Origin of the sequence: Psychrobacter sp. ASPA161_6 (assembly GCF_051970285.1) — a bacterium.
GTDB lineage: Bacteria > Pseudomonadota > Gammaproteobacteria > Pseudomonadales > Moraxellaceae > Psychrobacter > Psychrobacter glaciei.
Map to the genome: position 1 here is coordinate 57,672 of NZ_JBEFNJ010000004.1, position 115,343 is coordinate 173,014.

At 44.0% G+C, this 115,343-nt stretch carries 96 protein-coding genes (2 of these 96 cut by a window edge); 50 read left to right on the forward strand and 46 right to left on the reverse strand.

The genetic code is table 11. The features are described from left to right. From ACTQ9T_RS11265 to ACTQ9T_RS11285, 5 genes are all read right to left on the reverse strand, one after another. Nucleotides 1-100 carry the start of a phosphonatase-like hydrolase gene (locus tag ACTQ9T_RS11265; protein ID WP_440465111.1) on the reverse strand. 674 nt of this gene lie to the left of the window's left edge, so only the first 100 of its 774 coding nucleotides appear in the window; its start codon is at nucleotides 98-100; its stop codon lies off the left edge, out of view. Further along, nucleotides 100-1,242, reverse strand: coding sequence for a TIGR03364 family FAD-dependent oxidoreductase (locus ACTQ9T_RS11270; protein ID WP_440465112.1), 1,143 nt, complete (start codon nucleotides 1,240-1,242; stop codon nucleotides 100-102). Before ACTQ9T_RS11270 ends, ACTQ9T_RS11265 begins: the two co-directional genes overlap by 1 nt. Before the next feature lie 102 nt (nucleotides 1,243-1,344). Further along, nucleotides 1,345-2,331 carry an ABC transporter substrate-binding protein gene (locus ACTQ9T_RS11275; protein WP_415228328.1) on the reverse strand — a complete coding sequence of 329 codons (987 nt, stop codon included), beginning with the start codon at nucleotides 2,329-2,331 and terminating at the stop codon, nucleotides 1,345-1,347. Nucleotides 2,332-2,408: 77 nt separating this feature from the next. Further along, nucleotides 2,409-4,091 (reverse strand): ABC transporter permease subunit, encoded by a 1,683-nt coding sequence (locus ACTQ9T_RS11280; protein WP_440465113.1) that lies wholly within the window; start codon nucleotides 4,089-4,091, stop codon nucleotides 2,409-2,411. Between the two features lie 66 nt (nucleotides 4,092-4,157). Continuing rightward, nucleotides 4,158-5,036: an ABC transporter ATP-binding protein gene (locus ACTQ9T_RS11285; RefSeq protein ID WP_440465114.1), complete on the reverse strand. Its 879-nt coding sequence runs from the start codon at nucleotides 5,034-5,036 to the stop codon at nucleotides 4,158-4,160. Between the two features lie 251 nt (nucleotides 5,037-5,287). Here ACTQ9T_RS11285 and ACTQ9T_RS11290 point away from each other — a divergent pair, with 251 nt between their 5' ends. Continuing rightward, a complete protein-coding gene (locus ACTQ9T_RS11290; protein WP_440465115.1) occupies nucleotides 5,288-6,163 on the forward strand; it encodes a LysR family transcriptional regulator in 876 nt (291 codons plus the stop codon). A gap of 126 nt (nucleotides 6,164-6,289) precedes the next feature. Here ACTQ9T_RS11290 and ACTQ9T_RS11295 read toward each other — a convergent pair whose 3' ends face one another. Together ACTQ9T_RS11295 and ACTQ9T_RS11300 are read right to left on the reverse strand one after the other, a co-directional pair. After that, nucleotides 6,290-6,514 carry a hypothetical protein gene (locus ACTQ9T_RS11295; protein ID WP_440465116.1) on the reverse strand — a complete coding sequence of 75 codons (225 nt, stop codon included), beginning with the start codon at nucleotides 6,512-6,514 and terminating at the stop codon, nucleotides 6,290-6,292. A gap of 233 nt (nucleotides 6,515-6,747) precedes the next feature. Next, on the reverse strand, nucleotides 6,748-7,641 hold the full coding sequence (locus ACTQ9T_RS11300; protein ID WP_440465117.1) for a LysR substrate-binding domain-containing protein: 894 nt from the start codon (nucleotides 7,639-7,641) through the stop codon (nucleotides 6,748-6,750). A gap of 168 nt (nucleotides 7,642-7,809) precedes the next feature. Here ACTQ9T_RS11300 and ACTQ9T_RS11305 point away from each other — a divergent pair, with 168 nt between their 5' ends. Then, on the forward strand, nucleotides 7,810-8,787 hold the full coding sequence (locus tag ACTQ9T_RS11305; RefSeq protein WP_440465118.1) for a zinc-dependent alcohol dehydrogenase family protein: 978 nt from the start codon (nucleotides 7,810-7,812) through the stop codon (nucleotides 8,785-8,787). Between the two features lie 340 nt (nucleotides 8,788-9,127). Next, the gene (locus ACTQ9T_RS11310) at nucleotides 9,128-9,250 is read left to right on the forward strand and encodes a hypothetical protein (RefSeq protein WP_275691790.1); all 123 of its coding nucleotides are present in this window, start codon (nucleotides 9,128-9,130) and stop codon (nucleotides 9,248-9,250) included. A gap of 188 nt (nucleotides 9,251-9,438) precedes the next feature. Here the strand turns inward: ACTQ9T_RS11310 and ACTQ9T_RS11315 are convergent, their stop codons facing one another. From ACTQ9T_RS11315 to ACTQ9T_RS11330, 4 genes are all read right to left on the reverse strand, one after another. Beyond that, nucleotides 9,439-10,908 (reverse strand): efflux transporter outer membrane subunit, encoded by a 1,470-nt coding sequence (locus tag ACTQ9T_RS11315; protein ID WP_440465119.1) that lies wholly within the window; start codon nucleotides 10,906-10,908, stop codon nucleotides 9,439-9,441. Between the two features lie 146 nt (nucleotides 10,909-11,054). After that, complete coding sequence (locus tag ACTQ9T_RS11320; RefSeq protein WP_440465120.1) at nucleotides 11,055-12,173, reverse strand: ABC transporter permease; 1,119 nt, start codon at nucleotides 12,171-12,173, stop codon at nucleotides 11,055-11,057. Then, nucleotides 12,174-14,945 (reverse strand): ribosome-associated ATPase/putative transporter RbbA, encoded by a 2,772-nt coding sequence (gene rbbA / locus ACTQ9T_RS11325; protein ID WP_440465121.1) that lies wholly within the window; start codon nucleotides 14,943-14,945, stop codon nucleotides 12,174-12,176. Nucleotides 14,946-15,059: 114 nt separating this feature from the next. Beyond that, nucleotides 15,060-16,133: an HlyD family secretion protein gene (locus ACTQ9T_RS11330; protein ID WP_440465122.1), complete on the reverse strand. Its 1,074-nt coding sequence runs from the start codon at nucleotides 16,131-16,133 to the stop codon at nucleotides 15,060-15,062. Between the two features lie 684 nt (nucleotides 16,134-16,817). Between ACTQ9T_RS11330 and arcD the strand changes: the two genes are divergently transcribed. The 16 genes from arcD (at nucleotide 16,818) to ACTQ9T_RS11410 (ending at nucleotide 35,578) form a co-directional block, all read left to right on the forward strand. Then, nucleotides 16,818-18,254: an arginine-ornithine antiporter gene (gene arcD, locus ACTQ9T_RS11335; protein WP_440465123.1), complete on the forward strand. Its 1,437-nt coding sequence runs from the start codon at nucleotides 16,818-16,820 to the stop codon at nucleotides 18,252-18,254. Nucleotides 18,255-18,397: 143 nt separating this feature from the next. Continuing rightward, nucleotides 18,398-19,642, forward strand: a complete 1,245-nt coding sequence (gene arcA, locus ACTQ9T_RS11340; RefSeq protein ID WP_440465124.1) for an arginine deiminase — start codon at nucleotides 18,398-18,400, stop codon at nucleotides 19,640-19,642. A 91-nt stretch (nucleotides 19,643-19,733) separates the two neighbouring features. Next, on the forward strand, nucleotides 19,734-20,744 hold the full coding sequence (locus ACTQ9T_RS11345) for an ornithine carbamoyltransferase (RefSeq protein WP_440465125.1): 1,011 nt from the start codon (nucleotides 19,734-19,736) through the stop codon (nucleotides 20,742-20,744). A gap of 238 nt (nucleotides 20,745-20,982) precedes the next feature. After that, on the forward strand, nucleotides 20,983-21,933 hold the full coding sequence (gene arcC, locus ACTQ9T_RS11350; RefSeq protein ID WP_440465126.1) for a carbamate kinase: 951 nt from the start codon (nucleotides 20,983-20,985) through the stop codon (nucleotides 21,931-21,933). A gap of 945 nt (nucleotides 21,934-22,878) precedes the next feature. Next, a complete protein-coding gene (gene urtA / locus ACTQ9T_RS11355) occupies nucleotides 22,879-24,189 on the forward strand; it encodes an urea ABC transporter substrate-binding protein (RefSeq protein WP_440465306.1) in 1,311 nt (436 codons plus the stop codon). Between the two features lie 138 nt (nucleotides 24,190-24,327). Then, complete coding sequence (gene urtB / locus ACTQ9T_RS11360) at nucleotides 24,328-26,127, forward strand: urea ABC transporter permease subunit UrtB (protein ID WP_440465127.1); 1,800 nt, start codon at nucleotides 24,328-24,330, stop codon at nucleotides 26,125-26,127. Nucleotides 26,128-26,137: 10 nt separating this feature from the next. Then, a complete protein-coding gene (gene urtC, locus ACTQ9T_RS11365; protein WP_010200558.1) occupies nucleotides 26,138-27,208 on the forward strand; it encodes an urea ABC transporter permease subunit UrtC in 1,071 nt (356 codons plus the stop codon). Beyond that, complete coding sequence (gene urtD / locus ACTQ9T_RS11370) at nucleotides 27,208-28,179, forward strand: urea ABC transporter ATP-binding protein UrtD (RefSeq protein ID WP_440465128.1); 972 nt, start codon at nucleotides 27,208-27,210, stop codon at nucleotides 28,177-28,179. The genes urtC and urtD overlap by 1 nt, the downstream gene beginning before the upstream one ends. A gap of 46 nt (nucleotides 28,180-28,225) precedes the next feature. Further along, complete coding sequence (urtE, locus tag ACTQ9T_RS11375; protein WP_440465129.1) at nucleotides 28,226-28,924, forward strand: urea ABC transporter ATP-binding subunit UrtE; 699 nt, start codon at nucleotides 28,226-28,228, stop codon at nucleotides 28,922-28,924. Between the two features lie 59 nt (nucleotides 28,925-28,983). Next, complete coding sequence (locus tag ACTQ9T_RS11380) at nucleotides 28,984-29,973, forward strand: urease accessory protein UreD (protein WP_440465130.1); 990 nt, start codon at nucleotides 28,984-28,986, stop codon at nucleotides 29,971-29,973. Nucleotides 29,974-30,123: 150 nt separating this feature from the next. After that, complete coding sequence (gene ureA / locus ACTQ9T_RS11385) at nucleotides 30,124-30,426, forward strand: urease subunit gamma (RefSeq protein ID WP_010200554.1); 303 nt, start codon at nucleotides 30,124-30,126, stop codon at nucleotides 30,424-30,426. Nucleotides 30,427-30,500: 74 nt separating this feature from the next. Next, complete coding sequence (gene ureC, locus ACTQ9T_RS11390; RefSeq protein WP_440465131.1) at nucleotides 30,501-32,633, forward strand: urease subunit alpha; 2,133 nt, start codon at nucleotides 30,501-30,503, stop codon at nucleotides 32,631-32,633. A gap of 74 nt (nucleotides 32,634-32,707) precedes the next feature. Continuing rightward, entirely contained in the window at nucleotides 32,708-33,274 is a 567-nt protein-coding gene (gene ureE / locus ACTQ9T_RS11395) for an urease accessory protein UreE (RefSeq protein WP_201588641.1), read from the forward strand. Next, complete coding sequence (locus tag ACTQ9T_RS11400) at nucleotides 33,267-34,082, forward strand: urease accessory protein UreF (RefSeq protein ID WP_440465132.1); 816 nt, start codon at nucleotides 33,267-33,269, stop codon at nucleotides 34,080-34,082. Before ureE ends, ACTQ9T_RS11400 begins: the two co-directional genes overlap by 8 nt. A gap of 38 nt (nucleotides 34,083-34,120) precedes the next feature. Beyond that, on the forward strand, nucleotides 34,121-34,774 hold the full coding sequence (gene ureG, locus ACTQ9T_RS11405; RefSeq protein ID WP_440465133.1) for an urease accessory protein UreG: 654 nt from the start codon (nucleotides 34,121-34,123) through the stop codon (nucleotides 34,772-34,774). 117 nt (nucleotides 34,775-34,891) lie between these two features. Continuing rightward, the gene (locus tag ACTQ9T_RS11410) at nucleotides 34,892-35,578 is read left to right on the forward strand and encodes a HupE/UreJ family protein (protein ID WP_440465134.1); all 687 of its coding nucleotides are present in this window, start codon (nucleotides 34,892-34,894) and stop codon (nucleotides 35,576-35,578) included. Nucleotides 35,579-35,860: 282 nt separating this feature from the next. On the opposite strand, the gene ACTQ9T_RS11415 is transcribed toward ACTQ9T_RS11410, so the two are convergent. The 3 genes from ACTQ9T_RS11415 to ACTQ9T_RS11425 form a co-directional block, all read right to left on the reverse strand. Next, nucleotides 35,861-36,568, reverse strand: a complete 708-nt coding sequence (locus ACTQ9T_RS11415) for an ABC transporter ATP-binding protein (RefSeq protein WP_189582290.1) — start codon at nucleotides 36,566-36,568, stop codon at nucleotides 35,861-35,863. Between the two features lie 64 nt (nucleotides 36,569-36,632). Next, nucleotides 36,633-37,904, reverse strand: coding sequence for an ABC transporter permease (locus ACTQ9T_RS11420; RefSeq protein WP_440465135.1), 1,272 nt, complete (start codon nucleotides 37,902-37,904; stop codon nucleotides 36,633-36,635). Then, complete coding sequence (locus tag ACTQ9T_RS11425; protein WP_440465307.1) at nucleotides 37,901-39,142, reverse strand: efflux RND transporter periplasmic adaptor subunit; 1,242 nt, start codon at nucleotides 39,140-39,142, stop codon at nucleotides 37,901-37,903. Before ACTQ9T_RS11425 ends, ACTQ9T_RS11420 begins: the two co-directional genes overlap by 4 nt. A 532-nt stretch (nucleotides 39,143-39,674) precedes the next feature. On the opposite strand from ACTQ9T_RS11425, the gene ACTQ9T_RS11430 reads away from it, so the two are divergent. Beyond that, nucleotides 39,675-40,571 (forward strand): 3-hydroxyacyl-CoA dehydrogenase, encoded by an 897-nt coding sequence (locus tag ACTQ9T_RS11430; RefSeq protein ID WP_440465136.1) that lies wholly within the window; start codon nucleotides 39,675-39,677, stop codon nucleotides 40,569-40,571. A 317-nt stretch (nucleotides 40,572-40,888) separates the two neighbouring features. Here ACTQ9T_RS11430 and ACTQ9T_RS11435 read toward each other — a convergent pair whose 3' ends face one another. Together ACTQ9T_RS11435 and ACTQ9T_RS11440 are read right to left on the reverse strand one after the other, a co-directional pair. Continuing rightward, nucleotides 40,889-41,989: an L-dopachrome tautomerase-related protein gene (locus ACTQ9T_RS11435; RefSeq protein WP_440465137.1), complete on the reverse strand. Its 1,101-nt coding sequence runs from the start codon at nucleotides 41,987-41,989 to the stop codon at nucleotides 40,889-40,891. A gap of 194 nt (nucleotides 41,990-42,183) precedes the next feature. Continuing rightward, the gene (locus ACTQ9T_RS11440) at nucleotides 42,184-42,639 is read right to left on the reverse strand and encodes a DoxX family protein (protein ID WP_440465138.1); all 456 of its coding nucleotides are present in this window, start codon (nucleotides 42,637-42,639) and stop codon (nucleotides 42,184-42,186) included. A 161-nt stretch (nucleotides 42,640-42,800) separates the two neighbouring features. On the opposite strand from ACTQ9T_RS11440, the gene ACTQ9T_RS11445 reads away from it, so the two are divergent. The 6 genes from ACTQ9T_RS11445 (at nucleotide 42,801) to ACTQ9T_RS11470 (ending at nucleotide 50,690) form a co-directional block, all read left to right on the forward strand. Beyond that, nucleotides 42,801-43,718 carry a LysR family transcriptional regulator gene (locus tag ACTQ9T_RS11445; RefSeq protein WP_440465139.1) on the forward strand — a complete coding sequence of 306 codons (918 nt, stop codon included), beginning with the start codon at nucleotides 42,801-42,803 and terminating at the stop codon, nucleotides 43,716-43,718. 508 nt (nucleotides 43,719-44,226) lie between these two features. Continuing rightward, the gene (locus ACTQ9T_RS11450) at nucleotides 44,227-45,489 is read left to right on the forward strand and encodes an MFS transporter (RefSeq protein WP_440465140.1); all 1,263 of its coding nucleotides are present in this window, start codon (nucleotides 44,227-44,229) and stop codon (nucleotides 45,487-45,489) included. Nucleotides 45,490-45,622: 133 nt separating this feature from the next. Further along, on the forward strand, nucleotides 45,623-46,306 hold the full coding sequence (locus tag ACTQ9T_RS11455) for a glutathione S-transferase family protein (protein ID WP_440465141.1): 684 nt from the start codon (nucleotides 45,623-45,625) through the stop codon (nucleotides 46,304-46,306). A gap of 29 nt (nucleotides 46,307-46,335) precedes the next feature. After that, nucleotides 46,336-47,193 (forward strand): glutathione-dependent disulfide-bond oxidoreductase, encoded by an 858-nt coding sequence (gene yghU, locus ACTQ9T_RS11460; RefSeq protein ID WP_010200983.1) that lies wholly within the window; start codon nucleotides 46,336-46,338, stop codon nucleotides 47,191-47,193. A gap of 220 nt (nucleotides 47,194-47,413) precedes the next feature. Next, nucleotides 47,414-47,998, forward strand: a complete 585-nt coding sequence (locus tag ACTQ9T_RS11465) for a TetR/AcrR family transcriptional regulator (protein WP_439293596.1) — start codon at nucleotides 47,414-47,416, stop codon at nucleotides 47,996-47,998. Nucleotides 47,999-48,818: 820 nt separating this feature from the next. Continuing rightward, entirely contained in the window at nucleotides 48,819-50,690 is a 1,872-nt protein-coding gene (locus ACTQ9T_RS11470) for a hypothetical protein (RefSeq protein ID WP_440465142.1), read from the forward strand. A gap of 288 nt (nucleotides 50,691-50,978) precedes the next feature. On the opposite strand, the gene ACTQ9T_RS11475 is transcribed toward ACTQ9T_RS11470, so the two are convergent. The 14 genes from ACTQ9T_RS11475 to ACTQ9T_RS11540 form a co-directional block, all read right to left on the reverse strand. Further along, entirely contained in the window at nucleotides 50,979-51,407 is a 429-nt protein-coding gene (locus ACTQ9T_RS11475; protein ID WP_440465143.1) for an acetyl-CoA carboxylase biotin carboxyl carrier protein, read from the reverse strand. Between the two features lie 23 nt (nucleotides 51,408-51,430). Continuing rightward, the gene (locus tag ACTQ9T_RS11480) at nucleotides 51,431-52,618 is read right to left on the reverse strand and encodes an NRAMP family divalent metal transporter (RefSeq protein WP_110923445.1); all 1,188 of its coding nucleotides are present in this window, start codon (nucleotides 52,616-52,618) and stop codon (nucleotides 51,431-51,433) included. A 226-nt stretch (nucleotides 52,619-52,844) separates the two neighbouring features. After that, the gene (gene pxpA, locus ACTQ9T_RS11485; RefSeq protein WP_440465144.1) at nucleotides 52,845-53,582 is read right to left on the reverse strand and encodes a 5-oxoprolinase subunit PxpA; all 738 of its coding nucleotides are present in this window, start codon (nucleotides 53,580-53,582) and stop codon (nucleotides 52,845-52,847) included. Continuing rightward, complete coding sequence (locus tag ACTQ9T_RS11490; RefSeq protein WP_440465145.1) at nucleotides 53,572-54,495, reverse strand: biotin-dependent carboxyltransferase family protein; 924 nt, start codon at nucleotides 54,493-54,495, stop codon at nucleotides 53,572-53,574. The genes pxpA and ACTQ9T_RS11490 overlap by 11 nt, the downstream gene beginning before the upstream one ends. Before the next feature lie 52 nt (nucleotides 54,496-54,547). After that, nucleotides 54,548-55,201: a 5-oxoprolinase subunit PxpB gene (pxpB, locus tag ACTQ9T_RS11495; RefSeq protein WP_440465146.1), complete on the reverse strand. Its 654-nt coding sequence runs from the start codon at nucleotides 55,199-55,201 to the stop codon at nucleotides 54,548-54,550. Between the two features lie 204 nt (nucleotides 55,202-55,405). Further along, nucleotides 55,406-56,752: an acetyl-CoA carboxylase biotin carboxylase subunit gene (accC, locus tag ACTQ9T_RS11500; protein ID WP_440465147.1), complete on the reverse strand. Its 1,347-nt coding sequence runs from the start codon at nucleotides 56,750-56,752 to the stop codon at nucleotides 55,406-55,408. 79 nt (nucleotides 56,753-56,831) lie between these two features. Continuing rightward, complete coding sequence (gene accB, locus ACTQ9T_RS11505; protein ID WP_440465148.1) at nucleotides 56,832-57,362, reverse strand: acetyl-CoA carboxylase biotin carboxyl carrier protein; 531 nt, start codon at nucleotides 57,360-57,362, stop codon at nucleotides 56,832-56,834. 199 nt (nucleotides 57,363-57,561) lie between these two features. Beyond that, nucleotides 57,562-58,353 carry a putative hydro-lyase gene (locus ACTQ9T_RS11510; protein WP_194365333.1) on the reverse strand — a complete coding sequence of 264 codons (792 nt, stop codon included), beginning with the start codon at nucleotides 58,351-58,353 and terminating at the stop codon, nucleotides 57,562-57,564. A gap of 386 nt (nucleotides 58,354-58,739) precedes the next feature. Then, the gene (locus ACTQ9T_RS11515) at nucleotides 58,740-59,465 is read right to left on the reverse strand and encodes a DUF3726 domain-containing protein (RefSeq protein ID WP_440465149.1); all 726 of its coding nucleotides are present in this window, start codon (nucleotides 59,463-59,465) and stop codon (nucleotides 58,740-58,742) included. Further along, complete coding sequence (locus ACTQ9T_RS11520) at nucleotides 59,462-61,189, reverse strand: hypothetical protein (protein WP_440465150.1); 1,728 nt, start codon at nucleotides 61,187-61,189, stop codon at nucleotides 59,462-59,464. Before ACTQ9T_RS11520 ends, ACTQ9T_RS11515 begins: the two co-directional genes overlap by 4 nt. A gap of 134 nt (nucleotides 61,190-61,323) precedes the next feature. Beyond that, nucleotides 61,324-63,012 carry a BCCT family transporter gene (locus ACTQ9T_RS11525; protein ID WP_440465151.1) on the reverse strand — a complete coding sequence of 563 codons (1,689 nt, stop codon included), beginning with the start codon at nucleotides 63,010-63,012 and terminating at the stop codon, nucleotides 61,324-61,326. 202 nt (nucleotides 63,013-63,214) lie between these two features. Next, nucleotides 63,215-64,204 carry a membrane dipeptidase gene (locus ACTQ9T_RS11530; RefSeq protein WP_440465152.1) on the reverse strand — a complete coding sequence of 330 codons (990 nt, stop codon included), beginning with the start codon at nucleotides 64,202-64,204 and terminating at the stop codon, nucleotides 63,215-63,217. A 107-nt stretch (nucleotides 64,205-64,311) separates the two neighbouring features. Next, nucleotides 64,312-65,787 (reverse strand): aldehyde dehydrogenase family protein, encoded by a 1,476-nt coding sequence (locus ACTQ9T_RS11535; protein WP_440465153.1) that lies wholly within the window; start codon nucleotides 65,785-65,787, stop codon nucleotides 64,312-64,314. Between the two features lie 59 nt (nucleotides 65,788-65,846). Next, nucleotides 65,847-66,236 carry a RidA family protein gene (locus ACTQ9T_RS11540; RefSeq protein WP_440465154.1) on the reverse strand — a complete coding sequence of 130 codons (390 nt, stop codon included), beginning with the start codon at nucleotides 66,234-66,236 and terminating at the stop codon, nucleotides 65,847-65,849. Nucleotides 66,237-66,425: 189 nt separating this feature from the next. On the opposite strand from ACTQ9T_RS11540, the gene ACTQ9T_RS11545 reads away from it, so the two are divergent. Further along, nucleotides 66,426-67,316 carry a LysR family transcriptional regulator gene (locus ACTQ9T_RS11545; protein WP_440465155.1) on the forward strand — a complete coding sequence of 297 codons (891 nt, stop codon included), beginning with the start codon at nucleotides 66,426-66,428 and terminating at the stop codon, nucleotides 67,314-67,316. A gap of 41 nt (nucleotides 67,317-67,357) precedes the next feature. On the opposite strand, the gene ACTQ9T_RS11550 is transcribed toward ACTQ9T_RS11545, so the two are convergent. The 3 genes from ACTQ9T_RS11550 to ACTQ9T_RS11560 all read right to left on the reverse strand — a co-directional run bounded on the left by ACTQ9T_RS11550 (nucleotide 67,358) and on the right by ACTQ9T_RS11560 (nucleotide 71,097). Continuing rightward, on the reverse strand, nucleotides 67,358-68,485 hold the full coding sequence (locus tag ACTQ9T_RS11550; RefSeq protein WP_440465156.1) for a M14 family metallopeptidase: 1,128 nt from the start codon (nucleotides 68,483-68,485) through the stop codon (nucleotides 67,358-67,360). A gap of 355 nt (nucleotides 68,486-68,840) precedes the next feature. Continuing rightward, entirely contained in the window at nucleotides 68,841-70,373 is a 1,533-nt protein-coding gene (locus ACTQ9T_RS11555; protein WP_440465157.1) for an ATP-binding protein, read from the reverse strand. 1 nt (nucleotide 70,374) lies between these two features. Next, nucleotides 70,375-71,097, reverse strand: a complete 723-nt coding sequence (locus tag ACTQ9T_RS11560; RefSeq protein WP_439293624.1) for a heavy metal response regulator transcription factor — start codon at nucleotides 71,095-71,097, stop codon at nucleotides 70,375-70,377. A 236-nt stretch (nucleotides 71,098-71,333) separates the two neighbouring features. Between ACTQ9T_RS11560 and ACTQ9T_RS11565 the strand changes: the two genes are divergently transcribed. The 7 genes from ACTQ9T_RS11565 to ACTQ9T_RS11595 all read left to right on the forward strand — a co-directional run bounded on the left by ACTQ9T_RS11565 (nucleotide 71,334) and on the right by ACTQ9T_RS11595 (nucleotide 77,185). Beyond that, a complete protein-coding gene (locus ACTQ9T_RS11565; RefSeq protein WP_189585232.1) occupies nucleotides 71,334-71,660 on the forward strand; it encodes a hypothetical protein in 327 nt (108 codons plus the stop codon). 134 nt (nucleotides 71,661-71,794) lie between these two features. After that, nucleotides 71,795-72,076, forward strand: a complete 282-nt coding sequence (locus ACTQ9T_RS11570; RefSeq protein WP_440465158.1) for a hypothetical protein — start codon at nucleotides 71,795-71,797, stop codon at nucleotides 72,074-72,076. Between the two features lie 108 nt (nucleotides 72,077-72,184). Further along, nucleotides 72,185-72,802 carry a c-type cytochrome gene (locus tag ACTQ9T_RS11575; protein WP_440465159.1) on the forward strand — a complete coding sequence of 206 codons (618 nt, stop codon included), beginning with the start codon at nucleotides 72,185-72,187 and terminating at the stop codon, nucleotides 72,800-72,802. Between the two features lie 139 nt (nucleotides 72,803-72,941). Beyond that, nucleotides 72,942-73,577, forward strand: coding sequence for a DUF411 domain-containing protein (locus ACTQ9T_RS11580; protein WP_440465160.1), 636 nt, complete (start codon nucleotides 72,942-72,944; stop codon nucleotides 73,575-73,577). 118 nt (nucleotides 73,578-73,695) lie between these two features. Continuing rightward, the gene (locus ACTQ9T_RS11585) at nucleotides 73,696-75,396 is read left to right on the forward strand and encodes a copper resistance system multicopper oxidase (RefSeq protein ID WP_440465161.1); all 1,701 of its coding nucleotides are present in this window, start codon (nucleotides 73,696-73,698) and stop codon (nucleotides 75,394-75,396) included. A 25-nt stretch (nucleotides 75,397-75,421) separates the two neighbouring features. Continuing rightward, nucleotides 75,422-76,672, forward strand: a complete 1,251-nt coding sequence (locus ACTQ9T_RS11590; RefSeq protein WP_440465162.1) for a copper resistance protein B — start codon at nucleotides 75,422-75,424, stop codon at nucleotides 76,670-76,672. Between the two features lie 27 nt (nucleotides 76,673-76,699). Beyond that, complete coding sequence (locus ACTQ9T_RS11595) at nucleotides 76,700-77,185, forward strand: DUF305 domain-containing protein (protein ID WP_439293788.1); 486 nt, start codon at nucleotides 76,700-76,702, stop codon at nucleotides 77,183-77,185. 35 nt (nucleotides 77,186-77,220) lie between these two features. Here ACTQ9T_RS11595 and ACTQ9T_RS11600 read toward each other — a convergent pair whose 3' ends face one another. Together ACTQ9T_RS11600 and ACTQ9T_RS11605 are read right to left on the reverse strand one after the other, a co-directional pair. Then, on the reverse strand, nucleotides 77,221-77,442 hold the full coding sequence (locus ACTQ9T_RS11600) for a hypothetical protein (RefSeq protein ID WP_440465163.1): 222 nt from the start codon (nucleotides 77,440-77,442) through the stop codon (nucleotides 77,221-77,223). A gap of 87 nt (nucleotides 77,443-77,529) precedes the next feature. After that, a complete protein-coding gene (locus tag ACTQ9T_RS11605) occupies nucleotides 77,530-78,669 on the reverse strand; it encodes an alkene reductase (RefSeq protein WP_352309989.1) in 1,140 nt (379 codons plus the stop codon). 173 nt (nucleotides 78,670-78,842) lie between these two features. On the opposite strand from ACTQ9T_RS11605, the gene ACTQ9T_RS11610 reads away from it, so the two are divergent. After that, nucleotides 78,843-79,727: a LysR family transcriptional regulator gene (locus tag ACTQ9T_RS11610; protein WP_440465164.1), complete on the forward strand. Its 885-nt coding sequence runs from the start codon at nucleotides 78,843-78,845 to the stop codon at nucleotides 79,725-79,727. A gap of 12 nt (nucleotides 79,728-79,739) precedes the next feature. On the opposite strand, the gene cobA is transcribed toward ACTQ9T_RS11610, so the two are convergent. From cobA to ACTQ9T_RS11635, 5 genes are all read right to left on the reverse strand, one after another. Further along, nucleotides 79,740-80,672, reverse strand: a complete 933-nt coding sequence (gene cobA, locus ACTQ9T_RS11615) for a uroporphyrinogen-III C-methyltransferase (RefSeq protein WP_440465165.1) — start codon at nucleotides 80,670-80,672, stop codon at nucleotides 79,740-79,742. A 159-nt stretch (nucleotides 80,673-80,831) separates the two neighbouring features. Then, nucleotides 80,832-84,206, reverse strand: a complete 3,375-nt coding sequence (locus ACTQ9T_RS11620; protein WP_440465166.1) for a molybdopterin-dependent oxidoreductase — start codon at nucleotides 84,204-84,206, stop codon at nucleotides 80,832-80,834. Beyond that, nucleotides 84,203-85,663: an NAD(P)/FAD-dependent oxidoreductase gene (locus ACTQ9T_RS11625; RefSeq protein ID WP_440465167.1), complete on the reverse strand. Its 1,461-nt coding sequence runs from the start codon at nucleotides 85,661-85,663 to the stop codon at nucleotides 84,203-84,205. Before ACTQ9T_RS11625 ends, ACTQ9T_RS11620 begins: the two co-directional genes overlap by 4 nt. A 76-nt stretch (nucleotides 85,664-85,739) precedes the next feature. Next, nucleotides 85,740-87,833 carry a protein kinase domain-containing protein gene (locus ACTQ9T_RS11630; protein ID WP_440465168.1) on the reverse strand — a complete coding sequence of 698 codons (2,094 nt, stop codon included), beginning with the start codon at nucleotides 87,831-87,833 and terminating at the stop codon, nucleotides 85,740-85,742. 2 nt (nucleotides 87,834-87,835) lie between these two features. After that, on the reverse strand, nucleotides 87,836-89,347 hold the full coding sequence (locus tag ACTQ9T_RS11635) for a NarK family nitrate/nitrite MFS transporter (protein ID WP_149408266.1): 1,512 nt from the start codon (nucleotides 89,345-89,347) through the stop codon (nucleotides 87,836-87,838). Between the two features lie 593 nt (nucleotides 89,348-89,940). Here ACTQ9T_RS11635 and nirB point away from each other — a divergent pair. The 14 genes from nirB to ACTQ9T_RS11705 all read left to right on the forward strand — a co-directional run bounded on the left by nirB (nucleotide 89,941) and on the right by ACTQ9T_RS11705 (nucleotide 107,025). Beyond that, the gene (gene nirB / locus ACTQ9T_RS11640) at nucleotides 89,941-92,550 is read left to right on the forward strand and encodes a nitrite reductase large subunit NirB (RefSeq protein WP_440465169.1); all 2,610 of its coding nucleotides are present in this window, start codon (nucleotides 89,941-89,943) and stop codon (nucleotides 92,548-92,550) included. A gap of 162 nt (nucleotides 92,551-92,712) precedes the next feature. Then, nucleotides 92,713-93,072: a nitrite reductase small subunit NirD gene (gene nirD / locus ACTQ9T_RS11645; RefSeq protein WP_201588515.1), complete on the forward strand. Its 360-nt coding sequence runs from the start codon at nucleotides 92,713-92,715 to the stop codon at nucleotides 93,070-93,072. A gap of 320 nt (nucleotides 93,073-93,392) precedes the next feature. After that, the gene (locus ACTQ9T_RS11650; RefSeq protein WP_440465170.1) at nucleotides 93,393-94,796 is read left to right on the forward strand and encodes a flavin-containing monooxygenase; all 1,404 of its coding nucleotides are present in this window, start codon (nucleotides 93,393-93,395) and stop codon (nucleotides 94,794-94,796) included. Next, nucleotides 94,793-95,686 carry a bile acid:sodium symporter family protein gene (locus ACTQ9T_RS11655; protein WP_440465171.1) on the forward strand — a complete coding sequence of 298 codons (894 nt, stop codon included), beginning with the start codon at nucleotides 94,793-94,795 and terminating at the stop codon, nucleotides 95,684-95,686. Before ACTQ9T_RS11650 ends, ACTQ9T_RS11655 begins: the two co-directional genes overlap by 4 nt. Continuing rightward, entirely contained in the window at nucleotides 95,679-96,611 is a 933-nt protein-coding gene (locus tag ACTQ9T_RS11660) for an SDR family oxidoreductase (protein WP_440465172.1), read from the forward strand. The genes ACTQ9T_RS11655 and ACTQ9T_RS11660 overlap by 8 nt, the downstream gene beginning before the upstream one ends. Before the next feature lie 34 nt (nucleotides 96,612-96,645). Continuing rightward, nucleotides 96,646-97,428 carry an SDR family oxidoreductase gene (locus ACTQ9T_RS11665; protein ID WP_440465173.1) on the forward strand — a complete coding sequence of 261 codons (783 nt, stop codon included), beginning with the start codon at nucleotides 96,646-96,648 and terminating at the stop codon, nucleotides 97,426-97,428. 238 nt (nucleotides 97,429-97,666) lie between these two features. Then, nucleotides 97,667-98,077, forward strand: a complete 411-nt coding sequence (locus tag ACTQ9T_RS11670; protein ID WP_194619700.1) for a hypothetical protein — start codon at nucleotides 97,667-97,669, stop codon at nucleotides 98,075-98,077. A gap of 178 nt (nucleotides 98,078-98,255) precedes the next feature. Continuing rightward, nucleotides 98,256-100,442, forward strand: a complete 2,187-nt coding sequence (locus ACTQ9T_RS11675) for an FAD-dependent oxidoreductase (RefSeq protein ID WP_440465174.1) — start codon at nucleotides 98,256-98,258, stop codon at nucleotides 100,440-100,442. Nucleotides 100,443-100,493: 51 nt separating this feature from the next. Next, the gene (locus tag ACTQ9T_RS11680) at nucleotides 100,494-101,801 is read left to right on the forward strand and encodes an ABC transporter substrate-binding protein (protein ID WP_440465175.1); all 1,308 of its coding nucleotides are present in this window, start codon (nucleotides 100,494-100,496) and stop codon (nucleotides 101,799-101,801) included. Beyond that, nucleotides 101,798-103,567 carry an ABC transporter permease gene (locus tag ACTQ9T_RS11685; protein WP_440465176.1) on the forward strand — a complete coding sequence of 590 codons (1,770 nt, stop codon included), beginning with the start codon at nucleotides 101,798-101,800 and terminating at the stop codon, nucleotides 103,565-103,567. The genes ACTQ9T_RS11680 and ACTQ9T_RS11685 overlap by 4 nt, the downstream gene beginning before the upstream one ends. Nucleotides 103,568-103,653: 86 nt before the next feature. Continuing rightward, nucleotides 103,654-104,298 (forward strand): ATP-binding cassette domain-containing protein, encoded by a 645-nt coding sequence (locus ACTQ9T_RS11690; RefSeq protein WP_440465177.1) that lies wholly within the window; start codon nucleotides 103,654-103,656, stop codon nucleotides 104,296-104,298. A gap of 49 nt (nucleotides 104,299-104,347) precedes the next feature. Next, entirely contained in the window at nucleotides 104,348-104,989 is a 642-nt protein-coding gene (locus ACTQ9T_RS11695) for a CDP-alcohol phosphatidyltransferase family protein (RefSeq protein WP_010200921.1), read from the forward strand. A gap of 24 nt (nucleotides 104,990-105,013) precedes the next feature. Then, the gene (locus ACTQ9T_RS11700) at nucleotides 105,014-105,850 is read left to right on the forward strand and encodes a sterol desaturase family protein (RefSeq protein WP_440465178.1); all 837 of its coding nucleotides are present in this window, start codon (nucleotides 105,014-105,016) and stop codon (nucleotides 105,848-105,850) included. Between the two features lie 521 nt (nucleotides 105,851-106,371). Beyond that, entirely contained in the window at nucleotides 106,372-107,025 is a 654-nt protein-coding gene (locus ACTQ9T_RS11705) for a DsbA family oxidoreductase (protein WP_210540565.1), read from the forward strand. Nucleotides 107,026-107,199: 174 nt separating this feature from the next. Here ACTQ9T_RS11705 and ACTQ9T_RS11710 read toward each other — a convergent pair whose 3' ends face one another. Further along, a complete protein-coding gene (locus ACTQ9T_RS11710) occupies nucleotides 107,200-107,808 on the reverse strand; it encodes a TetR/AcrR family transcriptional regulator (RefSeq protein WP_440465179.1) in 609 nt (202 codons plus the stop codon). Between the two features lie 296 nt (nucleotides 107,809-108,104). On the opposite strand from ACTQ9T_RS11710, the gene ACTQ9T_RS11715 reads away from it, so the two are divergent. Next, nucleotides 108,105-108,638, forward strand: coding sequence for a peroxiredoxin-like family protein (locus tag ACTQ9T_RS11715; protein WP_010197534.1), 534 nt, complete (start codon nucleotides 108,105-108,107; stop codon nucleotides 108,636-108,638). Nucleotides 108,639-108,825: 187 nt separating this feature from the next. On the opposite strand, the gene ppc is transcribed toward ACTQ9T_RS11715, so the two are convergent. The 5 genes from ppc to hppD form a co-directional block, all read right to left on the reverse strand. After that, complete coding sequence (gene ppc / locus ACTQ9T_RS11720) at nucleotides 108,826-111,606, reverse strand: phosphoenolpyruvate carboxylase (RefSeq protein WP_440465180.1); 2,781 nt, start codon at nucleotides 111,604-111,606, stop codon at nucleotides 108,826-108,828. 471 nt (nucleotides 111,607-112,077) lie between these two features. Continuing rightward, a complete protein-coding gene (locus ACTQ9T_RS11725) occupies nucleotides 112,078-113,466 on the reverse strand; it encodes a Na+/H+ antiporter NhaC family protein (RefSeq protein WP_440465181.1) in 1,389 nt (462 codons plus the stop codon). Between the two features lie 92 nt (nucleotides 113,467-113,558). Next, entirely contained in the window at nucleotides 113,559-113,900 is a 342-nt protein-coding gene (locus ACTQ9T_RS11730) for a 4a-hydroxytetrahydrobiopterin dehydratase (RefSeq protein WP_440465182.1), read from the reverse strand. Nucleotides 113,901-114,007: 107 nt separating this feature from the next. Then, on the reverse strand, nucleotides 114,008-114,970 hold the full coding sequence (phhA, locus tag ACTQ9T_RS11735) for a phenylalanine 4-monooxygenase (protein ID WP_440465183.1): 963 nt from the start codon (nucleotides 114,968-114,970) through the stop codon (nucleotides 114,008-114,010). A gap of 173 nt (nucleotides 114,971-115,143) precedes the next feature. After that, nucleotides 115,144-115,343, reverse strand: partial view of a 4-hydroxyphenylpyruvate dioxygenase gene (gene hppD, locus ACTQ9T_RS11740; RefSeq protein ID WP_440465184.1) — the 3' end only. The gene runs 901 nt beyond the window's last position; 200 of the gene's 1,101 nt are visible here — the last part of the coding sequence; its start codon lies beyond the right edge, outside the window — the gene reads right to left on this strand; it ends in the stop codon at nucleotides 115,144-115,146.

Genomic DNA, 115,343 nt, shown 5'->3' on the forward strand with positions numbered 1-115,343 from the left:
CAAACACACAGAGCCTAATATCAAAAAATTTGTTTTTAATACTGTTTAAACTATCACTATGTGAGCTGCTGCTTGTTATATTATTATTTGCTGTATTCATTACTTTGATTCCAATACCAATTCAATTAATTCTTCGCCAAATGCGAAACCTGTTGATGCCCCTGTACCACTGGTGACTGCACCGACCACCACACCTTTTTCAGGTGATGTCTTAAATACCACGTCATCTGCACTTGGATATACACCCAACCAGTGCTGAGTAATATCTATCTCACCAATATCCATCACCTGCTTAAATTCATTAATGATTAGATCATCAATTCGAGTGTCTCTAAACGGTAGTTCTCTATCACTATAGTCATGACTATCGCCAATGATTAGTGAGCCATCTTCAGACTGAACCACAATTAGGTGGACACCTGCTTGACGCTCTACACTTTGAATATCGTCAAGTAAGGTTTTTAGTACCGTAGCTTCAGGTAACTGAGCAAATCCATCATAACGGGCAAAGCTTAAATCTGACATGACAGCGGCATTTAATCTAAATGCTTGTTTGGGCATGACTCGCATCATATTTAGCGTGCACATTTTAGCTTTGGTCTTAGCGAACACGTCTGGATATAAGCCAGTAAAGTCAGATCCTGGGCAGACCACACAATGCTCAGCGTTAAGGAAACCGCGGCTGGTATGCACTTTTGGTAATTCCACCGAAGTCACGGTGGTATGATTATAAAAGTCCACATTCTGCGTCTCTTGTAACCAATGAGCCAGCTTAGCGACTGCAGTATTAGACTCCACTCTAAGCTCATGCCGACTATATAACACCCCTTCTCCCTTGTTCAGATAAGGCGCGGCTTCATTAATTTCAGACTGTGTCAGTAGTCGGCACCCCTCACCCATTTCCGTCTTTAAAAAAGCTTGTGCAACATCTACCGTTTCAGGTCTCTGCATTAACATATGCAAACCGATATGCTCTATCTGAATACCTGCTTTTGGCGCAACCTCGGCCCAAACATTACGCGAGTGCATGGCGCGTTGCCAATGCTCACCTCGACGCTGACCACTAACGGTCACAAATCCAAAATTACGAACAGAAGCATCTTTGTTCTGAGATTGGCGTTCTACAACTGCAACACTCAACCCCTTTTTAACGGCGGCGTAGGCGCTTGCCAGCCCAACGATGCCCCCACCTACGACGACGACATCGTATGTTTTATCAGAAAGTATTTTGCTCATTGTCATATCTGCTCTTCCCATACATCTTTATTAATTAGCCCTCTACTTGCTTAACCTATGAACTAATATAGCTAAGCATGAATGAGCATTATTTTGATTGAACTAAAATTACTCACCATGGAAAAAAGCACGGTGCTTATCTAACAGTTCGGCAGTTAATAGCTCTGGATAGGTCTTAGAATTATCAATCTGATTCTCAGCAGCTACTGTCTCGCCGTCATACACAATATTTGGATAAATCTCTAATAAACCTGGGCGAGCTTTAGTGACAATTAATTCAGCCATTTTCATTGCTTTAGGATTTGTTTTCTCTCCTTTATCAATAACAGCAACCGATTCAGTCAATGTGTAATTACCTTCACTGGGATCCACAAAATCAATTGGTAAACCTTTTGCTTTATTAGCGACTGCCTGATGACGTAGTCCGAAACCGATAGGCACCTCACCTGCCATTACCTTTTTAAGAGGACCAGAGCCAGATAGCTCTAAATTAGGTCCTGCATTTTCACGAATAGCATTCATGATTTGTTGACCTTCAGCATCGGTGCCATATTCAGCAGCAATATCCTGTACAAACAACCAACCAGTTGATGAGCCATTTGGATCAACCATAGAAATTTGATTTTTATAAATAGGATTCGCTAAGTCTTTGGCACTGGTAGGTATGGGGAGATTATTGGCTTCCATCTCTTTGGTATTGAGTAAGATGGCACCCGTAAAGCTGAGGATCGGTGCATAGTAATTAGGCGTCGCAATCTGTGGATTTGCCGTAAATGCTAACGCTTTAAACATTGGGTTCTTTGCTTGAGCACTTTCGATATAAAACGAGCTCATTGTCACCATATCAGCTTCAATATTTTTTCCTTCTGCTAATAGTCGTCCACCAAGCTCACCTGTTCCGAATGATTGAAATATGTATTGACCTTCAAAGCCTGCCTCATCAAGCACCTCTTGAATAACCTCGACTGCCTCTTCATCAGCATTACTATAAATAATCACCTCCTCGCCAGCCGTATCTCCCGAGCTTTGCGACCCACAACCTGCTACTAAAACGCCACAAGTCAATCCCATTACTATCGTTTTGAATAAGTTCATTGTTATTCCTAATTATTTGAATGGTTAACGGTTCAATTGGTTTTCGTCACATCAATACCTAAACTGTGTTGAAATATCTAAGCGACCGTCGTCACTGTGGTCTTTTTCACTTTTATTTTTGTTGTGCCATTGATGCTTCTGGTATAAAGGTATCGAACTACTGCGAAGAATATTAATGCCGTGATATTTGTGAGTAGCACCATCAGCGACAAGATAAAAATCTCATCAAAGCGAGCGAAGTGCTGTAATTCAACAATTTTTGTAGTCAGCACCATCGTCTTCGCACCTGAAATGAATATCACTGCACTGATGCTGACCATCGCACTGATAAAGAAGTACGAGGCCACTTCGATAAGTGTAAATATTGAGTTGGGTACAACAATTCGGCGTAAAGACTGTAGCCATGAGTCTCCAAGTAAAGAGGCTGTAGTCTCCCAACCTAGATTCATTTTTGATAGTGCATTTTTGCTCATGAGATAAGGTGTTGAGAAGTAATGAATGATATTACTAATCACAATAATAAAGATGGTGTTAGATATAGATGAGCCTGAGAAAACCATCAGATAAGCAATACCAATAACCATACCTGGCACTGTATTGGTCACTAAAGCTGAGCTTTCGATCGTCAGCTTTCCTATCTTGAATAACCCTGAGCGCTCGTATACTAATGCGGCAACATAGGTAATAATGGTGCCAAAAACAGCCGTTAAGGTCGCAACAATAAGTGAGTTCTTATACACTCGCATTAGGTTCGAGGACTCAATCACCTTAGTAAATGTGTCTGTACTAAACGCCATCTCGTAAGGCCATGTCTTAATCCATGGAATGATGAAGATCACAGCAAATACGAATAACAGTGAAATCAAAATGCCACTGGACAACACACCCAGAATCCTGTCTTTGACTTTAGAGGTGGGCAAGTCAAAATGCTCTACTGAGTCATATCTGACATTAAATCGAGCCACATACCAAAGCAGTAGAATGCTCAAGACAGAGGGGATTAGCATAAACAGGGCAACCACAGAGCCCTTTTCAAACGAGGGAGATGCACCCAGTATTTGGGTATAAAGCTCAGTGGCGATAACCTTGTACTGACCACCAATAGAGGCTGGAATACCAAAGTCAGTAAAGGCTAAAAAGAAGCATTGAATGATAGCGGCTGCAAAAGTACCAATTAAAGGACGAATGACCGTCATATCTATCTGGCGTAAGCGTGAATCGCCCATTAGTTCTGATACAATTACGAACTTCTTATCCAAATATTGAAAAGTATTGTTAAGCAGTAAAAAGGCTATTGGCAAGGTATAGATGGTGTAGCCAAGCCACATACCATAGAAACCATATATGTCTTCAAACAACTGAAAGCCAATCATCTTAGTGAGTAGACCTTGCTTACCAAAGGTATAAATAATGGCAAACCCATAAGTCACTGTTGGCAATAGCATAGGGAACAGTGACGCAAGCTTAATGGTTTGTTTAAAGCCCTTTGGCAAGTTAGTCCAGTGCACCGTATAGGCAAGGATAAATGCCAAAAAGGTGGCACTCATCGCACTAACAATGGCGACAAAAAAACTATTTAACATCACTTGTCTGAAGTCATTACTGCTGATGATATCGACATAGTGGCTTAGACCTAATCCATCAGCCACATTAAATGATAGCATCAACATTTTACCCAAAGGCACAAACATAAAGACGAGAAATAGCGCACCAATGAAAAGCCACGAAGCTTTCATTAGCGGTGAGTTATTAAGTTTCATAATGACCTACGCGCGAAATAAGTAAGTTTTGAGAGACCAGCGTTGGCCTAATGCGATTAACCTTTGTTAACCTTTGGAAGTATCTTTAATGGATTTAGCAGCTGTGCGCTGGATTATGGAATTGATATCTTCAGTGACTGAACTGCCATCTAGCATAGGTCTCATTTGAGTGTATTTTTCTAAGGGGTCAGCTGGCGCACTGTCCGCTTCAAATAGGCTCAAGATATTACGGCGTTTGATATTGAGCTGATTTAAGATAAAGCTCTTAACAAAGTCATTGGCCGGGTTTTGGATGATTTCTGATGGCTTAGCATATTGAGCTACCTTGCCGTCTGATAACAACAAAATACGATCAGAGAGTGTCATCGCTTCTTCAGGATCATGTGTGACAATCAAAGTAGTTAACTCATAACGCGCTGCAATCTCACGAATACGTGCCTTAATAGTCTCTTTAATAACCCCGTCTAAGGCAGATAAAGGCTCATCTAATAATAAAATTTTAGGCTTCATCACTAAAGTACGTGCTAATGCAACACGCTGCTTTTGTCCCCCAGAGAGCTGGCTGATTCGCTTGTTCAAATGCAGCTTAATCTCCAAAAGATCAACTAGCTCATCAACCTCCGCTTGCGTACTTACGTTAGGTCTATTACGTAGCCCATATTCAATATTCTGCTTTACGTTCAAGTTAGGAAACAACGCATAGTCTTGGAATACAATATTGAAACCTCTGTGCTTCATAGGCACACGTGTGATGTCTTCCTTATCATAGGCAAGTCGACCAGAACTAATATCGGTTAGACCTAAAATAATATGCAGCAACGTGGTTTTCCCGCAGCCAGATGGGCCCAATATTGAAACAATCTCACCCTTATTCACTTTTAGGGAGATATCTTCAAAAATAACTTTGCCATCATACTTCTTAGTCACATTTCTTAGTTCTAACATAATTCAAGCCCAAACTTATATTTTGGTATTGGCAGTGAGTGATAGCTCAAGCAAATACATTTAGGTAAATTGTTCAATGCTTTAATCATTTACATGTAACTAATATAGAAGATGAATATGACAGTTTGGCGTCAGATATAAGGTTAACTTATACATTTAATCATTCAGTCTTATTTATCGTGTATAACTTCTCGTACTTCCCAGAGATAAGCCTGACAATCTCTGAAACCGATACGAGAAACGGCGGTCATATGACGAAAAAACCTTACACTTATAATCAGCTAAACATATTAAATTCGGTGCTTGAGGAAGGTAATTACACGCAGGCAGCTAAACGTTTAGGCGTGTCTCAATCTGCCATTAGCCAAGCACTATCTACGCTTGAAAACAATCTTGGGTTTAAGCTATTTATGCAGCGTGGCAGGCACCTTGTGCCAACAGATTACTGCTTAGAGCTTGGGTCATTGACGAGTAAAATACGAGCAGTTGAAGATGATCTAGAGCAGCTGATTCAAAGAAGTAAAATCTTTGAAGCGGCTATATTAAAGGTAGCTCTATGCAGCCCGCTGCCGGGCACTGAAATTATCAGGCAGTTTAGTAAGCGCTATCCCAAGCTACAGACTGAGATCTATTTTGGTAATTTCTATGAAACGTTCAGTAGAGTCGTTAACGGTCAAGTAGATGTTGGCATTCTTGCAAATGTGCCAAAGGATGACAGGTTACAGTTTAAGAAATGTGCTACCCAAAGGCTTGTTGCCTTATGCTCACCGAACCACCCTTTTGCATCAAGAGAGTCTATAAGCTTGACTGAGTTGGCGTCGGAAACCGTTATATTCCGCACGCACGGCTCTACCACTCAAAAACTTATAAATGAGGCACTAGCAAAAATTGATTTAGAGATAACCCCTACGTATATCGTAAACACCCAAGAAAGTGTTTACGATGCGGTTTACCAAAACTTAGGTGTCGGATTTGCATGGAGCGAAAGCGCAATAAGAAAGGATGGTTTTGTGAAGGTACCCATTGCGGAGCTACCTTCAGACTATGATGAGGTGGTCTTTTCACTCAAAAATGTAAACAACTTAGTGGTGACTGCTTTGATGAACTCTTTAGATACCTCTGGTTAGACTATTTGAAAAAAGCATCCTAATGTTTTCAATATATACGTATCTTGCGAAGTAAGTTTTTTGCATCAAATCCATTTATCATAATTGATCTCTTGGGAACAATTAATGTGGTTGTGGAGTAAGTGTTTAGTTCATTTGAGTACCTGTCACGCTTGTTTTCGCCTGCATGATTAGTGATAAGCAATAAAGGATTAGTGCTAAGGCTAAAAAAATAAAAGTCAGAGGTAAAAACAAGCTTTCTTGAAGCACGCCATTAGAAGCAATGCCACCGTAAAATAAGCTTTCCATCAGTCCAGACAGTGCAGCAAGGGCCAGCATAATTGAGCCACTAACAAATAATTTAGATTTCATAAAAGCTCCATAGGCTCATATTTAAGCATGATAAGTCATTTTAAATTTAGAAACATTCATCAGGTCATGAGTGCCTAGGCCTATATCCTATATGAAATAATCTGCAGATTGGGCGTGCTCCTATTTTTTCATAAACTATTCATACTCGGTCTTTAAAAATATTAATATTCATGAAAGTAAATTCATCGGTCGTTGACTATAAAAACTTGTGAGATCAAGCTGTAGACCCAAACTCAAATCGCTATCATGTGCTCTATCAGAAAATCTAAAAAAACGCGCGTTTTTGGTGAGATCATATCTCGCTTTAAATAAATAGCGTAAGTAGCACTCAGTTCTTCATAGGGACTAAAAATATGATCTGGCATGACTTGAACCAATGACCCGTTCGCCAATTCACTTTTAACAGCCCACAATGGGATTAGCGTCAGACCTGTATGATTCAATACCAGCTGCTTTTGACCATTCACCGAGTTCACTGAAACCTGACTATTAATCATCAACTTTTTACGATCTTCTGCTATCAAAAACCACTCTTTCCAACCGTTATAACCATATCGGATACATTGGTGATCAGCTAGATCGTCAACCCCACAAGGCGTGCCATTATTTTTTAAATATTGGGGGCTTGCACACAGTAGAAAATCATTAAATACCAAACGTCTGGCAATCATGGTCGAATCAGATAGGCGTCCACTTCGAATAGCCACATCAATATTTTCTTCTATAAGATCTACAACCCGCTCTGTTAACTCAATTTTTATATCAATATCTGGATATAACGACATAAATTTCGGTATTAACGGTAATACCATGCTTTCACCAAAACCGACTGTCATGCTGATTTTCAGCTTACCCTGTGGCGTTATTTGTAAATCATTAACGGCTCTTTTGGCATTATCAAACTCTGACACAATTCGCTGAGAGTATTCGTAATATTTGTGCCCCGCTTCAGTCAAACTGGTGTTTCTGGTCGTTTTATTGAGCAGACGTACGCCCAACTCCTTTTCAAGCACTGCTAACTGCCGTGAAATGGAAGACGGCTGTACATCAAAGATGCGGCTGGCTTCTGAAATACTACCGGTTTCGACAACACTATTGAAATATGCCAATCGATTTATTGAGCTCATTGCCACTCCTTTATTAAGTTGATAGGTATTCCATTTAACTGTAACCATGGCTTGCTCAAAAAGCAAAAGTAATTTGTTTACTGGGTAATGGTTTGCTGGATTAGCAACGTCTAAACTTATTGTCCTGAAACAAACCATAAGACATTCACACCAGTAAAGGGTAATAACATGAAAGCGATGATCATTAAAGAAATCGGTACAACTGCAGTTTTTCAATTGGCAGAAAAACCAAAACCAACGGCAACACTAGGTCACATGGTTGTGGAAGTGAAAGCCACTAGTGTGAACCCTATTGATACCATGCTGCGCTCAGTCGAGCTGCCTTGGTCGGAGAATTTGCCAGAGATACTACACGGTGATGTAGCTGGTATTGTGAGCGAGATAGGTACTGACGTCACTGAATTTAGTGTTGGTGACGAAGTTTATGGTATGGCTGGTGGCCTCAACGGTATTGATGGTGCACTTGCTGAATTCATGTTAGTTGATGTGCGTTTAATGGCTAAAAAGCCTAAAACACTCAGCATGAAGCAAGCCGCAGCCTTGCCGTTGGTCGCACTCACTTCTTATGAAGCACTCGTACAAAAAATGAATGTCAAAGAAGGCGATAATGTCCTGATTCATGGTGCAACAGGGGGCGTTGGTCATATTGCCGTTCAGCTAGCAAAAGTACTTGGCGCGACAGTCACTGCTACCTACTCTCCTGCTAATCGTGCACTAGCACAAACACTAGGCGCGGATCATCTAGTGGATTATACAACAGCGGAGGTTGATGACTATGTGGCGACGTATACTGACAGCGTGGGTTTTGACAAAGTTTTTGATACAGTAGCTGGTGATAATATACAAAAATCTTTTCAAGCCGTTAGATTCAATGGCCATGTCGCCACTATTTTACCGATTGCAGATCCATTGCAAATTGCTCTCAAAGCCTTATCTTTCCATGGTGTTTTGGTGCTCATTCCATTATTTCATGGCATCAACCATGAATCGCACGGTCGTATCCTGACAATGATTGCGGAGCTGGTTGATACTGGTAAAATCACGCCTATCATAGATGATAGTAACTACTCTATTTGGGAGGTAGCGTGCGCGCATGACCACCTTGAATCAGGTAAAGCAGTGGGTAAAATTACGCTTACTGTATAGTAGTATTAGGGCGTATCCTCATTTTGAACATGACGATAAAAATGAGATAAATTGCAGCCAGACTGTATTAAATAGCTGTGTTAAAAACGAGGTGTTCACAGGTAGTAACGACTCTCTAAAATAACACAGCTCGCTCGTAAAAACTCTTATAACGGTAGGGTCATTACTTTATTTAGAAGTTTCTAACACATGGAATACGGGTAATCGCCACTTTGCTCTAACCGCTGCCATACGGATTAAGTAACCAGCAACCAAACTAACAATGACACTGACACTGATATTACTACTAACAGTAAAATACTGGAGTGTTAAATATAAACACGCAACGATCAAGGATAAAATGACTGACTCTAGCATTATTGCTTCTGTTGGCACGACTGGTGGTTCATACGACAATGCATTGGCTGAAACGGTCAATGGAGCATATAGGTCTGATTTGAAAGACGGTATTATGATAATTTAATCCTGTCAGGCATCACTGCCTGACTCAAGTAAATCAGCCTCCGGTATACTCGGGGCGGTTCAGCCTCTCTAAAACTGCTTCCCCATAAAGTCAGATATTTTAACAATTTTATGATGGACTACTATGGCACGCCGCCGTACTGGGATGAGCAGATAGTGAGCAAATCAGTAGCAAATAGTTAGCGAAATTTACGATGCCTCCGCAGTGACATTCTCTCCCCATCCTCCTCCTAGTGATTTATAAAGGTTCAGTAGCATTTGTGCTCGAGCAAGCTGCGAGTAGATCAAGTTTTCTTGTATTTGTTCTGAGTCCAGCTGCGCTGTCAGAGCTTCATCTAACGTTTGATAGCCATAACGAAACAGTTTTTCGGCATCGCTGGCACGCTTGGCAGACTGCTGATAGGCCGTATTCAGCAATTTTTGTTGCTGCTGTAGAGCCTGATGCGCCTGATAGGTATTATCCACCTCACCAAGCGCACGCAGTAGCCGTCGATCATATTGCAGTAGCGCCGTTTGCAATCGAGCGTCTGCACTTTCGATATTGGCTTCAATCCGACCATTTGTAAAAATGGGAACCTGTATACCCACACTCAATATACTGCCCCAACCTTTCAAATCTGGCACATCACTGTCAACGTCAATGCGTCCGCCTTGACCTAAAAAACGAATGGAGAAACGTGGCAGCAGATCGGCTTTGGCACTTGCCAGTTTGGCAGAATAGGCATTGACTTGTGCGCCATAGGCACGCAGATCAGGACGACGTTCTAGCAACCCTTGTGGCGTTTGGCCACTGGGCGCACTCGGTTGATGATTGAGGATGTCTACAGTCGTAGAAGGTAGCTCAAAACCTTGCGGTACTTGCCCGATAAGTACGGCTATGCTACGTACGTGCATTGCATACTCTGCATTGATTGTGCTTTTCTTCGCACGCATAGCATTGAGTTTACTTTGGACATTATTAACTTCATACATGGTGACTTGACCCGCTTGAAAACGCCCTTTTATATATCGCTCAAAGCGCGTCAATATCTCTACATTGCGGGCAGTAATGACTTCACGCTGCTGGGCGGCACGGGCTTGAAAATAATGATCAGCAATCTGATCCGCCAGTAGCATTTGCGCGCCATATACTTTTTCTTGTACACCCAACGCCGCATAACGGGCGGCATCAGCATCACTTTGTTTTCTGCCAAATATATCTGGCTCCCACGCAGCAGAGAATCCCGCATTAGCATGACTGCTATCTATATCTTGGTGCGTCTCCAGCAGCGCTGTACTAGCACCCAATAGACGACTGAGGTTGTCATTTGCAGACAGATGAGCCGAACCATTTATAATGCCCGCTGAAGCATTGACGCCAGCTTGTGGCCCAAGATCAGCAGTGGCAAGACGACTGATTGCCACTGCTTCTGCAAAACGACTTTCAGCGATACGGATATCGGGGCTGTCTTGTAAACCTTGCTCTATTAGGCGACTTAATAGCGGGTCTTGCCATTGTCGCCACCAGTGGCTAATTTCTGGACTGCCCTTCGCTGCTTTGTTTTCGTTAAATGTTGTCGGAATAGAAATATCACTTTGGCGAACAACCTGTGTGCTTTGGCAGGCGCTTAAGATCAAGACCAATGCTCCCAAACTCACAATTTTGGATAATGGAAACATGCGCTTCTTCTCCTTATATTCTCTATCATTATTTTTAATTCAGTGCCATGGTCGAATATGAAACACGCCCTATAACGTCTTTTAGGATATCGTTATACATATGACTGGCTTTTATTGAGCCAAATTGGGCCAGCCTGTTTTGCACATTACCCTAGCTTTTCAAGCATTGCTTTAAATCGTACTAAAGCAAAAATAAGAAACACGACGCCGATACCTGTCATGATTAATAGCTCAGGCCAAACAATATCCAAGCCAGCATTACGGAATAAAACATTTTGAGTAAAACTGACAAACTGAGTCGTGGGCCAATACTCGCTTATCATTTGTGCCGCTTCGGGCATATTGCTGCGCGGCGCTATAGAGCCAGATAAAAGTAACGATACGACTAAGACGGGCAACATCAATAAGGCAAACTGCGGCATACTCGGTGCCATGGTTGATAGCATAATGCCGAGAGAAGATATGGAGAACAGATACACGACCACACCACTACCGAATAAAAGCAGCGACCCGTTAATAGGAATGCCAAGCAAATATTGGACCACAAAAATCATCGATAACATGGAGGCACATAAAATCACCAAGCTATTGGCAAGTATTTTTGAAATCACGATTTCTGTTGTATTGACTGGCATCACCAAGAGATGCTCGATGGTGCCACGTTCGCGTTCACGGATAACGGCAGCACCAGACAACCCTATTGCCAAGAGCGCAATCATATTGCAGACTTCCATAACTGGTGTGTACCAGTAGCTGTCTCCGTTTGGGTTAAATATCATGTTCAGTACTGGCTTGACCAATAACGGTGGATCGGCTTGTTTTAAAAAATTACTCACTTCCTGATTAAATATTTGGAGAATATAGGCTTGCCCAATACCTGCTTGAGTCATGGTGGTGGCATCAATTAACAGCTGAACTTGCGGTTTTCGTCCAGCCAACACATCCCGTTCAAACCCAGGGGGAAATTCCAGCACAAAAATAATCTTGCTTTTGTCCATTAACTCATCGACATCTTCGCGTTTCACATCGACAGGAGGCAGAAAGTAAGGTTGTTGTAGGGCATCTCGAATTTGTCTGGTCAGGGCTGTACGGTCTAAATCTATAATACCTACAGGCGCATTACGTACATCCGTATTAATGCCTTCTGCCACAGTATAGATAGTGACAGAGAACACGAAGCCAATCATGAGAAACAGTATCTTGTCTCCAAACAGACTGCGCAATTCTTTGATGGTCAACGTCCAGATATTTTTAAAAGTCTGCACTTATACCTCCTGCTTTTTCAGGAAAATAGAGGCAAATGTGATAAATGCCAAGGCAAAGGCGGTCAAAACCATGTACTCCGTCAAAAAACTGGACCAACTCAGTCCTTTAGTAAACCCGCCAATACTGATACGCTGATACCAAGATGCGGGGAACCCGACCCCAATGGCATAAGCGATGCCGTCCATACTAGAGAGCGGATACAACAACCCAGAGTAGTTAATCGTGGGTATCAGAGTGACGATGGCGGTGACAAACAAGGCGGCAACCTGTGTGCGAACCAAACTAGACACAAGCAGCCCCAGTCCTGTAGACACATAGACCAACAGCAATGCGCCAAAAGACATCGCCAAAAAAGAGCCTTTTATGGGCACTTTGAACCAAAATATGGCCATGAGCACAAGTATGAGATAATTGATCAGTCCCAGAACGACATAAGGTAGCTGTTTTCCAAGTAGGTATTGAGGCACACTGGCTGGTGATGTGTAGAGGTTTGATATCGAGCCAACTTCGCGCTCACGCACCACACCCAACGTGGTCATCATTGCTGGAATCAACATGAGTATCATCATTAGCACACTGGGAATGACCGCGTTCACACTTTTGAAATCTTGGTTATACATAAAGCGTGGAACCACTTCAGCGGCAGGGTCTAAATCGATAGGCAAGCCAGTATCTTGAAGAAGGTCTTTAATATATATCCTCATAATCCCTCCTACATAGCCCTCAATATTGGCCGCATTGAATGGCACTGTCCCATCAATATAAAAGCTCGCTTCTGGTTGTCTATTGGCCAATAAATCACGTCCATAATCCACTGGAATATCAATAACCAATTTCGTCTCAGAGCTTCTAAGCGCGTATTCAGCGGCCTTTATAGAGTCTACGGGTGACGTAGATGTAAAATATTCTGAGCCCGAAAAGTACTCCGTCAACTGTCGACTTTGTGCAGAGTGATCTTGATCCAGTATCGTATAAGGTAAATCGTGCACATCAAAAGAGATACTCCAACCAGTCATGACCATCAAAATAATGGGCCCAACGATAGCAAAAAACAGCCTGATTTTATCGCGTAATAGCTCTTTAAATTCGCGCGTGGCAAATGTCCAAACAGTGGTAAACCAATACTTAAGCGTGTCGGTTTTGTTGGTTTGATTATCAGGTTCAGACGCTATGATCGCTGATTCTGCTGGTGTATTTTCAGTCGTGTCGTTTTGGCTGGTGGGTTCAGTGTCATTTTTTTCATCTTCGAGCAGATACTCTACAAAGGCTTCTTCGAGGTCCTCCGCTTGTTTATTATGTGTCAGCTCTGTCGGTGTACCAACGACCAGCACGCGACCACGGTGCATAAAAGAGATGCGATCGCATCGACTGGCCTCATTCATAAAATGAGTAGAGATAAATATCGTGATTTTATCTTCTCGTGAAAGCGTCAATAGCTGTCGCCAAAACATATCACGAGCACCAGGATCGACACCTGAGGTTGGCTCATCCAGAATCAATACTTCCGGATGATGCAAACAAGCCGCTGCCAGCTGTAATCGTTGGCGGATACCTAGTGACAATGAGGCTGGCGCTGTATCCGCCACAGCACTGAGGTCAAATTTATCTAATGCATCCTTTACAGCTTGCTGTCCACGCTCTCCTTCTATTTGATAAAGGGTTGCATGCAGCTCTAAGTTTTGACGTACGCTCAATTCTTCATAAAGCGAAAAAGACTGCGACATATAACCGACACGCATTTTTGTCGCTATATCATTTGCATCGATAGATTGACCCAACAGTTTGGCTGAACCCTCTGTTTTATCAATCAATCCAGTCAGCATCTTCATCGTGGTCGATTTACCACAACCATTAGAGCCTAAAAAACCAAAAATCTCACCTTTCTCAATACAAAAGCTGACATTATCAACCGCCGTAAAATCTCCAAAACGTTTGGTTAGGTTTTTTGCCTCAATAGCGGGCGGTGCATCAGGATCAGGGGAAAATGGCGTGATAACCAACGCGCCTGCATTCGTTTGTTTCTCTGGTGGCAATAGCTTGATGTAGGCTTCTTCAAGTGATGTGACATTCAGCTCTGTCATGACGGTTTGCGTCCGCTGGTTGGCTAAGAGCTTGCCATCATCCATCGCTAGCAGGTATTCAAAATTTTTGGCTTCATCAATATAGGCTGTCGACACGATGACCGTCATCTCTTGACGTTCAGCTTGTAACGAGGCCACTAATGACCAGAATTGACGGCGTGATAAGGGGTCTACCCCTGTGGTTGGCTCATCAAGAATCAGTAAGTCAGGATTGTGCACCAATGCACAGCATAAGCTTAATTTTTGCTTCATTCCGCCCGAAAGCTTGCCAGCCGCACGATCAGGAAATGGTGCTAGCCCAGTTGCCTCAAGTAAACGGGCTATTCGTACATGGCGCTCATGCGCATTCAATCCAAACAGTCGCGCATGAAACTCCACGTTTTCATATACCGACAGGGTTGGATAAAGATTATGACCTAAGCCTTGTGGCATAAAGGCGATATGTTTTGACAGCGCCTCACGTGCAGATTTTTCTGCCATATCCTTACCGAATACTTGCACGGAGCCATTTTGAATGACCTTGACCCCTGCAATAAGAGACAACAACGTTGATTTCCCAACACCATCAGGACCAATTAGCCCAACGGTGGTCCCTTGTAAAATATTTAGGGAAATATTATCAAGAGCAATCGTCCTGCCATATGTATGCGAAACAGTGTTAATTTCAACGGCGGTATGTTGGCTATCCATACGTTATCTCACAGTTTGTATCGTTAATTTATTCATAAAGATAACTCTTCGGTTGTAAAACCATCTGAATAATTTATGACCTCATTTTCCGCTGTCATACTCGAACGTGAGAAATTAGGATTGGCCTTTTCTGGGAAGGTTTATAGCAAGATTGCTCGGCCATGCTACGTCGGTATTGCTACGCACATAACCATTACCTGTCATGCCGCCCTTGAGTAGGCCTTTGTATTCTTTGGCTACCTCAACAGGTAACTTGATACGCACTTTAAACATGAGCTTTTCGCGCTCGTTCTGTGTTTCCACTGACTTGGGCGTAAACTGTGCTTGTGATGCAATAAATGATACTTTTGCTGGCCACACACTATCCAGACCATCCAGCACGACTCTCGCGTCATTACCGACTTGTAGCCCACTCATCTGCCCGTTAGGTAAAAAAAGAGTCATAGACACATCTTCTGTGTCTAGCAGGCTGACCATTTTGCTGCCTGCTGCAATCACACTACCAACCTCGGCAATTCGGTATTCCACACGGCCCGCTTTAGGACTGCGTATCAACATATCGTCATTCATCGAAGCGGCAGATTTTTCTTGAGCTTTGGCCTGATTGACGCCAGCATTTGCTTCCGCTACTTGAGCATCGATTTGTTGAACAGCTGCCTGCGCTTCTGCGTACGCTGCTCTCGCCGCCTGCACGACCGCAACCGCGCCATTGTAGGCCGCTTGGCGTTTGGTCACCTCTGAATCTGACACCAAATCTTCGCGGCGCATCTTGCGAGCATTATCCAACTCCATTTTGGCTATTTTTTGCTGTTCAATCTGCGCATCGATTTGGGCGTTGGCACGCGCCATTGCCTGCTCTCCTTGCTTACGACCCGCCCGTGCCTGTGACACCATTTCATGTGCGCGCTGCTCGGTTGCCTGTGCCGCCACTAACTGACTTTCGCTTTGTGAGGAAGACAGTTTCACAAGCAGCTGATCGACATCGACATCTTCCCCTTCCGCCACCAGCATTTGCTCAACTCTGCCTGGATAAAGGCTAGCAATATCAAACCGCTCAAGCTCCAATCTACCGTTTGAGCTGACTATTCCTAGCGGTAGGGCTTGTGCAAGCTGCTGCTGTTGCCAGTAATACCAACCAGCAGCGGCGGCCACGACAAGCAATAGAATCAAAACCCATGCTTTTTTCATAACGGTTCCTATATCTTATTTATATGCGGAAATAAAACAGAAAATAACCAACCCATACGTTTTTTAACCGTATTCGGGCATATCCTCAATTTACAAATTTTAATGATTTTTTAGTATAGGGCGTGTTGGGTGTAGGAAATCAGCTCAAGTACACCTCGTGTCGATCACGATGACTGGCAATATTGGCGCTGTGTGGATACAAGACAATTTCTACACCAAGGCGGAATGGTGAGTGATTTATATAGGATATTCGGCATACAATTGATTCATCGGATATTGAGCCGATTAGGACACGACCTAGTCAGAAATACCAATAAATCCATAATTATATTGTGGTTATGGTACTCGATACCACCTCAATAAACCATCGGAAACTGAATTTATTTTGAGTGTTGTATGATTTATCCAATATAGCCCTGCAAATTTTTTGACCAACTCAGGATACTGGTTGTACAAAAACTGCTGCCATAGCAAACATTTTTATCATGAGTTATCACCGTTATTTAACTGGTATAGATACATAAATATTTTTAATGATGGCCATTGAGCTAACAAAACCACGATAATCCATGCTAATATTGTGGAGTTCTCATATATTAAATACTGTTTTTAAGTATTCTTCAAGACCAAATCTATTTTGTTGCTTTCATATATTTCTCAATCAGAGGATAAAAGGTCTTCACCATGTCTGAAACAACGCATAATCCATCCGAGAAAAATCTAAACTTTACTGCACTCATTGCCCTTGTCGTAGGCTCTATGATAGGCGGCGGTATATTCTCATTGCCGCAAAACATCGCTGAAACCGCAAGCCCTGGTGCCTCATTGATTGGCTGGGTAATCACTGGCGTTGGCATGCTGATGCTTGCCTTCGTGTTCCAAAATTTAGCACATCGCAAGCCTGAACTTGACAGTGGGGTTTATGCCTACGCGCAGGCAGGTTTTGGTAATTATATGGGCTTCAACTCTGCATGGGGCTACTGGCTCTCTGCTTGGTTGGGCAACGTCAGTTACTACGTGCTGATATTTAGTACGCTGGGTTATTTTTTTAATGTGTTTGGAGATGGCAATACCCTAACGGCATTAGTAGGCGCCTCTGTATTATTGTGGGCATACAACTTCATGATTACCAAAGGTATCCAGACGGCTACCTCTATCAATACGTTGATTACGATCGCCAAAGTGATACCGCTGTTCACCTTTATTGTCATTATTTTTACGGTCTTTAATATGGATCTGTTTAATAGCGACTTTTGGGGTAGAGAGACGGATCTAGGGTCAGTCCCTGATCAAGTTAAAAACATGATGATGGTGACGGTATGGGTCTTTATTGGTATTGAAGGGGCCAGTGTGTATTCTGCACGCGCCAAAAAACGCTCTGATATTGGTAAAGCCACCGTATTGGGGTTCATTTTTACGTTAGTGCTATTAATGCTGGTTAACTTTTTAGCGATGGGTGTTAGGTCACTCCCTGAGCTGGCAGCGATGAAAAACCCGTCGATGGCTTATTTGCTAGAGTATGCCGTTGGCCCGTGGGGCGCTACCTTTATCTCAGTAGGTTTGGTCATCTCGCTGCTCGGTGGTTTATTGGCTTGGACGCTATTTTGTGCTGAAGTTTTGTTCGTTGCCGCCAAAGACAAAACCATGCCGAGGTTCTTTTATAAGACAAATGCCGTTGATGTACCAGTAAATGCACTATTGGTGTCTTCTGCAGCGACACAATTATTCTTAGTCATCACCTACTTTAGTAAAAGCACGTATAACAATATTTTTTATCTGTCCACTTCCATGATTTTGATTCCCTATTTCTTTTCTGCCGCTTATGGGTTTTTGGTGGCCTATCGCAAAGAGGGCTACAAAGCATCCGAGAGCGCCACAAAAGATATTATTATTGGGGTAACCGCACTGTTTTATAGTATTTGGCTGTTGTATGCCGCTGGTATTCAGTACTTTTTACTATCCGCTTTGTTGTATCTTCCTGGCGTGGTTCTCTATATAAAAGCACGCAGAGAGCACAAGCATCAGCTGTTCAATACAGCCGAAAAAGTGGTGCTTGCAGTCATTACTGTCAGTGCCATCTATGCAGCCTATGGCCTCTACAGCGGTACGTTAAGCTTGTAGTGACCCTATTAAATAAAATGCCTTACCGTTGTAATCACCAGAAAATCCGTTCGTCGTAATTGTCACATCAGTTGCTTTTTTAGATTGTTCGTCCTCTAAACAGTGGTGAGATACTTGCACCCAAACCGCATAAGGATATAAAAATGTCTGACAAATCTTTAGGTGTTCATTCAGAAGTCGGTAAATTACACAAAGTTATGGTGTGCTCTCCAGGTCTTGCCCATCAAAGGCTGACACCGCAAAACTGCGATGATTTATTGTTTGATGATGTCATGTGGGTTAGCAAGGCCAAAAGTGATCATTATGATATGGTCACAAAGATGCGAGATCGCGATATTGAGGTGGTTGAGATGCATCAACTGCTCGCACAAACCCTTGATAATAACGATGCCATGCAGTGGATTATGGATCACAAAATTACTGATAATCACGTCGGTACTTTATTGGCTAGCGAAGTTAGAGATTGGTTGACCAAACTTGAGCACAAGAAACTGTCCTCATTTTTAATTGGTGGTGTCACCACTGAAGAGTTACCGAATGATATTGGGGCATCACTTAAAAAATTATCCGCACTGTCAGGTACGACTGAGTTTGTATTGCCACCACTGCCCAATACTCAGTTTCCTCGCGACTCTTCAAACTGGATATACGGTGGTGTGACGCTTAACCCGATGTACTGGCCCGCTCGCCAGCAAGAAACACTCCTTATTTCTGCTATTTATAAATTTCATCCCGACTTTAAAGGCGCTGATTTCAAAATTTGGATGGATGATACTGAAGAAGATCTCAGTGGCTGTAGTTTAGAAGGTGGTGATGTCATGCCTATCGGCAACAAAACCGTGCTGATTGGTATGGGTGAGAGAACATCACAACAAGCGATTACCAGACTGGCCAAGACTTTGTTCATCGATGGCTCGGTTGACCATATCATCATAGCGGCCTTACCTAAGCAACGTTCTGCAATGCATTTGGACACCGTGTTTACGTTTTGCGACATTGATTTGGTCAACGTGTTTCCAGCAGTGACAGATCATATTACGACTTTTCATATTCGTCCTGATGAGAGCAAGCCACACGGTATTGATGTGCGCGAAGATGACAGACATTTTTTGAAAGTGGTAGAAGAAGCATCAAGGGTCGATAAATTGAGAGTGGTCGAGACAGGTGGCAATAGCTACGAGGTTGAGCGTGAGCAATGGGATGATGGTAACAATGTTCTTGCCCTTGAGCCAGGCGTTGTCATCTCTTATGACCGCAATACTTATACCAACACGTTACTGCGCAAACAAGGCATTGAAGTGATTACGATTCCAAGCTCCGAGCTGGGACGTGGACGTGGTGGTGGTCACTGCATGACTTGCCCTATCATTCGCGATCCAGCTGATTGATAAATCGATACTTTATAGTCTTATTAATTACTCAAAGATCATTTGATCATATGAACCAATATAAAAAAACACCAAAAATTAAGGAACCATCATGAGTTTCAATCTTCATAACCGTGATCTACTGAGTCTTATGCATCATAGTGAACGCGAGCTTACGTATCTTTTGGATATGGCTCGTGACCTAAAAAGAGCGAAATACTCAGGCACAGAACAAAAGCATCTTATGGGCAAAAATATTGCGCTAATCTTTGAGAAAACCTCAACCCGCACTCGTTGCGCTTTTGAAGTAGCGGCATATGACCAAGGTGCCAATGTGACGTTTATTGGCCCGAACTCATCACAGATCGGCTACAAAGAAAGCATGAAAGACACCGCTCGTGTGTTGAGCCGTATGTATGATGCCATCGAGTATCGCGGATTCGGTCAAGAGATTGTCAATGAGTTAGCAGAATATGCAGATATTCCCGTCTTTAATGGCCTGACGAATGAGTTTCATCCCACACAAATGCTAGCAGATGTAATGACCATGCGTGAGCATACCGACAAATCTATCCATCAGATTAAATATGCTTATTTTGGTGACGCACGTAATAACATGGGCCGCTCATTATATTTAATGGGCGCTAAGATGGGTATGGACGTACGCCTTTGCGCCCCTAAAGACTTATGGCCTGAAGCAGATTTTTTGGCCACTTGTGCAGACTTTGCCAAAGAGTCAGGTGCCCGGCTTACTATCACTGATGATGTAAAAACGGCGGCAAAAGACGTTGATTTCGTTCATACCGACGTATGGGTATCGATGGGTGAGCCTATTGAGAGCTGGGCTGAGCGAATCGATGGGCTAATGGCCTATCAAGTCAACATGGATCTGATAAAAGCCACTGGCAACCCAAAAGTGAAGTTTATGCATTGTTTACCCGCTTTTCATAATTCAGATACCGAGGTTGGTAAAAAAATAACTGAAAAATACCCACAGCTCGCAGAGGGTATCGAAGTGACCGAAGAGGTATTTGAATCACCTTACAACATCGCATTTGAGCAAGCCGAAAACCGTATGCATACGATTAAAGCCGTTCTAGTCTCGGCGCTTGGTAATATCTAATGTATAACATTAGCAACGCGTGCTACCGGGGCGTGCCCTCAATTCAATCGATAGTCATCTAAATAGGTTAAAAGTGGCTAAATCTTGCCAAACGGCGTCAAATAGCTGACTAATATCTCGATATTATCTGCGCTATTTTTCTTGTTTGACTGCCATTTATCTCATTTTTATCACTATTTTTGAAATGAAGACACGCCCTGATATGACGTTAACTGAAGATAATGCGCAGGGAAATATCATGAGGTTACTAATTGCCTTAGGTGGTAATGCTTTATTAAAACGTGGAGAGCCGCTGTCTGCTCACAACCAACGCCAAAATATCAAGACGGCCGTTGAACAAATCAGCAAGGTCACGGAGGGTAACGAATTAGTCATTGCTCACGGTAATGGCCCGCAAGTTGGTTTGCTTGCGTTGCAAGGCGCGGCTTACACCGCAGTCGATACTTATCCATTAGACGTTTTGGGCGCAGAAACGGAAGGTATGATTGGCTACATCATCGAGCAGGAGCTTGGGAATGTCCTGCCGAGAGACTCATCCATTGCCACCCTACTCACTCAAGTAGAAGTCGACCGTAAAGACCCTGCTTTTAACAATCCAACCAAGCCTATTGGCCCTGTATACTCAAAAGAGGAAGCAGAAAAGCTAAGTGCGCAAAAAGGCTGGGTTGTTAAAGCCGATGGTCAATACTTTAGGCGAGTGGTTGCAAGCCCTAAGCCAAAAAAAATATTTGAGCTAAAACCCATACAGTGGCTGCTTGAAAAAGGCGCGATTGTGATCTGTGCAGGCGGAGGTGGTATTCCAACGGCATTTGATGAAGATGGCTGTTTGCAAGGGGTCGAGGCAGTAATCGATAAAGATTTGTGCGCATCCTTACTTGCCCGTAGCCTTGAATGTGAGTTATTGGTGATTGCCACAGATGTGGCGTATGTTTATACAGACTTTGGAACTGACAAACAACGAGGCATCTTGCAGGCGCATCCAGACGTTTTAAGTGAGCTTGATCTTCCTGCGGGCTCTATGGGACCAAAAGTTGCAGCGGCTTGCGAGTTTGCGCGTGCGACTGGAAACACCGCCATCATCGGCTCACTGACCAATATTGGTCAGACACTTGAGGGAGGTGGCGGTACTCGTGTCTCAACGGAGTACGAAGGCCTCACATATGCCGCTGTATCTCCGAAAAATATATAGTAATTCCTCGATTTCATCCGTAGTTTTACGATATACAATATTTTTTGAGTTGTTCCTGAAATAACCGGTTTAGCGGCTCTGCAGGATATCTATCGGTCTGCCTTGCAGTAGATGGTGGCAACAATAACAGCACTTACCCTCCGCGTTACATGAAGAATAGGTCTGTCGATTCAAGCTTGGCTTTTACCATGACATTGCCAGGAAGTACTACTTGGAGTACCCACAATTCTAATAGTCCTGAATTCTGACCTATGCTATTAATCCCGTAAACATTAACTTTAGGAGAATGCTTATCCTGCCAAGCTGCAACTATAAATATAGCTTGTAGATAACCACTTATGAATCACCAAGCACTGCTATTCACTTTTATCTAACCATGTACTTGATAGAAAATCACTAACACATAGGTTACCGCCTATACCTCCTCTATCTTCCCCTCTTTTGTAACCTCCTCGATAATATTTTGACATCTAATAATCGGCAGAGATGCCATTTTGATATTAGACCAGTCTTTAAGCACAATATAATAAGTAGGCATGAAGCCAATAATATCAACAACAACCTATTTAATCTTTTGATAATAAAAGGAGTTAATCGGCATTTGAACTATGCTGACAAAACTTGTAGCTGCGTAATTGATATCTCCCAAGCTTGTTTGTACGGATTTGACATTGACAGTATAAGTCACTTTTTAACCAGACACAGATGGTGCATAGAAAATCATAAAAACCATCATGGTGCGAAAAAAGTGCAATATCTCCTAAAAAGACCGATATTGGTGCGTTTATTTTGTATTTTGGAATGGCATAAATATTGAAGTATTAATAGCAGTTAGGAATGGTTTGTTAACTCGGCCTGCCAAGCTGCTACTTTATCTTTTTGGAGAAATACATGTCTTTATTGCCAACGCTTATCACTGCTACTCCTATCAGTACAAACTATCGTATCGACTCAAAACTCACATCACGTTTGTCCCTACTAGCAGTAGCCGTCGTAGGTAGCTTAAGTCTTATAGGTTGTCAAAAACCTGCAGAAACTAGCGCTGAGACCAATTCTACAGCCACAAAAACCGAAACGGCCGAGACCGCTACTACACCTGCGGCAGATGGTGACACCATCAAAGTAGGCATCTTGCATTCTTTATCTGGAACGATGGCCATCTCTGAAACCTCATTAAAAGATACTGCCCTCATGACCATTGATGAAATTAATGCCAATGGCGGTGTGTTGGGTAAGCAGCTAGAGCCGATCGTCGTAGATCCCGCTTCTGATTGGCCGTTATTCGCTGAAAAAGCACGTCAGCTATTAACTCAAGACAAAGTGGATGTCATATTTGGCGGTTGGACGTCGGTATCACGTAAGTCAGTGCTGCCTGTCGTTGAAGAGTTAAATGGCCTCATGTTCTACCCTGTGCAGTACGAGGGTCAAGAACAGTCAGAAAATATTTTCTACACTGGTGCTGCACCCAATCAACAGGCTATTCCTGCTGTTGAATACTTAATGAGTCCAGAGGGTGGTAGTGCAGAACGCTTTGTCTTACTTGGCACAGATTATGTCTATCCTCGGACTACTAACCAGATACTGCGGGCTTTTTTGAAGTCTAAAGGAGTCGCTGAAAAAGACATCATGGAAGAGTATACCCCTTTCGGTTTTAGCAACTATCAGACCATCGTAGGCAACATTAAAAGCTTCTCGACCGGTAAAAAGACGGCAGTTATCTCTACCATTAATGGGGATTCAAATGTACCCTTTTATCGCGAGCTTGCCAACCAAGGTATTAAAGCCTCTGATATCCCAGTCATGGCGTTCTCAGTAGGAGAAGAAGAACTTCGTGGTATCGATACCAGCTTATTGCAAGGGCATTTGGCATCATGGAACTACTTTATGTCGGTTAAAAATCCTGTCAATAGCGGCTTCACCAAAAAGTATAAGAAATATGCGCTAGATCATAAGCTACCGAATGCTGAAAAGGTCGTGACCAATGATCCTATGGAAGCCACCTACGTGGGTATCAATATGTGGAAACAAGCAGTCGAAAAAGCAGGTACCACTAATGTCGATAAAGTGCGTATTAGTATGGGAGGTCAGACTTTTGACGCGCCATCAGGGTATACATTAAAAATGGATGAGGAAAACCATCACTTATGGAAGCCTGTCATGATCGGTCAAATCCGTGCCGATGGTCAGTTCGATGTGATCAGCAAAACGCCAAAAGTCATTCGTGCTGAGCCATGGAGTCAGTACATCCCTAAATAAGGTTGTGGTCACCCAAGCCTTAGTCCCTAATCCTTAGCCCCTTAATGGTATCAATACCAGCAACCCTTTAGCTCCTCTACTGATAAAACAGTTTTCAGTAGAGGTTAGAGGAGTGTTGACTGCAAAAAAGGAACCATCATGTCACATTCTCCTTCCTATTATAAAAGTGACGCGCAAGCCAATTATTCTAATAAGACTTTTATCATCGCCTTACTATCTTTACTCCTCCTCATTGCTATCACATCAGCTGCCCATGCTCACGAGACGCCAGTAGTACACAGCCATGGCGAGAAACTATCGACTAATACTGTGGCAGCGACATCCAATGCTGTAAGTGAAGAGACCTTACTTGCTCAAGACGACACCTTACTTGCTCAAAATAAGCAGTCTCTTACTACGCCCGCTAATCTTACGGTAAGTAAAGGGGACGCTATCGAGCAGTTCGTTGCTGCTGACTTCACCAAGCGCCAAACCATGCTCAATCAGTGGCCGGGGTCAGTTGAGAGTTTGGATACTTTAGTTGAGCTGATAAAAAACGATGAGCTATACCAAGGTAATGGTGGGCAAACTTATCTACTTAACAGCGAAGATGAGCTATTTACTTATCCTGCTAAGCAGCTGACCACTGAGTGGCCTAGCGACTTGGCGCAAGTGACTTTGACCAATACGCTACGCTCAGCCTTAGTCTTTGGACAAGCCAAGGTTAAGCTTGAGTCAAACGATCCTACGCAACGTGTGCAGGCAGTTGCCATCTTAGCGGACAATATCGAACAGCTAGATCCAGCACTCATAAGTACTGCTGCCACTAATGAGGAAGACGATGATGTCAAAACGGCGTTGAGTACTTTACAAGCGAGGATTGATTTTAGAGATGGCGACGTCGCCAAGCAAATTGCCGCGATTACCGTGCTCGCCGATAGCGATAGCCCACAAGTCTTAGTTGATGTCAAAAAAGCATTGGCGGCAGATGATATCAATCCTGTGCTCAAATCTGCGCTGTTAGATGCTGAGGATAGTATTGAGCAGCGCATTACCATCAGTACTTGGATAGGTCATCTATTCACGGGGCTTAGCACGGCAAGTATCTTACTACTCGCGGCATTAGGGCTGGCCATTACTTTTGGGCTACTGGGTGTCATCAATATGGCTCACGGTGAGCTCATTATGATTGGCGCTTACGCCACTTATATGGTGCAAAATCTCTTTCAAGCGTATTTTCCTAGTATGACTGGATGGTATCTGGTTGCTGCTATACCAGTCGCTTTCTTAGTCAGTGCCATTATCGGCATGATTATCGAACGAATCATTATTCGCCCGCTTTATGGTCGTGAGCTTGAAACCTTACTGGCAACTTTCGGTGTCAGTCTGATTCTTATGCAGTTGGTTCGGATGATATTTGGCGCGCAAAACGTCGAAGTCAGCAATGTCGACTGGTTGAGCGGTGCCTATCAAGTGTCCTCGAGCCTTGTGCTTCCCTTCAACCGTATCGCTATTATTGGCTTTACCATCATAATTCTTATGCTACTGGTGTACTTACTTAACAAGACTCGCTTTGGGCTATTTGTGCGCGCTGTCACTCAAAACCGGCAAATGGCACGTGCAGTGGGTATCTCGTCTGCTCGCATCGATATGTTGGCTTTTGGACTTGGCTCGGGTCTCGCAGGTCTCGCTGGCTGTGCTTTGGCGCAAGTAGGCAATGTCGGACCCGACTTAGGTCAAACTTATATTATTGATGCGTTCTTAGTCGTCGTGGTTGGCGGTGTTGGGCAAGTATGGGGCGCGGTATTGGCATCTTTAGGTCTTGGTGTCAGTGGTACGGTGCTAGAGATTGGCATTGGTGCTGTGATGGCTAAAATTGTATTACTGGTTCTTGTGATTTTGTTTATTCAAAAACGTCCACAAGGTTTATTCGCCCTCAAAGGCCGTTTTGTGGATTAAGGAGAACCTCATGCGTTTGACTCAATTATTATCTGATTCCCCACGTAATGCCATTTTGATTGGTTTGTGTTTTTTAGTGCTACTGATATTGCCTTGGCTCCATTTACTACCTGAAACCTCTAGTTTTCACCTGTCTGCTTACTGGATAACTTTGATTGGTAAAATAATGGCGCTCGCCATGGTAGCACTGGCTTTAGACTTGGTCTGGGGCTATGCCGGCATTCTAAGCTTAGGTCATGGTCTTTATTTTGCGCTAGGAGGTTATGCCTTTGGCATGTACTTGACGCGTGAAACTGCTGGCACGGGCTTACCAGACTTTATGCGTTTCTTAAGCTGGACCGAGCTGCCGTGGTATTGGGCAGGCACTCAACACTTTTGGTGGGCAATGGCTCTAGTGGTATTAGTTCCGGGTCTGGTCGCTTTTATCTTTGGCTATTTTGCTTTTCGCTCAAAAATCAAAGGGGTTTATTTTTCGATTATTACTCAGGCCATGACCTATGCTGCCGCCTTATTATTCTTCCGTAACGAAACAGGCTTCGGTGGTAACAATGGCTTTACAGGTTTTACCACGCTATTAGGCTATGACATCACTGCCTCTTCAACGAGAGCTGTACTGTGTTTTACGACCGCTTTGGCGTTGCTACTGTCCTATCTTGGACTACGCTATCTGATGAGCCAGCCTTATGGGCGCGTGCTCGGTGCCATTCGTGATAGTGAAAATCGCTTGCAGTATTTAGGCTATCGCACGCTTTGGTACAAGCTTTCTGCTTGGGTATTGTCTGCAGTCATTGCTGGTATCGCTGGTGCTCTATATGTACCACAAGTTGGCATCATTAATCCGGGTGAGATGAACCCCGTCAACTCTATCGAGATGGCAGTATGGGTGGCTGCGGGAGGCAGAGGTTCACTCATTGGTGCTATCGTAGGCGCAGGTGCAATCAATGCAATTAAGACTTACTTTACCGTCGCCTACCCTGAGTTTTGGTTGCTTATCCTAGGTGGATTATTTGTGGTGGTTACTTTATTTCTCCCTAACGGCATCATTGGCGTACTTGATCGTTTTAAAAAGGAAAAAGAATAATGTTAATAACTAATGCTGCTCCTTCTAATGTTGCTACTTCCCAAAAAGTTACTAACGATGCGCTTGTTAAAAACAACCCTAGTATCAATAATCCAATGAAAAACTCTAAAAATACACCACACATAACGGTCGCAGAAAACACGCCTACCCGACCAGTCACTACTTTGGCTGAAGATTACGGAGATAGCGGAGGCTTGGCGCATCCTGTTCCCAAATCAGGGCCAGATATGAGACATGGTATTGCGCTGTATTTAGAAGACGTTAGCGTGTGGTTTGACTCGTTCCGTGCACTCAATGATTTATCTTTATACATTGAGGCAGGCGAGCTACGCTGCATCATCGGCCCTAATGGCGCAGGTAAGACGACTTTAATGGATGTCATCACGGGTAAAACGCGTCCTACTAAAGGCAGTGCATTTTTCGGTCAAGTACATAATTTAGCCAAACTATCTACCGAGGAAATAGCGGAAGCAGGCATTGGCCGTAAGTTTCAAAAACCTACCGTGTTTGAGAAATTTACCGTACTTGATAACTTAATGCTGGCCGCGCCAAAGGATAAGCGAGTGTCAAAAAGCTGGTTTACTCGTATTGATACAGAAATCCAAGATACGCTTGACTCAACGCTTGATCAAATACGCCTAAAAGATCTGATTAACAAGCCAGCAGGACTGTTATCTCATGGTCAAAAACAGTGGCTAGAGATTGGGATGTTGTTGATGCAAAGACCAAAACTTATCTTACTTGATGAACCAGTGGCAGGCATGACAGATGCCGAAACGGAACATACCGCTGAGTTATGTCTGCGCCTTAAAAAGAATCATACTTTAATCGTGGTTGAGCATGATATGACTTTCATTGATGCCATCAGTGAGAAAGTAACGGTCTTAGCAAATGGCGCTATTTTGGCTGAAGGCACGTTAAATGAAGTACAGAATAATGAGGCCGTTATTGAGACTTACTTGGGTCGATAATTGATAGTAGTGCTTAGAAATAGACCTAAAAAATAGAGGTGCTTATATGTTAGAAATTAATGCCATAAATCAATATTATGGTGGCAGTCACATTTTACGTGATGTCACCCTCGCCGCCCCTGTAGGAGAATGTAGCGTGGTACTGGGTCGTAATGGCGTCGGTAAAACCACCTTGCTTAAATGCTTGATGGGCATCCTACCAATAAAATCAGGTGAAATTTTATTAGACGGTAAGGACATTAGTCAGATGACGCCTGAGCAGCGTGTACGCGCAGGACTCGCTTATGTACCGCAAGGACGTGATATCTTTTCCACTTTGACCGTTGAAGAAAACATTCTGATTGGCATGGCGAAATTTTCTCAACGAAAAGCAAGCAAAGTACCCAAACACTTGTATGATATATTTCCAGTGCTGGACGAGATGAAGCATCGGCGCGGTGGCGATCTATCTGGCGGTCAGCAGCAGCAGCTCGCTATTGCTCGTGCGCTTGCCTCCGAGCCATCTGTGCTGGTACTTGATGAGCCGACTGAAGGTATTCAGCCCTCTATCATTAAGGACATCGGGCGGGTCATTAGGGATTTGGGTTATCAAGGTGAAATGGCCATTGTACTGGTCGAGCAGTTTTATGAGTTTGCAGAAGAGCTTGCTGATAACTATACCGTGCTCTCTAGAGGACAAGTGGTTGCTCGAGGGGCTGGAGTTGACATGGCAAAAAACAACATTCAAGAGTTGGTAGCAATCTAAAAGGGCACTTTCTAAAAGGGCACTTTCTAAAAGGGCACTTTCTAAAAGGGAACACAATTTTGACTTGGCAATCCTCACTACAGCTTCATTTCGACTGCGCCTCTAATGCTGCAAAAACTCGGCTGTATCATCGTGCCCATACTGGGGCATTAATGGTGCAGCGTGCGCTGTATCCTGAGCCTGATAGTACTGATAACAGTCAAGCAGGGATTTGCCATATTTATGTGTTGTATCCTCCTGCTGGTATCGCCGATGATGACCGCTTAACATTGGAATTTGACCTACACTCTAACAGCCATGCGGTGATTACTACCCCTGGAGCCGGTAAATGGTACGGGCAACGCAAATCATTACGATCCTCTAGACCCAGCGACTCATCAAAATTTAACAACGGTACTCAATCGGCAAACAGCAACACTTCTAACGACTGTTTTAATGATGTTGTCAGCGCAGAACAGCATATCGACGCCCGCCTCGATGACCACGCCATTCTTGAATGGCTACCACAAGAAAGTATCTATTACGATCATTCTATCTCTACTGCCAATAATCGCTTTTATTTGGCTAAGACGGCAAGTTTATTGACTTGGGATATTGCGGTATTTGGACGTCAAGCGTATCAAGAGACGTTTGCTAATGGTCATTATGCCAACCGCTTAGAGGTATGGCGTGAGAGTGATTTATTGGTCAGTGAGTGCACCTCCCAGCAAGCCAATACGTGCTGGTTTACCTCACCATTAGGACTGAACAATCAACATGTGCATGGCTCTTTTTGGGCAATACCTAGCACAGAGGTCATTGCGCCAGAACTACAGAATAATCCGCTCAAGCTTGGTCAATATTTAGATGCCACTATTACCGAGATACGCCAGCTCATTGATACGCAGTCACTACCCATTCACTGTACTCACAATTTTCAAGGTATCAATTGCCGTTATTTAGGGGCAGATGTGCGTGCCTGCTTTGAGGCTTTTTACCAAGTCCGCGAGCTTATTAGGTCTAAATGGTACAAGCTTGAGCCTCATCGACCGAGAATTTGGGACACTTAATATCTTGTGCTCCCACTTAATCGCATTCCTAAACAATGCTGAATCAAACCGGAATGACTCTACTTAGTACATTTAACTTAGCACATTTACTTTATGAAGATTAAAAACGGTTCATAGTCTTTAAAGCACAATAATTATTAAGGAAGCTTTATGCAATTAAATCCTACAGAGAAAGATAAACTCTTACTATTTACAGCCGGTATGGTAGCGGAACGTCGCAAAAATCGCGGCGTCAAGCTCAATTATCCTGAGTCTATCGCTTACATTAGCATGTTACTAATGGAAGGCGCGCGTGATGGCAAAACCGTGGCGCAACTGATGAGTGAAGGAGCCACTTATCTCTCTGCCGATGACGTCATGGAAGGCATTGCAGAGATGATACATGATGTCCAAGTTGAAGCCACTTTCCCCGATGGCACTAAGCTGGTGACGGTACATAACCCCATCGTATAGCTTGCTTGCTATGGGGCCATATACAACGATATTGAATTAGAGCCATTGCCGTAAGACGATTAAGGATAATAAAAATGACGATGAAAGTAGGCGAATATAAGATTAAAGCAGGCGATATGGCATTGAATGCTGGTCGCTGCGTGCAAACCATAGCAGTAATCAATACCGGCGACCGCCCTATTCAAATCGGTTCTCATTATCACTTCTATGAAGTCAATGCAGCACTGAGCTTTGATCGAGAGTCGACGCTTGGCTATCGACTCAATATCCTATCTGGCACTGCTGTACGCTTTGAGCCGGGACAAGCACGAGAAGTGGAATTGGTTGCCATCGCAGGTAATCAACACATATATGGTTTTTCCGGCAAAGTCATGGGCGTTGTAGACCCTAAAACCTCTCAAAACACCTCGAAAAAACGCATTGACCGACGTATTTATGCCGAACATTTTGGCCCTACCACAGGGGATAAGGTACGCTTAGCAGATACTAATTTATGGCTTGAGGTTGAGTATGATTTGACCAGTCATATTGATCACCAGCCTGATATTGATAGTGTTAGCATTGGTGAAGAGGTTAAGTTTGGCGGCGGTAAGGTTATCCGCGATGGCATGGGTCAGTCACAGCTAATAGGTGAGCAAGTTGCCGATACTATTATTACCAATGCTCTGATTGTGGACTACAGCGGCATATATAAGGCAGATGTGGCTATCAAAGAGGGTCGCATTAGTGGTATCGGTAAAGCTGGTAACCCTGATATTCAGCCTAACGTGACGTTACCTATTGGCGCTGCTACCGAAATTATCGCAGGAGAAGGTAAAATCTTGACTGCTGGCGGTATCGATAGCCATATTCATTTCATTGCACCGCAGCAATGTGAGACGGCATTGATGTCTGGTGTAACCACAATGTTAGGCGGTGGTACGGGACCTGCTGAAGGTACTCTTGCCACTACTTGTACTCCTGGTGCTTATCATATTCACAGCATGCTAAAAGCCACTGATGCTATTCCGATGAACATCGGATTCTTAGGTAAAGGCAACGTTAGTCTACCTGCCCCCATTGTAGAGCAAATCGAAGCAGGAGCTATCGGGCTTAAACTTCATGAAGACTGGGGCTCCACGCCCAAAGCCATTGATAACTGCCTTAGCGTGGCTGAAGAATACGATGTGCAAGTGGCTATTCATACTGATACGTTAAATGAAAGTGGCTATTTAGATAGCACTCTAGGCGCGTTTAAAGACCGCTGTATTCACACCTTCCATACCGAAGGCGCTGGCGGTGGTCATGCACCAGATATCTTAAAAGCTATTGGCGAAACCAATGTTTTACCCTCATCAACCAATCCAACACGCCCTTTTACTATTAATACCATTGACGAGCATCTCGACATGCTTATGGTTTGTCACCATCTAAGCCCAGCCATTGCTGAAGATGTCGCTTTTGCAGAAAGCCGTATTCGTAAAGAAACCATTGCCGCTGAAGATATTTTACAAGATATGGGCGCTATCTCCATGATGAGTAGTGATTCGCAAGCGATGGGACGCGTGGGAGAAGTCATTATTCGCACGTGGCAAACGGCTGATAAAATGAAAGCCCAGCGTGGTCACCTTGCTCCTGATCAATCAGCTAAAACTGAGCAATCCTTAGACAATATCATGCTAAGTCCTACGGATTCTGATAGCGGCAATGACAACTTTCGTATCAAACGCTACCTCGCAAAATACACTATCAATCCCGCTATTACCCATGGCATTAGTGATGAAGTGGGATCACTTGAGTTGGGAAAATGGGCAGATTTAGTGTTGTGGTCGCCTGCATTTTTTGGTGTTAAGCCTGATTTAATTATAAAAGGCGGTTTGATTGCAGCGGCACCTATGGGTGACCCCAATGCTTCTATCTCTACCCCGCAGCCTGTGCACTATCGCAGCATGTTTGGCAGCTTCCCCAAGACAGTGGCGCAGACTTGCATCACCTTTATGTCAAGTGCGGCTATTGATAAGGGTGTTGATAGGCAATTAGGATTAGAAAAGGTCATCAAAGCGGTACACAACATTCGCAAGGTACGCAAACAAGACATGAAGTTTAACAGCTACTGTCCTCAGATGGAGGTCAACCCTGAGACCTATGAAGTCTATGCCGATGGTGAGCTGCTGACCTGTGAGCCTGCCGACTATCTGCCAATGGCACAGCGCTATTTTTTATTCTAGCTGCTTTTTATTGTCGTGCTGATAATCCCCTATCAGCTGTGAATCATCTACTTTAACGGACTATAAAAATACTTATGAACATTTATACGCAACGCCTCGATCCATCAACCCTTAGCGCTGAACAACAAGCCGTGATTGATGGCCAAAAACAGGCAGAAAACTTTTTATATTTAGATTTCGATACCCGTCAGCGTAGCCGTTTTAAAGCAAAAACCCAGCATCAAGAATCCATTGGTGTTGATTTGCCACGTACGGAAACCATTAAGAATGGCAGTGTGCTAGCAGACCATCAAGGTAATTTAATACAGATTATGGCTGCCAAGCAAGCTTTAATCGAAGTGACTGCCGATAATGACTTTGACCTTATGAAAGGCGCTTACCATTTAGGCAACCGCCATGTGCCTTTAATGCTGACCCCTACTGCCCTCTACTTTGAGCCTGACCATGTTTTAGAAGCGATGTTACATCAACTTGGCCTACATACCCAAGCCGTACAAGCGCCGTTTGAGCCAGAAACGGGTGCTTATAAAGGCAATCAAGGCGGACATTCTCACTCTCATGATCATGGTAATAATCATAATCACAATCATAGTCATCACGATCACGACCATTCACACACCCATGGCAACTCTCATGACTAATCATGCCACGCACTCCCAGCATCCTGCCAGTACCGCACAAGGTATAAATGATCTGAATCATGCAGATGTGACCGGACGTTTGCTCATGCTGGCGTCAAGCAACTTACCTATTGGTAGTTATACCTACTCGCAAGGTATAGAACCGGCTATTGAGTCAGGGCTTATTCATGATGAAAGCAGTAGTATGGATTTTATGAGTGATTATCTGGAGCTGGCATTATGTCGTTATGAGCTACCGCTACTAGCACTCATTATTGAAGCCCTTATGATTGAGGACGTCGCACTTGCTGATGCTATAGGTGCAGATTACCACGCTAGCCGCGAAACCAAAGAGTTCGTCTATGAGTCAAGTCAATTGGCGCTGTCTTTGTCCGCATGGCTTGATAATGTCCTTGAGCTTAATGTGCCTGATAGCTTACTCGCTCATGGGTTTTTGCCACTGTTTGCCCATATCAGCTCGCACTGGCAATTTAACCCTGTACAAGCCATGACCACTTACGCCTTTGGCCAAATCGAAAATATGGTGCTGGCTGCGGTCAAGACCGTACCGCTTGGACAAATGGCAGGACAGCGAATCATTTGGCAGCTGCAACAGCTATTAAGCCAACAAGTACAGCCACTGGCTGCTAGCGTCAAGCAAAGCTTTTTGTACGCTCAAAGGCTGCCGTTAATGGCAGATACGCCTGACATAGCAATATCAAAGCTAAATCTACTTTATCAACAGCTACAGATATCAGCCAACTTACCAAATTTAGCGCTCCTGTCTTGCCAGCATGAAAGGCAATATAGTCGCTTATTTCGCTCTTAATCGCTGATAACCCAAACACTTATTGAGGACATTTATTTATGGCACTGACACCCAAAGTCGAAAACAAACATTCAGACACGACATTATCGCCACTACGCTTAGGTATTGGTGGCCCTGTAGGCTCAGGAAAAACGGCATTGACGCTGAGATTGTGTCAACGCCTGCGCGATGACGTCAACATGGCAGTAGTGACCAATGATATTTATACCAAAGAAGACTCTGAATTTTTAACGCGTCATGAGGCCATGCCAGCCGAGCGCATTCGTGGTGTCGAAACGGGTGGCTGCCCGCATACTGCCATCCGTGAAGATGCCTCGATTAACCTATCTGCCATCGCCGAATTACAGCAGCAGTTTGTAGGTCTTGAGCTTATTATCATCGAGTCTGGTGGCGATAATTTGGCAGCCACTTTTAGCCCTGAATTATCCGACTTGACGCTATATGTCATTGATGTCTCGGCAGGCGACAAAATCCCTCGTAAAGGCGGCCCTGGTATCATGAAATCGGACTTGCTCATTATCAATAAAACCGACCTTGCCCCTTACGTAGGCGCGTCACTTGAGGTGATGGCACGTGATGCCAAAAAAATGCGCGGCGATAAGCCTGTGGTCTTTAGCAACATGAAAACGGGTGAAGGCGTTGATGACATTGTTGCCTTTATTCTTGATAAAGGCATGATAAGCATAGCGTAAGACCATGCCTGTAATGCCATATGCTATGGCATAAATAGGTGCTCTTAAAACTACTGAATGGTAAGCGGGTTATCAAACAGTGATCATATCGATTCGTTTACAAATTAAGGATTTATCATGACCATAAAAACCTCACAATCCATGACACGCAAAAACCTGACTAACAAAACGGCAAATGCCAGTGGCTTAGCACTGCTAACATGGTTGGCAACGCTACCGACACTGGCATTTGCTCACCCAGGACATGGCTCGATGGCAGCAGATGGCTCATTTAGCCTTTCAATATTGTCTGGTATGTTGCACCCTTTGACTGGGTTCGACCATCTGATGCTAGCACTGGGCATGGGCATACTATTTACCCAAATGCACAGCTTCAAAAAAGGCTTTGCCTCATTAGGCATTGGTTTGGTAGCAGGGTTTGCATTGAGTTTAAGTGTGAGCCTTAACAGCACGTTTATTGAATTCGGTATCCTACTGTCTATCGTCTTATTAACCCTAGCACTTATGAGCCGCTACTTTAACCATGCACCGAATCAAAGCAACGAGGCATCAGTAAACACATGGCATAATTTAGCCATCGTTGGCTTTGGTGCACTCGCTATGTTCCATGGTGCGGCACATGCCATTGAAGTTCCTGCCAACAGTAGTACTGCTGGCTTCTTTATCGGTATGATTGTTGCCATGCTAAGTCTATATACTGTCGGCAAAGGTGTTGCTACCTATCAAAACACTCATCTGCAAGACAGCTTGATTATTCAACGTGTTATAGCTGTTGTCGGTTTATGCGGTGTGCTGTTGAGTTAGTTCTGGCAGAATATTAGCAGCTTTATTAAACATCGCTTATCCATGCTAATGATCTATCATAATAGTCTTCGATAACATTGACCTATGCTTTCAAATCCGTAGACATTAACTTGGGAAGTTTTCGTATTGTAACTTTATAAAAACTTCCTCTGTGATGGTAGGATAAAATTGGTAAATTTTCTTCTCTATAATTGTAATGATGAGCGGTTACTTATCTAATCAAGCACGCCGCTAATATTAGGGTCTGTTGAACATTCAAATGTGGAACAGACCCTACATTTTTTAATTATTCAACGTATCACTATCAATACGACCATCAACCAAGTTAATCGTTCGATCACAGGATGCTGACAAGCGCGGATCATGAGTAACCAGCAATACTGCGCAATCACGTTCCTGATGGACTTTTCGGAAAAGCTCGAACACTTCTCCGGCCGTAACGGTATCCAGATTACCCGTAGGCTCATCGGCTAATAATAATGCAGGCTCAGTTATAAGCGCTCTAGCAATGGCGATACGCTGTTGCTGTCCACCTGAGAGCTCGTTAGGTTTGCTGTCAGCAAAGCGCTCTAGACCAACCGCTGCTAGCAGCTCGCGCGCTTTTTGGATAGCGAATTTATCTGGACGACCCTGTGTTAACGTTAGAGGCATCAAGATATTATCTAAGGCACTGAAAGCTTGAATTAAATGATGAAACTGAAACACGAAGCCGATACTACTGCCGCGCAAAGCGGTGCGACCAGCATCATTCATAGCACTGGTTGCTTGACCCAACAGATACAGCTCACCGCTAGTTGGCTGATCCAATAACCCTAGCACATTCAACAAAGTACTTTTACCTGAACCTGAAGGACCAATCAGGGCTGCAAAATCATCAGTACCAATAGTTAAGTCAATACCGTGAAGCACCTCAATCTCATTAGGCTGACCGATGTTATAAGACTTTTTGAGCGCCTCTAAACGCAAGACTTCGTGAGATTGTCTGGACATAAGGGTTGACGTCTTATTAGAAAAATTAGTAGAACGGCTGTTAAGAGTGTCTGTGGAATCAGTATTAGACATAACGAATAGCCACCACGGGATCAAGTGCCGCTGCTCGCCGCGCTGGAATAGCGGCGGCTATAATACCGGTTAGCGTTGCTAACGACATAGTCACTAAGATCAAGTCTATCGATATTGGAATCGTAAATATATTGGGTCCAAAGGTATTAAAAGACCATACCAATAAATAGCTTACGCCACTACCGACAATCGAGCCTAACAAGCCAAATACAGCCCCTTGAATCAAGAATATTCGCAAAATTTGCTGTCGGGTCGCGCCCATTGCTCGTAGAATACCAATTTCTCGCGTACGCTGAACCACACTGACCGACAACACACTGGCAATGCCAAAAGCCACTGAGATCGCTACAAAACCTACGATCATATTGCTAGATAGGCTTTGAGCAGTGAGACCACTCAGCAGTTGGGCATTGGTCTTTATCCAGCTTTCTGCTTGTAGCGAGGTCAAACGTCCAACTTGCGCAGCGATCTCCTCCGCTTCAAAAATGTCTTCAACAGTCAGATCAATAACGGTGATACCACCCGGCAAGTTTAGTAAGGACTGCGCTTGTTTTAGGTCTAGATAAACGTAGCGTGCATCAAGCTCTCGTACGCCAAGCTCGAATATACCAGCGATATTGACTACAGCGCTGTTGTTATTGAGATTATTATTGAAATTATTATCGAAACTACTATCATCATCGTCTTGACCGCTATCTAAGCGCAGTTTGCTACCGACTTCTACACCCAAGTTTTTAGCCAACTCACTGCCAATCAATACATTATCTGCGCTCACTCGTAGCTCGCCACTGATTAAATATTCACTGAGTGGTATGATTTTTTGATAGCGCTCCAAATCAGTACCGACTAGTATCACTGACTCTAATGCCTCACCACGCCGTACGAAACCAGGCCCAGATACGTTTGGTGATACTGCTGTTAAGAGAGGCAGCTGATCTAAAGTATCAGTGATTTGCTGCCAATTATTGATTGAACGCAGGCGCTGCGGACGCTTGTCCTCTTGTATCAGTTGTAGCGTATCATCAACAGGCGGCGCTATTAGGTTGACTTCATCTGGCGACACTAAGCGAATATGTGCCTGACTACCAAGGGTGCTATCAATAAGGTTGGTCTGCAATCCTTGAATCAATGCGGTGATAAATATAATAACCGCAACACCTATTGCCACTCCCAACGTAATCATCAGTGACTGTATTCGTCCCTCGCGCAAAAAACTGATGGCAATGTTTGCATCAATCCAAAATCTACCAAAAAAAGCCGTCAATTGACTGTCTCCACTGATTGGCTCTCATCATTTGCCGTCGTTATCTTGTCAGCATCAGTATTAGCAAAAGGGGCTGCTTGCTGAACGGTTCTAACTCGTGCGCCATCAGCTAGTGAGGCAGTGGCATCAACCAAGATCTCATCGCCTGCGCTTAAACCTGAGAGCACCTCTGATGCTGACAACCCACGCAATCCTAATCTCAGTTGTTGGCGTTGTACTTTACCATTGCGTAATAGCAGAACGTCAGCATTGTCTTTTTTAACATTGGCTAACGCATCATTAGGAACCACCAAGGCTTTTGCACGTCTATCCGTTTCGATATTTACTGATACCGTCATATCTTGACGCAAAAACTCAGGTATAGGATCGACAGCCAATCTCACTTCTACCGTACCACGCTGTGGATCTATGCTTGGCGCAATAAAGCTGATACGCACTGGGAATGGCTTATCAGGATAAGCATCAGCAATAGCGACCGCTTGTTGCTCAACTTCTAGGCTTGATAAATTACGCTCATCAAGCGGTACTCGTATCTCAGTATTACCATCGAGAGCGATAGTGAATAAGCTCTGACCCGGCTGTACTAACTCCCCTATCTCAACATTACGAGTCAAGATAGTGCCGGATACTTTGCTACGTACTTGCGTCTTGTTGAGCTGCGCCTGCAATGCTGCGATACGGGCACGTAATAAGTCCTCCTCTACACCACCAGTGGATAATGCCTTTGCTTTGAGGCGGGCGTTTTCAAGGTCATTACGGGCTTGTTTTTGTACTTGGATTGCCTGTTCCATTTCTTCATCAGAAATGGCCGAGATGGCTGCTAACTCACGCCTCCGCTCGACATTACGGCTAGCTTGCGCCAATGCAACTTCGGCATTGGCCAAATCCACTGCTGCCTGTGGACGATTACTACTGACCAGCTCTGCCAGTTCTGCTTCTGCTTGACGCACTTGAGCAGTAATTTCATCGGCGCTAAGAACTAGCAATAAATCACCAGCTGCTACTTGCTGACCTTCTTGTACCAGTCGTTCTAATACCACACCAGCCACTTCACTACCAATCTCAGTACGTGAGACTGCAACGATACGTCCAGTCGCTACTACCGTCTGTACCAAAGGCATAGAAGATACTTTATAGCTTGGCAACAGCGGTCCTTGCCACCAGCGAAACACTAAAAAGCCTGCGACAGCTATAAGTAATAGTGCGCTAACAATAGATTTATAAGGAATAGCGCGCAATGAGTTTCTCCAGTTCATAGTAAAGAGCTATCTAAGTGTAGCACCTGCTAAATTTGATTAGGGTCTGTTGAACATTCAAATATTAGGACTGCTGATTGCTAAAATCGCATCAAACTAGGCGTAAACCGACGATAATGTCGAGACCTTAGTTAGGTTTGCAACAACGTTTGGGGTGATTTTAGCATCAGCCTTTCAGGGCAGGGCTATTTTTTGCCAATACATGGTGAAATTATCTAACCTAGAACGACTAGGCGTCAAAAATTTCACTGCGTATTGTCTAAAAAATAGCTACCGCCAGTGCCACATTTGAATGTTCAACAGACCCTATTATCAAATATTACCGGAAAGAATTAATTATCATAAATAAACTCAACCATCACCAAGATGTAATGGTCAACTAATTGAGGACCGACCCTAATATTTTTATAGAAATGAAGGTTGAATAATAAAGTAAATTGACTTAATAATAGGTCTATAAGTTTTAGACATTTATCTAGCGACTTATATCCACTACTTTTAGGAAATGAATACAATGACGTATAAAAATGTAACGGTCGCTGGAAGCGGCATCCTAGGCTATCAAATTGCTTTTCAAGCCGCATTCCATGGCTTTAATGTCAGTGTCTATGACATTAATGATGAGGTTTTGGAAAAAGCAAAGTCAAAATTTCCATTGATGAGCAAGGCTTTTCGAAAAGATTTGGGAGCAACGCAAGAGCAGTTGGACAAGACCTTTGAAAATCTGAGCTATACCTCAGACTTAGCAGAAGCGGTCAAAGATGCCGATCTAATGATTGAAGCTATTCCCGAAATTCCTAAAATTAAAATCGAATTTTATGAAAAGCTTGCCAAACTAGCGCCAGAGAAAACCATATTTGCCACCAATACCTCAACCTTACTCCCTAGCCAGTTTGCAGAATCAACGGGACGACCTGCTCAGTTTTTAGCCCTACATTTTGCCAATAAAATTTGGATGCATAATGTCGCTGAAATCATGGGGCATCCTGGCACAGATCCTAAAGTGTTTGATGATGTTGTTGCTTTTGCTACCGCCATTGGCATGGTGGCACTACCGCTGGACAAAGAGCAACCCGGCTACATAATGAACAGTTTATTAGCGCCCTTTATAGACGCAGGCCTGCAATTACTAGCCAAAGAAGTTGCCGATCCGCATACAATAGATAAGACGTGGATGATAGTGACTGGCGCGCCTGTAGGGCCATTTGGCATATTGGATACCATAGGTATCAATACGGCCTACAACATCACTAAGCTAGCCGCTGAAACAACTCAAAACCCAGTCAGATTCAAGGCCGCTAAGTATCTAAAAGAGCAGTTGATCGATCAAAATAAACTGGGTGCTGCGACTGGCGAAGGATTTTATACTTATCCAAACCCTGCCTTTATGAATCCTGACTTTTTGAAATGACAAATAGACTATAAATTCGGCTTTTACTCACCAGTTTGCCTTGCTCTGCAAGCTGGCTTATCAGCAATAGCTTTCTTTTCTCTCCGCAGCATAGTTTTTGATATATCATCAAAAATAAATGATTTAGTTTACTAGGATGTGTCTTCATTTTGAAAATGGTGATAAAAATGAGATAAATTGCAGCCAAGCAAGAAAAATAGTGCAGATAATATTGGGATATTGACCAGCTATTTGATGCAGTTTGGCAAGATTTAGCCCATTTAGTCGCTTTCGTTCAGATTGAGGACACTCCCTAAACAAAACAACCTGTATTTACATTAGCGGTTACCTACCCACACTCTGTAGATATAGTAAGGTGGCTGACCTTGATCGACGGTGCCAGTGAACTGTGGTGTTTTGTGTAATTGATTGACTGCAACATATAACCATCCATTTGCATCTAAAGACACATTGTCAGGCCAATCAAATCGACTGTCTCGTACCAACGAGGTTAGCTGTCCTTTATTATCAAGCACATCTAAGCCATTATCGTTTAAGTTGGTAAAGTAGTGGTTTCCATGACTGTCTGTAGTGGCACCATCTGAAACTGGCTTGTCACCAACACGGACAATGCTATTGCCGATCTGTTCATCACTGGCTTTCGCTCTAAATAAGGTCGCGTCTAAGCTATACCAAGACTTACCATTCATCGCGCCAAAATAAATCGTATTGTTATCGGCGGACATCGTGATTGGGTTGATACCATTATTTGTCGGCTGACCACCTAGCATGATATCTACGCCATTGATCACCATTTTTGCGTCAGCTTCAGGTTGTAAAGCGACGTGATTGCCAAAACGACGTATTTCATTAGTGTTTATATCAATGGCAATAATAGCTGGATTAGGAATATCAGCCAAATAAATAAATCCATTTTTTCTATCAACCACTAAATCTTGCACAAAGCTATTTTTGGGTGCGATGTCTGTAGGTATATCGATTTTGCTAATTAATGCACCGGTTTTAATATCAAAGCCCCAAACACGAGTTTTACCGATGTGCTGACCCATATCAACAATCCATAACCCACCTTGATTGTCTTTGGTGATACCTAGTGGCGTATCAATGGTCGCTTCACTGTACTGACCTTTAGGTGATTGAAACTTATTTGAAGGCCAAGGCTGATAACTGTTGGCGCCAGTCACTTCAAATAACTGCACCCCCTGTTCACCATCGTTCGGATGCACGGTAGAAAACACCCGACCATCAGCCGTAGCCATGACATTCCCTGGACGAATAGGCAAAGCGATCACTGTTTCTATCTGTCCCGATGTCGCCACTTCATTTTTTACTTGAGGAGCGGATATAGCCTCGCTCTTTAATAAACTACATCCCGCTAGGGCTATAGTGGCTAACCCAATAATAAAAATGTTTTTCATCGTTGATTCCCAAATATTTAAAGAGGCCTATGATAGCCCTTTTATCTATTAAACAATACGGGCGGCTTGGCTGTTATTGATTACCCATTAGCTATTACCCCATTGCTCTTTATTTCAATGACAAATAAAGCACTGGTAAGTGTCAACATTGAGATTAAAAAAGCACAATTTTTCGCAGGTTTTATCTTCGATCGTTATTTAACCGACCCTATTTTCTCTGATAACGCTTTATCCATACTAAGAGAACCGCCGCCTTGTACGGCTAAAGCAAGCAAAGCGACCATCAAGACTAAGGCGTATTCATAACCCCCATCAGCGGCAAATAAACCATTACCGATATGTACAGAGAAGATCGCAACTAACATCGTAAATGCAGCAACCAGTGCGGCAGGTCGTGTGAGTAAGCCCAAGACTAAGGCAAGACCACCAAAGAACTCAGCGCCGCCTGCCAATATCGCCATTAGCAAACCAGGCTCCATACCCATGCTACTCAGCCATTGCGCAGTGCCTGCTAGCCCATTGCCACCGAACCAACCAAATAGCTTTTGCGCGCCATGGGCGGCCAAAATCAAACCTATTGGTACACGTAATATTAGAGCAGCTGCACCAGCATTCGATAGTAAAGCCTTATGTAGTATTGACGTTTTCACTAATGATTACTCCATCATGTTTATTATTTAAAGTTGTTCGACCTATTGGAATGAACACACTTTACTATCAATAAATTAAAAGAGTAAGATAGATAATATTGAATGATTAACAACAAAACGTTTATAATTTATTTGACGACTAACTGGTAGTAGGAAGTAATATGGACAGAATCGATGCGATGCGTACCTTTGTAGCGGTGGTGAATGAGGGCAGCTTTAGTAAGGCGGCAACTACGACACAGCTCTCACCACAACTGGTCAGCAAATATATTGCAAAACTAGAGGAGCAGTTACATACTCGCCTGCTCAATCGTACGACTCGTAAAGTAAGCGTGACTGAGGCTGGCAGCCAGTATTTTATCCATGCGCAGCAGATTTTATTGAGTATTGATGAAATGGAGGCGCAATTGGGCGGTTTACAGCAGCTCCCTAAAGGTATCTTACGAATCAGTGCGCCCGTCTCGTTCGCCTTAAAGCATATGGCAAAATTGGTCACTGACTTTCAATCACGCTACCCTTCAGTCACTGTTGATCTACAGCTAAGCGACCGAAAAGTCGATATTGTTGAAGAAGGGTTTGATGTTGCACTGCGTATTGGACAGCTTGAAAGCTCATCACTTATTGCTAAAAAAATCGCACCTATTCGTGTGGTTTTATGCGCATCGCCCGACTATCTTAATATTCACGGTACACCTAAACGACTTGAGGATTTAGAAGCGCATCGCTATTTGCATTATAGCTATATGAATATAGACACTAAGGGACACGTTTTCAAATACCTAAAAGCCAAACAACTCAAGGAAAGTAGTGTTTTTCGGAGTAACAATGGCGACGTATTGGTAGAAGCAGCCATTGAAGGCGCTGGATTGGTATTGCAACCGACCTTTATTGCTAGTAAAGCATTAAATGCTGGCAAGCTAGTCATAGTGCTATCTGAATATGAACCGACCCCTATCGGATTATATGCCATCTATGCCCATAGAAAACTGCTACCTCACAAAATCAGGTGCTTTATTGATTTTATGACAGACTATTATGGTACACCGCCATATTGGGATGAATGTATAAGCAGGAAATGATTAAAAACTTCAATGATCAACCACTGATCTATTAATACTTACGGTTGCCTTGAAAATTTGAACGCGAATAAGCAACTGAGAGATCTATATATCAAAGAAAAATACTACTGTAATAGCAGAAAGACATCCGTATGCAGACTGTACCGTAGAAGCAGTAATCAAAATGCCAGTCCCTCAAGTGTTCTGGCATTTTTTTATGTCATTCATGAAGTATTTAGCTTCTTATGTAAAACCCTATTGAACGAACGTTCAGGCAAAGTTATACTCATTTGTATTGTGCATGATGATGATCAGAGAGATCTAGTTGATATCCGTCGCTAAGGAAGCAGCAAAAGCTGCTTATATCACGATCATGCCGCAGTCGCTTGGAAATTCTACGAGACCTAAACACAAAAGGATGTGTGTAAAATGGGTAATACTTTAAGCCAGATAACCGCTTTATTCGATCTATCTAACATGAGCACTGTGATCGCAAAACGTGCTCTTCTCCACTTATCGGAGAATCACAATGCATGATGGGATCATTCAACAAGAAGACCAAGGTCGCACGCCTCCCCTTAGACTAGGTGGATTACATTATGCTTGGATAGTAGCTGCCACAGGCGCTGTAGCGATGTTTTGCGGACTTGGCTTAGGACGGTTTGCCTTTGGGATGCTACTGCCATCTATGTCGGCTTCTTTGGAACTAAACTATACTCAAAGCGGCATATTGGGGTTTACTAACCTGATAGGCTATCTCGTCGCCGTTATTTTAAGCCCGCTCATCCTACCTCGATTTGGTACTCGAGCTACTGGGACGGCCAGCCTTCTCTTAATTGCTGCCTCTATGCTTGGTATGGCTTTTACCACAAGCTTCCCTCTACTATGCACACTTTATGTGCTCACTGGTATTGGTAGCGGCGGCGTGGTTTTGCCGATGATGAGCGTCATGTCGCATTGGTTTTTTCCTTCGCACCGTGGTCTTGCCTTAGGACTGGTCATGGCTGGTCCTGGGTTTGGTATTATTTTGTCTGGCTTTGTCGTCCCAAAACTCCTACCTGTTTTCACACTACTGTCTTGGCAAACAGGCTGGTTAATTTTTGCGATTATCAATGTTGTGGTGGCTTGTCTTACTTTCACTTTGATTCGCAATCACCCAAACGATGTCAATCAAAGTCCCTTTGGGCGCACTCCAACCTTACCTGTAAAGAATAAGAAAAAACTAGAGCGTAGCAATATCAAGCTGCTTGTGCATTTGGGCATTATATTTGCTATTTATGGCGCCACTTATATGGTCTACGTGACTTTTATCGTGACTAGCATGGTTGGCTCATATCAACTGAGCGAAGCGACTGCAGGTGGCATTTGGGCATGGATTGGGTTGCTTAGTGTCTTTTCAGGTATGCTCTTTGGCTGGATTTCTGACCACATTGGCAGACGTCTTGGGCTCGCTCTGGCTTTTTTCTTTCTGGCCATCGCTTATCTGCTGGTCGGATTGACCGATTGGACTTTAGGACTGTATATGTCCATCATTCTGTTTGGCTTGGTGGTTTGGAGCGTGCCTGTCATTATGGCAGCCTCCGCTGGCGATTATTTCGGACCTGCGGCGGCAGCAAGTGCTCTCGCAGCGCTGACTTTTGCTTTTTCGGGTGGGCAGGCGCTCGGACCAGTGGCAGCAGGTTATCTCGCAGAGCTTACTGGCGACTTTAGTATCAGTTATATGATGTCTAGCATTGCCGCTTTTGTCGCAATTGGACTCGCCTTATTATTACGACCACAAAAGTCTGTCTAATAAAAATTATCGCTACAGTTGACCTTAATAAAACAAATAATTGGTCAAAATACACTTGAACGGTCGTTCATTTATGTTTATTGTAGCTACGCGACGGACATCTAAATTCTTTTCACCCTTTAAGGATAGTATTATGATTAAATTTTATTTTCACCAAACGCCTAATCCAATGAAAGTGGCTTTGTATCTTATGGAGACAGGCCTCGCTTACGAGCTGATGCCGGTAGATACTTTGAAAGGTGAGCAACACACGCCTGAGTATCGCGCGATTAACCCAAACGGTAAAGCGCCCGCTATCGAAGATGATGGCCACCGAGTCTTTGATTCGACAGCTATTTTGATGTACTTGGCTGAAAAAACAGGCAAGCTTGCTGGAAAGCCAGAAGACCGAGGCGAGATGCTGTCATGGCTAATGTTTGTCGCGACAGGCCTAGGTCCATTTTCTGGTCAATCAGTGCACTTTAGACATAAAGCACCTGAAAAAAACCCTTATGCGATCAATCGTTATCTTCGTGAAGCAGAGCGTCATTACGAAGTGCTAGATAAGCACATGGAAGGCCGTGACTACTTGGTTGGAGACACCTACTCTATTGCGGATATCTCTGCTTGGGGCTGGGTTGACAAGGCCGCCTTTGTATTGGGCGAAGCAGGGTTAGACAATTACCCGAATCTCAAACGTTGGTTTGACAGTATAAACACTCGTCCTGCGATTGATAAAGCTCGCAATATCGCCAAAGACATTGAGTTCAAATCAGATTTTGATGACGTAGCTGCACGCGCCTTATATCCACAAAACTTTGCCAAAGATATTAAATAACCTCGAATATAAAAACAGGAATAATAAAAATGGAAAACCAATACGTACCTCCCAAAATCTGGACGCATGATGCAGAGAGTGGCGGTAAATGGGCCAGTGTGAATCGCCCCGTTTCCGGTGCTACCCATGAGAAAGAATTACCAGTCGGCAAGCATGATTTGCAGCTGTATTCGATGGGCACGCCCAACGGTCAAAAAGTCACTATCATGCTAGAGGAGCTACTAGCGCTAGGCAAAGATGCAGAATACGACGCCCATATGATTAATATTGGCGACGGCGATCAGTTTTCATCAGGCTTTGTCGATATCAACCCCAACTCAAAAATCCCAGCGTTCGTTGATCGCTCTGTCTCAGAGACTGAAATGGTATTTGAATCGGCATCTATTTTGCTTTATCTTGCTGAAAAGTTTGATACATTACTACCTAAAGCCGGCAGTAAACGTACCCAAGTCTTTAACTGGCTATTTTGGTTACATGGTTCTGCCCCGTATTTGGGCGGCGGTTTTGGGCATTTTTATGCTTATGCACCCGAAAAATTTGAATATGCCATCAATCGCTTTACCATGGAAACCAAGCGCCAGTTGGACGTGCTTGATAAGCAATTGGCAAAAAATGAATTTATTGCCGGTGATGAGTATAGTATCGCCGATATTGCCACTTGGCCTTGGTATGGCAACTTGGTGCTGGGCAATCAGTATGAGGCAAAAGACTTTTTGCAAGTCGATGATTACACCCATGTGCAGCGTTGGGCAAAAGCTATCTTAGCGCGTCCCGCAGTACAACGTGGTCGTATCGTCAACCGCACGTGGGGCGAAGCATGGGAACAATTGGAAAACCGTCACAGTGCGACAGATATCGATAAAGTGTTGGCACTAAAACCGGAGTAACTGGTTAGCACCAATACAGTGCTGCTAGGATAATTTTTTATCGCCTCTATCGGCGTAGACACATAGGCACAGCACGCAAGAAACAGTTATCCTAGTAACACGTTATAATGGTTATGCTTTTGTAGTTTGAGATTAACTTTACCAATAAGACTAGTGTGACTTAGTTTTCCAGAATTTAAGATGGCAGTTTTATAAAACAATAGCTTTTAAGGTGAACATGATGAGTGAACAAGCGAAGTTTAATCGTGATGACGTAATCGAAAAAGCCAAAAATCTTTATTGGGAAAAAGGCTACCACGCCACCTCCATGAGAAACTTACAGGAGGTCATGGACATGCGCCCTGGCAGTCTTTATGCCGCTTTTGGCAACAAGGACAATTTGTTTAAAGAAGCCTTAAACCGTTATGCTGAGCAAGGGGCGGTCAATCTTACCAATGGCATTGCGCAAGAAAAAACCGTCCTAGCTGGCCTCAAGCGGTTTGTCCGCAGTGTGACTGTCTGTAGCAAAGGCACTGCACCCAGCGGCATGTGCATGGTGGTCAAAACCATCGCTGAGCTCACACAAAACGACAGCCCAGAGTTACTGACTTATGCGACAAGCATTTTAGAACGTGTGGAGACCTCTTTTGTTAGAGCCTTTGAGCAAGCCATCGATAACTGTGAAATAAGCAGTGATAAAGATCCAAACGAACTGGCGCGCTACTTCCAAATTCAACTCATCGGTTTGAGGACTTATGCACAAGTAAGTAATGATACAGAAGCGGTAGACAGATATATTGACGATATATTCGAGAAATTTTTATAAGATGATTTTTGTTAGGTATCATTCAAATCTACATGGATGTTATCTGTGAAAAGAAATCAGCATACCTTTGATTTAAACATACGCCTCTTTGAAGTCTGAATGCGTAAGCCATATTTAGCTGCCATTATCTCAGATAAAATATAGGCTGAGGATGTGGCAGGTCAAGTGGCAAATGGTTTTTTGCTCAATACCGTTAAAATATTCGCTAATCCCACTCAGTTTGAGATGGCAATATCGCCTCGCCTTATGCTAATAGATTACTCTCCAAAAAAGACAGCCTAGGCTGTCTTTTTTATGGCGTATTATCCTATAGTCAAGGAATTTTAGAATCACTACAAGGCGACTGACCGCAGATAGTACACTGAGTACATCTAGGACAGGTAACACCGTAGCGGTTTAAAAGTGCTTTGACTATATAGGTGAGAATAGGAAAAATAAGTGAGAATAAGCAAAGTACTGCTTTGGTCGAGTGCCATCCGCAGGGCTGTGCGCGCCGTGGGAATAGAATTTAAAAAAGTTTAGGCCATAAATCGCCAAAAAAAATGTAGTTTGATTATCATCGTCAGGGCGCATAACTAAAACGTCATTGTTTGTTTGTAAAACTTGATAGCAGGCATTAGCTGTAAAATTAGCGCAAATGGCTTTACTGTCTTAAGAGTAAAATTACTTAATATTCAGTGAGTTATGACTCATAATCTAGCGTGCTTTATACCTGTTATTTTTTATTTATTACTTAAATTTAACACAATGTAATAATTATGTGATATAAAAAATCTTACATACGGAAATGTTGCCGGTCTAGCCGGAAATGGAGATTTAAATGCGACTGAATAAGCTTTCGATTGCCGTTCATGCGGCTACTATTTTTGCAGCTAGCATTGCTTTGGCAGGATGTTTTTCTGATGATGACAATAATATTACTAGCACACCTTCGGTAATTGAGCCTTGTTCCTCGGTACTTAATGCTATCCAAGTAAATGATATGTGTGTATCGACCACGACTGTATCGAGTCCTGCTAAAGCAGCACAAACCCCTGGTACCGAAGGCGTGATGGTCAGTAATCCCAAACTCATCACTCATTTAGGTGCAAACGCTGATCTCAACCAAGCACGTTATACGCGTTACGCACTCGCTGATCAAGACAATCAACAGCCCGACGCTATTCTAGTTGCCATACCCGGCACACTAGGCTCAGCGCACAATTATTTCCGACTGGCTGAAAACCTTATGATAAAGGCGAAGGCTGCTGGAATGACAGTCGAGGTATGGGGTTTTGATCGTCGCTCTACATTACTTGAGGACACAGCTGGTCTGGATATTGCTGAAAAAAATAGAGACGTTAAGATCGCTTTAGACTCTCTTTTTGGTGGTGAGCTGGATCTGGATCTGAGTCCTGAGTTGAATCGTCGTGCTGAATTTTATGAGCAAAGTGACGTTCCTTTTATGGTGAATTGGACGCCTCAAGTTCATTCACAAGATATTAATGAGGTAGTCGAATTGGCACGAGCAGCGGCGCGTAATGGCAACGTCTTTTTAGCAGGTCATTCTGCTGGTACGGGATTTGTAGCACGTTATGCGGCGACTGATTTTAATTTTAGTGGTATGGGTGCTGAAGAGCCCGGTTACGCTAAGCTGCGAGGACTGGTACTACTGGAAGGTTCAGGTGGCGCGCTAGCAGGCGAGCCTCCTTCTGATGCTCAGTTAGATGCTGTGGAAGCTGCCGCTGATGGTGGACTTTATGCAGCAGCGCAAGCAGGTCGAATAAGCTCATATATTGCTTTACCAGGCCTAAGTCCGCGGCTAGTGGCATCGACTGAAGTACTGGGTATGCAAATGGTATTTGAGGATACGATTAATGGCACCCAGAATATACTACAACAAGGTTTCGGTGCAGATCGCAATGGCAAAACAAATAGCGTCTATCAGCAGGTAGAAGGCCTTGTCGATCGTCCTGTGCCAGTGACCGCTGGCGCTGCTGTAGGTACTTTTCAGGATGATGATAATATCCTCACACCAGCATTCATTCAACTATCAATGGGTAGCATTGGCAATTCAAATGCTGATGGCGTGTTCACATGGTTAGATAATGATCAGCCCTTGCCAAGTTCAGTCTTTGTTGACAATGGGCCTGCGCCGACCATGCTATCGAATCAGTCTTTGATTTGGGGTGTTGAGGCAGAGCCAACCAATCTGAAGCGCATCGCACCATCCTTCTTTGTCGGTGGTACTAACTACAGTGATTGGTATTATCCTAGTACTGGTTTGCTACTTGCTAACAACGCGGCGGCAGGTGGTGCAAATTTGGGGCTGGATACCAGTAAATTATCATTACCAATAGCCCAAGGTGGACGGGGCCGATCAGATATTGTCAATCAAACTCAAGCTCGTAAGATTGATGTGCCGGTGATTGGTTTTGGTGGTACTAACGGTCTGACACCTGTATCGGGGCTCTGGCGTAGCTTTGCCAATGCAATCGCGCCTTGTGTCACAATGACGTGTAATGGGACACCAAGAATGTTGTCTGGCGCGGCAGATTTAAGCGCAATTCCAACTTATGGTGGGTCAGAAGGCGGCTTTGAAGTATATATGAGTGAAGGCTATGCACATAACGATATACTTTCCGCTGACGACGATGCCAACAACAATGTGATTGATCCGTTGCTCGTGTTTATCAAACGCAATGCTCAGTAATTGACTCACTGCAACAGTAGAAAGGCCACCTTTGAGTGGCCTTTCTTGGTTCTTTCGGTGATCCAAGCTCGCTTAACAAAGGCTGTTTTTGCTACCGAAATAGTTATAGCTTAAATTCTCTTTGCAACAGCAGGCTAACTAACAGAGTCAAAACTCCAGTTTAAAGGCTATAGTCAGGTCAATGTAAAAAAGAGACAGCATGACATCATAGGTCAATAAAAAATCAATGTCAGCTATCGAAACCGCCTTAGGTAATACCACCTATACTAAAATTAAATGCCTACCGGTCTAAATAGGAACGCCCGATAACTCAAAAATAGGCTGTCCGTATTCAACGTTCTGGCCACTTTCAACCAAGACAGCCGTGACAACACCTTCTTTATTACTAATCACTGGCTGCAAACGGGTCAACTCATCAATGAAACAAACGGTCTGACCTTTTTGAATGTGGTCGCCTTCTTTGATTAAGTTGTCTGTTGCATCATCTTCACTTAAGTAGACCTGCCCCACGTAAGTGGCACCTACTTGCAAGACATCACTACCAGTCTGCTCGGTCTCATGAGTAGGCGTGGCCTCTATAGGATTAGCGCTAACATTATTCTGCGCACCTAGATTGTTAACCACCGTAATAGATTGCCCGTTGTCTGCAATCGTGACTTCGTGCAGCTGACTGCTTTCAACCAGTTTGACCACACGTGCTATTTGCTCTATATCCATAATACATTCCTTATCTTAATTTTTTAGCTCATGCCCAGATATTTAGCAATGGTCATGACACTTAGGATGCTCATAACGATGGCGATTAACCAACCAAATACCGCAATCCAAATAGGATGCTTATAATTGCCAACGATATTTTTTCTGTAGGCGGCAATCAGGATAATGACCATAGCAATAGGCAATACCAAACCATTTAACGTACCGACCAATACCAATACTTGGGCCGGTTTACCGATAGTGGCAAACACCATTGTCGAGATCACGATGAAACCAATAATGAAGTAGCGTTTGTGCTTTTCAATGAATGGATGGAAGTTGGTCATAAAAGACACAGAGGTATAAGCAGCACCAATCACCGAGGTCACAGAAGCCGCCCAAATCACCATACCAAAAATAACTTTACCCGCATTTCCTAAAATGTACTGAAACGGCGACATGGCTGGGTTGGCAGGATCCAATGCAAAACCTTGAGATACCACGCCTAATACTGCAAGGAATAAAAACACGCGAATCACAGAGGCAATTAAAATACCAGAGACCGAGCTTCTGGTCACTGATTTTAAGTTCTCTTCTCCGCTGACGCCTGCTTCTAATAAGCGATGCGCACCTGAAAAAGTAATATAACCGCCAACCGTACCGCCGACTAGCGTCACGATAGCCACTGCATCAATTTTGTCGGGCATAATCGTTTTGCTGACGGCTTCTGCTAATGGCGGATCAGATTTAAAGACCACATAAATGACCAATACAATCAGGATAAAGCCCATTAACTGAGCGAACTTATCCATCATAGGACCCGTTTCTCGGCCTAAAAATATCGCTACGGCAATCACACCACTGATCAGGGCGCCTGTGATGGGCGACATATTAAACATGGACTGCATGCCAAGTCCGGCACCGCCAATATTACCAATATTAAAAGCCAGACCACCCGCAATGATTAAGAACGCGAGCAAGTAACCGACACCAGGAAACACCAAGTTGGCGATTTCCTGTGCACGTTTTTTGGAGACAGCGACTACTCGCCAAACGTTAAGCTGGACGCCGATGTCCATAACAATAGATATTAAGATAACAAAGCCGAAACTTGCCATTAGGCTTTCGGTGAATGTGGCCGTTTGGGTCAAAAAGCCTGGCCCTACTGCTGATGTAGCCATCAGAAAGGCCGCGCCTAAAATGGCGGTATTGTGTTTTTTTATGGTGCTCATAAACATCCTTGTGCTATATGGGATTATTTAATCAAATGATTAGGGCGTGTCCTCATTTTAAAAATGGTGGTAAAAATGAGATAAATTGCAGTCAAACAAGGAAAGTAGCGCAGATAATATCGAGATATTAGTCAGCTATTTGACGCTGTTTGGCAAGATTTAGCCATTTTTAACCCATTTAGATGACCATCGATTGAATTGAGGACATGCCCTAGCGGGCGGATATTTAGTGGGCAGATATAGTGATACCTTTTAGCTCTAGTTGTTTCTTTATTTCTTGTGCAAATAAAATAGCGTGTTCGCCATCACCATGTAGGCAGATGCTTTGCGCTTCTACTGGTACGGTTTGACCGCAGACACTAGTGACTGTCCCTTCAGTGACCATTTGTAATACATGTTTAACGGCCTCGTCTGTGTCGGTGATTAAGGCGTTGTCTTTAGTGCGGGAGACCAATGAGCCGTCTTTTTCATAGTTCCTATCGGCAAACACTTCTGATATGGCTTCTAAACCATGCTTCTTAGCTGATTTAACCAAATAGCCGCCGGACAAACCCATGACCTTTAGGATTGGATCAAATCGTTTGATTTCACTTACCAAGATATCTGATAAGTCTTCATCAATGGCTGCTTGGTTGTACAACGCACCATGCGGTTTTACATAGTCCAAAGTCACACCAACCAAGTCACAGAGCGCTTTGGTTGCACCCAACTGATACACCAATAAAGCACGATAATCGGCTTCGCTTAACGGCTCATGAATACGGCCAAAGTTTTCTCTATCGTTTAGACCAGGATGTGCGCCTACGCTCACGTTGTTTACTTTTGCCAATTGCAACGTGGCTAGCATCTCGCTGTAAGAACCAGCATGAAGACCGCAGCAGACATTCGCTGAGCTGACTATCGTTAGTAATTTATCGTCTTGCCCGCAGCCTTCCGCCACATCAGCGTTTAAATCAATTTTCATTGGCATACTCCTTTATTTGATCGATGTAATGTTGTCTTTTCTGTTGTTCACGCAATGCCTGCTCTAACGACACAACGACGAACTGACAGGCTTTGCCAAATCTAATCTGTGCCATCAGACCTATGTCCGCTTGAATCACAGTTGCAATTTTAGGGTAGCCACCCGTCGTTTGCCCGTCTGCCATTAGGACAATCGGTTGTCCTTGTGGTGGCACCTGAATCATGCCAATATCAACGCCATGCGAGCTCATTTCTACTGGCTGACTAAATTCAAGCGCTGTAGCCCCCTCCAAACGGTAACCCATACGGTTGCTACTGCTTTGTAGTTTCCATGGCTGGGTCTCAAACGCTTGTTGAGACGACTCAGTGAAGCAATCATATTCACTGCTTTTTATCACTCGAATAACCTCGGTTGGCGCAAGTCGAGCCACCCCAATGACAGGCAGACTTGATTCAGTCTTTACTGCTAAGCTGTCATCGGCTTTTAAATATCTGCCTTTAAATCCGCCAAATCCTGCTTTGAGATTGGTGCTGACTGACTGCAATACTGGCTCAATATCAAAGCCGCCATGCACACATAAATAGGTATACATGCCTTGTAGCGGACGCAAAAGTTTGAGCGTTTGCCCCGCTGTTGCATTGATACGCCAATAACAAGGAAGGCGCTTGTCGTCTAGATAAGCCTCGTACAAAGCACCTGTTAAGCAAAAGCTGACGCTTTCTTCAAACTGTATGGTTAGCTCACCGAGCGCTATTTCAATAGCAGGTTCGTTGGCTTCGTTTTTCATCAAAGCATTGCCGGCTTGTAGCGCCCAGCTGTCCATCACGCCATTTCTACCCACGCCCATGCTTCGGTAACCCAGTCGTCCCGAATCTTGAATACTGGCAAGGGCACTCGCGGTTAAAATTTTCATTGATACCACCTGTTTATTTGTCTTTTTGATTCATGCATCTTTTATTTATCGCTTATTGATGAATATCAATCGCTTTAAATGTCAAAGTATCGCCTGCGTTAAGCAACGTCGGAGAAGACTTGGTTAAATCAAATAAAGCAGTATCCGTCTGGCCGAGTAACTGCCAACCGCCTGGAGACTCAAAAGGGTACACCCCTGTCTGCTCGCCGCCGATACCCACTGAGCCTGCCGGCACTTGAGTTCTAGGGATGGCATGCCTTGGGAAATACAGCGACTCAGACAAGCCGCCAAGATAAGGAAACCCTGGCTGAAAACCGATAAAGTAAACGGTATAAGTGGCTTTAGTATGTAGATCGACAACGGCTTCAACCGAAAGGTTTAAGTCATTCGCCATGGCCGCTAAATCAGGGCCATACTTACCACCGTACTGCACGGGTATCTCGACGTGCTTACCTTGGATGGTTTTTGAAGGGATATCATTGAGCAGGTCTGATAGCTTATCTTTGAAAGTATTCAGCTCAGCCCACGTTAATGGCACGATGAATACACTGAGCGTATTCATACCAATTACCACTTCGATGACTTCTGGCATTTTCTGGATGCTATCTGATAAAGCCCAGCATTTTTGTTGTTTTTCTAAGGTGATCGGTTTAGGGAAAAACAACGCGAGATTGGTTTCACTGCATAGTTGCCATTGTAGTTCCATTAGCACGTACTCCATTATTTTTTATCTGCTATAGTCAAATCTTCTATAAATTGGATACGGTGTCAGGCTCGCTTAGTCTACGACTTGTAGTACTTTCACTCGCCTTCCTTGTATCCAAATTATATTGAACCGACTATATCTTGATTCTGACGCTTCTGACGCTAATGTCAGATTTGGTTTTCATTTTTGCGGGCAAGACCTGATTTATATATTGTCTTGTATCCACTGTTCTAAATAATGAATGCTCATTTGCCCCTCACAAAACACCTCATCTTCAAATAAGCGTTGATGCAGCCCAATATTGGTATCAATACCGGTGATTTGCGCTTCTGATAATGCCGCACGCATTTTTTCTATCGCTTTTTTTCTTGAACGATCTTGTACACATATCTTGGCAATCAAACTGTCATAAGATGGCGGCACGGTGTAGTTCGACTCAGCATGACTATCCACTCTGATACCAAACCCTGCTGGCATGTGGCAGTAGTCTATGCGCCCCGCATTTGGCAAAAATGTCTGCGCGTTTTCAGCATTGATACGGCACTCAAAAGCGTGTCCGGTAATGGCGATATCACTTTGTTTGTATGCCAATGGAAGCCCTGCAGCCACTCTGATCTGTTCTTGCACAATATCGACGCCCGTCACCATCTCAGTAATGGTGTGCTCAACTTGCACACGAGTATTCATCTCGATAAAGAAGAACTCGCCGTTTTCGTATAAAAACTCAAACGTGCCTGCGCCTCTATACTGCATTTGCTCGCAAGCTGTGACACAGGCTTGACCGATTTTCTGACGCTGCTCTTCGGTGATACCAGGTGCTGGCGCTTCTTCAATGACTTTTTGATGACGGCGCTGCATAGAGCAATCTCGCTCGCCTAAATAAATAGCATTGCCGTGAGTATCAGACATGACTTGCACTTCGATATGACGAGGTGCTTGTAAGTATTTTTCAAGATAGACGATAGCGCTACCAAAATTGGCTTTGGCCTCTGTTTGCGTCATAGAAATCGCAGAGAGTAAGTCGGCTTCTTTTTCGACCACGCGCATACCACGCCCGCCGCCGCCGCTTGCTGCTTTGATGATGACTGGATAACCAACGTCACTGGCAATCTTGATAACTTGCTCTGAATCAGCAGGCAAAGCGCCATCAGAACCAGGCACACAGGGCACGCCAGCCATTGTCATTTGTTTTTTGGCTTCAACCTTGTCGCCCATGTTTCTGATATTGTCAGCCGTTGGGCCAATAAACGTGAGACCTGAGTCTTCAATTAAGGCCGCAAAGTCTGCGTTTTCAGACAAAAAGCCATAGCCTGGGTGAATAGCTTGTGCGTTGGTGATTTTTGCAGCAGAGACCAGCGCTCTTTGATTGAGGTAGCTGTGCGTGGCATTGGCAGGCCCGATACAGATTTTTTCATCGGCTAGGCGTACGGGCAATGAGTCTTTGTCTGATTCAGAATGCGCAATGACGGATTTAATACCCAACTGCTTACAAGCTCGGATAATACGTAGAGCAATCTCGCCACGGTTGGCAATTAAGATTTTTGTGAACATATTTATTCCCTTAAAAATATAGTGTCAAATACAGTGTTTGTGCAGCGTCTATACAATATTGAGTGGCTATTGAGTGGCTTTAACTGTCTGGCGCTATAATAAATAAAGGCTGTGCATATTCTACGACATCACCTTCCTCAATCAGAATCTCTTGAATCGTACCGTCAGCTTCTGCTTTTACTTCATGCATCATTTTCATGGCTTCAATGATACATAGGGTCTGCCCTGCTGCTACCTGATCACCCACCTTAAAGAACGCCTCAGCGGTCGGCTCAGAGCGAAGATAGAAAGTGCCGAGCATAGGCGCCAATACTTGAGATGAAGATGAAGAGCTAGATGAATTAGTGACCTCTGTCGTCACCGTTTCATCAATAGAGCTATTGCCTGCACTGGTATTATTAGGAGTGTTATTGTAGGAATTTACTGTGTGTGGTTCTGAATGAGAAGTTTTTGAGTGGCGAGTATTACCAATATGATTGCTGCTTTCATTGAAATTAGCCTGACAAACGATAGAGATACGTGCATCACCATCGGTTACTTCTAATGATTGTATGTCAGCGCTTTCTGCGATTTTGATCAGCTTTTCTAGATCTGTAAAGTTAATATTCATATTGTTAGCTATTCCATTAGAGTAGAAGTAAGTAATTATTTTTTATGAAAAATCTGTGCGATATACATGATGTAACTGATATAAATAGGGCCTTACTATTAAACACTACGTTTTTATTTACCGAGAGCTTTGTGGACAAACAAGATTGGATGCCATTACATTTTAAAAGGGCGTTTCAAAATAGCGTTGTCACCCAACATTATAGAACTGCCAAGTCTTCATCTTTTGGGTCGCAGATAAACATATGCCCCGGCGCGTGCGTTATCATCAGTTCAGGTTTACTGGTCATTGCGATGCTTTGAGGCGTTACACCACAAGCCCAAAACACAGGCACTTCACCTTCCTTTATGAGTGATGCATCACCAAAATCGGGAGAATGGATGTCTGTTATACCGATGACACTAGGGTCTCCAATGTGGATAGGCGCGCCATGTACTTGCGGAAACCGAGAGGTGGCTTGTACGGCTCTGGTGATTAATGGATAAGGTATCGGTCGCATGCTGACCACCATTTTTCCATAAAACTGTCCTGCAGGCTCAGTTTCTATATTCGTGATATACATCGGCACATTGTGATTGTCTTCGATGTGTCTGACAGGAATAGACGCATTGAGCATGGCAGACTCAAAGGAAAAGCTACATCCTAAAAGAAAGCAGACCAAGTCCTCTCTCCAATAGTCTGTTAGATCTGACACCTCAGCTACTAGCTCGCCAAACTCGTATATTCGATACTTTGGGACATCAGACTTTAAGTCTGCGCCCTTCGCCATCAGCCGTGGTTCCGAACTACCAACATCTGTTACGTCTAAAATAGGACAAGATTTTGGGTTTCTTTGTGCAAACAATAAAAAATCATAGGCCAATTTCTTGGGTACTATGACTAGGTTTGCTTGTATGTGACCTTTGCACATGCCAGAAGTTGGCTTGTTGATTTCGTTCTTACCGATTAATGCTCTGACCTCTTGTGGCGTCATATTTGCTAAATCTAACATGATTACAACCTCTTACGTTTTGACATTTCTGACAGATAAAAAATCATCTAATAAAAACTGTATGAAGTTGGCGCTTTGTAACAGTATTTTATATATAGATAACTATATTATCGTTATGTAACCTAGCAGAACACTTTTAAAATGACAAGACGTAAGCGTTGCAAATAAACGCATGCGATACATAAATGAGGATAGACAAGGAGGGGTTAGTTATATAAATGAAACTATGAGTCAGATCGAAAAGAGGTTCAAACGTTGGTAGAAGTGTTGGTACCATTTTGCAAAATTTAGCCGTGGTGTATGTCAATTAAATAATATCTGACTGTTCGCGTCTAATATGTTTAACAGTTGCTACTCATATAACCTAAAATAAATGTTTTTATTCTTTATACGCCTCCCGCGCCTTTACTTGATGCTTCACTATTTTCGACCAATATCGCCGCTGCTGTTTTTTTGAGTGTTTCCCACTGCGCATCGTCAACATAGATACCTTCTTTCCATGCGCGCTGATGCGTTTCAAACAATGCATCTGTCGATATTTTACGATCGAAATTCTGTGTGTCTGATTCAATATCAAAGTTTTGCGTGGCAATTTCAATGACCATATCATTGGTATTGTAGTTGGCTTGCGGTTTGTCAAAAAAGTAAAGGTCAGGATAGACAAAGTCTTTATTTAACGTAAATAATGTATGTTTGGGCACAGAGCCATTGTCCCATTTGGCCAAGCAAGCAAAGCCTTTGGCAGCCAGTCCCACCAACTCGCTATAAGCCAACCAGCGATTATGACAGTTCTGCAAATAAATATAAAAATGCGCTGAGTCGCCCATTTTTTCAAGCGCATAATCAATGATAGTCGGCAAATGACAAGCCAAGCTACTACCATGCAGATCTAAACGGATAGCACTTTCTTCTTGATGAACAATATCGATTGGGGTATCAATCTCGTTCAAAATATAAGGAGTGGCATTATTAAAATGTTTGATACCATCCAATCCTGCCATCTGTAGTTCGGCGACCATAGTGGCTATCACATCAGCTTCCCCCACCTCTCGGTGCAGCCCAGTAAAAGCTTTGTATACCATCGTGACGATTTCATTGTGCGATACCATCATAAGTCAGAGCCTCCTTGCTCTATTGATACATCAGGCAATAAAGGAAACAACCATTCATCACTACCTACTTCTGCAAATAATGGCGCGCCTTGAAACAAAGTAATCCTGACCCAGCGATCAGATCTGGGATCGAACTTGGTTGCCCCAAACATCGATAATTTACACCGTAATAGATGCATGGGTAACGCGTCTTTGTGTAAGACATTCATCTGAATATCACCCAGCTGCTTATGCCCCATCGTCCAGACGCGGCGCGCAATTGAGCGATATTTGGGCTTATTCAAGATGAACTCGGATATTAGCTGCTGCGAATTGGCTTGTTTTAAAGCCAAATATAAATGATTGGCTTGGCGAGCGATATCCAAGGACAGCTCACGATCAGCACCCGGCTCCTGACCACGTATACCCATACGTGGCTCTTCCTTATCGATGGAACGATACCAAAACCAATGGCTATTCTCAGGCTGAGTAAAGTCGATATCAATGGCCCAGCGATAATGCTGCTCTAAGACGTCAATTAGATCCTGAATGACTTTGCCTTTTGGTAACGATAAGGCTTCATCAGCATTGACGCTGTCGAGCAGTTCATCGACATGCTCAGGATACAGCTCTATTAAGCAAGAAATAATGACTTCTTGGCTCTCAAAGCTCAAATGGTCATGTGCCTGTAAAAAATCCGCCCATGTCGCATAATTATTAATACTTATCATCAGATTGTTTTGTAATACTGTTAATTCTGTGACGACCGCTTTATTGAGTTTGATTTGCTGCTCGTTGATGGTGACAATCTCGCCAAAATGCTGAGTAGCACGTTTGATTAGACTGGCAAAATGTGCGGTTTCTTTAGGCTCAATATGGCAAACCAGTGTCGCCTGTAATGCCTCTTCACGGGTGGTCAGCCATTGGTCAACGACGCATGGATGATTGATTAAATAAGGCGCCATACCTAGACCGGTGGCATTACCAATGCCCAAATAACGCTTGATTTCTGGATGCAGAACGGCGGCCTTGCTACCGCCTTTTTGTTTTGCCAAATAATCGACCCAATCAAGGCTGAACTCACGCAACAAGTACACAGCACACATCTGCGCTCGAAACGACTGATTAAAGTCCTCGCTATGATCTAACGGCTTAAAATCATAAATACCGAACTTACCATTGCCATAGACCGCCGTGGTACGCAGGATATAGCCGACTTGTGCGAGTACGTCAATCTCAGGCTGCTTGCCAGCCGCAAGTGAGCTGACAATATGATCAAAGACACGCACGCTTTTGTTTGCTCGTGCCAGCACCATCATCATGTTGGAGTTGCGACCGGCTTCTTGTAGCGGTACGTTGGCTTGTAGATTATTCAGTAATTCTTCGCTTATCTCACCAAATACCAGCCCAAAGGTGACATCCCATTTTTGGGCAATCACTCTATCATTACGCTCGTCATCAGCCAGCTCGTTGCAGAACACCACTAAATGATACAGATGCTCTGGGGTATGTAGACGATAGATAACCTTGCCATAGCCTTGCTCATCCAAATCCCACAAATGAGTGCTGAGCGTCCATTTTTCTCTATCAATCTTACGCAATAACGTACGCACAAAGCTAACGCGGGTTTGATGCATGGCGCCCAGTCTTTGCGCATCCATAATCACATCACGAGTACGGAAACCTGTACTAAATAAAGGCGGCTTTACGTCGATACTTTTATCATTTGCATAAACCATATTCATAATGTCACTACCTTACCTAATATACTGAGCCAGCAGCTTTGTTAATAATCTCAATGAGGGTGTCTATTGGTAAATATGAAATTAGCGGTGTATGTAATGGCTGTCTCATATTTACCGTCTGGTGATCTAGAACCTTAATCAGTTTTTTGCGTCATGCTTTCTTTAGACGTTTGAGCGTTTTCGGCTTCACTAATTTTGTGTCTCACCTCTACCTGATTAGGGCGATACAAATCTTGCTCTCGTGCCATTTTCTGAGCAATCTGTGGACCATTCCATAGTGAAGGCAATAATACAAAAGAGACTGGCACGGCAGTAATAACGATAAAGGACTGCAATGCTGTCACGCCACCTGAGCCAAGCGAGATTAGAACAATGGCCGTTACACCCATCATGATGCCCCAAAAGGTGCGAATCATGGCGTTTGGTTCACGCTCGCCACTGATGACCACACTGATGGTATACGTCATCGAATCACCCGTCGTAACGATGAAGACGGTGGTCAGAATCAGAAACAGTATCGAGGTAATTAAAGGAAAGGGTAACTGCTGCGTGACAGCTAATAATGCACCGGGTAAGTTAAAGCCTTCAAAGGCGCTACTGACACTTCCTGGATTGGCAATCTCAAACGCTAAGCCAGAGCCCCCAACGACAGTGAACCAAAAGCAGGTCACGAGCGGGGCAATAATACATACGGTGGTAATCAGCTGACGAATAGTACGACCGCGTGAAATACGAGCGATAAATATCGCCATCATCGGGCCATAACCCAAGAACCAACCCCAAAAAAATACCGTCCACCAGCTTAGCCAACCTTCATCACCACGATACGTCGCCATCGGGACAAAGTTGTCAATCATCGTACCTACACCTTGGATATAGCCGTTGACAATAAAATTGGTCGGACCAAATATTAAGATAAAGACCATCAGTGCAAAAGCCAAGATGACATTGAAGCGACTGAGTAGCTGCATACCACGAGTCAGACCACTGATCGCAGACAACGTATAGAGTACGATGGCAAAGACAATAATGATTAGCTGAGTCGTGAACGTATCAGGAATACCGAACAATTCATTGAGTGCATAGCTGGTTTGCAAGCCCAAGAAACCAATAGGACCGATCGTGCCCGCAGCAACCGCTACAATACAGCAAGCATCAATGATTGCGCCCGTTTGGCCTGTGAGTACACGCTCACCAAACATAGGATAGAGTAAGGTACGAGGCTTCAACGGTAAGCCTTTGTCATAATGCAGATGCATAATCACAATCGCGGTTAAACTGCCTACAATCGCCCACGCCAAAAACCCCCAATGCATAAATGATTGAGACAATGCGTTAAAAGCGCGTTGCTGTAAATCGGCTGACTCACCGTATAAAGGCGGCGCTGAAACGAAATGCGCGATTGGCTCGGCGGCAGCCCAAAAAACGCCACCACCGGCCAATAGTGTGCAGAAAAGAATGGCCATCCACTTAAAACTGTCTATCTCAGGTACGGGTAGATTGCCTAAAATCACGCGACCTGTACGGCCAGCACCGACTGCCAAAGCAATGACAAAAGTAGCTAATAACAATATCTGCCAAAAAGGTCCAAATATTTTGACGGACCATGAAAAGCCCACTTCGACTATCTTTGCCAAGCGCGCTTCTGCAAAAATCGCCATCAAAACAAAGGCTACAATGAATCCGCCACTGTACCAAAACGCAGGATTTTTAAGGCCTAACGTGTCGGTAGAAATAGCGGCGGCTTCGGACTCACTTATTCCTTGATTAACAGGAGCCGAGCGTCCTTGCTCATCTTGATTAAATCCCTTTAAATCGGCCATAATGTGGCTCCATATACTATGCTAACGTTGCGTTTTAGATCAGAGTGGTAGTAATAAGGGTGTGATCAAACGACCTCAATATACATACGATCTAATTTAAAATTACCTACTTCAAATGGATATGCGCTATAAAATGTCTGTCGCTTTATAGCGATTTCGAGCAACCGTTGAATGAAATGAAATGACTTTTTTAAATAGCTGGTTAAGCCAAAGGCTCTAAGCCTTGCTCTAAAAAATCAAACCAGTTTTGACCGATGACTTTTCCAGCGTCAATCTCATTAAAACCATGCTTGAGCAAACCGTTATAGATGTTTTCCATACCGTCCTTGCCAGCGAACCATGGCAAGGTATCTGGCCAGCCTGAATTATTGGCGTTGCCTTCACCATAGTCCATGGCTTTTGACCAACGTCCATTACGCATCCACTCAAGTACAGCTTGTGGTTGATTGAGACATAGATCACTACCAATCGCTAAATGCTCGACGCCATATTTATCAGCGCAATTGGCAATCATGGTGCAGAAATCATCAAGCGTACATGCGCTACCATTTGGCAAATGGAACGGATATAAACTAAACCCTAACAACCCGCCTGCTTGGGTCAAGGCACTGATGACCGTATCTGACTTATTACGCAAGGCCTCATGAGCCGTGGTCGGATTGGCATGGCTTATACATATCGGACGCGATGACACTTCTATCGCCTCAAGCGTTGAGCGCTCAGCGCTGTGTGACATGTCAATAATCATACCGACACGATTCATCTCAGCGATGGCTTGCTGACCAAAACGAGTAATACCGCTATCGTTCTGCTCATAACAACCCGTTGCCAGTAAGCTCTGGTTGTTATAAGTCAGCTGCATGATCAATAAACCTAAGCGACGCATCACGCTAATCAAACCAATTTCATCATCAATTGGTGAGCAGTTTTGTGCGCCGAAAAAAATGCCAACTTTGCCCTGCTCTTTTGCCGTTTTGATATCAGCCACTGAGTACACGGGCAAGATAAGATCTGAGTTTTGCTCAAAGCGTGCATGCCATTCAGCAAAGCGAGTTGTGGTTTGGCGAGCGTCTTCGTGATAGACCAAGGTGGCATGTACCGCATTGATACCACTGGCTTGCAGCATCTTAAAATAATCGCGATCCCAATGGCTATACTGTAATCCGTCAATGACGATATGGTCTTGGTACATATCAATTCCCTTTAATACTTTTATAAGTGACCGCTATCATTTGCTATTAAGTGCGTGTTTACACCCTGTCGCGTCGATAGCAGCTAGCATGCTTGTCAAAAAGGTTTCTAATACGCTTTTTGATAAGCCGTCTTGACGATGGTATAGAACTCTTTGGCATATTGACCTTGCTCACGCGGGCCAAAGCTTGACTGTTTACGGCCACCAAATGGTACGTGATAGTCAGTACCCGCAGTTGCTAGATTGACCATGACACAGCCAGCTTGTACTTGCTCCTTAAACATGGCACTGCTGCGCAAGCTCTGGGTAATGATACCGCCCGTCAGACCAAAGCGCGTATCATTGGACATCGCAATTGCTTCGTCCAAATCCTTGACACGCAAGACACACGCCAGCGGTGCAAACACTTCTTCTTGGTTAATATCCCAGCTATTATCCGTCTCAGTAAATAATGTCGGCGACATATAGTAGCCGTCATGTGGCATCTCTAAACGCTCACCGCCAAACGCTAAATTAGCACCAGACTGCTTGGCTTTTTCGATCCAGTCCATGTTTGATGCCAGCTGCTTGTCATCGACAACAGGTCCCATAAAGATACCGTCATCAAGCGCATGGCCAACTTTTAGGGTTTTCATTTTGGCAATCACACCGTCTACAAACGCATCATGAATACCGTCCATCACAATAAGACGTGAAGAAGCCGTACATTTCTGACCCGAACCGCCAAACGCACCAGCCACTGCCGCATCGATAGCGACTTGCAAATCGGCATCGTCAGCGATAACCAAGGCGTTTTTGCTGCCCATCTCAAGCTGACAACGGATAAAGTTTGGTGCAGTAGCAGCAGCGACTTTGCGACCTGTTGGTACAGAACCCGTAAAGCTGACTGCATCAATATCTGTAGAATTGATGAGCGCATCACCGACTGACGAGCCGCCACCCAACAGTAAGTTAAATGTGCCTTCTGGCATGCCTTGACGGTGGATGATTTCAGCCAATGCCACTGCGCTGGCTGGTGTTAAATTCGCAGGCTTCCAAATGACCGTGTTACCAAACGCTAGCGCTGGTGCGATTTTCCACACAGCGGTGGCCGTTGGGAAGTTCCAAGGTGAGATAATCGCGACCACACCGACTGCCTCACGGGTAACTTCGACCTTGACACCAGGACGCACTGAATCAGCCGTATCACCCATTTGACGCAATACTTCCGCCGCATAGTAATGGAAGAACTGACCTGCGCGGTAAATCTCACCGCGACCTTCCGCAAACGGCTTACCTTCTTCAAGAGACAACAGCGTACCTAGCTCATCACAACGAGCAATCATTTCATCGCCAATCGCTTGTAGGATAGACTGCTTTTTTTCTAAAGGAGTCGCTTCCCACTTTGGTTGAGCTTGACGCGCCGCAGCGATGGCATCTTTGACTTGATCGCTACTGGCTTGTGCGAACTCACCGATAGTTTCAGTGATATCAGATGGGTTAATATTGGCAACGGTATTTACGCCTGCCTGCCATTCACCATTGATGTAAAGTGATTTGGTTGGGTCTTGCTGCAATATCTGTTGGGCGGTGTGAGCTGACATAAGAGCTTCCTTGATAAAGTATTAAATATTTGATTTATTGACTAGAGTACATTCAAAATTTAGGGCACAGCGGCATATACGACCAACTCAACCAGCATCTCTTCACGAGCCAATCCGGCTATCACCAGCGCCGCACGATTTGGATAGGGTGCTTCAAAGTATTCGGCATAGACTTGATTGACTGTTTTTAGATAGTCGCGATCGGTCACATAAATCATGACCTGTAATACCGAATCCATGCCAACATTGGCACATTCTAGTGTGTGCTTAAGATTGTCTAGCGTTTGGCGGGTTTGCGCTTCGATACCACCTGCAACCACATCACCATTCTCATCGATAGGAATCTGCGCAGTGTACAACGTACCATTGCTGGTGATGGCCCACTCTAAAGGTGCTTTAGACGCATAAAGCGAGGTTTTAACGGCCTGTTTGTTTGAGTGAGTCGTCATATTGTCATGTCCTTTGATAAGTGGTTTCAGCAGTAAGCGATCTGAGATTTATTTAATCACTGCCAATTGCTATATGACTTATCCTACTCAATTCATAACGATAAATCTAACTAATTAAATTTGAATTTTGATGGATTTAATCTATCATTTAAGATAAATTATTAGAGAATAGTATTGGATGGTTTGAATATGAAGCTACAGCAATTGCGTCATTTTTTATTTGTCGTGGAAGAAGGAGGGTTTCGGGCGGCGGCGGATCGCGCCAACCGTTCGCAAGCTGCCTTGTCAGCCTCGATAAAGGAATTGGAAAAAACCTTAGGGCAGCGCTTATTTGAAGTGGGAAACAAAGCGATACTGACGCCATTTGGTGAAACCTGCTTACCAAAAATTGAGCAATTCCTTACCGTTTATCAAGCGCTAGAAGATGACTTAAAAGCATCCGCATCTGGTGATAAAGGTAAAATCAGGATTGCAAGCGTGCCGTCGCTAGTGACTAAGCTACTACCTAGCGTATTGGTCGAATACTCAAAAAAGTATCCTGATATTGAGATTGTATTGATAGATGACAATTCTGTTGGTGTGGCCAATCGATTGTTGGCAGGTGAGATAGATTTGGCACTAGGCAATTGCACCAGTATTGATCAAACGAATATAGATTTCACCCTACTCATATCAGACCCGATTGGAGTAGTCTGTCTTAAAAACAATGAACTGAACAACGAGTTAAATCAGTCCCAAGGGCTAACATGGCAGCAACTTATGTCGCAGCCATTTATTTATAACGGTACTTGCAGATTGCTCGAAAACACACCAGCCGAGGCGCTCAATCGCAGAGCAAGATATACGGTAGAAAACATCACATCGCTGTTTTCTTTATTGCGTAATGATCTGGGTATCACCACGTTACCTAAGCTTGCCTTTCCTGCTAATGAACCCGAGCTGGTTTGGATAGATTTAATTGACCCTTCTTTAAACCGACAGATCGGAATTTTTAAACTCGCTAATAAATCTATCTCTCCCCCAGCCCAAGCTTTTTATGATCTCTGTGTTGCGTATGTTCAAGAGCACTATTTACTGTAATTGGGTTATCTATTATTTTCTCCCTCCTATTGAATCACTAGCTACCGTAAATCATCGACGACAGCCAGCATCGCAATTAGTGATGCTTCCCCTAATTTGATAGAACGCTCTGGTGACCAACCCATCTCTTCGTCACGCAGATTATTATTATCTTTAAATGGCATCTCTAACGTATTAGCAAGGCAATCAAAACGTTCTGCCACCCAATTGGTGGCAACGGTCATATTGGCAGCACTCGGTGCATCAATTTCATAGCCAACTTCGGACTGAAAATCGGCACTGGCTAATTTTAATACGTCTGAAAATCTATCGCGTAGCTGGGCGAGACGGTCACTATAACTTGGCGTCCCTTGTGACCCAGCAAGGAATACGTACGGTAATGCTTCATCGCCATGCACATCATAAAATAGATCAACACCTGTCGCTTCCATTTTATTAATCACATGAAATACTTCAGGGCTTTTGTCTAAGCTTGGACTTTGCCATTCACGATTTAGGTTGGTTCCGACAGCGTTAGTACGCAAGTGACCACGCACACTGCCATCAGGGTTCATATTAGGGACAATATAAAAGTTGGCTTTGTCTAATAACTGTTTTGCGGTCGCGTTATCACTATCTAGCAAGCTATACAATAAGCCCTCGACGAGCCATTCAGCCATCGTTTCACCTGGATGCTGACGGGCAGTAATCCATATATTGCGCTTGTGGGTGGCACCATCACCAATCTTAACCAAAATTAAATCGCGCTTATCAAGCGTTTCGCCTAGATGCTCCAAAGTTACTAACGGGTGCATCTGCACGGCCGCCAATAAATCTTGGTGACGCTCATAGCTGTAAGGCGCAAAATAAGCAATTTGAATGGTTTCGCATTCTAACTCTGCCACGATGGTTAATTTGCCATCTTTGTAAGCCGTCGGCAGACGGAACCAATGCTGGCGATCGTACGAAGCAACCGCTTGGTAATTCTCCCACCCTTCCAGATAAGACGCTTCCCCTGCATTCATAATCTTGAGAACATACTGCTCTCCAACCTCACCAGATAGGCGAAAGTTAAACCATTGAAAAAACGCTTCGCCAACGTCTGGACGAATGGCTAATTGAATGTCGTTTTTGTCTTCTACATTGATAACGTAAATATTTCCTGCGTCAAAATTCGCTGTGATATGCATAATCGCTCCTTAATTGTTTTTTATAGTTGTGTTGTAAAAATATGATGAGATATAAGAAAAATGGTAGATATGCATTTACTTGGTCATAGTAAATTTCTTTTCAAGTCATTGGCTGATAAAGGTTATCTATTCAGATCAAATTTATATGCTCAACTATCGAAGGTTTAGATTAAGGTCTATTGAGTATTCAAATGTGGTACTGGCAGTGGTTATTTTTTAGACAATACGCAGTGAAATTTTTGATGCCTAGTCATTCTAGGGTAGACAATTTCGCCATGTATTGGCAAAAAATAGCCCTGCCCTGAAAGGCTAATGCTAAAATCAGCAGTCCTAATATTTGAATGCTCAACAGACCTCAATCCTCAGTCAATAATTCTACACTGACCTGAAAATAATAGTCATCCTTAATCGTGATGCCAACCTTGCCTTTATGAGCATTAGCGATAGCCTGAACGATAGACAATCCCAATCCTGTGCCTGAATGCTGATGACTAGTCTTATCATGACGATAGAATCGCTCAAACAACTTATCAGCTTCACTCTGATTGAGCATCTTGTCTAAGCGATTAGTCACTGTTATTAATAAAGATTGCTTTGAGGATAGAGCCTCTTCCTTTGCCGTATCAAGGGTGCTGCCTGAGGTAATAACGGTAGCTGATATCATGATAATACTGTCACTAGCGGCGTAATAAATGGCATTTGACATGAGATTAGCAAATAACCGTTGCAGTAAACCTTCATCACCTAATACTGTCTTAAATTCGCCTAACTTTTCAAAAGTTATCCCTCTATCCTCTGCAATCATTTCATAGTAATCAACGAGCTTGGTGATTAAGTTTTCAGTATCTACGTGACTAATTTGCGAGTCACTTAATCCTTTCTGAGTTTTTGCCAGCAGCAACATATTATTAATCAGAACCGATAACTGCTCTAACGTGTCATGCTGATGATGCAATTGTTCTATGTATTCAGTACCCTCACGAGGTTTGCTAAGCATGACCTGCGTTTGTGTACTAAGCGTCGCTATTGGGGTGCGGAGCTCGTGGGCGATATTGTCTGAAAATCGTGACAAAGATTCAAAATTGCTTTCAAGCTTGACCATCATTGAGTTGTAAGATTCTGCTAGCGGTCGCAGCTCTAATGGCATGTCACTGACGGTTACTCTTTCATCCAACCTTTCAGGATTGATTCTTTTCATTTTTTGTACGATAGTGGCCAAAGGCGCAAAACCCCAATACACGCTCAATGCGGCGATTGAGACGAGCAATAATGTAATGGCGAACAAAATCATACTAAGCTGACGATTGAACTGTAATAAATACTGATGATGTACATCTATAGGTAACGCGATAAGCGCGAGCATTTTATCGTCTTCAATGACCATCGCTCGATAGTATCTGCTGTTAATACTCATCACAAACTGTTGCTTATCATTATCTTGTCGCAGTGACAACAGATTAAACGCTTCCCCTAGCTCTTGAGTAAAGTTATTGGGGGTACTAGACAGTATTTGTCCGTCTTTGTTAGCAATGACCGTTTTTAAATCGTAATCTAGCCAAGAAGAATGTAGATGACCAGCCTCCTCTGATGCTTCTGCAGAAAATGACGTTGTGTCAGATGACAAGCTTAACGGTGGCTGGTTATTTAATAGACCTTGAGAATTTGTTAGCATTTGAGAGGTTATATGGCTGTTAGGTTCTGCCACTTGCTTACGTAAGTTAAACGCGGCATGAGTCATAATCTCAGCATCCATTTGTTCAAAATGACCCTTAACAGAGTGCTGTACCCAAATATAAATAATAATCTGTGACATAACGACAAATATCGTGAGCAACAACACAGTACGCCACAATAGTGGCAAGCGCCGATTATCCAACCTGTGTTTCATATTAGATATTGCCAGCTTCGTAAGACGGATTATTATCAAGCACTGTATCGACAGCCTCCAATCGGTAGCCCATACCACGCACAGTATGAATCAGCTTTGCCTCATGCTCATCATCTATTTTTATACGCAGACGCCTTATCGCCACATCAATCACATTGGTATCATTTTCAAAATTCATATCCCATACTTGAGAAGCAATGACTGAGCGCGGTAGCACCTCACCTCGGCGCTCTAATAAAAACTGTAATAATGAGAACTCTTTTGCCGTGAGCTTAATAGCCTTGTCTTTTCTATGCACAGTGCGCTTGGCAATGTCCATTTTAAGATCCGCTATTTGCATAATCGTACTTTGATAATCGGATTGATTGGCACGTCGTAATAAGCTTTTGATTCTAACGATCAATTCTGCAAACGCAAAAGGCTTGGTTAAATAATCATCGCCCCCAATCTCAATCCCTTTTATTTTGTCACTTAAGTCATCTTTTGCCGTTAGAAAGAGCACGGGAGTACGCTTACCTGCCGCTCGGTAATTGCGCACCAGCTCAAAGCCACTAACATCAGGTAGCATGACATCCATCAGTATCACGCTAAACTCTTCCGTCATCAATGCATGATAGCCATCTAAACCTGTTATGTGATGATCCACAATAAACCCAGCTTCCGTTAAACCTTTTTTTATGTACTCGCCAAGCTTCAACTCATCTTCTACCAGCAGTACTTTCATGGTAATTCCTCAGTACGATTATAATTATTTAATGTTTTAACCCACACAGATGACAAAATTGACTGGTAGCTGACAAAGATGTCATCTGTTCGTAATCAGATTGTCAGTCTTCATTTGCTAATCTGTATGAATGAAACATAGTTGTTCATACCTAGCGACTATGAATTATTTTCACAGGTAATCAATTCAAATATCTAACAATTCACATATCTAACAACTTACAAAAGAGGTTTTACATGAAAACATATGGTTCATTCAAAAAAGCAGTACTGCTATCGGCTTCTGTACTTATTGGTATTACTGCGGCTAATGCGCACACTACCGAGCTAAGTACTTCAGTCATCAATAACTGTGATGCAGTTACTGACTTTGCAAAAAACTTGGATCACAACGATGCTCAAGTTTCTAGTACGCAAATGAAGCGCTATAATGATGCACGAGTGGCTTGTGAGATCGAACACAAAGATCAACATTTACAGTCTGAAAAGTATTTCGTAGATAAGTATGGACGTGATCGTGATTCTAATGCTGCCTCAATACTAAATGAATACAAGCAACATTAAAAACTAAAAACAGCAAGATGACAATATTGTAATCTTGCTGTCATCTCTCTGTCAGAATCAATGAAGTATGCTTTAAAATAACTTAACATCCCAAAGATTTTTTGACTTTATACCAAATCAAATAAGGATTTACCATGTCATTATTCAAATCAATGCCACTATCTAAATCAATCGTAGCCACTGCTATAGCCTTAGTTGTTTCAACGTCAGCTTTGGCGCACGACCCAAAAATGCATGCGCAGAAAGATCAGATGAACTGTGAAAAGATGGAAAAACACATGGATATGATGGGAAAAATGGATCATAGCAAAATGGATATGAATGATCCTGCTATGAAAGCCATGATGACCAACATGAGCAAAATGAAAGCGATTTATCAAAAGCACTGTGTTACTAATGACAGTGCTTCTAAGTAAATCTAGTCGCGCTCGCTAGGTAAAGAGTCAGGTTCAACGACAAATATTGCCTAACCTAACATCAGATGACAATCTCATTTTGACAGCAATAAATTGTAGGACGGATATATGAAATTTTTATTGGGTGCGCTTTTTGCCACACTTGTGGCAGTCGTTGGGGTTTTTGCAGTTGTTACTAGCGGCATTGTCAATATAGGAGCAGATCAAGCGCATAACCCAATAATGTATAAACTCTTAGAGACTGCCCGCACGCGTTCAATAGCGAATGCTAGTAAGGACATTACGGTTCCCAACTTAGAAAAGACAGAAATGATCAGCTCGGGCGGTGCCGATTACAAAGATATGTGTGCAGGTTGTCATTTGTCTCCTGGGGTAGAAAGCACTGATTTTAGCGCCAGTTTATATCCTAAGCCGCCAAGTTTTACCAATGTTGACTTGGTTGAACGCTATAAGACCGATGCCGGTGCTCAGCAAGCTTTTTGGGCCATCAAACACGGCATTATGGCATCAGGTATGCCAGCATGGGGCGCTTCTCACGATGACGATAGAATGTGGGCAATGGTCGCTTTTATCAGATCGTTACCTGACTTAGATGAAAATCAATACACCATGTTAACGACTAGGATAGACGATGATATGTTGGACATGTCATTTGATGGTGAGATGGATATGTCTGGTGATGGCGAGATGGATATGTCTGGTGATGGATCCGGTATGCAACATTGATTATTCGTAAGAAATGCAGTACTAAATAGTGCTGCCTTTTGCGATTTGAGTTTTAAGCTTCACCAATACTACTTTGGTCAATGTTACGGCTTTAATTTTTATAAATTTGATCGTCAGATAAACGCTCAGGAGTGATTTTATGAGACGCTATACCAATATATTTTCTAGTGAACACAACCGGTTATCTGGTCGTGTTCTTTTAGTGATGATGACATCTTCACTATTATTAGCGGCTTGTAGTCAACCTAACGCTGCTGCTGACTCAACACCAGCGACTGAGCCAACGACCGCTACGCAAACCGCGCAAACAGAGCAACCAAAAGCGGAAATAATGCCTGTCAGTGCTCATTCAGACACCCAGCCAACTATCCTAAAAAATATCTCAGCCACCGTTTATAAAGACGCCAATTGTGGCTGCTGTAAAGAATGGGTCGGTTATGTCGAAGGTCATGGCCTAAATGCAACTGCACAGAACGTTGAAGATTTGTCCTTGTTTAAAGAGCGTTACAGCGTACCGCAGCAGATGCGCTCTTGTCATACCGCCGTCACTACTGACGGCTACGTTTTTGAAGGTCATGTCCCTGCCAAATATATGGCACAGTTCCTAAAAAACCCACCAAGTGATGCGATCGGTCTTGCCGTACCTGGTATGCCAGTCGGTAGCCCTGGTATGGAATATCAAGATAAATTTATGCCGTATAAAGTGATGCAGCTTAACAAAGACGGCTCAACAGCCATTTATGCAACCATTGACTCACCGCAGCAGCAATTATAGTTTGAGTGACGTTTGAATAGCTTATCCAGCTCTATTAATGGGCTGTCGCAGACATAAGCTTGACTGATAAATATATAGACTCAACTCCCATTTCATGGATTAAGTTAGGTAAATAATTATGAACAAGAATATGCTTAACCGCAGGCGTTTTTTGACAGGGTCCTCTACTCTATTAGGGGCATCCATGCTATCCACACTGCCGTCTATTGCCAATAGTGCGCTAGGAAAAGGTCAACAAAACGTAGCCGTCAACAGTGATAAATCTGACCATATCGTACCTATCCTAACCGGTAATGAGTTTGACCTGTATGTCAGCAAGAAGCCCGTTACTGTCAATGGCAAGTCGAGTATGGCAACCCTCATCAATGACTCGCTGCCAGCGCCAACGCTAAAGATGCAAGAAGGCGATACCGTGACCATCCGTGTCCATAACCAGATGAATGAGTCGACCTCTATTCACTGGCATGGCTTGCTCGTCCCATTTGAAATGGATGGTGTGCCAGGTATCAGCTTTGATGGTATTCCTGCGAAGAGTACCTTTACCTATAAATTCAAACTCATTCAATCAGGTACATATTGGTATCACTCCCATACTGGCTTTCAAGAGCAAACTGGAATGCGCGGGGCTATCGTCATTGAGCCTAAAGGCCGCGAACGCTATCCAGTCGCCGAAGATCACGTGATTTTATTGAGTGATTGGACACACCGCGATCCGCATAACTTGCTAAAGCTATTAAAGCAGCGCGCTGACTTTGATAACTACCATTTGCCAGATTTTAAAAAGCTATTGTCTGATATTGCCGCAACAGATCTAGAAGCCGCTTATGACAAGCGCAAAATGTGGAATAAGATGCGCATGATGCCAACAGATTTCACCGATCTGTCTGGTGAGAAGACATTCACTTACCTTATGAATGGTAAGACCACAGCCGCCAATTGGACACAGCTAGTAAAAGCGGGACAGCCCGTCAAACTGCGCTTTATCAATGGCTCAGCGCAAACCATCTTTGATGTACGTATACCGGGTCTGAAAATGACCGTCGTCTCAACGGATGGCAATGATGTCGCGCCCGTTGCGATTGATGATTTCCGTATTGGGGTGGCTGAGACTTATGATGTCATCGTCACGCCGACCAAAGATGCACATACCATATTTGCCCAAAACATTGATCGTTCGGGCTATGTCGCGACCACGCTTGCAACCAAAAAAGGTGCTCGTGCTGCAATACCTGCTATGGATAAGATCGAGTGGCTGACCATGGCTGATATGATGGGTGCGATGGGTGATAAAGGCTACAAAGCAAAACACGCCAAGACCGAGTATGACTTTAAATCTGATATGCGCGTCGACAGTCCACGTATGAACCTCGATGACCCCGGTATTAACCTGCGTGAGATTGATAGAAAGGTTTTAACTTATGACCAATTGCGCTCCGTGGACGAGCAAGTATTGGCAGAGCAGCGCAAACCTACTAGAGAGATTGAGCTGCATTTAACGGGTAATATGGAACGCTATATCTGGGCGCTAGATGGTGTGATGTTTAAGGATGCAACGCCTGTCAATATTAAACCTAACGAGCGCGTACGTATTACCTTAGTCAATGACACGATGATGAATCACCCTATGCACTTACATGGTATGTGGAGTGACTTGCGAACGCCATCTGGAGACTTTCAGGTACGTAAACATACGATTGTGGTGCAACCAGCGCAAAAGATTAGCTTCGATGTGACGGGTGAAGTTGGACGATGGGCATGGCATTGCCATCTGCTTTATCACATGGAAGCCGGTATGTTCAGAGAAGTTGCCGTCGTTTAACAAACCTTCGAATATGAGGCTTATTATGAAAATATCTAAGAAAAATCTGCCATTCATTGGTTTGTCATCGCTAGTCTTGCTCACCTCATCGTTTGCAACGGCTGCTGATATGCCTGGTATGGATCATAGCGGTATGGACATGTCAGGCGATATGTCTGGTATGGATCACAGCGGCATGGATATGTCGGGCGATATGTCTGGCATGGATCACAGCGGTATGGACATGTCAGGCGATATGTCTGGTATGGATCACAGCGGCATGGATATGTCGGGCGATATGTCTGGCATGGATCACAGCGGTATGGATATGTCAGGCGATATGTCTGATATGGATCACAGTGGCATGGACATGTCAGGTGATATGTCTGGTATGGATCACAGTGGCATGGACATGTCAGGTGATATGTCTGGTATGGATCATAGTGGTATGGATATGTCGGGCGATATGTCTGATATGGATCACAGCGGAATGGGTATGTCGGGCGATATGTCAGATATGGATCATAGCGGCATGGATATGTCGGGCATGGATCATGGCAGTATGGATATGTCTGGTATGCAAGGCGGGCAGCCACCAGCCGATGCTCGCAGTCCAGACTATTCGAATGGGATTCCCTACGGGCAGTATGGTAAGCCAATGATGATGGGCAGCATGCCGTTATGGGGAGTCTCAGTAGACGACTTGGGCTATCAGTTTGATGAGGATCAAATCAACTTCGAGGCGACGGGTTGGTACGGTACTGATAGTAATCGTATAAGGCTACGCACCGAAGGTAGTGCTCAGACTAAAGATGATAAAGAAATAGATAGCTTGAGCTCGCTTGCTTATTGGAAACCACTGAGCATTTTTTGGAATGGTGAAGCTGGTGTCGCTTACGATACTGAAAATGATAACGCTGCCCTTATGGCAGGCATTGTCGGTACCGCACCGTATTTTATCGAAACAGATGCGAGAGCCTACTTATATACCGATGGTCAACTCCGCCTTGATTTAGGTGCAGAGTACGAATGGCGTTTGGATCAGCATTGGGTAGTCATACCAGAGGTGGGATTAACTGCCTTTAGTAAAGATGACCATGATAATGGCATTACCAAAGGCTTTAATGAAATGGAAGCTGAGGTCAGGCTGACTTATGAGACGTTCAGTCGCCAGCTAGCCCCTTATGTGGGTGTGAGTTATGAGACAGCGCTTGGCAAAGCTCGTGATCAACGACGTCAAGAAAATGAATCGGTTGATAGCAGTAGTTTGACTGCGGGGGTCAAATTCTGGTTCTAATTTTATTAAAATAATAGGGGATATACTATGAATGCTTCAGATCAAAACAACATGGATCATCAACAGGGCATGAACCCTTATGTAAAGTTCACCCTGATGATTGTGACGTCTACGATTGTGATGTACATCATGATGTATTTCAATACTTATGAATGGGATCATATTTACTTTAGTGAAACCCGAGCTTATATGGCGCTCTACATGGGTGCCGGTATGGCAGTGGTCATGTTGGCATTTATGACCAATATGTATAAGAAGACCAAGGTCAACTTAATGATTTATGGTCTGAGCGTATTGATGTTTGCCGTCGGTATTTGGGGTGTGCGATCACAAGCAACTGTCGATCAAGTCGATTGGATGCAAGCGATGATACCGCATCACTCGATTGCTATTCTCACCAGTAGCCGTGCTGATATTGAAGATCCGCGTGTACAACAGCTCGCTGACGATATCATAAAAGCGCAAAAACGTGAAATCGCTGAGATGAAGCAGTTGATTGATGAGCTGGAATAATATGATGGTTTACCAGTGAACGCTGCGAAAAACGATCACTTTTTTCTGCTTAGACGCTCAATGACCCAGCCTGCTAGTGGGAAGGACACTAGCTGTGTCAACGGAACGAGTATGATCGTTTCAATTAATACCACCACTGGCAGGCTTAACCCTTGAGTCACAGGCTTCAATAATGTTAATACAATTAGGAGTGTTGGATAGAGTCCGACATATCCTATTAATATACGTATAAGTCTGTCTTTAGAATTTTTATTCATTATATGATACCGACTGATGATTAAATTTATAAATAGAAATAAGGCCAAAAATGGCCTTATTTCTATTTATTACTATTGTTTTTTTAACTATGCTTGATAATAAGGATAATCACTATAGCCAACGTCAGTGCCACCATACATCGTGGTAGGATCTACTTCATTGAGTGGCCAATTATTGGCGATACGCTCAGGTAGATCAGGGTTGGCAATAAAGGGACGACCAAACGCAAATAAATCGCCATAGCCTTTGGCTAAAATATTCACGGCTTTTTCTACGGTATATTTACCCGCATAAATAATACGGCCTGAAAATTCTTCTCTGACCGCTTGATAAAAAGTGTCTGGCAAATCAGGCGCATTATCCCAATCGGCTTCAGCAATGGACAAGTAAGCAATGCCCGCTTGTTCCAGCAATTTGACCGCTTCGACATACGTATGATGAGGATCTGACTCTACCAAGCCTAAATACACGCGCGTCTCATCCGTACTCGCAAACAAAGGCGCAAAGCGTACGCCTAAACGATCCGCACCAACCACATCACTGACAGCAGCGACGATTTCTTTTAAGAAGCGCAGACGATTGGTCAACGACCCACCATATTGATCATCACGGGTGTTGCTATGCTCAGAAATAAACTGATTGACCAAATAACCATTAGCACAATGCAGCTCTACCCCATCAAAACCCGCCTCCAATGCATTGCGTGCGGCTGCCGCATACATCATTACCAGCTCACCAACTTCATCGGTACTGAGTGCGCGTGGCTCACTTGGATCGGCCAACGCACCTTCACCTGGACCTGTTTCAATAAATACTTTTACGTTGTCAGCAGCAATCGCTGATGGGCCTACAGGCTGAGCACCTTGTGGCTGCAAGCTGGTATGAGACACACGCCCAACATGCCATAACTGAGCAAAAATAATACCACCTTTAGCATGTACTGCTTGCGTAACTTTTTTCCAGCCTTCAACTTGGGCTGGTGAATGGATACCAGGTGTCCAAGCGTAACCTTGGCCTCTTGGCTCAATCTGCGTACCTTCAGTCACCATAAAGCCTGCTGTCGCACGCTGTGCATAATAGCTGGCCATTAAGTCATTAGGAATATTGTCAGGCTGCGTGCTACGAGAGCGTGTCAATGGCGGCATTACGATACGGTTTTTGAGCGTATAAGGCCCAAGTTCTACAGAGGAAAATAGTGTACTTGTATTTAGAATGGTTTGTGTCATAAATATCTCTTTTAAAGCAGCTGATGGCTTATTATTAAATGTATTTGGCCTGTTTTGATGCTTAATAGCTCATTTAGTTGCTACTTAAGCAATGTTGGTCAGCATAGCGTTTTGAGGGTACAATTAGAAACAACCACTTATTGTTTAAGATACAACTATTAATGGTATGAGTTATGAATGGTATGAATCGGCTCGATATTAAGCAGCTTAGAGTATTACAGGCTTTGCTTGATCTAAAAAACCTCTCACAAGTCGCACGCAAAATGGGGCTGACCCAACAAGCCATCAGTGAGCAGCTGCGTAAGTTACGTGAGGTGTTTGATGATCGCTTATTTATTCGTCAAGGCAATAGCATGGTGGCAACGCCAAAGGCGCTATCGATGCAGCAACCTATTGATCATATATTAAAGCAGTTGGAAGATTTGTTAGAGCCAGAGATTTTTACGCCGCAAACATATAAAGGCGTCTTTACGATTAGTGCGACCGACTATGCGACACAGGCGCTGTTACCGCAGTTGTTTAATATTACGCGCCGCGACGCACCGGATTTGAAGCTGATCGTGCGCGACTTTGCCTCAGACAATATTAACCAACTTATTGCAGCAGGCGAGCTTGATTTATTGATTACCTTTCCCGAATTCATCCCTGACAACTTATCGTATGTCACTCTATTTGAAGAGCAACATTTATGCGTGACGGGTTGTGAAAATATTTTTGCCACAGAGCCATTAACACTGACGCAAGTGGCTGCGCACCCGCAGTTGGTGGTGTCGCCTTCGCGTGCTAATTTGCGCGGCTCTCATGACCAATGGTTTGCAGAAAAAGGTCTAAAACGAAATATTGTGATGTCAGTTCCTAGCTTTTCGGCTGTACCCAATATTTTGCACACGACTGATATGATTGCGTTTTATCCTTCGCGGTTATTGCCGAGCAGTAAGGTCAAAGAGCTTGAGGTTGAAGCCTTGCCACCTACTTTTAAAGTCATCGCGGCATGGCACCCACGTACTACTGACAGTGGCATACATCGTTGGTTAATTGAGCAATTACGAAATTTATAATAAGTAACGTTCCTACGTCATACTTTCCAAATTGGGTATTAAGTGGTTACTGCTTATAACTTTATTAACATCAACAAATGCACCTTTACCCACAGCACCAAGATTATAGTCTGCAAACTCATGATATAAAGTGACAACATCACCCATAATTAATAGTGCAGGTGTTGGCAATTTCGCTATCGCTTGCTGATTAGCGATACTACCAAGCGTACCGATGAGCAGCTGCTGCGTGGGTAAGCTTGCATGACTAATCACGGCAAAAGGAGTATCGCTGTCGCGCCCCGCTGCTATCAACCCTTTGGTCAACTCACCTAGCCGATGTAGTCCCATATAAAACACTACCGTTTGTTTGCTGTCCAAGTGTTCGTCATAGTCATTATTGGCTGCGCCTGACTTTTTGCACGCTGTCACAAACTTGACGGCTTGTGCATGGTCACGGTGCGTTAGTGGAATCCCTGCACGGCTAGCAGCGGCGCTGGCGGCTGTGATGCCGGGAATGGATTCAAAACGAATGCCATGGCGCACAACTTCTTGCAGCTCTTCTCCGCCGCGCCCAAAAATAAAGGGGTCGCCGCCTTTTAGACGAACCACTGTTTTGCCTGCCAGCGCGTGTTTGACTAGCAGCTCATTGATGCCTTCTTGCGGCAGAGCATGGTTGGCACGGCGCTTACCGACGAATATTTTTTCTGCTGTCAGCGCGCACATATCTAAGATATCCTCTGAGACTAAGCTGTCATAAAGCACTATGTCTGCGCGCTGCATGACTCGTAACGCTTTTAGAGTCAACAACTCAGGATCACCAGAACCAGCACCGACTAAATGCACAGTGCCTACTTTTTCACCTTCTGCTATCGTTGATGGTGTGTTTAGCACATTGACGTTGCATTTTTTATTGGACAAGTCATTCGAAGGTAGGGTTGCGATAAAAGCAGATGAATCAGTCATAATGGTCACTCCTAATAACACTATTAGCGCCGTGCAGATCAGCACTTCATAATGGAATACATAAGAACAAAAGATAGTACAAGACACGGTGCAAGCCTCATGCCATATTGATCCATTGGTTGTATTTCATAAGGCGGTTATAAGGAAGTTATAAGACAGCTATGACGCATACTCCTCAATAAGTGCATTAATTTGACTCACACATGAGCCGCAATTGGTGCCCGCTCGGCACGCTTTACCAATGGCATGTGCGCTGGTACATTGCTGTTTAGTGATGGCATTGATGATAATGTTTTCTCCCACCGCCATGCACGAGCACACCAGCGGGCCTGGATCGATATAACCTGTGGCTGGACGACCTGCCAGCAACCATTTATAGCGCTGCTGTGCGGGTATCGCATCGGTATTGGTAAAGCAGCTATCAAGCCAATGACTGCTTGGCAGCTGCGTCACTTGCGGCGCGAAGTAAATAGCTAATAGTAGCCGCTCACTCGGTATAGTAGAGATAGAAGTGCTTGGCAACGTGCGATCGACCTCTTCATTATTTGCCTCACTTGCCTCATTCGCCTCCGACTGAGTCAAAATAAAGCGTAGTTGCTGCTCCGGTTTACTAAGGGTAAAAGCACTATTAACCCCTACAGTATTGGCAGCGTCATCCGTCAATCCTTTATCCGATACAGAGCTTTGATAGCTATCGATAAACTGCTGCCAAAACTCAGGATCAAGCAATTTCTTAGCGATGCTATCGACTGGGCTAGCAAGAGTGATTAGAACGCTGTTGGTTTGGCGACTAATACTCCATGTCAGTGCTGGTAGTGTTTGAGTCGACTGCTCACTAGCCACATCAAAGCTGGAAGAGGCTGCTTGCGATTCATTGTCTGTCATTTGCTCCTTAAAGCTAGCCGCCATAGCACGAAAGTGCACTAGTATGGTGTCTTGCAAATCAGGATGCACCAAAATCTTGCCAAACGTTTGCATGGGTACAGCGCTGATACTAATCGCTGAGTTTTTTAGCTCAGGCTGTCCTGAATGGGGATCGACAACCGTCGGAATGAGCGTACCTACTCTTGCACTGCTGGCAAAGGCGTTACTCCAGTGCATGGGCATAAATGCATCACCAACACGCATGCCATCACTGATGGCAACTTGTGCTATCACTTTTTGCTCTAACACTTCAATGTCTGTATTTGAATGATCTGTATGTGAATGATCTGTATGTGAGTCATATGTATTTGAATCAACAGCCGCCTTATCATGTGGCTGACGCTGTTTTTGCTGCTGCTTGTGTGGTAGGTTTTGCTCATAGCGAGGACGTAGCTGCACATAGTCGCCTTTTTCAACACCGAGTTGCTTGGCGTCATCGGGATGGAGGGTCAGCATCGGCGCAGACTCATGTTGGTTAAGCTGCGGCGCAAGTCCTGTGCGGGTCATGGTATGCCACTGATCACGTAATCTACCGGTAATAAGACGTAGATGCACGGTCGATGAGTGACCGTTATGTGGCTTATCGCGCCTGTTATCATGTTCTCTATTATTGCTCGCTATATTATTGCTTTCTGTATTGCCATTAGCTTCCGGTCTTGAGCGACGCTGATGCCTATTAGGTAAGCTGGCACTATCTGAGGGTGTAATAGCGATAAAGTTTGAGTGCGCCATGGTGATTCGCGGGTCGCCCCATTGAAAGGGGGTCATTACCTCATAGTCAGCACGATTTAGGATTGGCATTGGTAGGTCTTTGGCCAAATTCAGATAGCGCGGTTGATTGCTAATAGAGGGCACTTGGCTAGGATCGTTTTTATAAGCGGTCAATGCCACATGCTCATTGAATATCTCACTAGGATGCTGGTAATCAAACCCAGCTAGCCCCATGCGGGTGGCAACTTGAGACAGTATCCACCAGTCAGGCTTAGCGAGTCCTAATGCAGGCTTCAACGCCCGCTGTCTTGAGATTCGCCGCTCAGAATTGGTGACTGTGCCTGACTTTTCACCCCAACCTTGGGCTGGCAATACAATGTCTGCGCACTTAACCGTATCGCTGTCTACCGAGCAGTCAGAGACTATTACCAAGTCACAAGCCGCTAATGCGCGGCGAAATTTATCCGCTTCAGGTAAGCTCACGACTGGATTGGTCGCCATAATCCAAATGGCTTTGATACGCCCATCTAAGATAGCATCGGCAGCATCACAAGCTTGGATGCCCACCTCTGGCGCAATAGACTGCGGTGCCTGCCAAAAATCAGCCACCAGTTGACGATGAATACCATTACTCAAATCTAAATGTGCCGCCAGCAAATTAGCCAGCGCCCCGACTTCACGGCCACCCATAGCGTTTGGCTGACCAGTGAGTGAAAACGGACTGGCGCCTACTTTTCCTACGCGTCCGGTGTACAGATGACTATTGATAATGGCATTGACCTTGTCGGTGCCACTCTTTGATTGGTTAACGCCCATACTAAACGCGGTCACTGTCTTGTCATTGGCAGCGACTAGCTGATAAAACTGGCGTATGAGGTCAGCGCTGATTTTGCATGCTTGAGCGACTTTGTCGATGCTCCACGTCTTGGCAGCCTCCAAAGCGAGATCGACATCATTACATTGCCTGAGATAACGCTCATCGCAACAACCTTGCTGCTCAAGATAGTGCAACAACCCATTGTATAAATGCGTATCGGTGCCCGCTGCTATTGGTAAGTGCAAATCTGCGAACTCACAGGAATCCGTACGACGCGGATCAATGACGATAAGCTTTTTACTGGGATCAATTTTTTTGGCAGCTAAAAATCGTCCAAACAAAATAGGATGGCACCATGCCATGTTTGAGCCCACCAGCACCAATAAATCGCAGGACTCTAAATCCTCGTAATTACCAGGCACCAAATCAGCGCCAAAGGCGCGTTTGTGCCCTGCTACTGCGGAAGACATACATAGGCGTGAGTTGGAATCGATATTATTATTACCGATAAAGCCTTTGATAAACTTATTGGCAACGTAATAATCCTCAGTGAGCAGCTGTCCTGAGACATAAAACATAATGCTGTCGCGACCATGCTTGGCGATCGTGTCATTTAAGCGCGTGGCAATATCATCTAAGACGTTATTCCAATCTATAGGCTTTGTAAGTGGCTCATCAGATATGTCGATAGCGTTAAAATCATTACCCAATTGCATAGGTCGATGCTGTTGCATTACCGCTTGCTTGTTTTGATAGTAAGGCTCAGTTAAGCGTCGCTCGCTACCTAAGGTTTGTGCCAGCGCACTGCCCTTTGAGCACAATTTACCAAAGTTCGCCAGATGCTCAGGATCTCCTTTGACACTCACTACCCCTGTCGCATCGACACTGGCTAGGACGCCACACCCTACCCCGCAGTAAGGACAAGTGGTACGTATGGTGGATGTCATTTCTTCAGTATATGTGGCAATAAGAGCCGTTTTTGAAGGATTGAATATGTCATCAGATTTGTGATCAGATCGGCGTATACCACTTTCTAATTCTTGACTAGCATTCGATTTATTACTCAAGATCACTTCACTCATGACGCCGCTCCTACTATGTCTGCTGCGCTTAATAAATCCAGATCGCTATCGATATCCATGTCTCCGTTAGCCTCACTATCTGTCGTTATTTTCTCTAAATCACAGTAAGCCTCGCCAAATATTAAATCCGCTTTTATAGGCGCGATATCACTATTGCTGTTGATTAGCTGACTATAGAAACTGCCCTCATTGACCTCACCATAGAGTACAGCGCCGATCAGTTTATTGTTTCTAAGATAGAGGCAGTGATAGTGATTTATACTGGTCTGCTGATAAGTAATGGTTTCGATAGCTGCCGCTTCCTCCTCGTCAAAGTCGACTTGCCCTGCTGAAAAGGCACTGATGCCAGATACTTTTAGCTTTAAAGACAGCGGTTTGCTAGTAAAAGGGTGCCAATTATTTCTAGATGCTAAACCATCGTTTGATATCCTCGCATCTTTTAGGACAGAAACTAAGGTATCAACTTGCTGATTGACGGGCGCCACCATACCGAACAGCTCACCGTCTAGCTCCACACATTCGCCAATAGCGTATACGTTGGCAGCGCTGGTATGCATATAATTATCGACGATAATGCCACGGTTGACCGTCAGTCCGCTGTCTTTTGCCAGTGTGATATTAGGTACCACTCCCACTGCCATGACCACGAAATCTGCTGGCAATGTGCGCCCATCTTTTAGTAACAATCCGCATACTTCATGCTGGTTGTTGACCGCTATACATTCAGTGATCGCTGATACCTCAAGTCCGACATTTCGACAGCTGAGCTCTGCTTGCAATAGCTCAGCGGCGGGCAAATCAAGCTGTCGGTTCAGTACATAGCTGTCCACATGAACAACCGTCATATCTGCTCCTTGAGAAGCCAAAGCACACGCGGCCTCTAACCCTAATACCCCGCCCCCAATCACCAGACCTTTTTTCCCTTGATGTGCATATGCGGTTAGTGCATTTACATCGGCTACTTCTCGAAACACGTGCACGCCTTTAGCATCATAATTAGGAAAAGGAATGATTCGAGCACTGGAGCCCGTCGCAATAACCAGCTTGCTATAAGCGAGCGTTTGTCCATTGCTCAGCTCAATGGATTGCTGTTTGATGTCTATTGTGTCAACCGAAATTCCAGCCAATACGGTGATACCCAGCTGTTCATAATCTGATTGCTGGTATAAATAAGTATCCTCAAAGGCGCTATCTCCTGCCAGCACTGGTGATAGCATAATGCGGTTGTAGCCGACCTCTGGCTCTTTGCTGATAAGGGTAATCGGTAATGGTCTTTGGTTATTTGGCGACTTACTTTGCTGCTGGGCACGTGCCAGCTCAATGGCAAAACGGCTGCCTGCCATGCCAGCACCAATAATGACGATACCAGCACTCGAAGGTAGCGTCGACGCTATTTTAGGATTTTGGCTATTGACTACTGTTGACTGTGCATTAAGGTGTGGTACAAAAGGCGACATAAGAAGAGCATCCCTTAGCCGCAACGTGCAGCATTAAATAAATGGCGTGTCATATCATGTTTTTGTTGAAGCAAACTTATAGAAAATAAGCCAGCAATGATAAGATGATGACAAACTGAATGAAGCAAATGCTGTGCCATACCAGTAAGGGATGGCGTATGATAAGCGGCTCAGGGTCGCGGATATTGCTGGTGTTATCGGGGTTAAAATCTTGTAAAAACTCACCAATTGCTTGGTATCTAGCTTGGGTGTTGGAATGCAGCGCACGCATTAACGCTTGCTGGCTAGCAGTGGGTACGCGGTGCTGACGTAATGATTGAGCAGGCAGCGTCAATGTATGACTTGCTTGATGCGAACTCATCAAATCTTGCGAACTAAACGGCAACTCATTGGTTAGTAGCTCATAACCGATTACGGCTATGGAAAATAAATCAGAATAAACTCCTTTTGGTGCATCGCTGTAATATTCTGGTGCAGCGTAGTGCAAATCACCGTTTGGTGGTCGAGTGCTGTCTTTGAGTATTAAAGAGCTGGCCGAACCAAAATCAATCAATTTGACCGCGCCTGAGGTGGTCAATAGGATATTTTCCGGCTTGATGTCTTGATGCAATAGATAGTTCCGATGCATCACCCGAACCGCCATGCCTATTTTGGTCAACAAATCATATGTCTGCCATACGTCGCAAGGGGCATGGCGATCCATAAAATCTCTGAGGCTCTCGCCCTCAATATATTCGGTTAGATGGTATAAATAAGTACTACTCGCTGGTACGGGGTAATAACGTAGCAATCCTGAAGAACTCAGCGCTGAGCTCGCGCTTTGATTGGTTTTGATGCTTATAAGGCTGTTATCGCTCGATAAATCATTAGGGTCCGCTTGATTGTAAGCAGGCTCACCAGCACGGCTGTGCTTAGATAAGCTCAATCCTATTTTTCGCTCTTTTAAAAACTCGCGCAGATAGTACCCATCGGTAATCGTATCAAGGCTTGGCGACTTTATGACAAAGGCATGATGGTTGCTATCTTCTACCAAATACACTTCACTACGAGCAGTACGGGCTATAATGTTCTTGACAGTAAAACCGTCAATCTGCGCACCAATCTCCAAACCCGTTGGCAACTGGTAACGATGAATATCGTGAGAGCTAGCATTGTCGCCTGTCTTGTAAGTTTGTGCCTTAAACGTTTGCTTATGGAGCACTGGCGTATTCATACCGAGCATCATCATACTTAGGTTATCGTAACTGCCTTCGCTAAACGCTTGCTCGCATAAGCTTTTACTGATATCTAAGCTTTCACCGACACCTAAGCTTTCACCGATACCAACATCACTTATCTGTTGGTCAACAGGATCTTGATCAATCATAGTCGTCGACTGGACTAGCGCGCTTGCGGCGGCACACAGTTCAAACTGAAGCTCTGAGGCGGTAATAGATTCATAAACGCCATCAGTCATTAGCGCTAAGCACTCGTTTTGATGCAATGTAAATACCGATTGCTGTAACTGAATTCGTGTATCAGCGCCGACAGCAGCCGAAAGCGCACCTTTATCTTGCCCACGATGGATGCGGTGATCTTTAGTGAGCACCGCCATGCTATCCATACCTATACGGTAAATACGTGAATCGCCCGTATGAAACAGATGGATACGGTCACCGATACACAGTAGGCCTGATAAGGTCGATAACAGCGGTGGTACTCGCTCGTAGACTTGTGGGAAATAGAGCACATCATTGGTTTTGTTTACCGCCTCCTTAATCAATATGGCAATTTGATTATCATCAAAGCTTATCGGTGCCTTTTGACCATTGGCTTGTGACTCATTTTCTGATGCCGACTCATACTCTGTCCTCACGAGATTTTCAAGCGCTAAAGTAAGGTGATGCGTGATGGTATTGACGACCAATTGACTGGCTTGTTTAGGGAACTGACAGGCACTGACACCATCCGCCATCAGCACCAATAAAGGCGCATGAGGACAATGAACACCGCCGTTGATGGTTGCTGTGGACTGTCCATACGGCAAGCATGTTGTTATCAGCAAGCTGTCTTGATTTTCGGATTTGCGCCCTTGCATGGTATAAAAATCAAGCAACCATAGTGCATTATCCGCACTATAGTGACTGGTTTTGTCAGTGGTCTTAAAGTCTTGTGTGCCGCCCTTTTTCATACTTAGCTCACTTTAATTTGGGCAAAACTACCATCTGGCATTTCTTCGATGATAACGCCTTCAGGCTCTTTTAAAAAGAATAGTGCTAAGAAGCCAACCACTGCGGTGGCGGCGATCACAAAGAAAAACACCTGATAGGAGACGAGACTCAGTACGGTTAAATAAACGACCGAACCAACATTGCCATAAGCACCAGTCATGCCAGCGAATTGTCCAGTCATACTGCGCTTAATGAGTGGAATGACCGCAAACACTGCGCCCTCGCCTGCCTGTACAAAGAATGAGCAAAACATCGTGATTAACAATGCCAACGCAATCGGCCATGTTGAATCAACGATTCCCATCAATAAATAACCGACGGCTAAACCCGCAGTCAAAATCAGCAGCGTGATCTTGCGTCCATACTTGTCACTGAGCCAACCGCCGCCCGGACGTGACATCAAATTCATAAACGCATAGCTTGATGCCAATACCCCTGCCATCACAATCGATAGGCTAAATGTCTCTTGATAAAAAAGCGGCAACATAGACACCACCGCCAGCTCTGAGCCAAAGGTCGCAAAGTAGAGAATATTTAAGATACCGACTTGCTTAAAGTCATATTGATGTGCTTTTGGAACTGGCGTAGTAAATATCTCTTTATTAAAGCGATAACTACTCACGAACTCATAAATATATAAAACAACCAGTCCGATATAGACGATAGTCACGCTGTCCTGACTAAGCAAGCTGACGCCAGCGGGCGATAATTTCCATCCCAAAAGAGCCAAGGCCAAATACATTGGCAGCTTAAACGCCATCATCAGCCAAAAGTCACCTGCTGAAGTCACCATCATGGCACCAGATTTTTTGGGTTTAAAATACGTCGCACCCTTTGGCGTATCTCGCACCATCTTATAAAAAATCACACTGTACAGCATCATGACCACCCCTGAAGTAGCCGTCGCATAACGCCAGCCCTCATCACCACCAACTATAGCGGCAGCGATGATAGCCACTGTCGGTAATAGCAAGGCAGCAGCAGCGGAACCAAAATTGCCCCAACCACCATAAATACCTTCAGCCGTACCCAGCTCATTTGCAGGGAACCAATCACTCATTAGACGAATACCCACCACAAACCCTGCACCTACAAAACCCAGTAAGAACCGAGACAACGCTAGCGTGTTGTAGTCTTGCGCAAAGGCAAAAGTAAAACAGGGAATGGCGCCAATCGCCAAAATGGCGGTATAGACGAGGCGCGGGCCAAAACGATCGGTTAGCATACCGATAATGACTCGAGCTGGAATCGTCAAAGCGACGTTTAGTATCAGTAAGGTTTTGATTTGATCTTTAGTAAGGTTAAGCGTCTCCCCAATCGCGGACAAAAAAGGCGCGTGGTTAAACCACACAAAAAAGGTCAGAAAAAAAGCCATCCAACCAAGATGGAGAATTTTATTCTTACCTGTAAAAGATAAGATATTAAGCTTGTTTTTAGTTGGCACAGCGGGGTTCGATGGTGGCGATGACGACATAAGCAATTTCCTTAAATGGCAAACTTTAGGGCCAACATAAAAAGTCATAAGAACAAGTTATGTTAAACAGAATGATCAGTTAGAACACTTAAGGGGGTGCAATGGCTGTGCCATTTGCCGTCATAAAAATCATTGTGGAGGCAAGCCATCGTCTTTGGTGAAAGCGTCAATGCTTTGTAATAGCAGACTTACAGGCGACTATCACAAGCCGATTCATATCTTAAAAAACATGATGCCCTTGTATCATTGAAAGACATAAAAAATGCCACTCATTATAAATGCAATCAAATTGGTGCATGATTCTGTCCACTTTAGTGCATCAATACTTATCACTTCATTGCCAAATGATCGATTAATGTTTTATTTACCATCATCGTCAACCTCCTCATAAATGCCTTGCGACCTTGTAAATACGCGATGAGCGTCATACGTATTCGTCTGAATTTTTTAGCAATCCCCTTAAATACAAAGCGCTATATAACAGTGCTTGGCACAGTTATTGAAGGTGTAATTGGTGTAGGCACTAAATATTGCTAACCATCATAACGTTTAGATCACGATATTTAGACAACCCCATTACTAAGGATAAGCGCATGAGCAGCACTATAGTGAGTACAACAAATAAAGCTAAGTTAGTGGTGATTGGCAACGGTATGGTCGGGCACCATTTCGTTGAGCGAGCCATAGAGCAAGGGCTACATGAGAAATTTGAGATTCATGTGTTTGCAGAAGAAGACCGTCCGGCTTATGATCGTGTGTATTTATCGAGCTATTTTGAGCATAAAGATATCAGTAAGTTAAATTTGGTTGATTTGAGCGCCTATGCCGCTGCCCAAATTCAATTGCATCTGAATCAGCGCATTGTAGATATCGATGCAACCAACCAATACATCATCACTGAAGCTGGCGAGCAGATTGAATATGGTGAGTTGGTACTGGCAACAGGCTCCTATCCGTTTGTACCACCCATTCCAGGGCGTGAACATCCGCATTGCCACGTATACCGAACCATTGCCGATTTAGATGACATTCTCGCCATTGCTGAGCGCCCAACAGTCAGAAAGGGTGTGGTCGTGGGTGGTGGACTGCTGGGACTTGAGGCAGCAAAAGCACTGGTCACTTTAGGGTTAGAGACTTATGTTGTAGAGTTCGCCCCACAATTGATGGGTGTTCAGCTTGATGCTGCTGGCGGTGAGATTTTAAAACGAAAAATTGAAGCCCTCGGGGTCAAAGTATTAACTGGCAAGAATACCCAAGCCATTATTGACAATACCGATGCCCTGTCAAAAAACAGAAATAACACCAGTGAAGATCAATGCCATTTAACCATGCAATTCACCGATGATACCTCGCTTGATACCGATATGATCGTTTTTAGTGCGGGTATCCGTCCGCAAGATGGCATTATCAAAAACAATCCTGAGTGCGGCATTGAGATAGGTGCACGAGGTGGTATTTTAATTGACGAACAATGCCGCACCAATGCCGCGCATGTCTACGCTATTGGCGAATGCGCGGTGTGGGATAACAAAATATTTGGCTTAGTAGCACCAGGCTACAGCATGGCGAGTATTTGCGCGGCACAAATCACAGGAGATCAGTCGCAAACCTTTACGGGCGCTGATATGAGCACCAAGCTCAAACTGATGGGCGTCGATGTTGGTAGTATTGGCGACGCCCATGGCAACAGCGCGGACAGCTTGAGCTATTTGTACCAGAACCCTGCTGAGGGCATTTATAAGAAACTGGTCACAACGCCTGATAATAAACGCTTGCTTGGCGCGGTATTGGTCGGCGATACCGAAGACTATAATAATCTATTACAGCTATATCTCAACGACATCGACCTACCTGCCCACCCTGAAAGCCTCATACTACCCAACGTTGAAAAACCGAAAATGGGTATAGAAAATTTACCAGATAGTGCAACGATTTGCTCATGCTACAACGTCACCAAAGGGGCTATTTGCGCGGCGGTTGAAAACGGTGCGTACTCCATTGCCGAAGTGAAGTCTTGTACCAGTGCAGGTACAGGATGTGGTGGCTGTGCGCCTATGGTGAAAGACACTTTAAGCTACCAGTTAACGAACCTTGGGTTTGAGGTCAATAATGACTTATGTGAGCACTTTGCCTATACCCGTCAAGAGCTCTATAGCTTGATTCGTGTCCATGGTATTAGAACCTTTGATGCTCTGTTGGATGAGCATGGTAACGGTCATGGCTGTGAGATTTGCAAACCTACGGTCGCCTCCATCTTGGCCTCATGCTGGAATGATTATGTGCTCAAGCCTGAACTGACACCGTTGCAAGACAGCAATGACTATTATCTGGGCAACATACAAAAAGACGGCACCTATTCTGTCGTACCTCGTGTGCCAGGTGGTGAAATCACCGCCGATAAGCTGATCATCCTTGGGCAAGTCGCTAAAGAGTTTAATTTGTATACCAAAATCACAGGTGGTCAACGCGTGGATTTATTTGGTGCACGTTTAGACCAGTTGCCTGATATCTGGACACAATTGGTGCAAGCCGGCTTTGAGACTGGTCACGCTTATGGCAAGTCTTTGCGTACTGTTAAATCGTGCGTGGGGAATAACTGGTGTCGCTACGGCGTCGATGACAGTGTCGGCTTGGCACTTACCTTAGAGGATCGTTATAAAGGAGTACGTTCACCGCATAAAATAAAGATGGGCGTGTCCGGATGTACACGCGAGTGTGCAGAGGCACAAAGCAAGGACTTTGGCATTATCGCCACTGAGAATGGTTGGAATTTATTTGTCTGTGGTAATGGTGGTATGACCCCGCGTCATGGTGAGTTGTTTGCCACCGATCTAGATAGCGACACGGTCATCAAATATATCGACCGTATTATTATGTTTTATATAAAAACAGCAGATAAACTCCAACGAACTTCAAAATGGCGCGAGAGCTTAGAAGGTGGATTGGAATATCTACAAGCAGTCATTATTGAAGACAGCTTAGGCATCGCTGACGAGCTAGAAGCACAGATGCAGCTGCTGATCGACAACTATGTGTGTGAGTGGAAAGCCACCATCACCGATAGCGAAAAGCTCAAACGTTTCCGTCATTTCGTCAATAGTGAGCAAGGAGATGACAATGTGGTCTTTGTCACCGAGCGCGAGCAAATTCGCCCCGCAACCGATACTGAAAAAACTCAAATCCTAGTGACTGAGCTGGCTTAATCAACGCCCAAGATAGTCGGTTTAAGATAATGAAGAGACAATTAATAAACTAGGAAGGCGAATGACAGCACTATCAATAGTCGATCGAGCCAGCCTAACACCGTCTCTGATTTATCTAAGACTGTCTATACTCTCCGATAATATACGAATAAGGATAACCCAATGACTCAATATACGGTTTGTAGATTAGAAGACATTCTCCCTGAGACTGGTGTTTGTGCGCTCATAGATGGCAAACAAGTGGCTATCTTTCGCACCAAAGAAACTAAGCTGTTCGCGCTTGATAATTATGACCCTTTTAGTCAGGCCAATGTATTGTCTAGAGGTTTAATCGGTGGCACTACCATTACCAACGCAGCTGGCCTTAGTGAAGCAGTACTGTATGTAGCCTCACCTATTTATAAGCAGCGCTTTAATCTGGTAACAGGCCAATGTTTAGATGATGAAAGTATTATACTCAACACTTATAAGGTTGATCATGATGGGAGCAATGTGGTGGTCAAATATAATTTGCAGGGTTAGCTAGGTTAACGCCGTAGCACTTTTATGGTGAGCCAGCTATATATCTTATCGTTCTCTCAATAGTCTTAAACAGCCTTTAAATCTAAGATTTAAAGGCTGTTTTGTTGTTTGTTATGTTTAATAATTTTATGAAAGGTCATGACAGTCCGTAATCAAATAACGGCATCCAAACCCGTATCGCTGATGAGAGTGGCAGTACAGACCTTGATAGTTATGATTTCTCTAACCTTATTCTTGAACGGCCTAACGACATAGACTAATATAATGCTCATACCCAATTAGGATGGGTGCAATACGATCATAAATTTGAGGGAACAACTATGTATGCTGTCATTGGTGCCGGTCCAATGGGACTAGCCACCGCCCGTAATCTCCAAAAACTTAATATTCCTTTCGTTGGCTTTGAGCTGCACAGTGATGTAGGTGGCCTATGGGATATTGATAACCCTCATAGCACCATGTACGAAACAGCCCATCTGATATCCTCCAAACAGATGACCGAGTTCGAAGCGTATCCCATGCGCGACTCTGTTGCCTGCTACCCACACCATAGCGAGCTGCGCCAATACTTCCAAGACTTTGCCGATCAATTTGACCTCAAATCCCGTTATGAATTCTCTACTCGAGTCATCAGCGCCAGCCCCGAAGGTGATGGTTGGCGCGTAATCAGTGAATGCAATGGCGCGCAGCAGTCACGACTATTCGATGGGGTGCTGATTGCCAATGGCACTTTACATAAGCCAAACATGCCAACCTTGCCGGGCGAGTTCGCCGGTCAGTTGATGCATTCCTCCGAGTATCGTAACCCCTCAGCATTCAAAGATAAGCGCGTGCTCATCGTCGGCTGCGGTAATTCTGGTGCTGATATTGCGGTAGATGCCGTTCACCATGCAAAGTCAGTAGATATTAGCTTACGACGTGGCTATTACTTCTTGCCTAAATTTATCAAAGGTCGCCCTATCGATACATTAGGTGGCAAACTCAAGCTACCACGTCAAGCCAAGCAGCGCATGGATGCAGCGATGATCCGTATGATCATTGGCAAGCCTTCGGACTATGGTCTACCAGATCCTGACTATCGAATGTACGAATCGCATCCAGTCGTTAACTCGTTAGTGCTCCACCATTTGGGTCATGGTGATATTAAGCCGCGACGTGATATAAGCGGTATTAAAGGGCATACGGTGAGCTTCAGCGATGGTGAAAGCAGTGATTATGACTTGATTCTGATGGCGACTGGCTATTTGCTAGACTATCCTTTTATTGATCGTAAGCATCTCAACTGGCCTGCCACACAACATGCACCGCAGCTGTATATGAATGTCTTTCATCCTGAATATGACAATTTGTTTATGATGGGTATGGTAGAGGCTGCTGGACTTGGCTGGGAAGGTCGCAATCAACAAGCGCGTCTGGTCGCGTTATATATTAAGCAGCGCGAGCAAAATAGCGCAGCGGCTGACAACTTCGATGTGGTCAAACGAGCACTGAGTGGCGTGACACTCGATGGTGGTTATGACTACATCAAGCTCGCGCGAATGGCTTATTATGTCAATAAAGAGGAATATCTTGCCACACTTGCTGAGCATACCGCTAAATTGCAAATGGAGGAAGGTGAACAAGAGACTGACAATAAAACCTTCGGCAATAACCCCTCTATAGGTCATCGCTTAAGACACAAAATCTTTAATAGAAAAGATCGTCAGTCGGATACGTCAGTATGAGTGGCGCGTTACCGATCGTCTTCGATCCTGCCAGCTTAATTATGCTCAATGTCATCATGGCTTTAATGATGTTCGGTGTCTCACTGACCTTACGCCTTGAGGACTTTAAACGTATTATCCTAGCACCCATTGCGCCTATAGCTGGTCTGTTTGCACAGTTTTTCCTGTTACCGCTAGCGACCTGCCTATTTACTTGGGCATTGAATGTCGATCCAGATCTGGCGTTAGGGATGATTTTGGTGGCTTCTTGTCCTGGTGGTAGTTTCTCTAATATCATGACTTGGCTGGCACGGGGCAATGTCGCTGTCTCTGTGAGTATGACGGCAGTTTCGAGCTTGGTAGCTACCGTATTGACGCCGCTGAACTTTGCTTTTTATGGTTGGCTCAATCCTCATACGCGGCAATACCTGACCCAAATTACGCTTGAGCCGAGTAGTATTTTATTATTAGTGCTCTTGGTTTTGGCCGTGCCTTTAGTGATTGGTATGTTGACCGGTCGCAAATTCCCCAAACTGGTTGCCCGTAGCGAAAAACCGTTACGCATCGTCTCATTACTAGTGTTTTTAGCTTTTGTCGCTATCGCCTTTTCCAACAATTTTGACTTATTTATCGACCGTTTTAACAGTTTTTTTTGGTTAGTGGTGGCTCATAATTTACTGGCACTGTCGCTCGGCTATGGCATGGGTAAAGCGCTTAAACTGCCCGTTGCTGACCGCCGTGCAGTCACTATGGAAGTCGGCATTCAAAACTCAGGACTGGGCTTGGTCATTCTATTTACTTTTTTTCCGCAAGCGGGCGGCATGATGCTGATTACCGCCTTTTGGGGCGTCTGGCATCTGGTGTCAGGCCTGACACTTTCACAAATTTGGGCACGGAGGCCATATGATTAAACGCATACTTATCACGGGCGCAGCAGGCTATATCGGTCATCAATTGGGTAATAGACTGGCCGCGTATTACTCTGTCATAGGCACAGACATCTGCACGCGTAAAGACCTAGACTTTCCGATTAAAATACTCGATATACGTGATGCCGACCTAGCTCAGCTGCTTATCGATGAGCAAATCACTCATGTGATTCATTTGGCCTCCATCCTGCAAGCATCAAAAGATCGAGCACGGGATTTCGATATCGATGTTAACGGCACTCATAATGTCCTAAAGTGCTGCGTACAAGCTGGCGTTCGTCACCTGACTGTGACTAGCTCAGGAGCGGCTTATGGTTATCATGCAGACAATCCAGAATGGATCGATGAGCAAGATACGCTGCGAGGCAATCGTGAATTCGCTTATTCTGATCATAAGAGACAAATAGAAGAGTTGCTGAGCGATTTTCGTCAAAATCATCCGCAGTTGCAGCAGCTTATCTTTCGACCCGGTACTGTATTAGGTGCTGACACCCGCAACCAAATCACTGGATTGTTCATGGCGCCGCGTATTCTTGCGCTCAAAGGCAGTGACTCCCCTTTCGTCTTTATTTGGGATCAAGATGTTATAAATGCGATGGAGATGGGTATTCGAGAAGATAAATCTGGCATCTTCAATATGGCTGGTGATGGCGCACTGACCATGAAGCAGATTGCACATAAGCTCAATAAGCCGCTATTAATCCTGCCTGTTTGGCTAGTCAAAGCAGCACTACAAGTCGAGAAATGGCGCGGCAAGCCTACTGGCCCCGAACAAGTTAACTTTTTGCGTTATCGTCCGGTGCTTGCCAATCGTCGTCTAAAAGAAGAGTTTGGCTATCAACTGACTAAAACTTCCGCTGAAACTTTTGATTATTTTGTCGACACCAATGGACTGCGTAAACCTTAAAGAGATTAAATCTGTTTTTATAAAGGAGCTTATTATGACCGTTACTTTGATTACTGGCGCCGCATCGGGACTGGGCTTAGCGATGGCTCGTCATTGGTATAATGCTGGTCATCACTTAGTGCTCATCGATATAGATGCACAGGCTTTAAGTGCACGAGCAACTGAGTTTACTGATACGGACAGAATCATGATGGTCGTCACCGATATCACCCAAGCTGATGATATTGCCTCACTTATTGATCAGCTATATGAGCGCTTTGGACAGCTTGACCTACTGGTAAATAATGCTGGCATCACTCACCGCTCACCAGCGCATCAGACTGACCCAGCAGTATTCCGCAAGGTCATGGCAGTAGATTGGCAAGGCGCAGTAGAGCTAACGATGGCGGCACTGCCTTTACTGCGAGAGTCTCGTGGTCAAATTGTTTGCATCGGCTCAATGGCAGGCTGGATGCCAGTTCCTGGACGCGCCGCTTATTGCGCTGCTAAAAGTGCGCTGACCCAGTTCTTTGAAGTACTGCGCTTAGAGTTAGAAACTGATGGTATTCATATATTGATGGTATATCCGAGCTTCTTAGACACGCCTATCGAAAGTCATGCGCTCGGTCATGATGGTAATACTGCCAACCACCCACGCTCAGTCATCGGCAATATTCGCAGTGCTGAGTGGATGGTTGAGCTTATTGATAAAGGCTTGACCCAACGCAAACGCTGGATATTGCCCGAACCTGTCTCACGCTTTGGTAGCATCTTATGGCGCATCGCCCCCAGTATTTACTTACGACAAGTACGCAAACGTTTTGCAAATGATCTTTAGAAATAGTCTTCGATAACGCGCCACTATCTTCAACGGCTTTATTCCAAAATCGTCACAATACGCCCTTGCATTATTTTGTAACATCTTACAGCTATAATTGAGCAATCACTCAACATAAAGCAAACAATTCTTACTCATGTCTGTCACATAAAAACCTTCTAATAACAGGCGTAGAAACCTCACTTCAATCCACCCTATTTTGAACTCGCTTTCAAACTTTATTAAAAAGAAATAACTTATGCCAAAACATCTCCCTTTGTCTTTACTGTTGCTTCGAATAGGTGTCTTCATTGTGTTCTTTTTTTGGACGCTCGACAAATTTGTCAATCCTGACCACACCGCCAATGTGTTTTCTAAATTTTATGCATTAGAAGGCTTAGGCACCAGTATCGTATACGTTATTGGTAGCTTACAAATCATACTGATCTTCTCGTTCGTAATGGGTTTATTCAAAAAATGGACATACGGCATTGTCTTATTGCTACACGCGGTTTCTACTTTTGCCACTTTCGGTCTCTATCTCACTCCTTTCGACAATCTATTGTTCTTTGCTGCATGGCCAATGTTGGCGGCTTGTATAGCGCTTTTCTTAATGAGAGATTATGACACCTTAACATTGGGCAAAAAGACGTCACCGACTTTATCCTAAGAAAGTTGATAATCAGTCTGAATATCACTATAGTTTACTAAAAACGAATATATCGCCACGAATAACGAAAAAGTAGATTATAGTAGGACTGATGACATCGCTATGTGTTTGTATATAAGACTTTTTTAGATCCTATTTCTCACACACCCCTTTGCATTATTATTTAGCTGGATAATCCATGATTAAGAAAATAGTTTTAATATTAGCCGTATTGATGTTAGTCATTGGCTTTTTTTACTTTGACCTCAACCAATTATTGACACTTGAGGGTTTAAAGGGCTCGATGGATCAATTCGACCAATATAGAGCGCAGTCACCATGGTTGGTTATTGGTGGCTTCTTTTTAGTCTATATATTAGTCACGGCATTATCTTTACCTGGCGCTGCCATTATGACTTTGGCAGCTGGGGCATTGTTTGGCTTGGTTCAAGGCTTATTGGTCGCCTCGTTTGCCTCAAGTATTGGTGCCACACTGGCCTTTTTGACCTCACGCTACTTACTGCGCGATTCTATCAAGCAGCGTTTCCCCGAGCGTCTCGACTCTATTGACGCAGGCGTAAAAAAAGAAGGGGCTTTTTATCTATTTACCTTACGCCTCGTTCCAATCTTCCCATTTTTCTTAATCAATCTATTGATGGGTGTCACCGCGATTAAGGCAAGAACCTTCTATTGGGTCAGCCAAGTAGGTATGCTCGCTGGTACTTTCGTCTATGTCAATGCAGGTACGCAGTTGGCACAAATCGAGAGCTTGTCAGGCATCTTATCTTTCAATTTGATTGCCTCATTCGCGCTACTAGGGTTTTTTCCGTTGATAGCTAAAAGCATCTTAAATACGATAAAAAAACGCCGCGTCTATAAAAATTACACCAAACCAAATAAATTCGATCGCAATATGATTGTCATTGGTGCAGGTGCTGGCGGTCTAGTCACCAGTTATATCGCGGCCACTGTCAAAGCAAAAGTCACGCTGATTGAAGCGGGTGAGATGGGCGGCGACTGCTTAAACTACGGCTGCGTACCCAGTAAAGCCCTTATCAAAAGCGCGAAAGTCGCAGAGCAAATGCGCAATGGCGAACGCTATGGTCTCAATAATATTCAACCAGAATTTTCATTCAAAAATGTCATGACACGCATCCATAAAGTTATCGCTGACATCGCGCCAAATGACAGCGTCGAGCGTTATACGGAATTGGGTGTCGAAGTGTTAAAAGGTTATGCTAAATTTATCGACCCATGGACGGTAGAAATTGCGCTAAACGATGGCGGCACGCAGCGACTCACCGCACGTTCCATTGTTGTCGCCACTGGTGCCCGTCCATTTATCCCAGACTTACCAGGTTTGGAAGAGACCGGTTATGTGACGAGCGATACGCTATGGAATAAGTTTACTGAATTGGAAGAAGCACCGAAAAAGCTCGTCGTACTTGGCGGCGGGCCTATCGGCTCTGAGCTGGCACAGGCCTTTGCCCGCTTGGGTTCCAATGTGACTCAAATCGAAAGAGGCGCGCGTCTGATGAAAAAAGAAGACGTGGAAGTTTCAGAATTTGCGCAGCAAGTGCTCGTCGAGAGTGGTGTGAATGTCTTGACCTCGCATCAAGCGATTCGCTGTGAGACTCGCGATGGTAAAAAATTCATTATCGTTGAACAGTTATACAACCATACAGATAAACAAGACAGTCAAAATAAGCATGAGATCGCTATTGAGTATGACGAGTTGCTTTGTGCCGTTGGGCGTAGTGCTCGCCTCGAAGGCTACGGCTTAGAAGCGTTGGGCATCGAAACGGAACGTACTATAAATACCGATGACTACCTAGAAACTCTTTATCCTAATATCTACGCCGCAGGTGATGTCGTCGGCCCTTATCAATTTACCCATGTGGCTTCCCATCAAGCATGGTTCGCCGCAGTAAACGGTTTGTTTGGACATCTAAAGAAATTCAAGGTCGATTATCGCGTGATTCCGTGGACAACCTTTATCGATCCAGAAGTCGCACGTGTTGGCTTAAATGAGCAGGAAGCTATCGAAAAAGGTATTGATTTTGAGATTACCCGCTACGACTTTAAAGACTTAGATCGTGCGGTGACTGAAAGCGCCAATGTCGGCTTTATCAAAATCATTACACCTAAAGGCAAAGATAAAATACTTGGCGTGACCATCGTCGCTGAGCATGCTGGTGATATAATGCCTGAGTTTATACTGGCCATGAAGCATGGTTTAGGGCTGAATAAAATACTCGGCACCATTCACATGTACCCGACATGGGCGGAAGGCAATAAATACGCGGCTGGTGAATGGAAACGCAATCATGCGCCTGAAAAAGTATTAAACTTGCTTGAAAAGTACCATACATGGCGTCGAGGTTAGTTGGGTTTTTATCAACTGTGCTGAGAATATATCATCATAACGGAAACTCAAATGCACGTTATCAAGTCCTTGCAAGTCTCATCAACCTTAAAAAACCTAAGCCGCTATAGCATCTATGCTATGGCGCTTGGCATTTGTATGGGTATTTCTGCCAGTACCGCCTCTATTACCAATGTATCAGATGATAAGAGTCTGTCGCACTGGCAACAAGTGCAAGAAACTGGCAAAAACCAAGATGTTTATTTCTATGCGTGGGGCGGCGACCCACAGATCAACGCCTATCTACAGTGGGCAGCCGAGCAAGTAGATGATCAATATAATATCAATTTAGTCCATGTGAAATTAAGCGACACCAGTGAAGCGGTCAGTCGCGTGCTGGCGGAAAAATCAGCCAATAACAATGATGAAGGCAGTTTAGATCTCATCTGGATTAATGGCGCAAACTTTGCCACCATGAGTGAAAACTCATTATTGCTCAAGCAATGGGCGAATAAGTTACCTAATTTTTCCCTTACTAATCCAGAAAATAACCCTACGGTGAACTTTGATTTTGGTGTACCCACCAATGGCATGGAAGCACCATGGGGACAAGCCTCGCTGACTTTCTACTACGACCGTTTATCGACTGATAACCCACCAACGACGCTGAATGAGCTGGTCAATTGGACAGCACAAAATCCTGGACGTTTTAGCTACCCAAAGCCACCAGACTTTTTAGGAATGAGCTTTTTAAAATACGCCTTAGTCATGCTGCACGAACAACATGATGCTCAAACAGGTGAAAATACCAAGGCACAGCTCAACCTGCCAGCCACTGAGCAAAATACCGATCTGGTATTAGATCCGCTATGGACATTTTTGGATGACTTGCATCCAACACTATGGCGCAAAGGTGAGCAATTTGTACAAACGGGCGCGCAGATGCGGCGCTTAGTCGATGATACCGAGCTGAGCTTGGCCTTTACTTTTTCTGCACCTGAAGTGCCAGCTGCCGTGCAGCGTTATGATTTACCCGAGAGTATTCGTAGCTATGCAATGAGTGATGGCAGCTTAAGTAACACACATTTTGTGGCCATTCCATATAATGCTAGCCATCCGAAAGCGGCGCAGTTAGTCGCAAATTTCTTGATGAGCCCAGAAGCACAGGCCAAAAAACAAACGCCTTCTATATGGGGTGATAAAACTGTACTCGTCCAGTCTACACTCGACCCTGAACAACAAGCTTTATTTAAAAATAAACAACCACACCCTAGTGCCCTGCCCTTTGATAGTATCAAACGCACTGTCAGTGAACCACATCCAAGCTGGGTTGATGCCATTATGCAAGGCTGGCAGACACGTTATGGGGTCAGCCCATGAGTGACGTTTCTAACGATAAAACCACTGATGCAAGCGCTAGAATGCCTGCATCTTATAAGACAGACCTCTTTACGCGTATCGTATCTTTTAGTCCAAAATTTTTGCTGCTGCTGCTGATATTGCCGGTACTCGGTGGTTTGGTCAGCGTACTGCTGCCTGCGTTTAGTTGGCTGCCTGCACTTGAGCAAACGACTTTTAGCCTACAAGGCTTTAACGATCTTTGGCAGACGCCTGGTCTTACTCAAATGGCTGCGCTAAGCATCGCTACTGGATTGCTAAGCACGCTACTCGCTTTCGTCATGACTTTAATGATATTGGCAGCGTTTTTTAACAGCATTTGGCTCACTCGTATTGAGCGTTTGCTGAGTCCAATTTTGGTTATTCCTCATGCAGCGGCAGCCATTGCGGTGGGGTTTTTAATTGCGCCTTCTGGCATGTTTTCACGGCTCATCTCACCGTGGCTAAGCGGTTGGGAGTTGGCACCGGACGGTATGTTTCCACATGACCCTTATGGTATTAGTATCATTTTGGGTTTAACCTTAAAAGAGCTACCGTTTTTATTATTAATGGCACTAGGTGCTTTGGCACAACCTGAGCTGGGTAAAAAGCTGCATCAGCAATATAAAGTCGCGCTCAATCTCGGCTATTACCCCATCACTGCTTTTTTTAAAGCCGTCCTCCCTATCCTCTATCCCGTATTACGTCTGCCTATTTTAGCCGTCCTTGCCTATGCCAGTGCCAGTGTTGAGATGCCATTGATATTGGGTCCAAACACACCGCCCACACTTGCGGTCACGATTATGCAATGGTTTAATGATGTTGATCTAAACCTACGTATACGGGCTTCGGCAGGCGCGTTATTGCAACTGGCTTTGACGGGCGGATTAATCGGCTTGTGGCTTGCTGCTGAAAGAGCCGTAAAAATTTGCTGTAATCCGTCATTGATTAATGGCAAGCGCAACTATGCCGATGCCTTATTGCAAAAAATGACCGCAGTTTTGACCACTGTGGTCATTGGTTTTATATTACTGGCACTCATGGGTCTGTTTATGTGGTCAGTGGCGGGCTTTTGGCGCTTTCCAGCCGTATTGCCCGAGCAGTTTGTATTGTTACATTTTCAAAGCGCCTTTATGCAAATGGGCACGCCACTATTTAACACCCTTACGATCGGTATCGTAAGTACCTTATTTGCTATCGTCCTTGCTTTATTATGCTTAGAAGCCGAACAACTAAGTAGCAAGCCTCTTTCAAAATTTACCAGTTTAATCATTTATTTACCGCTGTTAGTACCCAGCATTGCCTTTTTATTTGGCTTGGTATGGTTGCAACAATTGGTCAATAATCAAACAGCATTTTTTAATGTGGCGTTTACGCATTTATTGTTCGTGCTGCCCTATGTGTTTTTATCGCTTGCTAGCAGTTATCGACGTCTAGACCCTCGTTTTGCTCATGTGGCAGCCAGTCTTGGCGCGACGCCAGCCAAGGTATTTTTGCAGGTCAAACTACCGCAGCTGTTTGCGCCTCTTTTAATTGCTATCGCGCTTGGTCTAGCGATTAGCTTTGGACAATACTTACCGACGTTATTAGCGGGCGGCGGACGTATCGCCACTATCACCACAGAAGCTGTGACTCTCGCCAATGGTGCCAGTAGGCGCACCAGTGCGGTGTATGCCATCATTCAAATGGCGTTACCGTTAATTGGTTTTATATTGGCGTGGGTATTGCCAAAATATTTCTTTAAAAGTGGTAGAAATAGCAGTCGTTAAAATGGTTTATTTCAAATAAAAACAGTTTCAAAAAACGCTGGTTTTGAACAACAACTCACTATAAAAACGCAGATAAAGGGTTCTTGATGCCATCATCTTTACAGATAAAAAATTTGCAATTGTATCGAAAAGACGCGCTATTACTGAGCTTAGATGAGCAGATTGCAGGCGGTGAGATACTCACCATTATGGGCCCATCTGGCAGTGGTAAATCAAGCTTATTAAATTGGCTGACAGGCACATTACCACACGGCTTTACCGCGACTGGTGATGTCTGGTTAAATGAGCAAAACGTAAGCCATCTACCGACACACTTACGTCATATCGGCGTGCTCTATCAAGATGCGCTACTGTTTTCGCATTTATCAGTCGCAGGTAATATTGCCTTTGCGATGCCCAAAGACAATAAGCAGCGTAATAAAGGACAGCGTCTCGAAAAAATAGAACACGCCCTTGAGCAAGTGGGTTTAGCAGGTATGAGCAATCGCCATCCTGACAATCTGTCTGGCGGTCAGCAAGCACGTGTTGCCCTACTACGCACTCTATTGAGTGAGCCAAAAGCCATCCTACTCGATGAACCTTTTAGCAAGCTCGACACCCAGCTTAGAGCCGAGACCCAACAGTTAGTATTCAATCAAATCCGTACCCGCAAACTTCCGGCTATCATGGTCACCCATGATCATAGTGATGCTGAAGCAGCAGAAGGTAAAGTCATTAATCTTGGTAATTAATCTTAGTTATTAACTTTAGTTTTTAGCGGTAACATAAAAAGGTGATTGCATGCTAGATAAGTTTATTACACCCGTCATCAAGCCTATATTAACGCCCATAGTCATCATGTTACATAAGCGCGGTGTTATTGCTGATCAATTAACAGTGGTCGGTTTTATTATCGGCATGCTAGCTTTACCACTACTGGCTAATCAGCTCTGGTTTGGCGCACTTATCGCTATTGCTCTGAATCGTATTTTTGATGGCTTAGATGGCGCACTCGCACGTCATGCCAATCAAAGCTCAAGCGCAGGAGGCTACTTAGACATTACCCTCGATTTTTTATTTTATGCTGCCGTACCGCTTGGCTTTATCTTGGCAAATCCTGAACAAAACGCTATTGCAGGGGCATTATTACTCGCCGCCTTTATTGGCACTGGCTCTAGCTTTTTAGCGTTTGCCATTGCTGCTGAAAAATTTGCATTAGACAAACCGCAGTTTAAATACAAAAGCTTTTATTATTTGAATGGTCTCACAGAAGGCACTGAAACCATCGCATTGTTTGTCGCCTTTTGTATTTGGCCACAGCAGTTTGTCTTACTGGCCAGTATCTTTGCGGCTGCCTGCGCCATTACTATTTTTACCCGTATATATGGCGGTTACCAAACCCTCAAACGTCTAGAAGCAGACAGCCATTCAAACAGCATATAAACAGAATAAGTAAAGAGGTAGCCAATGACAAATGAGATATGGTGGCGACTGGGCTTCTTTTTCAGCATATTAATGATCATGATGCTGATTGAATGGCGCATGCCAGCACGTAAAGCCCCGATCAAAAGCAACAAGCGCTGGCTAGCTAACTTTGGCTTGGTACTGGCATCATCAATTGTGGCGCGTTTGGCCGTACCAATAGGTCTAACGGCGGTTGCGCTGTATAATCAGCAGCATGGAATTGGCTTGTTCAATATGCTCGATTTATCCATTTTAGTGTCTATCGTATTGAGCTTGCTAGTGCTCGACATCATTATTTATTGGCAGCATCGATTGTTCCACCGAGTGCCCATTCTATGGCGCTTGCATAAAGTCCATCACGCTGATGCTCACGTAGATACCAGCACAGGGCTCAGGTTTCATCCTATTGAAATTGTCTTAAGTATATTGGTTAAACTCTTCGTCGTCAGTGCGCTGGGTGTGCCTGCCGTAGCCATATTGATATTTGAAATCGCCTTAAATGGCTTGGCGATGTTTAATCATGCCAATATTCGTCTGCCGCCTGCCATTGAAAAGCCTGCGCGTTTAATATTAATGACGCAAATTTTACATCGTATCCATCATAGCCAACGCGTGTCTGAGACCAATTCAAACTATGGGTTTAGCGTGATTTGGTGGGATAAAATCTTTGGTAGCTACAAGAGCGACGCTCAGAAGCCGGACAATGAGCTGGATATTGGGTTAAAAGAATATCCATCACCCAAACAAAACGCCTCGCTATGGGGATTGTTAGCGATGCCATTCAGAGGTAAATCACTTAAAAGTAAGTCACTTAAAAATAAGCCACTTAAAAGTAAATGATTTGCTTTATCAGTCGTTAGTGATCGTGGTAACGTCAATGACGAGGCAGTACAAGCAGTCTTTAATACCGTATTTATCAGACGTCAAATTTTAGAAGCGGTCTTTGTTGCCGCCCAAAAAATAAAGGGAAATACACCAACTATCTGGCTAACATGCCAATAGATAGTATCCTTCAAACATATGCATGGCACAAAGCTGGTTAGGGTCTGTTGAACATTCAAATATTAGGACTACTGATCGCTAAAATCGCACCAAACATTTTATCAAATCAGGCGTAAACTGACGATAATGTCGAGACCTTAGCTAGGTTTGCAACAACGTTTGGGGTGATTTTAGCATCAGCCCCAAGTATACAAGCAGGGGCAGGGCTATTTTTTGCCAATACATGGCGAAATTGTCTAACCTAGCATGACTAGGCGTCAAAAACTTCACTGCGTATTGTCTAAAAAATAGCCACTGCCAGTTCCACATTTGAATACTCAACATACCCTAATTAAAAACTAAAAAGATAAGGAATCACTATGAATAACTCAGAAAAACCATTACGAATAGATATCGTATCCGACGTGGTTTGCCCTTGGTGTGTCATCGGTTATCGACAATTGGCTGAAGCACTCAAGCAAACGAACACCGCCCATGAAATTCATTGGCATCCGTTTGATCTGAACCCTGACACCCCACCTGAAGGCCAGAACTTGCGTGAGCATATCGCTAAGAAGTACGGCTCAAGCAAGGAAGAGTCTGATGCTAGCCGCGCAATGATGACTAAGGCTGGTGCAGAAGTGGGTTTTGAGTTTAATTTCACCGAAGAAACTCGCACTTATAATACCTTTGATTTGCATCAATTATTGCATTGGGCTAATCAACAAGGTCGAATGCATGATTTAAAGCAAGCCCTATTCGCCGCTCACTTTACCAACGCTAGAAATATCGCTGACACAGAAGTGCTGGCAGATATTGCAGCGGAGATTGGCTTAGATCGTAGCGAAGCCTTAGCGGTGCTAACAGATCAACGCTTTGCTGAAGACATACGTCAATCCCAGCAGCAGTGGCGTCAGCAAGGCATTCAAAGCGTGCCCTCTGTTATTTTTAATCAAAAGCATTTGGTGAGCGGCGCACAAGGCGTTGAGAATTTCAAAAATATCTTACAGCAACTAGTAGAACTGCCAGATTAATTGGTATTTCTCGTTAGGGCTAAAGTCTTTTTTAAAGCGCAGCTACTAGGGCGTGTCCTCATTTAAAATAAAAGGGCTACTTGAAGTTTCAAACTTCGAGTAGCCCTTTTTAGGTTTTATCCATTTATAAAATGAATGGACAATGCTGATTGATTTTTAGCCTAGCAAACATACTCAGCTAGCAAACGAGTCATTGCGCATTTCTTCTATAGAAGATGCCATGTCTTCCGCCAGCGCATGCACCGCAGCACTATCGACATCACGCTGAGCAAAGGCACGCAGTCCCATGACTTCTGCCTGCAAACGACGTCCTAGCCTAACCGTATCAAGCTCACTATCAATCTCACCCAGCCGCTGCGCTTCAACGAAACATTCCGTAAAGCGTGTCTCCAAGCCCGCCAGTAATTTTTCGACTTTATCTAATGCTGACTGCTCTCGAGCCCCAAGCTCCAGTAAGCTTTTGACCAACATACAGGCCCGACTTGGTATTTTTTGGTCGCGGATACCCCCCAGTTGGCGCATATAAGCCGCCAAACCTAATAAAGGTGACTCATGGCTAGCTAGTACGCGTTCAAGCTCCATCAGTGCGGCATGGGCGTAATGCTCTAGCGCTTCTTGAAACAGACCATTCTTATTACCGAATGCAGCATAGATACTACCTGGGCGCATATCGAGGACTTGTTCGATATCTTTTAGAGAGGTGGCATGAAAGCCCTTTTGCCAGAACAGCTGTATAGCGCGCTCTAAGGCTTCTTGACGATTATATAGCGTAGTACGTGACATAATATTTTCCAATTTCTCAAAGCCATGACTCCTATATGAAGTCAATATGGCTGTATCGTATCGTTTGAGTAATTATTCAATTTTAACTTGAATGATTACTCAAGTCCAGTTAAAGTAAGGTCAACTAGCCTCCAATGGAGCGTTAGGTGGGGTTTATGTAAAGCTCGTTCATAAACACTAAACAAATCATAATTGACTGACTATCATAATTGACTGACTATAAGAAGCTTGATTTAATAATCGAATCTTTTAGCTTTCGTTATTCACATTATTATAAAAACTCAAAGGATAAAAATATGCAATCAAATGACTCTCAAAAACTTCGCGCCGGTTCTCAATTCCCTGATCTACAAGTACAAATGCGAGATGGTGAAATGCAATCGTTGGGTAAGCCTGAAAATGGTCACGATTGGAAATTAGTGGTTGTCTATCGAGGCAAGCACTGCCCGATTTGTACTAAATATCTTAACCAGTTAGAAACGGTCAAGACGTCATTTGCCGACGCTGGTGTCGATATCATTGCCGTATCAGCTGATAGTAAGCAGCAGTTAGAAACCCATCTAGAAGAATTAGACATCAACTTCCCGATCGCTTACGGTTTGACAGTTGAGCAGATGAACACGCTAGGGCTTTATATCTCTGATCCACGCTCAGAAAAAGAGACCGATCATCCTTTTGCAGAGCCTGGTGTATTCGTTATCAATGCCAAAGGAGACATCCATATCATTGATATCTCTAACGCGCCTTTTGCTCGACCTGAGCTTGAATCGCTTGCCAGTGGGTTGTCTTATATTCGAGGAAATGACTACCCGATTCGCGGCACGCATTAATAGCCATAAAAATACCACGGCTACTACTAGGGCATATTCTCATTTTAAAATGGAGATATGCCCTAAACGCGATAGCAAAAAAAGATAATATCTTAAAACATCAAAAGCCCCTCAAACTTTATAGTTTGAGGGGCTTTTTACATAGATCAACGCAACAGACCCTAAACTTAATCAATGCTTTGCAGCGCTAACCGGTATTGCGTAAGCCCGCTGCCAGTGCATTGATACTACGGATTAATGGGTCTTCTACGTTGATATCATCATGATCAGCATATTCCATCGTATCTTGTTGTCTAGCACGCTTTAACAGCTCAATCTGTATATAGTTAATAGGGTCTAGATAAGCGTCTCGCCATTGCAGGGATGCCGCAAGGTTTTGTTGATTAGATAACAAAGAGTCTTGTTCAAGCAAGGAGTTTAAGCCTGAATTGGTCAGCGTGTATTCATCGGTGACTGCTGTCATGATTTTTTGGCGTAACGGTTCATCATCACATAGTTGGCTATAGGCCTGTGCAATATTCATATTGGCTTTGGTAAAAGCCATTTCGATATTACTGATAAATACGCTAAAAAACGGCCAGTGTTTATTCATCTCTTTCATTAGTGCTTCGTCAGCTTTGACACTATGCAGCGCACTACCTACGCCATACCAAGCAGGTAAAGTGAAGCGCGCCAATGACCAACCGAACACCCAAGGAATTGCTCGCAAAGTCGTCTTACTTGGCAGGCCTTTTTTACGATGGGCTGGGCGTGAGCCAATATTTAATAAAGAGATTTCTTGTACTGGGGTTACCTGCGAGTAGAATTTATAAAACCCTTCAGTATGATCGGTCAGCTCGCGATAACGTTGCTCGCCCGCATCTGCTAAGCGTGCAAACAGGTCTTCATAATTTGGCAGCTCAGTGGGTTGCACCACGAACCTTGAGGAACAGGCTTTGAGTGTGCCCGTGATCGCCATGGTCAGCTCAAATACTGCGGTATCGGTATTGGCATACTTAGCGTAGAGAACTTCACCTTGCTCAGTCACTTTAATCTGACCATGCAGTGTGCCCGCTGGTTGCGCAGCAATGGCTTTGTGCGTTGACCCACCACCCCGGCTCACTGAACCGCCACGACCATGGAATAAGCGGGTTTTGATGCCATATTTTTCAGCAATGCTATTAATGGTTTGCTGTGCGCTATAAAGCTGCCACGCAGAAGTAATAATACCACCATCTTTCGATGAGTCTGAATAACCCAACATGATTTCTTGGGTGTTATCTGAGTGTTGTAGCAACCCGCGATACAGTGGGTTGTCTAACACGGCAGGCAATATTTTATCAATATTTTTAAGATCTTCAATGGTTTCAAACAACGGTGCCACTGGTAAGTCAGCAGACAATTGACCTTCATCATTAAGCCTGCACAAGCCTGCAAACCGCATTAATAGCAATACTTCTAATAGCTGACTGGCGTTGTTGGTCATCGAAATTACATAACTGCCAAAGGTGTCAGCGCCAACAAGTTTTCGTAACATTGCGACTGAATTCATCAGTGACAATTGCTCACGTGTTTTGTCTGTCAGGTTATCAGTATAGATGAGCGGCGTGCCGGGTTTTTCTAGTAAGCGTGTCAACCATTCTTGACGTTCGGTTTCGCTTAGCGCTTGATAATCTGGTAGGTTGGAGGCACTGGCAAAAATGTCAGCAATAACCTCGCTATGGTATGAGGACTCTTGACGGATATCGAGCGCTGCTAAATGAAAGCCACAGGTTTTGACCAAACGAATCATATCGAGCAACAACCCGTCTGCATGTGCCGTATCGTGTGTATTCACGCTATGACGAATAATGCGCAAGTCCTCTAGTAACTCTTCTGGATTGCGATAAGCATCCTTCTCGGCCTCAACATCAGTGCCTTTGCTCTGAATGCGGCGATTGGTCGCTTTGACTTTAGTAAGAATGACAGAGAGCAGTCGACGATAAGGCTCATTGCCATAGTCATCGAGATTGTAATCAAACACCCGTTGATCAAGCTCACCGTAACTGGTGATTTTGGCATATACGTCAGGTGAAACGGTGACAGTCGTATCACTATGGATGAGCTGGCGACGCAGTTTTTTTAGTAGCACTTGGTAGTGACGCAACACAGTATCCGCATGCATTAAGACGGCAAGCTCTGTGGTCTCAAAAGTCACGAAAGGATTGCCATCTCTATCGCCGCCGATCCACGAACCGAAGCTCATAAATGCAGGTAACGGATAGTCTGTCAGCTCTGGATAGATATCAACAATGGCTTTTTTGATATTACGATATACCTTTGGGATGGCATTAAACAAGCTGGCGTTAAAATAATGTAAGCCATTATTGATCTCATCATATACCAACGGCTTACGCGTTCGCACTTCATCAGATGACCATAACAAGTCAATCGTTTGCGCCGTTTGCTCTTTGGCCTGCTCGTAAGCAAAACTGTTTTCGGTCAAATTGTTTAAGGCATCGCTATGCGTGAATAGACTTTGTAAGATGTTCATCGTGGTACGGCGACGAGCTTCAGTAGGATGCGCGGTGAATACAGGCGTAAACTTTAGCTGATCAATCAGCTCCTGCATTTGAGCGGGCTCAATATTACGCTCACGACACTCAAGCAATGTACGACGAAACGAGCCTTCCCAGCTTTGCTCAGACTGCATGCGCTGCGCGTGACGTTGCTCTCGCAAGTAATTCTCTTCGCTTAAATTGGCTAAGAAAAAATAGATAGAAAACCCACGTATGACGTTTTTTAAGGTTTGATTGTCCAAAGAAGCAATGAAGTCAATGAGCTGCTGTTTATGGGCTTCGTTAGGCTCACGGCGCTGCTGAATAAAACCTTTACGCAGCGTCTCAATCGTATCTAGCGTCTGCTCACCAGATTGGCGAGAAATGGCATCGCCAAGCAATGAACCCAACAAGCTGGTGCGTTTACGTAGTACGTTATTATCTAGTGTCATCTTCAACCCTCTTATTAAATGAGTGAGTACCAATGAGTAAGTAACATAGTGAAATTATGATTTTAGTTGCTTAACCTATGGCGGTTTATTGATATAAATAATACACTTTTATTATTTTAGCTGCCCAAGCAATTTACCACATTAACCATAGCAAAACTATCGAACCTCGATAACATAACCAAGCTCTAGAATTGCAGACTCACCCTAGGGCGTCTCCTCATAGACGAAAAATATAGAATACGACAAGAAGTTAACTCAAAATACCCCAAAAACACTACAATACTGCTGATATATCGATATTACTTTTCACTGACTACACCAGCCCAAAACTTAAAAAAGCCTCGTGAGCTTGCACTACGAGGCTATATTTGAGGCGTGTCATCAATGATGATAATTATGATGTAATGTCGAGATAGTCATAAGCAGTCAGCTCATAAAAATAGAATCTGACATCATTACATTCTTATCGATTTAGTGCTTCTCTATTCGACTGATAGTCACCCCTGTAAAGCCAAATAATATCGTCAACAGTAGCGACAAATAACAGAAGAATGCATAAGGCAGATAATCAAGCACGGGCACACCTAACGCCTGACTGATAAACACACCGCACACACTCCAAGGCACTAGCGGATTAATAACCGTACCGGCATCTTCAATGGTACGAGACAGATTCTTAGGATGTAAATTCAAACGCTCGAACGTCGGACGAAAGGCAGTACCAGATAATAAAATACTCAAATACTGCTCACCAATTAGTACGTTGATGCTTAGAGCAGACATGGCAGCGGCAAATATGGCGCGTCCTGATGTGGTTAATGAGTCTTTGATTCCTAATAACAGTGCTGGCAAAATACCCAAGGCGGTTAGTAGTCCACCAAGACTGAGTGCCAATATCACAATCGCTTGGGTAAAGAACATACTCTGCACACCGCCGCGCGATAGCATGCCCCCTACTTCACCCAGCTCTAATGATTCAGCGGGCGCATACCCTGCAAATAGATAACCACCTAATTGTCCAAAGCTCGGTGAGCTGTGCAAATAAGTAATAATCAGTGCCGCAATAATGGTACAGATAATCGTATAGATAGCATTGACGCGAAAGATAGCCAATCCAACCAGCACGACAAAAGGCAATACCGCATAGCCTTGTACCAGCCCGCTTTCAATCAACTGTCCTTGCAAGATAGTCACTTGACTCAAATCAGAGCCAGCAGTCTGACCTGAGAAAAACCAAAAAATAATGACCGTCAGTATCCACGCTGGTACCGTGGTGTACATCATATTGCGAATATGCTCAAACAAATCAATACCCACCACCGATGAAGCAATGGTACAGGTATCCGATAATGGCGACATTTTATCACCGAAAAACGCGCCTGAAACCACAGCACCCGCCGCAATCGCCACGTTGGCATCAAACGCATTACTCATCCCAATAAAAGCCACGCCCAATGTCGCGGCAGTGGTCAAACTACTGCCCAAAGCAATACCGATAATAGAAGTCAGCACAAAGGCAGAGATATAGTAATACTCAGGAGAAATCAGCTGAAAGCCAAAATACATCAGCGTTGGAATGGCACCAGACATCATCAAGGCGGCGACCATCAAACCGATAAAGAAAAATAGATAAATGGCACCGATACCACGCATGACACCTGATGCCATTTGCGACTGCATATCATCAAAGCTTAGCCCTTTGAACAGACCGATGCCTAGCAAGACACAGATAGCGAGAATCAATGATAAATGTGGTACCCAGCCAAAGCCAATCATGGTGACACCCATGATGGCGATGACAATGGCAGAAATCATAAAAGCAAGTTGAGGCGAAATTTGGGTTAATATCTTTGGCGGCATCACACGTCCTTAGCTTGCCAGCTATATCTGGCATAGAGGTTGACTTTGAGTGTGGCAAGTTTAATGAGTTGCAATGCTTATTACTACCCTCATCACTTACCAAATAGGCTATCGGTCTTTGCAGCCATGACAAAGTCATTGCGATGCAACCCTTTAATACTATGCGACCACCACGTCACGGTGGCTTTGCCCCACTCTACCAAGATGCCAGGATGATGCCCTTCTGCTTCAGCGATGTCTGCCAATTGATTGGCAAACGCCATCGCCTTGACGAAGTTTTTGAATTTATATTGGCGTTGTAATTGCTTGATGCCATCGACGTCAATCAATGACCAATCTGGAATTTGCTGTAATAGCTCGCTTGCCTCAGTATCCTCAATTGTTGGTGCACCAATACGGCAGGCTTCACAGCTGGCTTGTGATAATGTCGTCATTATAATTTCCTTTTATGTTGATCGTTTTTTTTAGTAAATATACGTCCGTGTTGACGCTGTTCATATTGCTACATGATTTAAATAATGCTGTGCTTCCCAACCATGTATTAAGCATTTTTTGCCGCATAAGCGGGCTCAAACAATCCCAGTGACATGGCTTGTTTGACCATTCCCATGATGTCGCTATTAACGATATCGAATAACGTATCCAAATCATCAATGACATAGTAAATCGGCTGAATATGATCGATACGATAAGGAGTACGAAGTACATCAAGTAAGTCAAACGCTCGATGCTCTGGTTGAGACTGGGGCTTATGTTGAGAACGAGGTTCTGCTTGCTGCTCAGAACTAGCATTGAGCGCATAAATGGTCTCAGATGGTGAGCTTAAGATGCCACCGCCATAGATTCGACGGTTATCTTGATTTTGTCCAACCAAACCAAACTCGATGGTAAACCAATAAAGCCGTGCCAAAAACCATCTTTCTTCTTTGCTGGCATTGAGACCCAGCTTGCCATAAGTCTCATTAAAAGTTGCAAATGCAGGGTGTGTCAGTAGCGGACAATGTCCAACGATTTCGTGGAAAATATCAGGCTCTTCAATATAGTCCATATCATCAAATCGACGAATAAAAGTTGCAACGGGAAAGGATTTATTGGCAAGCAATTTGAAAAACTTACCAAAGCTTATTAACGCAGGAACAGCAGCAGTTTGCCAACCAGTAGTCGCTTGCAATACCTCATCGATATCATGCAGCTGTGGAATACGGGTGGCGGGCAAATCCAGCTTTTTCAAACCGTCTAGATAGGCTGGGCAGGCACGATTGGGTATTTGTTCGGCTTGCCGCTCAAGTAACGATTGCCACATGCCATTTTCATCGTCACTATAGTGAATATGACCATGACTGTCTGGCTGATGCGACACATAAGGTTGTTTTTTCGGAGTAGAATCACTCTTTTTATTCGTAGAGTCATCGTGGCTAGCAGCATCATTGTTTGGTGTTTTAGAAGCGACACTATTGGCACCGATGGTAGTATTAAGAGAATCTATATGTGATAGGCGTTCCATGCCTGTGTTCCTTTTATTGCAGTTAGCGCTTTAAATGTTGTTAGTCGCTTTCAATTATGATTGAACCATCACATTGGCTTCACGACATTACAAAGTGCAGAGCTCATTATGGGCAAGACAAATTACTTTCATCCTGCCCGTTTTTTTATGAGCTTTTCTAAATGTAGCGTAAATTATGGCGTTTCAGTCTGTGGCTGACCAACCGCGCCGCGACGCACTTGGTCACGCTCGATAGATTCAAACAAGGCTTTGAAGTTACCTTCGCCAAAACCATCTTCGTAATCGCCTTTACGTTGGATGAATTCAAAGAACACTGGGCTGCCCAAAATAGTTTCAGAGAAAATCTGTAACAGCAGACGTGGGACAGAACCCT

Coding starts and splice junctions, on each gene's coding strand:
- ACTQ9T_RS11270 (WP_440465112.1), bottom strand. CDS start 1,242: ATGACAATGAGCAAAATACTTTCTGATAAAACATACGATGTCGTCGTC.
- ACTQ9T_RS11275 (WP_415228328.1), bottom strand. CDS start 2,331: ATGAACTTATTCAAAACGATAGTAATGGGATTGACTTGTGGCGTTTTA.
- ACTQ9T_RS11280 (WP_440465113.1), bottom strand. CDS start 4,091: ATGAAACTTAATAACTCACCGCTAATGAAAGCTTCGTGGCTTTTCATT.
- ACTQ9T_RS11285 (WP_440465114.1), bottom strand. CDS start 5,036: ATGTTAGAACTAAGAAATGTGACTAAGAAGTATGATGGCAAAGTTATT.
- ACTQ9T_RS11290 (WP_440465115.1), top strand. CDS start 5,288: ATGACGAAAAAACCTTACACTTATAATCAGCTAAACATATTAAATTCG.
- ACTQ9T_RS11295 (WP_440465116.1), bottom strand. CDS start 6,514: ATGAAATCTAAATTATTTGTTAGTGGCTCAATTATGCTGGCCCTTGCT.
- ACTQ9T_RS11300 (WP_440465117.1), bottom strand. CDS start 7,641: ATGAGCTCAATAAATCGATTGGCATATTTCAATAGTGTTGTCGAAACC.
- ACTQ9T_RS11305 (WP_440465118.1), top strand. CDS start 7,810: ATGAAAGCGATGATCATTAAAGAAATCGGTACAACTGCAGTTTTTCAA.
- ACTQ9T_RS11310 (WP_275691790.1), top strand. CDS start 9,128: ATGACTGACTCTAGCATTATTGCTTCTGTTGGCACGACTGGTGGTTCA.
- ACTQ9T_RS11315 (WP_440465119.1), bottom strand. CDS start 10,908: ATGTTTCCATTATCCAAAATTGTGAGTTTGGGAGCATTGGTCTTGATC.
- rbbA (WP_440465121.1), bottom strand. CDS start 14,945: ATGGATAGCCAACATACCGCCGTTGAAATTAACACTGTTTCGCATACA.
- ACTQ9T_RS11330 (WP_440465122.1), bottom strand. CDS start 16,133: ATGAAAAAAGCATGGGTTTTGATTCTATTGCTTGTCGTGGCCGCCGCT.
- arcD (WP_440465123.1), top strand. CDS start 16,818: ATGTCTGAAACAACGCATAATCCATCCGAGAAAAATCTAAACTTTACT.
- arcA (WP_440465124.1), top strand. CDS start 18,398: ATGTCTGACAAATCTTTAGGTGTTCATTCAGAAGTCGGTAAATTACAC.
- ACTQ9T_RS11345 (WP_440465125.1), top strand. CDS start 19,734: ATGAGTTTCAATCTTCATAACCGTGATCTACTGAGTCTTATGCATCAT.
- arcC (WP_440465126.1), top strand. CDS start 20,983: ATGAGGTTACTAATTGCCTTAGGTGGTAATGCTTTATTAAAACGTGGA.
- urtB (WP_440465127.1), top strand. CDS start 24,328: ATGTCACATTCTCCTTCCTATTATAAAAGTGACGCGCAAGCCAATTAT.
- urtC (WP_010200558.1), top strand. CDS start 26,138: ATGCGTTTGACTCAATTATTATCTGATTCCCCACGTAATGCCATTTTG.
- urtD (WP_440465128.1), top strand. CDS start 27,208: ATGTTAATAACTAATGCTGCTCCTTCTAATGTTGCTACTTCCCAAAAA.
- urtE (WP_440465129.1), top strand. CDS start 28,226: ATGTTAGAAATTAATGCCATAAATCAATATTATGGTGGCAGTCACATT.
- ureA (WP_010200554.1), top strand. CDS start 30,124: ATGCAATTAAATCCTACAGAGAAAGATAAACTCTTACTATTTACAGCC.
- ureC (WP_440465131.1), top strand. CDS start 30,501: ATGACGATGAAAGTAGGCGAATATAAGATTAAAGCAGGCGATATGGCA.
- ureE (WP_201588641.1), top strand. CDS start 32,708: ATGAACATTTATACGCAACGCCTCGATCCATCAACCCTTAGCGCTGAA.
- ACTQ9T_RS11400 (WP_440465132.1), top strand. CDS start 33,267: ATGACTAATCATGCCACGCACTCCCAGCATCCTGCCAGTACCGCACAA.
- ureG (WP_440465133.1), top strand. CDS start 34,121: ATGGCACTGACACCCAAAGTCGAAAACAAACATTCAGACACGACATTA.
- ACTQ9T_RS11410 (WP_440465134.1), top strand. CDS start 34,892: ATGACCATAAAAACCTCACAATCCATGACACGCAAAAACCTGACTAAC.
- ACTQ9T_RS11415 (WP_189582290.1), bottom strand. CDS start 36,568: ATGTCCAGACAATCTCACGAAGTCTTGCGTTTAGAGGCGCTCAAAAAG.
- ACTQ9T_RS11430 (WP_440465136.1), top strand. CDS start 39,675: ATGACGTATAAAAATGTAACGGTCGCTGGAAGCGGCATCCTAGGCTAT.
- ACTQ9T_RS11435 (WP_440465137.1), bottom strand. CDS start 41,989: ATGAAAAACATTTTTATTATTGGGTTAGCCACTATAGCCCTAGCGGGA.
- ACTQ9T_RS11445 (WP_440465139.1), top strand. CDS start 42,801: ATGGACAGAATCGATGCGATGCGTACCTTTGTAGCGGTGGTGAATGAG.
- ACTQ9T_RS11450 (WP_440465140.1), top strand. CDS start 44,227: ATGCATGATGGGATCATTCAACAAGAAGACCAAGGTCGCACGCCTCCC.
- ACTQ9T_RS11455 (WP_440465141.1), top strand. CDS start 45,623: ATGATTAAATTTTATTTTCACCAAACGCCTAATCCAATGAAAGTGGCT.
- yghU (WP_010200983.1), top strand. CDS start 46,336: ATGGAAAACCAATACGTACCTCCCAAAATCTGGACGCATGATGCAGAG.
- ACTQ9T_RS11465 (WP_439293596.1), top strand. CDS start 47,414: ATGAGTGAACAAGCGAAGTTTAATCGTGATGACGTAATCGAAAAAGCC.
- ACTQ9T_RS11470 (WP_440465142.1), top strand. CDS start 48,819: ATGCGACTGAATAAGCTTTCGATTGCCGTTCATGCGGCTACTATTTTT.
- ACTQ9T_RS11475 (WP_440465143.1), bottom strand. CDS start 51,407: ATGGATATAGAGCAAATAGCACGTGTGGTCAAACTGGTTGAAAGCAGT.
- ACTQ9T_RS11480 (WP_110923445.1), bottom strand. CDS start 52,618: ATGAGCACCATAAAAAAACACAATACCGCCATTTTAGGCGCGGCCTTT.
- pxpA (WP_440465144.1), bottom strand. CDS start 53,582: ATGAAAATTGATTTAAACGCTGATGTGGCGGAAGGCTGCGGGCAAGAC.
- ACTQ9T_RS11490 (WP_440465145.1), bottom strand. CDS start 54,495: ATGAAAATTTTAACCGCGAGTGCCCTTGCCAGTATTCAAGATTCGGGA.
- pxpB (WP_440465146.1), bottom strand. CDS start 55,201: ATGGAACTACAATGGCAACTATGCAGTGAAACCAATCTCGCGTTGTTT.
- accC (WP_440465147.1), bottom strand. CDS start 56,752: ATGTTCACAAAAATCTTAATTGCCAACCGTGGCGAGATTGCTCTACGT.
- accB (WP_440465148.1), bottom strand. CDS start 57,362: ATGAATATTAACTTTACAGATCTAGAAAAGCTGATCAAAATCGCAGAA.
- ACTQ9T_RS11510 (WP_194365333.1), bottom strand. CDS start 58,353: ATGTTAGATTTAGCAAATATGACGCCACAAGAGGTCAGAGCATTAATC.
- ACTQ9T_RS11515 (WP_440465149.1), bottom strand. CDS start 59,465: ATGATGGTATCGCACAATGAAATCGTCACGATGGTATACAAAGCTTTT.
- ACTQ9T_RS11520 (WP_440465150.1), bottom strand. CDS start 61,189: ATGAATATGGTTTATGCAAATGATAAAAGTATCGACGTAAAGCCGCCT.
- ACTQ9T_RS11525 (WP_440465151.1), bottom strand. CDS start 63,012: ATGGCCGATTTAAAGGGATTTAATCAAGATGAGCAAGGACGCTCGGCT.
- ACTQ9T_RS11530 (WP_440465152.1), bottom strand. CDS start 64,204: ATGTACCAAGACCATATCGTCATTGACGGATTACAGTATAGCCATTGG.
- ACTQ9T_RS11535 (WP_440465153.1), bottom strand. CDS start 65,787: ATGTCAGCTCACACCGCCCAACAGATATTGCAGCAAGACCCAACCAAA.
- ACTQ9T_RS11540 (WP_440465154.1), bottom strand. CDS start 66,236: ATGACGACTCACTCAAACAAACAGGCCGTTAAAACCTCGCTTTATGCG.
- ACTQ9T_RS11545 (WP_440465155.1), top strand. CDS start 66,426: ATGAAGCTACAGCAATTGCGTCATTTTTTATTTGTCGTGGAAGAAGGA.
- ACTQ9T_RS11550 (WP_440465156.1), bottom strand. CDS start 68,485: ATGCATATCACAGCGAATTTTGACGCAGGAAATATTTACGTTATCAAT.
- ACTQ9T_RS11555 (WP_440465157.1), bottom strand. CDS start 70,373: ATGAAACACAGGTTGGATAATCGGCGCTTGCCACTATTGTGGCGTACT.
- ACTQ9T_RS11560 (WP_439293624.1), bottom strand. CDS start 71,097: ATGAAAGTACTGCTGGTAGAAGATGAGTTGAAGCTTGGCGAGTACATA.
- ACTQ9T_RS11565 (WP_189585232.1), top strand. CDS start 71,334: ATGAAAACATATGGTTCATTCAAAAAAGCAGTACTGCTATCGGCTTCT.
- ACTQ9T_RS11570 (WP_440465158.1), top strand. CDS start 71,795: ATGTCATTATTCAAATCAATGCCACTATCTAAATCAATCGTAGCCACT.
- ACTQ9T_RS11575 (WP_440465159.1), top strand. CDS start 72,185: ATGAAATTTTTATTGGGTGCGCTTTTTGCCACACTTGTGGCAGTCGTT.
- ACTQ9T_RS11580 (WP_440465160.1), top strand. CDS start 72,942: ATGAGACGCTATACCAATATATTTTCTAGTGAACACAACCGGTTATCT.
- ACTQ9T_RS11585 (WP_440465161.1), top strand. CDS start 73,696: ATGAACAAGAATATGCTTAACCGCAGGCGTTTTTTGACAGGGTCCTCT.
- ACTQ9T_RS11590 (WP_440465162.1), top strand. CDS start 75,422: ATGAAAATATCTAAGAAAAATCTGCCATTCATTGGTTTGTCATCGCTA.
- ACTQ9T_RS11595 (WP_439293788.1), top strand. CDS start 76,700: ATGAATGCTTCAGATCAAAACAACATGGATCATCAACAGGGCATGAAC.
- ACTQ9T_RS11600 (WP_440465163.1), bottom strand. CDS start 77,442: ATGAATAAAAATTCTAAAGACAGACTTATACGTATATTAATAGGATAT.
- ACTQ9T_RS11605 (WP_352309989.1), bottom strand. CDS start 78,669: ATGACACAAACCATTCTAAATACAAGTACACTATTTTCCTCTGTAGAA.
- ACTQ9T_RS11610 (WP_440465164.1), top strand. CDS start 78,843: ATGAATGGTATGAATCGGCTCGATATTAAGCAGCTTAGAGTATTACAG.
- cobA (WP_440465165.1), bottom strand. CDS start 80,672: ATGACTGATTCATCTGCTTTTATCGCAACCCTACCTTCGAATGACTTG.
- ACTQ9T_RS11620 (WP_440465166.1), bottom strand. CDS start 84,206: ATGAGTGAAGTGATCTTGAGTAATAAATCGAATGCTAGTCAAGAATTA.
- ACTQ9T_RS11625 (WP_440465167.1), bottom strand. CDS start 85,663: ATGTCGCCTTTTGTACCACACCTTAATGCACAGTCAACAGTAGTCAAT.
- ACTQ9T_RS11630 (WP_440465168.1), bottom strand. CDS start 87,833: ATGAAAAAGGGCGGCACACAAGACTTTAAGACCACTGACAAAACCAGT.
- ACTQ9T_RS11635 (WP_149408266.1), bottom strand. CDS start 89,347: ATGTCGTCATCGCCACCATCGAACCCCGCTGTGCCAACTAAAAACAAG.
- nirB (WP_440465169.1), top strand. CDS start 89,941: ATGAGCAGCACTATAGTGAGTACAACAAATAAAGCTAAGTTAGTGGTG.
- nirD (WP_201588515.1), top strand. CDS start 92,713: ATGACTCAATATACGGTTTGTAGATTAGAAGACATTCTCCCTGAGACT.
- ACTQ9T_RS11650 (WP_440465170.1), top strand. CDS start 93,393: ATGTATGCTGTCATTGGTGCCGGTCCAATGGGACTAGCCACCGCCCGT.
- ACTQ9T_RS11655 (WP_440465171.1), top strand. CDS start 94,793: ATGAGTGGCGCGTTACCGATCGTCTTCGATCCTGCCAGCTTAATTATG.
- ACTQ9T_RS11660 (WP_440465172.1), top strand. CDS start 95,679: ATGATTAAACGCATACTTATCACGGGCGCAGCAGGCTATATCGGTCAT.
- ACTQ9T_RS11665 (WP_440465173.1), top strand. CDS start 96,646: ATGACCGTTACTTTGATTACTGGCGCCGCATCGGGACTGGGCTTAGCG.
- ACTQ9T_RS11670 (WP_194619700.1), top strand. CDS start 97,667: ATGCCAAAACATCTCCCTTTGTCTTTACTGTTGCTTCGAATAGGTGTC.
- ACTQ9T_RS11675 (WP_440465174.1), top strand. CDS start 98,256: ATGATTAAGAAAATAGTTTTAATATTAGCCGTATTGATGTTAGTCATT.
- ACTQ9T_RS11680 (WP_440465175.1), top strand. CDS start 100,494: ATGCACGTTATCAAGTCCTTGCAAGTCTCATCAACCTTAAAAAACCTA.
- ACTQ9T_RS11685 (WP_440465176.1), top strand. CDS start 101,798: ATGAGTGACGTTTCTAACGATAAAACCACTGATGCAAGCGCTAGAATG.
- ACTQ9T_RS11690 (WP_440465177.1), top strand. CDS start 103,654: ATGCCATCATCTTTACAGATAAAAAATTTGCAATTGTATCGAAAAGAC.
- ACTQ9T_RS11695 (WP_010200921.1), top strand. CDS start 104,348: ATGCTAGATAAGTTTATTACACCCGTCATCAAGCCTATATTAACGCCC.
- ACTQ9T_RS11700 (WP_440465178.1), top strand. CDS start 105,014: ATGACAAATGAGATATGGTGGCGACTGGGCTTCTTTTTCAGCATATTA.
- ACTQ9T_RS11705 (WP_210540565.1), top strand. CDS start 106,372: ATGAATAACTCAGAAAAACCATTACGAATAGATATCGTATCCGACGTG.
- ACTQ9T_RS11710 (WP_440465179.1), bottom strand. CDS start 107,808: ATGTCACGTACTACGCTATATAATCGTCAAGAAGCCTTAGAGCGCGCT.
- ACTQ9T_RS11715 (WP_010197534.1), top strand. CDS start 108,105: ATGCAATCAAATGACTCTCAAAAACTTCGCGCCGGTTCTCAATTCCCT.
- ppc (WP_440465180.1), bottom strand. CDS start 111,606: ATGACACTAGATAATAACGTACTACGTAAACGCACCAGCTTGTTGGGT.
- ACTQ9T_RS11725 (WP_440465181.1), bottom strand. CDS start 113,466: ATGCCGCCAAAGATATTAACCCAAATTTCGCCTCAACTTGCTTTTATG.
- ACTQ9T_RS11730 (WP_440465182.1), bottom strand. CDS start 113,900: ATGACGACATTATCACAAGCCAGCTGTGAAGCCTGCCGTATTGGTGCA.
- phhA (WP_440465183.1), bottom strand. CDS start 114,970: ATGGAACGCCTATCACATATAGATTCTCTTAATACTACCATCGGTGCC.